This window comes from Marinobacter antarcticus (assembly GCF_900142385.1).
Taxonomy (GTDB): domain Bacteria; phylum Pseudomonadota; class Gammaproteobacteria; order Pseudomonadales; family Oleiphilaceae; genus Marinobacter; species Marinobacter antarcticus.
The window spans coordinates 1316869-1429054 of record NZ_FRAQ01000001.1 but is presented as its reverse complement, the minus strand read 5'-3'; the positions used below and the strand labels follow the sequence as shown (position 1 = coordinate 1429054).

Below are 112186 nucleotides of genomic sequence, written 5' to 3'. Positions count from 1 at the left end.
CAACCAAGTAATACCGTGGGCAGCGCCATCATCATGACCGAAACCATCATGGTTTTGGTGCGCCCCACGGTATCTCCCAGCCAGCCAAACAGGCCTGCTCCCAGCGGACGCATGAAAAAACCGGCGGCAAAAACGCCGTAGGTAGCAATCAGAGACGCGAGCTGACTCTCGCTCGGAAAGAACAGCGTAGCGAGAATTCCGGCCATGTAGCCATACAATGCAAAGTCATACCACTCCACAACATTACCGATAAAACCAGCCAGTAATGCCGTATGGCGCTTGCCAACAGCCATGGGGCCTCCCTGAAATACATGCGTTCTCGCCTACCGTCGATGTATGGTAAGGCCTCAAGAAACTAGAGAACAGTCCTGTTCAGCAAGCAAGCTGTCGCGACTGACTGGTCACAATGCCAAAGCCTTGTCATCGCAAGATCCTCAGGTATCCACCTGCAGAGAGCGCAGCGATATCCGCCAGCACCATAGGCAAGGCAACTCCTCCCGGATAGGCCAGATAGCGGGCCTCCCAGACCGGATGAAATTTTTGCTTGTAGGCACGCAGGCCTTCAAAGTTGTAGAAAGCTTCGCCGTGTCGATAGAGGAACCCCCCCATACGATTCCAAAAGGGCGACACTGCCGAATGAGTCAGCCCGGAGAACGGCGCCATACCGAGGTTAAACCACTGATAACCCTGCTCACGCCCCCAGACGAGCAGATGCGCAAACAAGCCATCCATAGCGCCATTTGGCGAATCCATCGCGAAACGCATCAGGTCAACCGACAGCTGCTCGCCGGTTGGGCCACACTGCAGGCTGGCAAACGCCAAAATACGGCCTTCTTGCTCCAGAACTGCGACCGGCTGGCGAGACAGATAGTCACGATCGAAGAAACCCAGCGAAAATCCCTTCTCACTAATTGATTTACTGGCTAGCCAGTCATCGGAAACGGACTTGAGTTGCGGGAGGATGGCTTCTACAGCCTCCGGTTCGACGATTCGAAAGCCGACATGCTCCCGACGAAGGCGATTCGTGGCAGTTCGAAATCCCTTATAGCGACTACCTTCGAGTGAAAACTGCTCGAGGGGCAAATGCGCCTCCTCGCCCAACTTTGCGAACGCCATGCCCAGTTCAGCATAGTGATGCAGCTGCGTCTGATGAACCTGATAGAAAACCGGCACGCCGCCGAAGTCGTCGGCACGTTCAATAAAAGCCCTGATCAGGCCCGGAGCAGCCGCTGCAGGGCCGACCGGATCGCCCAATGCTACCCAGGTGCGACCGCGAATGCCGTACATTACGAACGCCGTGCGTTCATCATTGAACATCAGCGCCTTGTCGCGCAGCCAGAGAAGAAATGGCAGGGTTTCCGCCTGTGCGTGGATGATTCGATCAGCTTCGGCAAGTTCTTCGGTCGATGGCAGCTCGGCAGTGTGCGGTAAAGGGCGCAACAGGTGCCAGATTCCAAACACCAGCAGCGTTACAGCAGCCCCAAGGCTGGCACGCAGGAAACGCGGTGCATCCTGCTGCAACGCCACCTGCCACCAAAGATCGTTCGAGTACTCGACATGCCGGAAAGTGAACATTCCCAGCCACACCGAGGCGCCCAGCGCCGCCACGATAGCAATGACCCAGCCAGGGGAGAACCGTGTGTCAAACAACGCCGCGCGGCGCTCGAAGAAACTGCGACTCGGTATGAACACCAGCATCAACAATAGCAGGAGTGCGGCCTCCTCCCAGTCAGCAGCTTTCAGCAGCGCAGTCAGGATGCCCGCGACCAGCGCAGCAAGCACCAGGTAGAAGGCCAGATGCAGGCGGCGTGAAACGGCCTGCGCCAGCAATAGCAGCACAACCCCCACCAAGCTACCAAGGAAATGCGAAGCCTCGAACAAACCGATCGGCAGCATGCCAGACAGCCAGAACAACCGCTCGTGCTCCGCCGGCGTTGCCCCGGACACCAGAAGCAGAAGGCCTGCCATAAAGGTGAATACTGCCAAGATCCTCGGTGCGAACTGCACCGAATAGTCTCCCAGCGATCGACCAAGAGACTGCACTCGCGCATGGCGCAGACGCAGTTCATCGCCGACCAGAAAAATGAGCGCGACAACCAGCGGCATGACGTAATAAATAAGGCGATAAAGCAGTAATGCGGCGATGATTCTGTCGGCCGGGAAGTATGGCCCAAGCAGCAACACTACGACTCCTTCGAACACGCCAAGCCCGCCCGGCACATGGCTGATCAGCCCCAGCACCTGCGCCGCAAGGAAAACTCCAAGCATCACGCCATAGGAGGGCCCACCTGCCGGGAGCAGCGCCCAGAACACAGCGGCGGCCAAAGCCCAGTCTGCCATTGATATCAGTATCTGCCCGAGTGCGATCGACAGCGATGGCAGCTTCATCTCGAAACCACGCACGCGCAGCGGTGTCTTGCGCACTACCGACAAGATCATATAACCGATAACAGCGGCCATGCAGGCGACACCGAGCCACTTTACGCTTCCCTGCGCCAGACCGCCTTCAAGGTAAGTATGGGGATGAAATGCAAAGCTCCACCCGGCCAGAGCCAGCAGGCCGAGCCAGTAGGTGGTAGAGTTCACCGCGACAATCCGCCATAAATCTGCAGTTGCCACGCCCCAACGCGAATACAAACGATGACGAACAGCAGTGCCGGATAGCAGCGCGAAACCGACGCTGTTGCTCACTGCATAGCTGATAAATGCCGTCAGTGCGATGCGCCAACGCGCAATGCGCCTGCCAATGTAGTGGAAAGCGAGCTGATCATAACAACTCAGAACGAGGTAGTTGGCTGCGGTGAAAAGCAGCGCCAGCAGGATATGCTCGGTTGGTAAAGCGCTGAGCGCTGCACGGACATCTCGGTAATGGATCGCTTGTAGTTCGCGATGGAGTATCCAGACGGTAACGGCAAGCAGCAGCACTGCGACCATTGGCGGGAGCCAGGCCCGCAGCCGATCGGCATTTACAAGGGTTCGGTTTGTATTCACCGGAGATGCTCAAAACCGGGAAACACTCGCACTATTGGTTTCCGGAACATGATTGCTCCCAGACTGGAAGCTGCCCCCACTTCGTTGATGTGAAACGGACAACACTACGAACAACATAGCACACTATTTACCTGCCTGATCCTATGACCCTGAACCTTGTCGGTATAGGTCAGGGCGAAGCGCAGGTTTAGCGGGGCCATTGCCTCAGAAGACCGGTTAAGGGTCCATGTTGTCCCCAAAAGCGCGCCCTACTTTGACTTGCTCAAACGTACCTTCAGACTAATGCTGGCGCCCTGAGGCCCAACTGCCTTTGGCCAGCTGCATGACCCGATCAACTTCATCGCTTGGGATAGCGCCTGGCTCCCCCTTTTCGATCGGGTCATAGTGAAATACATACAGCCTGGAGACGAACTCGGCCACCGGCAACGAGGCTTCACCGAAGAGCTCGCCGTGGCCCTGGGTCGAGGTGACAATCCCCTGACCCCAGTTTTGCCCACTGTCATTGTTGGGGTTGAAAAAATAGACGCGCATGATCTCTTCCGGGTCCAGCGCAAACCGCTGGATAGTGATGGCGTGCCAGCCGAGAAAGCGTGTGGCACTGTCGGTCACCGCAATACCGGCCGGTTGTGGATTGATGACCGGAATGTTGCCGTTGTAAAAAGGGTGATAAGCGGCATAAAAGTCGCGAATAAACCCTTCGAAGTCTTTCAGACCGCCGGTGAATACGTCTACGGCTATGCGAAATCCGTGGCCCACATGATCACCGTGGAATGCGGAGTTGACCCATTTGTGCGGATCTTCTCCGCGCCCGGCACTGCGTCGACCCATTTCAAAATAGATACGATCCAGGTGCGGCACGGTTAGCAGTGAGACGGCATCCACATCCACCGGCGGTTCGGTCGCCAGGCCGGTGCCAAGTTCCCGCGAGGAAATACTGTTGCCTTCAAAGCGCATCACGATTTCATCGTCGCGCGCCGCCCAGGCAAGGATACGAAGCAGTTCCGCCGGCATATTGTAGGCCCACATGGAGAGGGCGCGCGTCGACTGGCAGGTTGGGTAGTTTCCTTGTCCTATCCCAAGCGGGCGGCCGAGCACATTGAGTACGTCGGCGAGCAAAAAGCATTCGGGGGAGCGGCTGCTCCCAAAAACGGCCACAATCTTCTCGGCCGCGGCCTCGCACAGCGACAGTCGTATTTGTCGCCACAGGGACGGCGCCACCGGAGGCGAGTAGAGGATGCCCCGCTCGAGCATCATGGCCAGGCCGTATGCACACTGGCTGGTCTCGGGAAACAGGGCCTCATCAATCAGAGTATGAATCAACGCCGGGTAGCAGTGAAATGCGTCGGCACCCGTATGGCTCAGGCCCAAAGCCGTGGGGATCAGGTCGTTCCAACGGCCACGCAGGTAACGTATAAACCCCGGCATGTAGGGCGAAACCAGGCCGGTACTGTGCATGGCCTGGGCAAAGGCGATGGCCTCTCGCAGCAGGGTGGCATCGTCCATCTCCGCCAGTCGTTCAGCGTATACATTGAGGCCGGGATCTTCACGGCATCCTTCAGTAGGGCTGAACACGGCATGGATCAGTTGCAGCGCGTCGTCGCTGACCTCACCACCGTGCGCATCCGGTTTTTGCAGGCAGACCGCGATCTGGGTCACCATCTGTTTGACACCATCCACCTGGACCGGCCGTTGCGCCAGAATCCGCCAGACTTCGGCCACCAGATGTTCCAGAAGATCCTCGTAGCCCAAGTGCCGAAGCAGGAAGTGATACAGCCCCTGGACGGCGTAGCCGAGTCCATCTGGCCGCAGCCGGTCGCTCTCCTGGAGATCACTGACCACCAGATCCAGATTCATCGCCAATACCTGGGCGAGAAAGTGATGGGCGTGTTCTGCCGAGATAGAAGGGTGTATGTAATCGCCTTTAACCACCGCCAGAAGGCGAATCTGGCTCAAGCTTTCGACCAGTGTCGCGACCGGCTCGCCATGGCGAATCGTGCGCACGGCCAGTGAGGGCACCAAAGTCTGGGGATAATCCCAGTCGCTGCCGCCAAAAAACCCGGCTGCCTCAATCGTCGGCACGCGCGCGTAGATGGCTTCCAGCCCTTCGTCATTGAACATCAGGGCCTGTGCCGCTTCGATTACCTCCAGTACCGGCGAGACGCCTTCAGTGGCATTGATTTCGGCAAGACGGCTGATGGCAGCGTCGAGTGACTTCGCTAGCTCACCTGACGCGCCGTTATGCTGATTTGCGGGTTGGTCTGTGGCTCTGCTCATACTTTATGATCCTCCGTTCAATCCCGGAGCATGTCAACCGGACCTGGTTTCCACGCGCGCACATACTGTGAGAGGGAAAGACTCCATTTACTGTGCCGTCGACTCTGCGCGACTGACCCGCCAGATGATATTGCCCACATCATCCGCCACTAAAAGCCCGCCCTGCTTGTCGATAGCAACGCCTACCGGACGACCCTGAGCTTTGTCCTGTTCATTGATGAACCCGGTGAGTATATCGACCGGCTGACCATCAGGCTCTCCATCTGCGAAAGGAACAAAAATGACTTTATAGCCGCTGCGGGGTTTGCGGTTCCAGGAACCATGCTGGCCCACGAACATACCTTTGTGGAATTGCTCAGGTAACGTATTACCCGCGGCTGCAGTTAGCCCCAGTGAAGCGGTGTGCGGCCCGAGGGCGTAATCGGGTTTTATGGCCTGGGCCACTTTTCCCGGATGCTGCGGCTTTACCCGCTCATCCACATTCTGGCCAAAATAGCTGAAGGGCCAGCCATAGAAACTACCATCCGCCACCGATGTCATGTAGTCAGGCACCAGGTCACTGCCGAGCAGGTCACGCTCATTGACGGCGACCCATAGCTCGCCGCTTTCTGGCTGCCAGGCCATACCCACGGGATTGCGCAGGCCAGTGGCAAATTCGCGGTGCTTACCGGTTTCGGGGTCAATTTCCCAAATGGATGCGCGGCCTTCCTCCTTCTCAAGACCGTTCTCACCGATGTTACTGTTGGAGCCCACACCGACGTATAGCTTGCTGCCATCCGGGCTGGCAATCATGCTCTTGGTCCAGTGACGATTAATTTTTCCGGCTGGCAGATCGGTGACTTTGGTGCCTTCGGCGGTGATACGTGTCTGGCCCGTCTCATAGGGAAAGCGCATGACGGCGTCAGTGTTGGCAACGTAAAAATCGGCCCCGATCAGCGCCATACCAAAGGGGGAGTGCAGGTTCTCCAATAACGTCGAGCGTTTGTCGGCTACGCCGTCACCATCACTGTCTCGCAGCAGGGTAATCCGGTCGGCGCTGGGAACTGTGGCACCGGCATTCTCCATGATCATCCCCTCAATCCAGCCACGGATACCCTGGTTACTATCCGGGTTCGGCTGGGCATTGGTTTCGGCGACCAACACATCACCATTGGGCAGCACATAGAGCCAGCGGGGATGTTTCAGGTTGTCAGCGAAGGCAACCACCTGGGTTCCGGCGACGGCGTCGGGCTTTCCGCCGGAGGGCCAGCCGGCGGCTTCGGCAATATTGACGGTGGGAATCAGGGATTCGCTCGGGCTGGGTAATGTCGGATCAGGCCCGGTTCCTTCGGCAACGGAGAGCTGAGCTGAATTCCCGCAGGCAGTGAGCGTGAGTGTCAGACCGATGGGTAATAACAGGTGACGCCGATTCATACTGCTCTTTCCTTCTGTGTATTATTGAAGCATTTCAGCCTTAGGCGTCGTTTGCATAGAAACACCAGAGCCAGAAAACAAATCTGTCACGGTTTTGTATAGCACGATGGTGGTGAACCAAAAAGGCATTTGCAGACTACCCTGTTAACCTGTCTATTCTTTTGACGCGAACGGAGTTTCTGCATGATTACAGTTCATCACCTCAATAATTCCCGCTCACAACGCGTTCTCTGGATGCTGGAAGAGTTGGGAGTCCCCTACGAGATCCAGCATTACGAGCGTGATCCCGAAACCATGCTGGCGCCTGCAAGCCTCAAAAAAGTACACCCGTTGGGTAAATCACCGGTGATCACCGACGGCGATCTGGTCGTAGCGGAGTCCGGCGCCATTATAGAATACCTTGCCCACACCTATGGCAAAGACACCATGTTGCCGGAGGGCGGCGGCCAGGACTGGCTTGATTACACTTACTGGCTGCATTACGCCGAAGGCTCTTTGATGCCTCCGCTGGTTATGCGTCTGGTGTTTGAAAAGGTAAAAACCAGCCCGATGCCGTTTTTTATCAAGCCAGTGGCAAAAGGCATTGCAGACAAAACCAATCAGGTTTTCATTGGCCCGATGATCAAGACGCACCTGGATTTTGTCGAATCCCACTTGGCGAAACACACCTGGTTTCTCGGGGATAACCTCAGCGCGGCGGATATTCAGATGAGCTTTCCGCTGGAAGCCTCAGTGGCCCGGGGTATCGTCGGCAAGAACCGGCCTCATATCACAGCCTGGGTGGAACGTCTGCACGCCAGACCTGCCTACCAGAACGCCCTTGAAAAGGGCGGAGACTATGACTTTGCCTGAGTAGACGGTGGAGGGCTAAATCCAGTGACGGCGTTTGAAAAACCAGACCAACCCCAGAACCGTCATGATCATGATGCCCCATACCATCGGGTAACCGTAATACCAACGCAGTTCCGGCATCGACCAGGGGCTGCCCGGGTTGTCAAAATTCATGCCATAGACACCCACCAAAAAAGTCAGCGGAATGAAGATGGTCGCGATAATCGTCAGCACCCTCATCGTCTCATTGGTACGCTGGCTGATACTGGAGAGGTAGATATCAAGCATGCTGGTGGCCATGTCACGGAAGCTTTCCAATAATTCGATAATCTGAATGCTGTGATCGTAACAGTCCCGGAAATACACCAGCGTGCCCGCCAGAATCAATTCGTCCTCACCCCGCATCAGTGTCGTAATCAACTCCCGCTGCGGCCAGAGCACCCGGCGCAAGGTCAGTAGCTCGCGCTTCAGCTCATGCAATGACGACAGCGTTTTCTGGCTCGGGCGCTCCAGCAACTCCTCCTCAAGCGATTCAAGCTGGCCTCCGAATTGTTCCAATACCGGAAAACCGGCATCAATAACGAAATCCATCAGGGCATAAAGCAGATAATCGATACCGCGGTCGGCGAAGCGGCGGTTGTTGGGTTGTCGCATGCGCTTGCGCACCGGCTCAAAAGGGTCTTCCGCCAGAGGGCAAAAACAGATCAGATAGTTCTTTCCAACAAACAGGCTGACCTGAACCAACTCCAGGTTCTGGCCATCGTAAACAGGCAGTACAGCAATGATGAAAGCCTGGTCGTCATAAAGTTCGATTTTGGGACGTTGACCACTGTTGATGATGTCTTCCAGCGCCAGGTCGTGGAGATCAAACATCTGACCAAAATTTCGAAGCGTATCGGGATCGGTATGCCCGTTCACCTGAATCCAGGTTTTGGTCTCCCGGGCCAGAAATGGCTGGCAGTCGCGCGCCGAAACGAGGCGGTGCTCCTCAACCGAGGACTCCGTGTAATCGATCAGCTGTATAGAAACCGGCGCTACGGGCTTCTGAATGGTTACCAGAGTTCCGGGTGCCGTGCCCGGGCTGTGGTAGTGTTTGCTGAAATAAGCCATAAACCATGCTCCGGGCTTCTGTGACGCTTTCAGCAACAGCATAGCCGAGCTGCGGCTATTAGATAGCCCCCAAGGACGATGTCGCGGTTTCTTCAGGTGAAGGAAAGCTTCATAATCTGTGCCAGGATTAACCCATGACAGACACGATTGACCCATGACAGGCACAACCGACACCGAGCAGCCACCCGTTGGCCCGGCCCGGCAGTTTCTGCAATTCTCCCACCGGGTTTCACACAATTTTCTGCGCAATCACGGGGTGTTACTGGCGGGCGGGGTTGGTTATAACGTGCTGCTGTCAGCAGTGCCAATGCTTGCCCTGCTGGCGGTATTGCTTACACGCGTGGTGAACGAAGAGCAATTGCTGGAAGTCATGGCCGTGCAGGCAGAGCATTTTGCCCCGGCCCATGCCAGCCTGTTGCTGGATGCGGTCAGGGCTTTTATGGAATCGAGGGACATCATCGGTATTGTCGGCCTGCCGGTGATGCTGTTCTTCAGCTCGTTCGCTTTCCGTATGCTGGAAGATTCCATTGCTATCATCTTCCACCGGCCGGACAACCCCCATCGCAACTTCTGGGTGTCTGCCGTGCTGCCCTATGCTTTCATCCTGATACTAGGCGCCGGTCTATTAGCCCTGACCCTGCTGTTCAGCCTGGTCAACGCACTTTACGAAGCCCCGGGGCTGATTCTTTACCTGATCAGTTTCGTTGGTGTATTTATTCTATTCAGCGCCATCTACAAGGTTCTGCCTATTGTGCGCATCTCTCCCCGGAGGGCCATCGTGGGCGGTCTGGTTGCGGCCATTCTCTGGGAAGCTACCCGCTTACTGTTGATGTACTACTTTCTCAATATATCCTTCGTCAATGTCATTTATGGCTCCCTGGCCACCATCATTGTGATACTGATCAGCCTGGAAATTGCCTCCATTATCCTGCTGCTCGGGGCCCAGGTGATCGCGGAGCTGGAACGGAGCGAGAGGCTGGGCCTGCCCTGGTATGTCTCCCCGGACTGAAGCCGGCAGTCAGCATCCCCGGCACACCGCTCAGGGATATTACCAGAACCAGCCCCATCAGGAGCCAGAACTGACGGAGCCTGTGACTCCCTTGCCAAAGCGACGCCTAAGGCGGGTTTCCAACTCCAACACCACCAGCACGATCACTCCGGCACTGGCCGCAAAGGCCAGTGCCGCGGGAGTAAGCGGGCCAGTTCGGAAACGGCACTGGCCCATGCCTCCCGATCCAGCGACGAAGTATCACCGCTCTCAGTCACCATACTGGCGCACATTTCCAGGATCCGTTCGGGAGCGCCCTTCACATACACGACGCCATGGCGGTGATGATCGTGGTTGAGTGTCGCCATGAAGCGGTACTCGGCATCAAAGGGAACTTCATCAGCCCGTGGCCACTGCCGGCCATCCGTATCCGGATCAAACCCGGCCTTCTGGGCGAAAACCTTCAGGGCACCTTCCATGGGGTCGCCGGCTACCCGGATTGTGCCCTCGTGGCGCTCGAGGTGAGCGTCGTTGCACAGGGCGGCGGCTCTGGCAAATTCCTCCAGCAGCGGACTGCCAGAGACCACATCGTTACCTTCGCGAATATCCCCATCCGGCTCGTAGCCTTCGCCGTCTATATCCATTCGTTTCCCGGCCACCAGTGCAGCGGTCACCATCATTTCGTTGCGAGTCAGGGTTCCGGTTTTGTCCGAGCAAATCACCGATACTGCGCCGAGAGTTTCGATCACCGGCATTCTGCGCACAACCGCGTGACGGGTTGCCATCCGTCGCACACCAATCGCCAGAGTAATGGTGAGAATGGCCGGCAGCCCCTCGGGAATGGCTGCCACGGTCAGACCCACAACCGCCATGAAAAGCTCACGAATCGGAAGCCCGCTCAGCGCAAGCCCACCAACGAATATCGCTATACCGGCAACAATGACGATCATTGACAGGTAACGGGCGAAGCGGTCGATCTGTTCGAGCAGCGGGGTTTTTAGGGTAGTGGTATCCTGCAGCAAGCCGGAAATGCGGCCAATTTCGGTATCCTGTCCGGTCCTGACGACTATTCCACGGCCGGTCCCGGTTGCCACCATGGTACCCGAAAAGGCCATATTGAGCTGATCACCGAGAACCGCATCAGCTGGCTCTGCATTGGTGGTTTTGTCAACCGGCTGGGACTCTCCTGTCAGCACCGCTTCTTCTATTTTCAGGTTATGGCAGCGTTCCAGCCGAATGTCTGCGGGCACACGATCCCCGGGTTCCAGGATTACCGTATCACCGGGCACCAGTTCAGCAGCATCGATCTTCTGAGGCCCTCCTTCCCGAATCACTACGGCCTTGGGTGCCAGCATGTGCCGAATCGCCGAAAGGGCCTGCTCCGCCTTGCCTTCCTGTATAAACCCTACGAGAGTCTGGATAACTACCACAGCCAGAATAACCGTGGTGTCCACCCAATGGCCCAGCAGGCCGGTGATGACCGCTGCCGTGATCAATACGTAAATCAGAAAGTTTTTGAGCTGGTTGCCAAGGCGGGCCAGAGGACCACGCCGACGAGCTTCCGGAAGGCGATTGTGGCCAAATCTGGTCAGCCGCTCGGCCACTGCCTGCGCCGTCAGTGGCCCTGCTGCAGAAAGCTCTGAGCGGACTTCAGCGACATCCGTGGCGTGCCAGCGCACACCACCATTGCCTGCCGATTCAGCGGCGTTTTTTGGGGATAATTCAGAAGATGACACTACCGGACTCCTTGACCAGATACCTGACACTATTGAAACCGGGGTCATATCAGGAAGAGTTGCTGCAGGTCAAAATCAGCCCGATTTTCGCAGTTTTCGGGAAACAAGTTAACCAAAGTACTCCTGCATCCAGTCGAACAAAGTCTGGGTGTTCACCTCGGCCAGTGCCATATGCTGAAAATTATCACCTACCTCGTCGTCTATGGTCACAAACTGGTAGAGCAGAACCCCGGGCTGCTCATCGTGCAGAATCAGCGTTATGCGCCGTCGGGTACGCAGGCAGTCAAGTGTCATGACATCCGCCGGCATGCCCGAATCGCGCATACCACGCCTGACTTCTACCACCGGATTGATATGCTCGTGGGCCGCCTGAATGCGGGCATGGGCATCACTGGCCATATCGGAGAGGGCTTTCAGAGGGTCATCCTGGGACATTAAACGCTGCCTGTTCTCGTATTCAGTTAGTTGACCGGCTGACAGCCACGAACAGCAAGTGCGACATTGGCACTGGCCTTGATCTGCTCGAAGTAACTGGATGCGGTGTTAACGCCCATGTCGGCGTAATTGCCAGCGGTCGGACTCACAAGCCGGCTCAGCTGCGCCCACGCATCGGCGGATTGCCTGTCCTGCTTGTAGGCATCAAACGCCGTATAGATTTCATTGCAGGTGACGCCATCCCCATCCGTTGCGGCGGAAGACATGTAGGTGGATGTCTGGCAGCCAGACATCAGCGTGGTGGCAGCAATGGCAAAGAGGAAAGGACGCTTCACAGGCAACAATCTCCGGGTTTAAGCAACAAGGGACCAGTTTATCCGAAACGACGCAGTAGTTTGCGATATCGGTTATTCCAGTCCTCAACAATAATTTGCGATCTGGAAAGCTCCCACAATTCCCGAATATAAACAACGAAAAGCAGGATTGCTCCGTCCGAAAAAATCCGGGACAGATCTATTTTCCAGCACTGACGACGTGATCAGTGCGTTTCAGACCAGCGTCGAATTATCTTACAGCCATACTAGTGGTGGTGTTCCTTGAAAAATAAACCTGTCCCGGTTTTTCCGCAGCTTAATACGTTGAACTAAGTGCCTTGTTAAGTCTGTTAGAATCGACCCGAAGTTTTCCCTCTGAAACGTCAACAGGTCCTGATGCATGAAGCTCAATCCCTTTAATACCCGTATCGGTCTGGCTCTGGGGGGCGGTGCAGCCAGGGGAATTGCCCACATTGGCGTTCTGAAGGCTTTCGAGGAAGAGCACATCCGGATTCATTGTATTTCGGGAACCAGTGTGGGGGCTCTGGTCGCCAGTTATTACGCCTTCGGCCGCCCGGTAGAGTCCATACTTTCCATTGGTTCGACGCTGAATCTGTCCAGGATTCTTAACTTTACCCTGGAGCGCGGTGGCCTGTTCAGTACGCATGCCATTCGGGAGATGATCCATCGGGATCTGGGGGATTGCAAAATCGAAGATGCCGACATTCCCTTGGCCATTTGCGCAACAGATATCGAAACTGGCGAGCAGCTGATATTCAGGAAAGGAAATCTGGCGGACGCCGTCTGTGCATCCATGGCTGTGCCCGGCCTGTTTGTACCGGTGGAGGTGGACGGCCGGATTCTGGTAGACGGTGGGCTGGTTGAAAATGTCCCGATTTCGCCGTTGGCGAAAATGGGCGCCGGTATAACCGTGGCCATTAATCTGAGCCATGTCAGCCGATACCCGAAACCGGAAGATACGTTTGATGTGATCAGCAACGCCATCAACATTGGTATCGATTTTAATACCCGCAAGCAGCTGAAAAAGGCGGACATAGTGGTGGCGCTGGATTTAAGCCGTTACAGCCTCACCAACAACGCCAAATGTCTGGAAGAGCTTTACATGGAAGGCTACCGCCCCATGAAGAAAACGATTCGCCGAGTGCTCTGGTACAAGCGGATGAATGTCTTTATTTACCTTTTAAAAGCGGCCCGGGAGTTGTTGCCCCTCAAGGTACCCGAGATTATCAAAGACCTTAAGCGCCACGCCTTGGCCGTCCGTAACCGAAGCTAACCGACGTTCGTCATAATCTGCGCACCAACCAAAGGAACTCCCGGGCCCCAACTCCTTCCTTCCCTCCCGCTCAGTAGCAAGGTTCACCGCAACTCCTGGCGCTGCCAGTACAAGCCGGAACACGCAGTGCGGAGGTTCAGCAGAAAGTGTCGGAACACTTTACAGTTATGAAATCAAAGGCTGGACAACGACTAAGGTATATTATTGATTAATAAAAAATAAAATTATACGAGTCCGGCATGAAGGTTGCAGCTTAGCTTAAGACACTAATCTAGTTCGAAAAAATTAAATGAAATCTTAAACCAGATGATGATCATACCCAAAATAACCAGATCGTCTGCTCCGCTGACAGCCCAAAGGAATAATTCAATGAAACAGCTTAAAATGGTAATCGCGTTAAGTGCATTGCTCACTGTTTGCGCCGCCTCAGCAAACGCTACAGTCATTATTTTTGATAATAACAATGGTGGTGTTAAAGCGGGTACGCCAGAGAACGCAACGGCCGCTAATACCGGTAATCCCAACTACTGGGGGGCCTCATTGGGATTTTCAGGTTTCAATGTGTCGGGTGGCTACTCCACCAATGATAACCTGAACAATGGTAATTTCAGCAGAAGCGCCATAACAACGTCCAATGTAGATCAGGATTACAATCCAAATCATGGCGGTCTTGGGGTCTGCTCAGAGAGTGCAACTTGTTCAGGCAGTTCCGATAGCTTCCAGTCAAATGTCGGAGGCAGTGCCAACAAAGACGAGGTCTTGTTTTTTGACTTCGCTTCGGCTGTAACGCTCGATACCGTCTGGTTTAACGGTGATCATAAAGAGACGGTTGATGGTTCTGTCAATGGCGCTATAACAAACTCTGCCAATGCTTTGTTTAATATTTTCACCAGCTCTGATGGTGCCAGTTATACAAATTTATTCTCCAACCAGGTTCAACCAACGAATCTGGAATATATCTCTACCCTGCTGTCTCAGTCTTACCAGTATTATGCAGTGGCTGCGTCGGGTTACGGCGCTCACATGAGTTATGTTGAAGCTATTGAATATACGCAAGTCCCTGAACCCGGCACCCTTGCCCTGCTCGGCCTCGGCCTGGCCGGCCTGGGCGCAGCGCGCCGTCGCAAAGCCTAATAATTAAGGGCATATTGGGAGATAGCCGGGCTTAGCCCGGCTTTTTTATGCCGAATCCACTCTAACCTCGACCAAACCCACAAATTCAACAACACCTCAACCGTTACTGACCATGCCACCGGCACTGCAGCGCCGGGTCAGGACGACCAATAGATCTTGCCGCATCCCCAGGCCCCGGGAAACGCTTGCGCTCTGGGGCCATTAGCATAGGATAAAGGTGATCATCACTGTACGGAGGAAATGAACATGAAGTGGATTATACTAATCATTATTGCCGCTGTTGTGGCCTTCTGGCTTTATCGGGGCCGTCGCAGTAACACCATTGAAGATCCTGATATGAAGACATTCGAGGAAAAGGATTACTACCTCACATCGAATGACAACTCATCCGATGACGATCCCTCCTCTGGTGACAATAACCCGCGTCACTGAGCGGTTTCCTGTCCGATCATTGCTTGATCCCGCCTGTTAAGCGAAGGAATGCATAACACTGTTTGAAATCGTCGCCATCCTGCTAAGCCTCTCCGCGGTGTTCAGTTATATCAACGCCCGGTTTATCGGCTTACCAACGAGTATCTCCGTGATGGCGTTTTCGCTGGCTCTGGCCGGTATCAACTATCTGGGCGGGCAGGATCTGACCCGCTGGGCAGAGCAGCTGATTACACAGGTTGATCTGGGTGAAACATTACTGAACGGCTTATTGAGCTTTTTATTGTTTGGCGGTCGTGGTCGCGAGGCTGATGATCGGCAACCATGGTCGACGGTATGCGATGTCGGAAAAAACCGAGCGACACCTGGATACGTTCTGGGAGCTGATTGATGAGGTGCTGAACGCGGTCCTGTTTTTGCTGATTGGTCTTGAAGTCCTGATCGTCACCTTTGAATTGCCGGCACTGTTGGCCGGACTTGCAGCGATTCCGCTGGTGCTTCTGGCGCGACTGGTAGCGGTGGGTGTTCCGGTGATGGCCTACGTGGTGGTGGTATTTTCCAACCTCTTTCAAGGCTTGACAGTAAAGCGGTTTTTGGGAACTGCGGCTCCATAATCAAAAAATAAATCGGTCAGGCTACGTAGGCTTCACCCTGCTCAAAGCGTGTCCGCACCCAGGCAACCTGAGTGCGGGCCGTTGCCAGTTGATAGTGCGGGGAATCCTTAAACGAGCGCCAACTACCGCCCCACACCAGTGACCCGACGGCGTATTCAGCAACCGCGTCGTAATCACTCTGACTCGTTGAGTAGGAACCGTCTTCTCTGAAGATGCCAATGTCCCAGGCAATGCCAAAATTATGATTACTCTGCCCTCCCCGCGCTCGCGTAATGACCGGGCCGGGATTGCCGTATCGCCCCTGACGAAAGAGCTGATTCTGCTCTTGGTAAGTGCGGGTTCCGGAGATAATTTTCACATTTACACCCCGGCTTAATGCCCGGTGCATGAATTTGCGAGCCTCGCGCTGAGCCCGGATGGACAGGGAGGAAATTTTCTGTTCTGTGCGCCGGTCAAACGTGCCAAGTTCGTCCTTCAGCTTTTCATATTCGGTATCGAAGGCAGTGGCGGCTGCCTCGGAGATTCGGCCCCACAATCCGTCCAGCGCGCCGCGATAAAAACCTTCTGACTTCAGCAGACGTTGAAAAAAGAGCACATCCTCGCCAAACAATCTGTCGCTCATTCTGAAGCTCCTAAGTGATCAGGGTAGTGGTCGCAGTGCCCAACCACGGATTACCACTTTTTCTGGGCTCCACAACTTCAGAATAGATCATTTTTTATGCAGAACTGTTGCCTGAGATGAATTCTTGTAACTCACCCTCCCCTCGCCCAGATAAGCTTTGTGCTACTGACCCAACCCTATCCCGGTTTTCATCATCTGGTTTTCTCAACATTTCACAAACTGCTCACGATAAAAAACAATATCCTGGAGGGGAGGACAAGTCTGACACCTGCAGTCCGCCGTAGACCACCCATCATTCTCTCCGGCGGGTTCCCATTCATGCTTAGATTATTGTCCCGTTTATTTTCCAGTTCCAGATCCGCTCTGGCACTGGAGCAGGCTCCCCAAGCTGTGCTGACGATTAACCGGCACAATCAGATAACCTTCTTCAATGCCAGTGCGGAACGTCTATGGGCTATCAGCAGAGATCAGGTGCTGGGCCAGTCTGCGTCGACCCTCCTTTCAAAGTCCGTGTTGGGCCGAATAAGAACGGGGGACGGCAAGCCCCATGAAGCTCGTATGAAGGATACTCAGGGCCGTGAGTTTTGGGCTCATCTGGCAGTGGCCAGTTTCCTGGCTGGCAATACGCTAGAAAACACGATTTTCATTCGTGACATCAGTGACGAGCGCCACACTCGCGAAATGATGAATCAGACGTTGGAACAGGCAATGGACGCCGTTATCTCGATTGACGAGTCCAATAATGTCACGTTTTTCAACAAAGCCGCCGAGATAATGTGGGGCTACGATCGTGTCGAAGTGCTGGGCAATAACGTAAAGATGCTGGTGCCCGAAGCCATCCAGGCGCAGCACGACAGTTTTGTTAACCGTAATCGCCGCACCGGCGAAAACCGCATTGTAGGCAGCTATCGTGAACTCACTATCGAGCGCAAAGACCGCTCCCGTATCTGGGGGCAAGCAGCGATCAGTAAGATCGAATTCGACGGAGTCATCACGTACACGGCATTTATAAAAGACGTCACTGAAGAGGTGGAAAAGCGCGAAAAAATGGAGATGCTGTCGCTGGTTGCTGATCATGCCAACAGCGGCATCGTTATCACCGACCGTGACGGCAAAATCGAATACCTAAATGCCGGTTTTGAGCATCTGACGGGCTACAGTCTCGAAGAAGCGCGAGGTAAGAAGCCGGGGCCAATGCTTCAGGGCGCTGGCACAGACCCTGACACCGTCAGAGAAATCCGGGCGCATCTGGACCGGCAGGAGCCGTTCTACGCGGAGATCCTGAACTATCACAAGAACGGCACCCCATACTGGGTGTCGCTCTCGATCGCCCCGGTGTTTGACGCAAACGGTCGGGTGAATCGGTTTATATCGGTTGAAGCCGATATTACTCAGAGCAAGCAGCAAACGGTGGACTTCACCCGTCGGCTGCAGGCTATTGAACATTCCATGGTTACCATGGAGTTCCGTCCTGATGGCAGCTTCCTGTCTGCCAACAAGCTCATCAGAGATTTTTATGGCAGCGACGACAAGGTTGCCCGGGGTGGCAAGGCTGCATGGTCGAAACTGAGCCGCGAAAACATAGAAACGCTGCAAAAGACAGGTGAGTTCAGCGGTAGAGCATCGATTGAATTGGAGGGCTTGCCCACACTGGCTCTGGATTACCGAGTTGTTGCCCTGAAAGAATTCAATGGGGATGTCCGCCGATACGTCCTGTTCGGTATCGACATCACCGATCGTCATATTGCAGTCCGTGAAACTCAGGAGGCGATGAGCTCCGTGCTACAGGCAAGCAAGAAGATCAGCGGCATTGTTTCCACGATCAACGATATCGCTGACCAGACCAACCTCTTGGCCCTCAATGCTGCAATAGAGGCCGCGCGGGCTGGTGATGCCGGGCGAGGATTCTCTGTGGTCGCCGATGAGGTTCGTTCATTGGCTCGCAAATCCAGTGGCTCGGCAGGTGAAATAGACGGCCTTGTGGACGAAACTAATCAACGGGTGGCAGCTCTGGCAAAATCGCTGGATAGAATTGAGGGTTAACCGTAGATCATCTTGCGCACCATCCCGCCATCTACCACGATGTTTTGTCCGGTGATAAACCCCGCTTGGGGCGATATCAGATAATGCACCATTGCTGCGATGTCGTCGGGTTTACCCACCCTGCCTGCAGGATGCTGAGCGTGGTCGCTTGCGCTGAGGGGTGCGGGCTCACGGCCGTTCTCCGGCTCGCGGGTATCGATCCACCCAGGGCTGATGCAGTTGACCCGCATCTCCGGCCCCAGGCTAACAGCAAGGGCATGAGTCAAGGCTACCAGTCCGCCCTTGGTGGCGGCATAGGCTTCGGTATTGGCTTCAGACTGCAAAGCGCGGGTGGAGGCCATGTTGATGATAGCTCCCCGGGTCCGGCGCAAGTGCGATACAGCGTGTTTTACCATGAGGAAGGGGCCTGTCAGGTTCACGTCCAGTCGTTTATGCCATTCTGCCAACGTCAGCTCTTCCACCGCCCCCGTCACGGGATCTGCCAGGCCGGCGTTGTTCACCAGCGCATCCAGCCGACCGCCCCAGTTTATTACCTGACGCAACGCCGACTCGACGTCACCTTCATCAGCCACATTACAGCGCACGAACAGCACCTCCGCGGGGCCCCCAAGCGCCGCGGCAACCTCATTCGCGGCAGTGTCATCCAGATCGAGAAAAGCGACCCTCCAATCCTGCTTCAGAAGGTACTCAACAATGCCTCTGCCTATGCCATGGGCTCCACCTGTCACCAGGGCAACATTGCGATCATCAGACATCGACCAGACTCCTATAGAAACAAACAATTTTTCAGAACTCAGGTATGAAACGCCTCCTTGATATCTTCAATCGAGGAATGCGCCTCCGTCGGCGATGGGCTCATGGCCGGGGCTGTGGTCACTTCCGGCGCCACCATCGCCGGGTCCAGCGACAGTATAACGTAGCCACCGACGGCTCCAGCGCCGAAGCCCGGAGTGAAAACCAGCGAGCGTTTGCTGATCGCCCCGTCGAAGACGGCATCGGCCAGCGCCATCGGGATGCTCGCTGCAGAGGCGTTGCCGACCTCGGTGATATTGAAGTAAATGTCCTTGGCGTCGATCCCCTGGGGCTCGGCGATCTCGATGATCATCTTCTTGTTGGCTTGATGGGGCACGATCATGTCGATCTCAAGCCCGAGCTCGGAAAGCTCGCCCATCATCTGGTTCAGGTAGCGCTTGACCAACGCCTTGACCTCGGGGCCATAGACCGTAATGTCGTTGTCGAAGTCGGGATTCGGCCAGATGATGGAGTTGACCTGACTGGCGGGTCCGCTCGCATAGGTCTGGACCACATGAATGTCACGCTCACCGTCGGACGGCGCGATCACCACGGCGGCAGCCCCGTCGCCAAAGATCATCCGCGACGGCCGGGCATTGCCGATCTTGTCCGAGAACTTCTCGGCCATGACCAGCAGGACCGGACGTTCGATCTCCCGCAACAAGCGGATCGCCTCGGCGACGCCATACGGGAACCCAGCGCACGCAGCGACGATGTCGGCCGAGCAATGGGTCTGCATGATGCCCAACTGGCCTGAGAGCCAGGTGGCGGTCGACGGAATCAGCCGGCTCGAGGTACATGAGCAGAACAGCACCGCACCGATCTCCTCGGGCCCACGGCCAGCATGCTTCATCGCTGCCCGCGCGGCTTCAAGGGCGATATTCTCCAGTGGCTCGGCGGTATAACGGCGACGTTCTATGCCGGTTTTATCGGCGATTTCCTCAGCGCTCATCGGCGACCACGAGGACGGGGAGTTCCGGACTACATCTTCGTTTGAGCAGATGACCTCACCCTTGCGGATTGCCAACGCCTCTATCTTCGGTTGGATCGGCGCATCGTCGCCGATGACCATCGGCGGATAGGGCCTCACGGGCTCGACGGCAGGATCTGGCGTCGGCGCTTGCTTCGCGACGGTGACACCACTCTTTTCGTGGTTGATGAAGTCGAGCACGTGGCGGTTTTTCGGATAATACAGAACGACGATGTCGTCATCCTGCATCTCGGCAAACGGCTTCAGCCTGGCCTGGCTCCGGTCCCAGGGATGCTGGTTGTGCAACACCATTGCCCAGCGCCGGAGCGCCTCGAGTTCGGCCTGCTCGTCTGAGACATCAAGGATGTCGTCGACGCTGTAACTCGGGTGGTCGGGATTGTAGTTGCCGAGGGTGGTCGTCCTGGCATCGGCAGTGGCGAGCGCCTCGGCAATCGTGGCCTTGATTGGCGGGACTGACGTTGCGCTATGGAGCTTGTTTGAGAAGCAGTCGAAGAGTATTTCGAACAACTCGTCCTCGGCCGCACCGTTCCACTTCGCCGGCAACTGCGCGTAGGCCTGGCGGACACTTTGGGACTTGGTTTCCCGCCCCTCCCAGGGTTGCAGCAGAGACACGAAGACATCGTCGCGGGTCCGCGGGACATCGCGCCAGCGCATCGGCTGCTTGTCGTACATCACCAGCGCATAACGGTTCGCCCAGAAGAGGTGCAAGCCGATATCACGCAACAGGTCATAGCGCGCCGCATAGCCTCCCGCCGCCGCCCGCTCTGCGATTTCGGTGCCGGTCGGAGCTTTCACTTCGAAGTCGCGCCGAATGATCGCCTTCAACTGGTTGAGGTCGGTGATAATCGAGAAGTCGAGCTCGGTAAAGATGCTTGTGGGAAAGACCAGTTTTCCATGCTTGTTCAGTCGAAACGGTTTCATGAATGCTCCTTGCTGATAGCTGATAGCTGATAGCTGATAGCTGAAAGAAAATTGCATTTCCTCCGGATTCTGCCAGCGTCCCTGCCAGTCGTGGAAATCAACCTTTTCCTTGCGGGCTGTCCACACAGTGCTTCATTCACTCAGTGTAGTTGGGCAGGCGTTGGTTCTCCAGAATGGCCATATAACGAAAATGAATCCGTCCCGGTTTTCGCTCAACAAATTGTTATAATGTAACACTGTAGTATTCCCCTAATACCCGCTCTCTTCCGGCCCTTGATACTGTGGAGAAGACACCACCAATAAGCATAAGGAGAAGGGTATGAGCGGTAAAAAGATACTGATGATCACCGGTGATTTCACCGAGGACTACGAAACCATGGTGCCCTTCCAGGCACTACAAGCCGTCGGCCACACGGTTCATGCGGTTTGTCCGGACAAGAAGTCCGGAGACACCGTAGCCACGGCCATTCATGACTTTGAGGGCGACCAGACCTACACCGAAAAACCTGGCCATCGGTTTGCCCTGAATGCAGACTTTGCCGGACTTAACCCAGCCGACTACGACGCACTGGTGGTTCCAGGCGGCCGTGCACCGGAATATCTGCGCCTGAACGAAGACGTGAAAAAACTGGTACGCCATTTTTTCGAAACAGAGAAACCGGTAGCCGCCATCTGCCACGGAGCCCAGCTACTAGCTGCTGCCGGTGTGCTTGAAGGCCGCGAGTGTTCCGCCTACCCGGCCTGCCAGCCGGAAGTAGAATTGGCCGGAGGCCGCTTCGCCGACATCAACGTTGACGCAGCTGTGACCGATGGTAATCTGGTGACAGCACCGGCATGGCCGGCCCATCCCCAGTGGCTGGCACAGTTCTTCAAACTGCTGGATAAGTGACGGAAACGGGTCCGCTCCGGCGGCCCCGGATTCATGAGGATAGCGCCATGTGCAGACTCTTCGTCCACGCGGACTCCGATCTCTGGATCAGCCGCACTCATTCCCTGCGTATCGACGGCATGGTGACCAGTATTCGCATGGAGAACGCCTTCTGGCGAGCCCTCACGGAAATCGCCGCCCGGGACGGCATGAACCTGCCCCAGATGATCACCAAGCTCTACCACGAATCCATCGACGCAGGACATGACCTCGGCAACTTCACCTCGTTCCTGCGGGTTTGCGCCATGCGATACCTCGCCCTGCAACTCAGTGGCGATATTCCCCGGGATACCCAGGTACCCATCGCTTCACTGGATGCTGACAAGATCCTCGCCAGAAACATCGACCAGAAGCCTCCCAGAGAAGTGACCCACTGATCTGAAAATAAATCTGTCCCGGTTTTTCGCTGGTCATTAACCCGCCAGTGCGGCCCGCACCTTCTTGCTCAGATGGCCCATTTCGACCCGACCAAGTACCTGGGGGCGCAGCTCGTTCATCACACGCCCCATATCCTGCATTCCCTGAGCGTCGGTTGAGCTGATTGCCGAACGGATCAGGCCATCCAGGTCATCCTCAGTGAGGGCGGCGGGCATGAATTCCTCAATAATCACCATTTCCGCCCGTTCCTTGTCACCCAGTTCCTCTCTACCGGCAGCATCGTATTGACTGGCGGAATCGCGACGCTGCTTGAGCATTTTGTCCAGCACCTTCAGAACGTCCTCGTCATTCAGGTCGCGGCGCTCATCAATCTCGATCTGTTTGACCGCGGCTTGAGCCATACGCAGGGTGATGAGCCGGATTTTATCCTTGTTTCGCATCGCGTTTTTTACCGCGTTGCTCAGTTGTTCCTTGAGTGATGATTCTGCCATTGTCGGACTCCTGTTCCGGGGGTTAAGAGCTGTATTCGTATTGATGAAGCAATGAAGAGATTACATTGTAATTTATTTCGACACTTTAGAGTCTAACGGACTGTCGGATGCTGACTTTGTGAACCAAAGAGTCATTTGCCGACTACTCTATTAAATCGTTCAGTAAACTTTACCAACAACAAAGAGACAGTCTATGAGCAATCCCATCATTGCAGACAACAAGCCCAAAAAAGTCACGCTGGAGAAAGACAAAAAGTACATGTTCTGCGCCTGCGGGCGTTCCAACAACCAACCCTTCTGCGACGGCTCTCACGCAGGTACGGGGTTCAGTCCCAAGAGCTTTGTGGCAAAAGAAGACGGCCACGCATTTCTCTGCCAGTGCAAACACACCGACGATGCGCCTTACTGCGATGGCACCCACTCTCAATTCGACAAAGATCAGGTTGGCACGGAAGGGCCCGGCTAGAATCCAGTGGCGAAGCAGATGCCGCAGAATGAATAGACACTCAGCGGACAGCAAAGGCCAATGCTCTGTGACACCCAAACGCTGGAAGCTCAACATGCGCCCCCGTGAACTGCCTCTAAGGCGTCGCCTTGCCCGTGCCTCCGTAGCTTTAATCTATCGACAGGCTGAAGACGGCGGAGTGGAGTTGCTGTTTATCCAGCGGGCCCGGCGGGAAGGCGATCCCTGGTCTGGGGACATGGCCTTTCCAGGGGGGCGTATGCAGCCGGAGGATGCCACACCCCGGGCGGTGGCAGAACGGGAAACCCTCGAAGAAACCGGTGTCGACCTGACACGCCATGGCCACTTTCAGGCACGGCTGTCTGACCTGGTTACCCGTCAGCACAACCGCTGGCGACCCATGGTCGTCACACCCTATGTTTACGAGTGGCGGGGGCCGCAGGCCGTATCGCCGAACCATGAAGTCGAGCAGATGGTATGGATTTCCCTCGACTACCTTGCAGCCAAAGAGAACCAAAGCCGACTTCCGTGGCGCACGCCTCTTGGCACTTTAAAGCTCCCCTGTTGCCGATATCAGGGCTATTGCATATGGGGGCTGAGTTATAGCATGTTGCAGGAGCTCCTGGCGCTGGACGTGATCGGCCATTAACTTCGTTTCCCGATTGTCAAGGACGCCAGAAAACACTCAGGTAATAGATCTGTCTTGGTTCGTCTTTACCAACCTACTAACTACAGACCTCAAATGCTTGATGCTTCGAGACCAAAATCTCCTCACATTCTGGGCTCGTGCAACTCAAGGTCTGCTTGAGCTCGTCCTCAGAATATTTCCGAGTCAAAAGATCTATCATTCTTAACGCTGTGTCGTAATATCGACACTTCTCACTTTCGAGGCTCCGCACTGCAGCTAAAGCCTCACGTGCTTCCTTGGCATCTTTTTCCGCTGCAACCATGTTTTGTTCGTAGCTGTCTGTTCGTCTCTCCATCTGCTCGATTAGTTGATTGTTATTTTGAATTCGAGAGAGTTTGAGTTGCTCTTCGTTAAACTTAACTGGAAAAACTGATTGCTGAGCTCTACTCAGAGGCCCAATATCTGTCTGCCAAAATCCATCCCAATTCCAGAGAATCACAAAAACTAACGCAAACATAAACACAAAATTAAATACACCAGCCAGGAATCCACCGCCTTGTGTATCAGAGGCTTTTTCTTCTACTTCACTCACGTATATAACTCCTTACATTCGACCCGTTATCGATGTCTACACATACTGACAGGACCGGAATCCTCTAGAATTCCTAACTAAAAATCAAGCCATTACACACCTATGGCGTCTTGGCTTCACAATAGGTTGCACATGCTTGCTCTCTTTCTCGCGCTAACACGAGATCGCTATTCCCCATGGCAGCAACCGTCGCAGCATTGCAGGCCTGACGCGCCTCTTCCAATCCAGAAAGCGATTGAGCGGAGCCTAAGTCGGCAACAGTGGGCTTGAAGGACACGGCAGCGTTGCAATACATGTTCTGCGCTTGTATTCGCTGCAAGTCATCTGACCCCACCTGCCTCAACTCCGAACACAATGCCTTGAACAGCCGAGAAGCCTTCACTGTACATCGGGAAAACTGGCTGATGCTTTGTTGGTGATTCGAACAGACACTCTCGGGACGCACTCGCCAAAGCTGATGCTGATAAGAAATAGGCGTACCCTCGTATTCCATGACTACGGGAGTAATTTGAAGGTTTCGGGTTTCATTGAAATGATTCGACACCGTCGACTGAACGGTGTTCAGGTAAGCAGAAAACACCAAACTCACTGGGTCCAAAATACTATACTCCGAAACTGATCCAAATCAGAGAAATAGGCCAACTTTCTGAATTTCCCTTACCAAATAAGAGGCCGCAAAGACTTCGACAAATCAAAACCAAATTGCTGTCGCCAGTTCATGGCCTCTGGAGCAATAAGCAGCCAACCCAGAGCGCCCAGATTTGCCAGAACAGCCAGCCAGAAGACATACTGGTAACTTCCCTTCCGCGTTTTATGCCGAAAAACCTGCTGGGCCATAAGCGCACCGGGCCAACCACAACAAAGCTCAAAGATGTGTAGCGTTTTCTCAGCGGTGCGTTGGACACCCCGCTGCGCTGCCCGTTTATCAATCCAGTACATCACAAACAACAACAGACTCACTCCACCGTATGCAGCGATGATAGAGACCGGTAGATACCCTCGATAGAACAAGCCAGCAAGACTCGCGGAAAACACCAGCACGACAGCACCGGCTACCCAGACTCCCGGTGCCATGCGGGCAATGATCCGTGCCGCTCCCGCGTATTGGAAACGCCCTGCCCTTGGCCGACCCTGATCGTCCCTGGCGAGGCTGTAAGTCACCTTGCGATTTGAATCCGGGCGGCCCCGGCCTGCATAAGTGCTGACATGAGCAAAAACCCGCTCACCACCGCCCTCCGGAGTAATGAAACCAAACCCCTTGGCGTCGTTCCATGCGGTGAGTAATCCTTTTTGATTCAATGAACTTCTCCCTTCAGAACCTGATACCGAGCACACGCCTTGTCCCGTTCTCTCAACAGGCGCGGATCCTGATTACCCATAGCGGCAGCGATCAGTGAGTTGCATTCCTGTCTTGCTAAAAACAACTCGGATGGAGGTTGATCAACACGTTGAATTCGAGTGCCAGAGTTCGTTATTGTACCCGCGGTTTTGGAGCTGGCTTTCGGCTGGATTTCAGATTTCTGAGGTGCCGGCTGCCGAGCGCCTTCAACCTGTTGTTCAGACGTTCTGTTCGTGCCTATCGCCATTGCCTGCGAAGCAAAATTGGAATACGCGTTCAATCCGATCGCACCGACTCCTAACATCAATGCTGGAAAAACCAGAAGCTTGAGAAGTCCTCTATTAGAGCGGCGGGGCGCATTACCGTAACGCTCGGCCACCAGACCGCTCACATAGCGAGCATGTGCCTGGTCGGTGGCGAATGATGCCTTGAGGCGACCGGATGCCACCTTTTCCCTGGCCTCTGCCATTTCCTCCAGGCTAAGCACCCGATCCGTTTTCGACTTGATATAGCGAACATACCCCAGGCCCTGCGTGACATTTTCCGGCATTGGCGTTTTGAACGTGCTGTCCCCAGCGAAAACCACCACCGAATGCACCTGATGATCATTGAGCCCCAGCAACGTCTGCAGGGTTTTTACATGCTTGTAGTTCTGGTGCAGCGGATTCTGGAACTTGTGACTGGATCGGAAAATCTTCTGGGTCCAGAAACGCTGATGAGGGCTGCCGAAAATCCAGCCCTTCATATTCTTGGTCTCGACAACGAAGACACCAAACTCGGAAACCAGAACGTGGTCGATCTGGGTGGTTCCGTCCTCCGTCGGGAGGGTAACGTTCTTGATTAAATGGTAGCGAGATTTATCGAGGAAACACCGCGCAGAGAGGTTGAAGAGAAGCTCCCCAAGCTTGCCCTTGAACCAGGGCGACTTGATCAACCCCCCGATTATGAGGAGGGGGGTCAGATACCAAAATGCAGCAATCAGTGGCTGGTAGATCGGGCTAAAATCCATCGTGCGAACGTCCTTGTTTTACTTCTTTCAATCAGTCAGGCGCGAAACATAAATCACTCCTTCATTTTACACCTTATGATTTTTGTAATCTCCCTCCCGGAATCGGACCAAGTTCTAAATCTGTCCCGGTTTTCGTTTCTTTACAGACATTTTTTTCCTACCCGCTATCCTTAATTATCGTGGGCGCGGTTTGTTTTTTGATAGCAGGCTGATTTCAGGGAAACAGAATTTGCAAATGGCTGGGGATTATCGTGTGGATAGAATGGCTCTGGCGGAAATCCTCCTGATCACCTGGCTTTCCAGCTCCCAGGTGTGGGGGGAACCAATGAGTGTAGTGACTGAGCACTCGCCTCCAGGTGAGTACCTTGATGCACACGGCCGCGTAACCGGGGCTACTGCTGAACTTGTACGTGAATTGATGAAACGTGCTGGCGAGCCGGGTGATATTGCGCTGCTTCCATGGGCGCGGGGCTACCGGATGGCCCTGCAAGGGCCGAATGTAGCACTGTTTGAAACCACCCGGTCAGAAATACGGGAAGACCTGTTCAAATGGGTCGGTCCGATCAAGCGCATCACCGGCGGCTTTTTTGTTCGTCGCCAGGATGATATTGCGATTGAGACAATGGGCGATGCGCGCGAACTGGATGGCATCTGTGTATATCGGGATAGCTCTGGCGGACAATCACTGACGGAGCTGGGCTTTACCAATCTGGAGCAGCCCTCCCGGCCAGTGCAATGCCTGAAGATGCTAATGCACGGCCGCGTTGATGCCTGGGTGACCAGCGACATTGGCCGTATGCCGTTATTAGCCGAAGCGGCTTATTCAGAAAACGATGTCGTGCTGGCCTACGCCACCTCGACGAAATACCTCTACATTGCTATGTCTCTGGATACAGCGGATGCAACAGTTGCCCTCTGGCAAGAAACTCTCGATAAGATGAAACTGGATGGCACATTTGCGCAGTACTACCGTGGCACCTACCCCGATGAAATGATCGAAGCGCTTAGCCAGCCAGGGCGACTTGATCAGACCAGAAAATAAATCTGTCCCGGTTTTCGCGCTTGCCTATGGCCAGTCAAGCGGCATCTTTGGCCTGAACACCGCCGTAGCCAAGACCAGAACAAACGCTGCCAGCACAAATACCTTGTTCACAAACCAGTTGGTGCGCCAGATAGACCACTCCGGGTCCGCCAGGAACCAGATGAACAGGGTAACGATGATGAAAATCTCAACCACGGACATGCCAATGGCCAGCATGCGCGTGTATCGTGGCCCCGCCAATAACGCCCAGGCCAACCAGAGGTGAGCAACCGGCCACAGGTCCCAGTAAATATAGGTTGTCCATGGCTCATTGCTGACCAGCGCAAAGCCAATCGGGAACAAGTATTTGATAAAAATAGTCCAGGCCACCAGGATCAGCAACAGATGTGCGAGAAACGTGATCCAGGGGCTCCGAGAATTCTGACTGAGCGTTTTCATTGCGGCACTCCTGCTTTTCGAACAGACCGGCCATAAGACTAAGGAGCAGATGTAACGGAAAATCTGCGCAAGTTCAATCGCGAACAATAAAGGACAACGCTCTGAAGACGGTGGAGTGGAGTTGCGGTTTATCAGCGGGCCCGCCGGGAAGGAGATCGACAAGCTGGCCCATGCTGACCGTATTGCTAGTCCCGGTTTTGCGCGGGCCTGGGACTGAACCAGAAGCTGATAATCGTCAGCGCCAATGTCGCAACCGGGAGGACAAACATCAGCCGAGTGCCGAGGGTCCACAGCGTTGCCGCACTGAACAGAGACCAGAGCAATGGCAGCAGCAGGAACAGCCAGCGAACTCGCCTGGGCAACAGCAACAGGCAAGGTACTGAGGCGGCGACAGTCACGCCGGGCGCAATCCCGAACAACGCGACGGCCTGCCAGTCCTCGGACTGGGCAACTACTAGCAGGGGCAGCAGAGCCACCATAACCAACCAGCCAGCACTGGCCCGCCATCGCTGCACAGGCACTGCAGAACCTTCATCCCAAGGCCACACCAACGCCGCCACAGTCAAAAGCGCTGACTGCAGGATAAAGGCCCAGCCAAACCAGGTAGCTGGTGAATTGATGGGGCCGTAATACGTTATGAGAAACCCGGCACCACTCCACCCCCAGGCCCCTGCCAACAGCAACAGAATTCCCCGTTTCGCAAGCGTGTCGCCGCGCACCAGAAACCCTGCAATCAGCACCATCATCACAACCGCGATGCCTTGCCAGGGCCAGAAATCCTGATTGATACGAACGAAGAGCCTGAGATACACCTCCGGCCCGAACATCAGAAAATCCGACAGCGAATAGCTGTACCAGTCCATACCAGTCACAACTTCGCTACGTAATCTGCCATTTGCCGGCGCTGTTGTTCATCCGGCAGTTTTCCGTACAAGGCCCCCATGTTCTCCTCCATGTGTTTCACACTGGTTGTCGCCGGAATGGCACAGGTTACTGCCGGGTGAGACACGATGAACTTGAGGAAGAACTCCGCCCAGTTGCCGCAGCCGGCCTCTTCGGCCCAGCCGGGCAATGGCTCGGATTGGTAGCGACGGAACAGGCTGCCGCCCTGGAACGGGCGGTTTGCGATGACGGCAATGCCCCGCTCCCTGGCCAGAGGCAACAGGTATTGCTCGGCTTCACGGTCCAGCACATTGTAGGTCAACTGAACGAAATCCAGAGGCTCCTGCTCCATGATTCGCGCAAGATCTCGATGGCGGCGACCGTGGGAGGTGGTAATCCCCAGATACCGAATACTCCCGTCCACCTTCATCTGCTTAAGCGTTTGCAGGTGTGCCTCCCACGCCAACAAATTGTGTATCTGCTGCAGGTCAAAACGATCGATGCCCCATTTTCGGCGTGACGCCCTGTCCTGCTCGCGTGTGTCACTGCCGTCCCGAGTCCAGATCTTGTTGGCAGAGAACACCCTGTCAGGGGCATTCAGGCTGTCCAGTGCTTCCCCCATCACATCGTCCGCCGAGCCATACATGGGCGACGAGTCCACAAGCGTACCGCCCAATTCAAAAAACGTCTTCAACACCTCTGTGCGCTCACTCACAAGATGCTGATCGCCACCCACATTGAAGGTGCGCCAGGTACCCATACCAATCACGGGCAATTGCTCCCCTGACGAGGGAATGCCCCGGGCAATGACCTTTTTACGGGTTGCAGCCATCAGGGCCGGCATGCGAAGTGAAAGGCCGGTGGCCGCCAGCGCAGCCAGAAACTGTCGTCGGGTCCACTGTGCTGACATACCTCAGTCTCCTGGCTCTCAATACAGACGATCGATATAAGACTCGTGGGGCTTCGCTATGCGGTTGTCGTCGTGCGCCCATTCGCGCGGAGGCAGATCCGGGACAGGCGGCAGATCGCGGCTATAATCAAACTGCTCCAGTAGGTTGCTGATACAGTTCAACCGGGCATGGCGCTTGACATCGGCATCCACCATCCGCCACGGCGCGTATGGAAGATCCGTATATTGCAGCATGTCGTCCTTGGCCCTTGAGTACTCGGCCCACAGCTCACGCGACTTGAGATCCATCTCGGAGATCTTCCAGCGTTTGGTGGGATCGGCGGCACGCGCCTGAAAGCGCTGCTCCTGGACTTCCTCGCTGACCGAGAACCAGTACTTCAGCAGTATAATGCCTTCCTCGACAAGCATGTGTTCGAATTCGGGACAGGTGTGCATGAACAGCGCGACCTCCTCGGCTGTTGCGAACCCCATCACCCGTTCGACGCCTGCCCGGTTGTACCAGGAGCGGTCAAACAGCACCATCTCCCCCGCCGCCGGCAAGTGGGCCACGTATCGCTGAAAGTACCACTGGCTGCGCTCGCGATCGGACGGTTTGCCAAGTGCGACAGTACGCACAATGCGAGGATTCGTCTTCTCGGTGATGCGCTTGATGGTCCCGCCCTTGCCGGCAGCGTCGCGTCCCTCGAATAAGACCACGATGCGCAGGCCCTGGGCGGTGATGGTGCGCTGGAGTTTGGCCAACTCCTCCTCCAATCGTGCCAGTTCCTGCTCGTAAATCTCCTTCTTCAATATTCCGCGCTTATCGTAAGCGTCGTCGCTGAAGCGACGACTCGGCGACAATGGCTGCATGCGACCTCTCCAGATTGACTGCCCGGTTCTCTAAGCCTTGAGCTTACTTACATTACCGAAATGTGACAAAGTAGTATATGTAATTGGAATCCTGCCATATTGATGGTGTCGCGCCCTGATTGCGCGGAGCCAAACCCACACCAATAGGGGGAAGGGTAAGCAAATGAACTACCGCCGACTCGTCCTGGCCGCAATTCTCGGGCTTCTGGCTTTTGCGCTCTGGTCGAGCCCCGAGTTCAAACAAATTGCCGCCGGGGTTGCGATCTTCCTGTTTGGCATGCTCTCGCTCGAGAACGGGTTCCGCCAATTCACCGGCGGATTCCTGGAGAGGGTGCTGCGCCGAACAACGGACACGATTCCGAAGAGTCTCGGTTTCGGCATCGTCAGCACAGCTATCATGCAATCCAGCTCCCTGGTATCGGTCATCACCATATCGTTCCTGAGTGCCGGCCTGCTCCCCCTGATCACCGGCATCGGCATCATTTTCGGAGCCAACCTGGGAACCACAACCGGCGCGTGGCTATTCGCCACCATCGGCATGAAAATGAGCCTCTCGGCCTTCGCGTTGCCGATGCTCGTCTTCGGCGTGGTGCTGAATTTCCAGCGATCAGGCGCACTGAAAGCCGGCGGCGCGATTCTGGCCGGCCTGGGGTTTCTGTTTCTCGGTATCGATTTCATGAAGGCGGGATTCGAAAGCTACCAGTCGGCGGTCGACCTGCGTGAATTCGCGATGACGGGCGTAACAGGACTGCTCGTTTATACGGGGCTCGGAATTCTGGCGACGGTCATCATGCAGTCGAGCCACGCGACGCTGGCTCTCACCCTGGCCGGTCTGGCCACGGGCCAGATAACCTACGAGAACGCTTTGGCCCTGGCGATCGGTGCCAATATCGGCACAACGGTGACCGCGCTGATCGGCGGTCTCGGCGCGAATATCGCCGGCAAGCGACTGGCCGGCGCCCACCTCTTGTTCAATCTGGCGACGGCCGCGATCGCCTTGATACTGATCGAGCCCCTGCGCTGGTCCGTCGACGCTCTGTCGGCACTCATGTCGATCGCCGAAGATGATTATACGGTCAAGCTCGCCGTGTTCCACACCCTGTTCAACTGCCTGGGTGTCGCCGTGATGTTGCCACTGATATCGCGGATGGCGCGCGCACTGGAGCGCTGGTTGCCGGAACGAGCGGAAGAAGCCGAGGCGCAGCCCAAGTACCTGAATCCTGCTGCGATGGACTCCCCCGATAGCGCAAACGCAGCGGTCCGCCGGGAGGTCTGGCACCTGTTCGATCAGGCCTTCGTCATCCTCGCCCACGGTCTCCACTTGCACCGTGACCAGATCTGCAACAGCGATGACCTGGAAGCAACAATCAATAATAGCCGAGAGCGCATCGATATCGACATCGACCTGGTCTACCGGCAGCGCGTCAAACACCTTTATAGTGCCATCCTCGATTTCATTTCCGGGCGAATGACGCGCATGTCGTCGGCCAGTTCCACCGAATCACTCTACCGTCTTCAGCACGCCGCCGCCGAGATGGTGGAAGCCATCAAGCACGTCAAACACCTGCGCAAGAATCTCACTACCTACATGGTTGCGGATAACGCTGCTATCCGTAAGGAGTATAATGATCTCCGCCTGCGGGTCGCGATGGTACTCCGCGAAACCCATCGGTTTTACGAGGGCAAATTTGACGACGCCAGCACGGCAATACTGGAGCTCGACGAGATCGCTGTACGTGCCCGAGTGGACCGCGAATCCATGGTCGCGCGCGTTACGAAACTCCTCGGTGCAAAGCGGATCAATCCAGCAATGGCCACTTCCCTGCTCAACGATTCTGCCTATGCCAGCGAGACAGTGGATGCTATTCTGGGAGGAACGCGCGCGCTCCTTTCAGCCACGGATGTGGAAGCCGCCCGGACCACGGAGGCACTGTCGGTGAGCGATGAAGGCCAGGCAGAGATCACCGTTTGACGCGTCACGGCCGGCCAATCTTAGAACACAGCGGAGTGGGACAATGGGTTTTAAAGACTTGGTGGCGGAGCTCGACGATGCGCTGCGCAGACATGACAAGGGCAAGTCCCTCAAGCTCAAGGAACTGAAGCATCTCGAGCAAGCACTGAAAAAAAAGCAAGCAAAATACCGCGAACGGCTGAATTCCGGCTCGTCAGAGGAAACACCCGCGCAGACCGAGGTTCGCCTGCGCGTGGTCGAGGCGCAACTCGCTAAGCTGCGCGAGCTCAGGGAAGAAGCATCCCTCTGATGGTAAAGAACAGCACAGCCGCTAGCAGTCCCGATACCGGTACCGTAATCAACCAGGCAGCCACGATCTTGAACACCGCCGATCGCTTGACGAGTTCCTGGCTGTAAACCTTTTTCAGGCCCTTGCGGTCGCGTTTCGAGATCGGCGTGGCGCCACCATTTTTCCTTTTGAGATTTTTGAGGATTTCTCCCTTCTCTTCGAACGAGGCCTCATCAAATTCCTTCAGCAGACGCTCTACTTTTTCCCGGTCTTCTCCGGCATGGTGCGCCTCGATCTCGTTAATCTTCTGGCGATAGGTGGTTTTGAGATGCTCGCGCAGAAAGCCGACTCCGAACACACCCCCTATGGCAATATGGGTCGAGCTCACGGGAAGGCCCAACTGGCTAGCGATGATAACGGTAATGGCCGCGGCCATGGCCACGCAGAATGCACGCATGCGGTCGAGTTCCGTGATCTCCGATCCCACAGTGCGTATGAGCTTGGGGCCGTATAGTGCCAGGCCGAGTGCAATCCCGAGCGCTCCCACCAACAACACCCAGCTAGGGATCGCTGCCTCCGCAGCGACGCCGCCTTGAAGAACGGCTTCATTGATCGCGGCCAGCGGGCCTACCGCGTTGGCAACGTCATTCGCCCCGTGCGCAAAGCTCAGAAGCGCAGCCGAAAAAATAAGCGGGAAGGTGAACAGGGTGTCGACGCCCGCTTTACTGTTCTCCACCTCGGCGGAAGGGCGCGCAACAAGCCATTTTGTGAGCCCCCAAACGATGACGCCAACGATCGCGCCAAATCCGACGGCAGGCAGTAATCCGATGTCGACGACCTTGCCCAGCCCCTTTATCACCAGATACGTGGCAAAGACCCAGGCCATGATTGCGACGAACAGCGGTACGTTGTATTTGGCGGCCTGAGCAATGTCCCGCTTGTAGGTGATCCGGCGTTTTATCAGGTACAGGGAAAGTGCTGCGATGGCCCCACCCAGCACCGGCGATATAACCCAGCTAGCGACAATCTGACCAAACTGGTGCCAATCCACTATATCTACGCCACCCGCCGCTATACCGGCGCCCATGACACCGCCGACGATTGAGTGGGTCGTAGAGACAGGCGCTCCGACGTATGTGGCCGTATTCAACCAGAGCGCCGCGGCAAGCAGCGCCGCTATCATGAGCCAGATGAACGTATCGGGATCTCCGATCAACGCAGGATCTATGATCCCTTTTTTGATGGTGCTTACAACATCGCCGCCAGCTATCAGCGCGCCACTGGCCTCAAAGATTGCCGCTATCGCGATTGCCCCGGTCAGGGTCAGTGCTTTGGACCCGACAGCAGGACCCACGTTATTGGCGACATCGTTGGCGCCGATGTTCATCGCCATATACCCGCCGATCATGGCCGCCGCCACCAGCATGACCATGTTCGGAGCATCAGCCCCGATCGAGCGGACATACAACATGATCCCGGCAAGGAATATCACCGCCAGGCCGATACGAAAAACCTCGGCACGCCCGTAACGTGTCGCCCTTTCTATGGCATTGATTTGTTCCAGATCCATAATTCCGCTGCCATCGTTTCGATATTTGGTGCAAGCCCATAGCCACACAGTCTGGCTGCCTGACCCCACTTTTATAACCAATGCTTAATGAGCCCGTCACTTTTATTTTGCTCTAGCCCACTCCATTATATCAATAGATATCTTGCCCCCATCCTGCAGGACATGACAATGAACGCTATTCTTAAGAAATTCCTATTTGTTTCAAGCATCTATTTACTAGCACCAACCGCTGGCGCTTTAACCCTGGATGACGTCTTGTCCAGCGAGACACAAACACTCTCTTCAACAACGGAAGTCAGTGGTGAAGCCCAACAACTCGTCGGTAAGCTCCAGAATCAGCTTGGGGTCAGCGAAACTCAAGCTATTGGTGGTACCGGTGCCTTATTACAGCTGGCGCAAAATCAGCTCGGCACCGACACCATGACCAGCGAAGCCTCAGGCCTATCCAACCTACTGGGAGGTGGCAGTAGCCTGCTCGCCAATATTTCATCCATCGACGAGGTGCAGTCGACCTTCTCAGCGCTGGGTATGGACAGCGCCATGATCCAGCAGTTCGTACCAATTATGCTGGGTTTCCTGGGACAGCAAGGGGTTGGCTCTTCATTACTGGCCCAGCTGCAAAATCTTTGGATGCCGGTCGCCTGAGCAGATAGTATGGATTCGGCCTTTTCCTCTAAAGCCGGGGTTTTACTTGTATTGCTCGACGATTTTCTGGATCTCGCCCTCATTTTTGAGCAACTTGAAGGCCTTCCTGAGCTGCGCCAGGGTATTGTCATCAACACCCGCACGGCTGACGCCGTGATAAAGTTCCGAAGTGCTCAGGACGAAAGAATGTATGGCAAGATTCTGGTAAGCCGGGTGATGCCGTATCCGGTGTGCCGTTGCAATTCTTGATTCAAAAAAACCCAGTATCCGCCCGTTGGCTACCTTACGGTAATTGAGTTCCCCCTGACTGATTGCCTCGAAGCAGGCGGCAAACGCTGGATCGTTTTTCATCCGAGTCTCGAACTCTTCCGAGTAGAAGACCCCGGATTGATACCCAAACTTCTTACGGCGGTCTCGGCTGGCCTTCACCAGATCATCCAGTGACGCAACAGGCAGATCCTTATTATCATCCCTGACAATAAGGACCATCTCCCCCTTCAGAACCGGTCCAATCCAGTCAATGTATTCAGAGCGCTCCCGGGTCTTGTTCAGGTTCGTCATGTATTGCAACGTCCCAATCCGCATGGATTTCAATCCACGTTCCCAGGGCTGGTCTAAAAAAACTGGACGGTAGCCGGCTCGCTCGATGATTCTCGTTGCAAGCTCCACACTGATCCCCTTCCAATGACCCTCCGAATCCAAGTAGTAATTGGGGGGGAAATCCGTCACTCGCACTTTCAGCGTGTTTTCGGCGGTGACAGCGCCAGAATAGAACAACAAAACCAATAGGAGAGCACACAATCCCTGCATAGCTAAACTCCACAACCTAAGGGGCAACACTGATCACTATACGACTTAAACCCGGGGCTAAGGAGTTCCATATCGATCAAGCCTCGCGTCGATGCGATGGCCTGACATCGCTTACAGTTTTACCGTTGGGTCCTCAAAGCCTTTGGGCACATACAGGTTATGTGGGCCCAGCCGATTGACATCCGTTTCACCACATAGGGCCATGGTGGTATCCAGCTCCTTGTGAATGATGTTAAGCGCCTTGGTCACGCCCTCTTCGCCCTCGGCCCCCAGGCCGTATGTGAAGGCTCGGCCAATATAGGTGCCCTTGGCCCCCAGAGCGAGCGCCTTGAGGACATCCTGGCCAGAGCGAATGCCCGAATCAAGATGCACTTCAATGTCATCGCCGACTGCATCCATGATGCTTGGCAACATGCGAATGGAGCTCATCGCACCATCCAACTGACGACCGCCGTGATTGGAAACAATAATGGCATCGGCGCCAATCTCCACCGCGTGGCGCGCATCTTCGGGTGTCATGATGCCCTTTATGATCAGCTTGCCGCCCCACCACTCCTTGAACAGGGCAATACGCTTCCAATTGAGCGACACGTCAAAAGCTTCCGAGGTCCAGGTTGACAGCGAAGAGGGGTCCGTCACGCCTTTAGCGTGGCCGACGATATTGCCAAACGAGCGCCGCTTGGTGCCCAGCATTTCAAGCCCCCAGGGTATTTTGGTGGCCATATTGGCGATGGACCTGGCGGTGAGCTTTGGCGGCGCAGAAAGCCCGTTCTTGATATCTTTGTGGCGCTGCCCCAGAACTTGCAGGTCGACGGTTACGACGATAGCCGAGCAATTGGCAGCCTTGGCGCGCTCAAACAGACGACGCATAAAATCGTCATCTTTGAGGGTATAGACCTGAAACCAAAAGGGCTTTGTTGTGTGCTCGGCAACGTCCTCGATCGAGCAAATCGACATGGTTGAAAGCGTAAAGGGCACGCCAAACTTCTCGGCCGCCCGGGCGGCCTTGATTTCACCGTCTGCCGATTGCATGCCGGTCAAGCCGACCGGCGCCAGAGCTACCGGCATGGCGACATCTTCACCAATCATGGTACCGCGTGTCGAGCGCCCCGACATATCCACTGCAACGCGCTGTTTAAGGCGAATCTGATGAAAGTCGCTGGTGTTTTCACGAAAGGTCTGTTCAGTCCAGCTACCCGATTCCGCGTAGTCGTAAAACATCTTTGGCGTACGCCGCGCGTAACGACGACGTAGATCTTCAATATTCGTATAAACCGGCATGTTGAACCCCCTGAAGTGAATACCGCAACTTACTGCAAGATAGAAGATGCTACCAGTTCCTGCTGCTTAACTCTGAAGCCATTCTGGAAGACGCTCTGGTGCATGGCCGCTGATGGCTGCTTCAACGCAATCCTCAAGACTGCCGATTCGAGAGTGCCTTCCCGACAAACCATGAGCATAGTGGGCATATTTACCGGAGTTAGTGAATAAGCCTTCAGCATCCTGAGGAAAAACAGGTTCTACGATTGAGCACCAACAAAGGTCGGGAATGAGCCGAACGCCTGCTCGTTCCAGACGGTCCACAATGCCCTCGGATCTCGCTGCCTGCAGCATGTCTCGTCCAATCGTTATAATTAATTGAGTCGACAGGTTGCAGTGACGGTCTCCGAAGAGATCGGCAATGCGGCGAGCTTCATCTATAGACGCATGTGGGCTTCCTATAGCAACAAGATCGATTTTAAGATCTCCCCGATTGAGTTCGTTCCAGGCGCTGATGAATTCCGGGATTCCGATAGACTGATGATCGGCATCCGCTGAAGGCAAAAGATGCGCCTCAGGTGTGTGGCCGGCAATGTGCAGCATAGGGACGCCTGAGGTGGTACCGAAAGCCGCGCATAGCGATTTCAGATCATCTGTCGATGGCTTCAGGTTTTCTAAACCGGTCACAAGCGGTATGTGATCGGGCGAAAACTTTCCAGCCAACCACCCCAGGAGTGGCCAGAAAAGTTCGTCATGATTTCCTGGCGCAGAAGGCGGTGTAACATTCAGAACCCTGCGAGCGACGCGACCCTCTTGCGTATAAACGCCTGATGCCGGAGCGCGTCCGGTCATTGCTATAAACAGATCGAGATAATCAGGATGCTTGGGGGTGCGGGCACCGAGCACCGTATTGGCGAAGATGACCGCGTTTGATTCTGACCAGCCGATCACTTCGCCGAATTCTGGGGCGTCGTCCAGGAGATAAGGGGCGCAGGTGAACGTTGGGCGGGCACCCATCCTGACGTAGGCATCAGCCAGTCTGCTCGCGCGGTTACCAAAGTCATCAGGTACATGCTGAGAGCGCCAGTTTTCTCTATCGACCGAAATGGCATTTATGGTTGTGGGTATGGAAACTTTAGCACCGAGATCGGCCAGCTTTTCTGCGAAGATCAGATTTGCCGAATGCGACAGGATGCAACCGTCTATATGCCCTCTTGTGACATCGGTGAGGTGTCGGGCTCCTTCGGCGGCAGCCATCAGGCAAATGATCTCCATCGCCACTCGCGCGGCCGGTCCGGCTTCATCGTTCAAAAGTGCTTTGTCTGCTTCGGAGAGGTCTATGTCACCAAGCCTGGTTGTTGCGAGTTCGAGGTCGAGGTTATCAGCCTTAATTCTGTGTCCCGAGATCGATGCTGTTTTCGAGCGAGCCAGAGCCTCGTAGTCGGCAGGTGATAACGAGATCGTTGGAATGGGCCGGCCAAAAATACGATCGGATACCAGAGCACCCAGGGTTAAAACCTCCTCATGCTCCTGAAACACCAGAGCTGCCGGTGCAAGAGAGTTCAGGGATAGTTCGAGAAGAACTCCGCTGCCACTGCAAGAACCGCGGGAAGTCGGCATCATCAGAATTTTTCCAGCGACCAACTCTCCATAATTCGGATGATGCACATCGATAATGCTCCCGAAATCGGGGTCGACACCTCCCCAGAAGCTAAGACCTTCATCACAGACAAGGATCTCACCTGATGCCTCGCCTTCAATAAAAATACAGCTGTAGTCTCTGGTGCCAGCCGAAAATGTATCCAAAATGCCTCCGATGGCTTGGTAAGGTGACCTACAAGATAACTCTGCCCCTATTATATGAGCTAAGCTTAAAAAATCTTTTAATTCATATGATTAGATAGACGCCCAACGTCCATAATGGCGTCATTGGCTGTATTTCCATAATTTTGGCCTATAATTTCCTATTAAGTTAAACATAAAAGTGAAATACCCTCTTTGATTTTGCTTTTCAGTGCTTTTCACTAACAAATCTAGGGTAGTATTTTTACGTACACTTTAAATTCATGTAGGTTTCGTAACGTGTGACCCAAAAAAAGAATCAGAGAGACAAACTATGATTAAAAAATTAGCAGCAGCCGCACTTGCCTGCGTTGCATTCACTTCCGTGAATGCGACAGCCGATCAGCTTGATACCGTGATTCAACGAGGCACGTTGAACTGTGGCGTGGTTCTCGACTTTCCACCTATGGGCTATTTTGACGCAGACAATCAACCTGCAGGTTTTGACGTAGATTATTGTAACGATCTGGCCGAGGTCCTCGGCGTGGACGTAAATATACTCAATCTCACTTGGGGTGATCGAATCCCATCCCTGATTTCCGGGAAGACCGATGTTGTTATCGGCTCTACTTCTGACACTATGGAACGTGCAAAAACCGTCGGATTCACCTACCCGTACTTCGTTTTCAAGTTTCAGGTAATTGCCCCGAAAGAAGAGAACATCAGCTCGTTTGATGACCTCAAGAACGTGAAAGTGGGTGCTGCACTGGGCACTACCTACGAAACTGAATACCTCGCCTATGCCGAGAAAAAAGGCTGGGGAACCGATAATTACACAGCGTTCAAATCTGAAAACGATGCATACCTGGGTTTGTACCAGGGCAAAGTGGATGCGGTTATCTCAACCAACACCAATATTGCTACCAAACTGCAAAGCGAAGAGTTCAAAGATTTTTCTGCAGGCCCCTTTGTACCCAACTATGACGACGTCGTAGGTCTGATCGCAAAAAGAAGTGAAACCGCCTGGATCAACTACCTGAACCTGTTCCTGGTTCGTCAGATTCGTGACGGCAACATGAATGCGGCTTACAACAAGCACTTCGGTTCAGATGCGCCTGCTGATCTGATCCAGTCCTTGAGAGACAACAAGTAATAACCATATCGGTGGCCGCCAGTATGGGGCTGCCCATATCACTCATCTAAAGGCCAGTCGCAAACACCTTTGCGTAATGGCTTCGAACTCTGACCAGCGTCTGAATAAGGCGCTGGTCAGACCTCCCTCCAACCACAGAAAGTGGTCAAGGTATGGAATATGAATTTCACTGGAACGTCGTGTTCCAGAAAATGCCTGAGTTACTGAACGGGGCCTTTGTAACCCTGCACGTATCAGTGCTCGCCATGCTCCTGGGTGTTGTGATTGCGATACTGATGGCGATTGCCAAGATGAACAACAGCAAGCCCTTTTGTTATGTCGCTACGGTATGGGTCGAGATAGCCCGAAACACTCCGGCACTTTTTCAAATCTACATGGCCTATTTCGGGCTGGGGGCTCTTGGCATTCATCTAAGCCCCTATGTTGCGGTGTTAAGCGCTCTGGTATTTATCAATGCGGGTTACCTGACTGAGACTTTTCGGGGCGGATTTCAGTCCATCCCCAGCACACAGTACAGCGCTTCCAAATCTCTGGGTATGAACAGCTTTCAGGTGTATCGATACATCATCCTGCCGCAGATGCTCAGGCGCATCTATCATCCGATGACAAACCAGTTTGTCTGGTCCATCCTGATGAGTTCGCTGGGAATTCTGGTTGGAATGGGCGAGCTGTCCGGAACAACACAGAGGCTGCAGTCATTGTCATTTCGTACGCTTGAGTTCTTCATTGTGGCAGCGGTTATGTACTTCATCATCACCAAGCTTGTGCTGATCAGTTCGTCACTTATTTCCCGCAAACTATTCAGGGGGGAAATCTGATGAACTCCTTATTTACACCTCTGTCCTGGGACGATACCGGTTTCATTCTTACCGGTGTCATGAATACGGTGACCATATCGGTAGTAGCGATAGTGTTTGGAACCCTACTGGGTTTGGTCGTCGGTTTTATGCGCGCTGAAAGCAACAAAGTAGTCAACGTACTGTTTGGTGGTGTGCTGGATATACTCAGAAGTGTACCGCTGATCATTCAGCTCGTTCTTTTTTCGACCTTTGTTGGCGCGATGGGGTCCCCACTGGATCCCTTTGTGGCTGGCTCCATCGTTCTTTCGCTTTATACCATGGCCTTTATGAGTGAGGTTTTTCGTAGTGGCTTCGAAAGCGTGCATCAATCCATGCGGACATCAGCCCGTTCATTGGGTATGACATACTGGCAAACCATCTTCTACATTCGCTTACCCATAGGTATGCGCGCAGTCTTCCCCTCCTGGCTCGGTGTTGCCCTGAGTGTCATCAAAGACTCGGCTCTGGTCTCAGTTATTGGTTATATGGAACTTCTGCGCACGTCCGACCAGCTCATCTCCCGTACCCAGCAACCACTGGAGATTCTGATTGGTGTTGGTATCTTTTACTTTATTATTTCATACCCCCTATCGTCATATGGTCGGTATGTTGAGAGGAAAATGGCAATATGATCAGTATCCAGAATGTCCATAAATCCTTTGGTGATCTTGAAGTTCTGAAAGGCGTCAGTCTGGATGTCGACAACGGCGAAGTCGTGAGCATTATCGGTGGCTCCGGCAGTGGCAAGTCGACCCTGCTGTATTGCATCAATGCCATCGAGAGCATTCACAAAGGCAAAATCATCGTCGATGGTATTGATGTTCATAACAAAGAGACGAATAAGGATAAATTGCGTCAGAAACTGGGCATGGTATTTCAGCAATGGAACTCCTTTCCTCATATGACCGTGCTGGAAAATGCGGCTCTTGCGCCCAGAATCGTCAAAAAAATGAGCAAAGAAGAAGCGATTGAAATCGCCAAAAAGGAACTCGAGCATGTTGGCCTGGGTGATAAGTTTGACGTCTACCCGACTAAAATGTCTGGAGGTCAACAGCAGCGCCTGGCGATTGCCCGCGCCCTCGCCATGAAGCCCGATTACATGCTTTTTGATGAGGTCACATCCGCCCTCGATCCCGAATTAGTGGGCGAGGTTCTGGATACTTTGCGCCTGTTGGCGGAAGAGGGTATGACCATGATCTGCGTGACACATGAAATGGGCTTCGCGCGCGATGTGTCTGATCGTGTCGCTTACTTTCATGAAGGCGTGATTGCCGAGCTTGGCGAGGCTAGACAGGTTATTACCGACCCGCAAAACCCGTTAACCCAGAAATTCCTTTCAAAGGTGCGTTGATGAGCTGTTGCTGATGTGAATCTGTCAGGGGTCAGTCGAGGACTCGACCCCTTTCTTTTGCGATGCTTTAATCAGCGCCAGGCCGTTCCAGTGACTACACTGAAACGAATGGTTATCAGGAGCGCCGCATGCAAGCACTGGATCGCTATACCTACCCGCACCGGCTACTCCACTGGCTGGTGGCTGGCGTGGTGCTGCTCTCCTTGGCCAGTGGCTTAACGTTGGGCTTTCTGGGGTATGACGGCACCGTCGATCTGATAGGCAAAACACTAACCAACGTGCTTTACGGCGGCCATAAAACGCTGGGTGTGTTGATGTTGCTGCTGATGACACTGCGCGTTATTACCCGCCTGGCTTTTGTGGTGCCAGACCATGTACCGCCCTTGAATACCTTCGAGAGAGTCGTCAGTACCAGTGTCCATCACTTGCTCTATATAGCGCTGATTGTCATGCCGTTAATAGGCTGGGCAGCAACAGCCAGCGGAGGCTTCCCGGTGGAATTTGTCCTCTGGCAGTTACCAGGGTTCATTGGTAAGGATGAACAACTCTCTGAACTGCTCTTTATACTGCATGAATGGCTGGGCTGGATCATTTTAGCTTTGGTGGTGCTGCATGTGTCTGGTGCGATATTCCATTGGAAAATCAAGCGCGATAACGTTATGAAGCGTATGAGCCTGTTCGATTAAGAAATAAAACCGAAATGCCCGTCTCGACTCAACAGCTCCGCCGCAGGCATTCCGAAGTACTCTCCCTGCGAGAAATCAATGCCCAGCTCCACAACACGTTCCTGCACCGCTTCACTGTGTACGAATTCTGCCACCGTTTTAATGCCCATGCTCCGGGCAAATTGGACAATCCCCTTGGTCACAAGAAACGCCGTGTGGTCCTGCGCCAGATAGCGAATCAGGCTACCGTCTATCTTGATGAAATCCACGTTCAGCTTGCGCAGATGGGAAAAATTGGAATAGCCGGTGCCGAAGTCATCAATGGCGATCCGGCAGCCAAAGGATTTCACTTTGTCGATAAAGTGTAATACGTCGCCGTAATTCCCGATGTCATCGGATTCGAGAATCTCGAAGATCACCCGCTCGCCAACATTGCTCCCTCGCAGATGCTCCAGAATCAGAGCAAGGGTTTCCGGATCAATGATATCCACATAGGACAGGTTGATGGAAAACTCGTAGGGCTGCGTGGCAAAAGCGGCGAACGCCTTTTCCACCATAATCCGGGTGATCTGACGGTTAAGCCGGAGCTTATTGGCCACTTCGATGAACTGCCCGGCGGCGATCACGCCATGCCCGGGATCTTCCATCCTCACCAGGCACTCATACTTGGTAAACGTGCCTTTCATGTTGTCGTGAATTGGCTGGAAGTACGGACGCAATGCGCTGGTCTCGATCGCCTTCTTCAGGCGCCGCGCCCAATAGAGATTTTTCTCGTAGCCTTTTTCAACTTCCTGGCTTTGGTCATAAAACAGGTACTGACGCATCTGATCCCGCGCCTGAGCAACAGCAATGGTTGCCTGGTTAAGCAGACGGTCCGGTGCGGCATCGCCATTACTCTCTCTCAGGAAGGCAATGCCCGCGCTGGTGTCCAGGCTTAACGCTTGCTGCCGCCAGGTAACACGTTGCGCACAAAGGAATTCGATCAATTCACTGGTGAAAGTGCGCACCCGGGACTCAGTAACGCCAGGCCCCAGAAGTGCGAATTCATCACTGGACAGGCGATAAAGTTCAGGAGGAAGTCCAAAAGGGTGAGAATGGGTGCGGATAAACAAGAGCACATGCTTGCGCACAGCCAACAGCACGACATCGCCACATTCATTGCCGAACAGGCTGTTGATTTCCTTGAAGCGGTCCAGGTCCAGGAGGATGAGGCAGGCGTCTTGCCGGTCCTGCAGGTCTCTCAAAAGGCGCACACGATTGGGCAGGCCAGTCAGAGCGTCCGTGTAGGAGGCCTGTAATTCACGCATGAGCTGTATGATCCGATAAAGCAGGTAAAGGCTCAGCACCAGCAAAACCGAACCCGTGATCAGCAGTATCCGGTAATTAGTGTCGCGCATGGGCACCAGCACCCGGTCGATCTCATCCGTTGGAACGCCGGCACCATAGACCATACCTGCCGGTGTCGTGGCGTAATACAACTCATAGAGTCGCCCGCCGACGTCAAGTTGCCGTGTGCGCAGGCGTTTTTCAGGGGCTTGGCTATCACCTGACACTGATGGCGCGCCCGCATCATTTCCGGAAAGATTCGCTGCCAGGATCGCATCGATAAGCTTCTGCTCCTGAACCGGATCTTCGTTTTGACTGAGACTGGACAGGTTTCGGTTGTTGCGGTCATTGAGAAAAGCAAAGCTGTTTTGCGTGACCTCCATACGGCTGACCAGGTCAACAACCTGGTCCGAAGCCCAATCAATGGTCGCTACGCCAATCAACTCACCCTCGGCGCTGACCACCGGCTGAGCAAGGGTAAGAACAGCGCGCTCGGTTGCCATGTCAAAGTATACCGGTGACCAGTAGACAGGCACGCCCGATGCGGGGTCGCGGGCGCCGTCCCTCCCCAAAGTCAGGTCAAACCAGCGAGTCTGCCTGAAGTCGGTTGATCGTGATTGCATTCTGGGGCCGCCAACTCCGGCCTTGACCAGATAAGGCGCGTAGCGTTCACCGGCTGGCGCTACAATACCCGGCTGATACCAGAGACCGGCACCAGAGACACCAGCCTCGCTCTCAAGACGGCTTCGCAGCGTTTTTTCAAGCTGGGCCTGCAGTTGGCGCTGGGCTTCTGGCGAACCCGGCTGTTCCCGCGATAACCGGTAAAATGTTTCGCCGATCGTCGCGAGAGTCGCCACCTGGCGCTCCAGGGCAATTTGGTGGGCATCAATACGGACCAGCCCCGTGATGAACACATCCCGGATCTGATCCCGGCGCAACTCGTACATCGCCTGTTGGGAATAGCTCAGGTTCAGGTGAGATAACAGGAACATGCCAATAGCGAAAAGCGCGATCAGCAGGAATAGCAGCCCCATGATGGAGTGCATGGCGTAGCTACTTCTCCAGAAGCCCAGATGTGGCCGTATCCATCTGGACAGAACTGACCACGGCAGATGTCTAATTGGCATTGGCACCCGCAGTGGCTGAAGCCAGATTGTCGAGTGCGTTTTCAGCCCCGGCATAGCCGAGCCCTATAGCGGTTCTGAACCACTTCGCGGCCGCATTCTTATCCTGCGCAACGCCACGCCCCTGAGCGTACATTTCGCCTAGCAGGTAGGCTCCCTGGCCGGATTCTGGCGCGGCCTGCCGGGCCCAACGATAGGCTGACTCGTAATTACCCAGAGCGCTCTGGATCTGGGCCATGCTTGCCTGCGCACCTGCTGCGCCATCTTCAGCAGGGCCGCGACAGGCTTTCAGGGCGTCACTGAAGTTGCGAATCCGAGTGAGCAGGTAGCAGTCGTTCAACTGGGGCGATACGGCAACTTTTTGAGTGTCATCATCGTGGACCTCACTGTCATCGCTCGGGGGTTCACTGACTGGCTGCAGCACGGGTTTTGGCGCCGGCTGCGGCTGCATAGCTTCGAGCCGTGCTTCATAGGCCGCCACATCCTGCGGACAGGAAAAGCTATAACCACGACGATACGATGCCAGACCAGTTTCGGTAATCCCACTCGTATTGTAACGCCGGGCTATAGCGGCACAACGACGTTCACGCTCCGCCCTCACCTGCCCGAGCTGGGCCGTGCGGGCCGAATCAGCCCCGTAACGTTGCAGATACTCCGTTAGCGGATCAATGTATGGTTGATCAAAAAGCGGTTTAATTTCCTGGTCAAGATCAGCAACAGGAGCCCTTTGCCCGATTTTACTCAGCGCGTCGCCGGTGCGACTGAGGAAGTCACTGGTCTTTAAATTGCCGCAGCCTGCGATCAGCACTGCGCTCAACATGATGACAAGCAATCGATACATCGAATTCACCAGAAGATCTAAAAGATTGCAGACGCACGTCAGGAAAACAGCCCAACCTAGTGAACTCTAGTTCACCTGTTTCCCGATGTCCTAGGTGATATTGTAACGTATTGAAGCCAGTATAGATGACAAGGCAAGCGCAAACAGTCGCCTGCAGGGATGGAGGGATCAGTGACTTACCTTCCTGCTGCGCCGGGTGGTTGACCAGAAACTCCATGCCCTATCAGTTTGAAGGCCTCAAAAAATGCCCATGACACAGCCAAAACGTATCTACCTTGCCCGCCACAAACTAATGGACAGCTGCGCCGCAGTTACGGTCCACCTCATCAGGATCGCCCTTGCAGGACTGATCGGCTTTAGCGGGGGCCCGGCGATGGCTTCAGGTGACACCGCCGATGGGGCCCCATTTGCCGACACTTGGGAAACGCTCCTGACCGAGGCTAGAGCCGAAGCGCGACGGTGCGGCAGCGACACTTACGCCGAGAGCTCACCGATCACCTGGAATGCTCGGCTGCGCGCTGCGGCGCAAGCACACAGCGAGGACATGACGCACATGGGCCGGATAAGCCATGAGGGAAGCGAAGGTGGTGTCCTCGCTGATCGCCTCGCCGCCGCGGGATATGAGGCGTCCGCCTGGGCCGAAAACGTAGCCTCCGGCCAACAGAACGCCACCACCGTGGTCGCCGCCTGGCTCGGCAGTCCGGGCCACTGCGCCAACATCATGTCCGCAGATTACACAGAGTTCGGCGTAGGTATCGATCGGGACAAAAGCGGCAAACGTTACTGGACGCTGGTTTTGGCTGCACCCCGCCACTAGCTTCGCTTTCTCTACCAAGTCTGCTTTGACTGGGTTGAGTTCTCCAAGGACGATTAGGACCGCACTGGGCTATGTGGAAACAGGATGCTCTGCATTTATTGCGCAAGCTCAGGGCTTAACCCTATTTCAGCTTAGTCATGTTCATCACAGCAGAGGACTGTAGGAATCAAGCAGCATTTCTTGGAGGAACAACCTGATATTCGCGATTGTCTACGCCAAAATTTTGCTCAGACCAAACTTGATCCGTTGTCTCTCTTTGATTAACGGTCTGGTCGGGGGCAGCCACACATAAGGCGATTGGTGTGACCGGTTCCTGAGGTTTTTGATGACGCGCTTTGAGCTTTTGCACCCAGACACTCAGGCGCTTGCGCAGGTACTGGTTACGAAAATCACGGCTGTTGTTGATGGCAGTGGAAGGTATGTAAGCCATTGGATTTCTCTTCGGAAAAGGTTGGTCAATTTGTGTACTACATCTTAGATTTAGTTAGTTTACTCATCAATAAGTCACAGTACTTATCAGCGGGCTTTTCGGGGCTATAATTGTTAATCTTTGTAAGTCATTTCAAGACAGATAAGGCACACCCTCGCATATCCGAAGCCTCCCGGATCTCGTCGATGCGGATCATTGTAAAAGCTCTCGCAGAAGCACCTGTCACTATGCCCATTGTCACATCGCCCGAGCAAAACGCCTCCGAAGTTGAGATAGAGCAGGCAATCCACTCAGGCATCGAGCGCTATTTTGACGACTGCCGGGCGCGGGTACCGGCATTTATTGACCATCACTTCCATTACCCCGGTGCCATCGCAACCAACCGGATGGCGCTGGGATGGGACATGTTGCGGGCACCCATCAATCTACTGTGGGCGCCGGTGTACGCCCTGGTATGCCTGATAAAAATTCTGCTTCCCAAACGAACAGGCCTGATGTGGCTGCACGGTTTGGCAAATCGTGTACCCGCCGGTTTTACCACCCGGGTACAACAGCACATCTCGCACCTGATCCTGGTGGACCTGTTGAACAATGGTCAGGAGGGCTCAATTCTGGAGGGATATCTGATTGAGGCGCTGGAGGCGGCGTATGAGCGCCATACCTCCGAACCGGTCGATCGCCAGCAGTTCAGCACGCTGATTGAGCCGCTGGTCGCGGACGCTCTCAGTCAGTACCGGATGACCCGGACGGCGTCTGCCGATATCACCAACAGTATTTCATGCACGGTGTTGGGCGCGTTCGCGTTCCAGAAGTTTACCCCGGGTGGCATTGGGCTCGGGGTGGTGCTCGCATCCATGCTCGCAAAGACCCTGGCCGCCCAGGACTTTATACTTGGTGAGACCATCGGCAGGTGGTACTACAGCTGGTTTCCACCGGAGCCTTCGCTGGCAACGACGGCCAGCGTCATGGTCGCTGTCATGGCCTCATTAGCGGCGTTTGCGGCCTTTTCCGGCGTTATATTCGATCCGGTTCAGGCGGCGGTCGGTTTGCATCGTCGGCGCCTGCACAAGCTGCTGGATCACCTGCAGCGAGACGTTACCCTCAGCACCCAGAGCAGCTTTCGCCCGAAAGATCAGTTTGTGGCGCGGATTCTGGACATGTTCGACATGATCAAATCCGGTTTACTTTAGTTAGCGGCGTTTGGGCATGATTACCTGCGTTGCCCGCCCCGCTTTGACTTGCTCAAGCGCAGCATCAGACCCCGAATCGCTTCATGGCATGATCTCTTTTCTCAGGCTCTATCATGCCGGATTTTCCAGTTTTAAACGGTTAAGAATCCAGGGTCAGGGCGTTAGAGCATCGGCCTCTTTAACTTCTCGCGCTCGGCGCGCACAATTGAGGGGCAACTTACTTCCAGGCGAACGCACACACGATGTCATTAAACGTAAAAATCCGGATTCTCCTCCACTCCAAACGCCTGAGTATTTACCTGGTGCGTTATCCACAGGGCCACAAGGTGATTCCCCATGTGGACATGATCTCCGAAGGCCGGCTGTACAAGCTCAATTGCGTACTGGTTAAGCCCAAAGCCGGCGGTGAGTTCATCTGTGAAAAAAACGTATTCAATCTGTTTGGGCGAGTCATACTCTTCCGGTCGGACCTTTACCAACACCGGGTTTCGAAGATTGAGCGCGGCAATCGCTGGCTACTCAGTTTTGCGTTGACCCAAAACTGAGCGAACACGAGGAACGATGGACTTCACCTTTTTGGGCACCTCTGCCGGAACTCCGACACGTTCGCGCAACGTAACCGCCCTGGCTCTGTCGCACTCCGGCCAAAAGCCCTGGTATCTGGTGGACTGTGGCGAAGGCACCCAGCACCAACTACTACGCGCTCACTACTCCGTGATGCAACTGCGGGCGATATTCATCACCCATATCCACGGTGACCACACCTTCGGTCTGCCGGGGCTGCTCACCAGTGCCTCCATGCTGGGCCGCACAGAACCTCTGGACATTATTGCCCCCGTCCAGACTCACCATTTCATCACCGCAACGCTCGAAAACAGCGACTCCAGTCTGGGCTATGCCCTGAACTTCATCGATTCCGAAGCACCGGACTTCTGCTGGCAGAATCAAGACTTCAGGGTGACAAACGTGGCCTTGTCCCATCGAGTACCCTGCCGTGCCTACGTGTTCACAGAGCGCAACATCGAGCGACAACTCTTGCAGGACAAGCTGAACGAGGATGGCATTGAACCCGGGCCTGGTTGGGGCGAGTTGCAGAAAGGCAATGACGTAACCCTGGAGGATGGCCGCCGGCTAAGGAGCGACGATTACACACAGACTCCCCGCGTTGCCCGCCGCCTGATCGTCGCCGGTGACAATGACGACCCTACCCTGCTGACCGACGCCTGCAAGGGAAGCCATGCGCTGATTCACGAAGCCACCTACACCCAGGACGTGGCCGACCGGGTTGGGCCTTGGCCACAGCACAGTTCCGCAGAACAGGTGGCCCGGTTTGCTCAACAGGCCCAGCTGCCCGGCCTGGTACTTACCCACTTCAGCTCACGCTACCAGTCCGCGCCGGGCAGCACGCCCAACATCAACCAATTGGCAGCCGAAGCCATGCAACACTACAAGGGCCAGCTATTTCTGGCCCGGGATTTTGACACTTACCGGCTGGAGAAGGACTTGTCGCTGATGTGTTTGACCACATAAGGGCCTACTACTCCTCAATATGCCTTCCGATAGCTACCCTGATAATCAAAAATCCGTTCCTGCACCTGCCAGTAGTGCTTTTGTTTGCGGGCAATGACAAAATCCGGTGCAGGCATTAAGTCTTGCACCTCAAGCACCTCTTCAATCCTGCTGAACACTTGCGGGGCCTGGCTATTCGCTAAACGCCGTCCGAACAGTTTGTTAAACACGTTGCGCTGTGCCGGTTTGCTGAAATCAAAAGACTCGCTGAGTTCTTCTCCATCTTCACTGTGATAGGTGATTCTCAGTTTGCTCTCGTTTTTGCTGTCATTGGCGCTTAACGTGATTCCGGCACAACGGATCACCATGGCATCTTTGAGTTTCAGGGCATCTCTTAGCTGATCGTCCGGGTCGATAATAGCTTTTTTACACTGCTGGCAGTTGCGGGCCGCGATATCATTCTCGCCACCGCAGTGTGGGCACTCCTTGAAACGAAAACGGTAATCGCACTGCTCAGGGCGCACGTTCTGCGCTGCAGGCTCATCCTCTTCAGCAGGCACTAGCAGCCCCTGACAACGGCGTCCGTAGTGCTCGATAACACGGCCTTCACTGTCTGTTTTGCCCCAGAAGATGTTGGCAAAACCGCAGCCCGGGCAGAATACCTGCACCGGCTCACTATCGGGGTTTGGTTTCTTCTCCCCCACTTCCGGGTGATACAGATTGACACTGTTGCCCGCATAATCAATCACCAGACAATCCTGTTTACCTTCATCCAGACGAAGGCCGCGACCCACGATCTGCTGATACAGGCTGACCGACTGGGTAGGGCGAAGAATGGCGATAAAGTCCACATGAGGCGCGTCAAAGCCCGTGGTGAGTACAGATACATTCACCAGATACTTTAACTGCCGCTGTTTAAAGCGCTGAATCAGCAAATCCCGTTCATTCAGATCGGTAGCGCCGGTAATCAAGGCTGTCTGGTGTTCCGGCAGATAGCCGGTGATCTCCCGTGCATGATCCACCGTTGCGGCAAAGATCATCACCGCCTTGCGCTTAACGGCCAGCTCCATCACCTGCTCAATAATGGCCCGGGTCACACGTTGATGTTTGCCCAGCAGCTGGTTAACGTCTTTTTCGGCGTATTCGCCAAAGCGGTTCTGCGACAGCGCAGAGAAATCGTATTGCGCCACCGCCGCGTTAACCAACTCAGGCCTGGTGAGATACCCCCGATTAATCATATAACTCAGGGGCAGTTCATAAATGCACTGCACAAAGGGCTTATCCTGTTCTTCACTACAGCTACGGACAAAGCCCCGGTAGTGATAGCGATAGATCCAGCCCATGGCCAGGCGATAGGGTGTGGCGGTTAGGCCGAGCACTTTAAGAGAGTCATTCTGTTGCCGCAGCAGCTCGATGATTGTTTGATACTGACTGCTTTCATCACCACTGACCCGATGGCACTCATCGATGATGAGCAATGAGTATTCATCTCTGAACTGGTCCAGATTAGCCGATACGGACTGCACACTGGCGAAGGTTACCTGATACCGGTTTTCCTTGCGTTTTAACCCGGCGGAGAAGATGCCGGCGGTTAACCCATAGCTCTGGTATTTGGCGTGATTCTGATCAACAAGCTCTTTTACGTGGGTCAGCACCAGAATTTTTCGCCGGGCAAGACGGGCCAACTCGGCGATGACCAGACTTTTACCCGCACCGGTCGGCAGCACAATAACGGCAGAATCATCAGATTTGCGAAAGTGTTTCAATGTGGCATCAACGGCTTCCTGCTGGTAAGGCCGCAGCTTGAAAGGAGCATTCATTTTGCAGTGCTTAATCGCTATCCGGATGAAAGGGCGGTCATACTAGCAAATACCTGTGCCGTTACCTGCGAACCTGTAAATAAATCTGTCCCGGTTTTCCGTGTGTAAATAAATCTGTCCCGGTTTTCGTCCCGGTTTTCCGGGAAATACCTAACCTAGAACCCTAAAGCCTTTCAATGGCCTTGAGCAGTGAACTGAACGCCTTCGAAAAGCTGCGCTCAGCCAATCGGTCCATCACCCCGCCAAGCAGCGGCACCTGCACGTGCCCCTCGGAAATCCAGGTAACCCTCGTCCACTCACCCTCAGGCTGCAAAACAATCTCTCCCTTCGTGTGTTGAACGGAGAACGGACTCGATCTCTCGATGCGATAGTGCATCCTGTTTGGCCTCTCGAACTGCGTAATACGCTCGGTCAGTTCAAGCCGGCCTGCTCCGATAATCCTGACGGCGCCAGTGCCATTTTTTTCGTCTTTGCCTTCCTCAACCAGCAGAGACTTGTTGACCCCAGGGAACCGATCGTAGCGGGCATGATCGGAGAGGGCCTCAAACACAGTGTCGATGTCCCTGGAAAGAACCCGCTCAACGTGAATGCGAAACATAGTTACTCCTAAAAACTTAGGCTGACCAAGATGAGCTGGGACCAAACAAGGAAGCACCAAACCGGTTTTCGTTCAGTTCACACCGGCATCTTCCGGCCCAGGAACTCAAGCTGATCTTTTATTGACTGAGCCAGAGGTTCGCCCCGATAGACGTCAAAATGGCCGACAGGATAGTGCTTTACTTCCGAGTTCGGCATTTTTTCGGCAGCTTTAACTCCGGCCTTCGCTGGGGCAACCGTATCGTGGTCGCAAATCAACATGAGTGCCGGACACGTGACTTTGCTGGCAAAACGGGTGGGCCGGAAAAGAGGGATCGCATAACTTACGCCTGCAGCCACATAATTCGACGCATTATCCGCCAACAGGGGAACATAACCCTCCTGACAATCCTCGGCCGTCATCATGCCCAACTCCCCGGGACGGCCCGCCGATGCGATATATTGGGGAGACATCCCAAGCCCACGGCGAATCCAGTCTACAGTGGCGTGGTAAGTCAGACGCAGACCCTGCATGATGCCGGCATAACCGATAACGCCCAGCAGAGATGCAAAACCATCCATCATCGGGCATTGGGAGATGGTGCACTGCACGTTTCCATCTTGCGCCGCCGCGGCGATCACAAGCCCGCCAGAAAACGATGTCCCCCAAAGGCAAATACGGTTTCGGTCGATACCATCGAGCTGTCGCGCAAATTTCAGTGCCTCCAGCCAGTCAGCCACTTCCTTCCGGGGGCTCAGCGTCTGGCGTGGCTGACCGTCACTTTCACCAAAATGGCGGTAGTCAAAGGCGAAGACCGCATAACCCGCCTGGCAAAAGGCCTCTTTAAACGGTGCAAGACCACTGGCGTGAGTCAGTCCAAAACCATGCGCCATCACGATACATGGCAGGTTCCTGCTGTCGGCATCCGGTGTATAAAGAACACCGCGACAGGTTGTACCGTAGCTCGGGAATTCCAGTGGAGTTTCGATCATTGCTCAGCTCTCGTGCGTATAGGTTGAAGATCTCAGGATAGCCCCCTCGAAACTCAATCAACGAAGTGCGTTCACTGATTAGACGAGCAGGACAATCCAAACGTTACAGGAAAGACCGAAACACCATCAGGCGGAAACTGAATCTGGCCCGGTTTTCCTACATGAATTAGCGCAATACAAAAACGAGAAGGATCAAGCATAAGGCGATATTCAGAACCCAGATTGTCAAAGAAACCCGTCGCCGCTGACTCAGACGCTTGATTGGATTAGTCATAGGCGAACCGCTCTGACAGGATACGATGAGAGGGCGTGCCCCTCTTGATCAGGTGATCTTCAGCAACATCCATCATGCCCGCCGGTCCGCACAGCACAAAGACCCATTCGCTGAACTCTTTCTCTGAAAATACGCGATCTATCAGCGCTGCATCTATGAAGCCTGTCTCTCCGTGCCAGGTTTCTGGCGGTTCTGACAGCACATGGACTACGTCCTCCACACCCAGCTCCTCACGATAGGCAATCTGATCAATGATCCGATTTCCATAGATCAGCTTCACCTTGCGCGAATCGTCAGTCAGGCGCATTTGCCTGAGTATGCCCAGCAGAGGAGCAAGGCCAACGCCACCTGCGATGAGAGCGACCCCAGGTTCAGCGCGACTATCGACAGTAAGATTGCCATAAGGGCCGTCAAGGTAGGCGACTGTTCCAGCTTGTATCTGGCAAATTGTTCGTGTGAAGTCGCCAATCTCTTTGATCATGAACGATATTTCCGGTCCGGCTGCCGGCGCTGAGCAAATGGAGAAGGGGTTTTCTTTCATCGAGAAGGGGTTGTGCCCCACATTTAGCCAGACGAATTGCCCGGCTTTGTAATCAAGACCACGATGACCGTCTGGTTTCACGGTCACATCCCATTGCTTTGGCGTCAATTGGACCACGGAGGTCACGCGCCAGGGACGTGCCTTCTGCAGAAGGGGAACCAGCAGGTAAACCGTAAGCAGTGACCCAACAGCAACGCCAGTCATTGCCAGCCACACCCAGGTCATCACAGGCTGCGATCCGTAACGCCCTGCATACACGGTATGATGCAACAGAAGAACCGCGATCAAGAGCGCGCCGATCCCATGCAAAAGGCGCCATGTCTCGTATTTGTAGTCCAGTTGGGTGCGCCCGATTGCCAGTAAAGCAAGGCTTGGAAGAAGCAGATAGGCGGCAATGCCTGTCGACAAAGCCGAAAAATCGGTCGTGAGCGTCAATTCGCGCGTGGGGTCCCAGGGGCGTTGACCACCTGACGGCGTCCCCTGGTAAAGAAACGGGTGCAGCAGAGCAAAGACCAGTGCCGTGCGAGCCATGATCTGGTGAAACCGCATTGTCACATCCAGCCCGATGCCATTTGAAATGGTCTTGAAACGGCCGGACAGGATGAATTCCATGAGAACCATCGAGAAGGCAAGAATGCCAAGGCCAGAGGCCAGTTCCTGGTGAAACTGGCGTGGCGGCCCTCCGACCCACGCGGACAAGATCAACGGCAATGTGACCGCAACAAGGTAAGCAACGATCAAAAAGAGCGATTTCATGTGTCTATTCTGTTGCACTTATTCTAGCCATGCAATTTAGTCTTCCATAGTGCAAAAGCGGGACAGATTTCCGGCTTGCCCTCGCAGGTGAAATCAACGCTTCCCTTGAGGACGAAAAACGCTTCGCCCCAATCATGACTGTGCGGGGGAGGCCCCATGCCTTTTTCCCACGTTGAAATGTAAACTCTTGCCCCTGTGTGACCTGCTTTGCGGCGAGAACGATAACATCCGTACCTACTACACTCAGCGCACTCTCATAATCTCCCGGTTTAACGATGGTTGCGTGTCTTTTCATCGGTATGCTCCTGCCCGTCGATTCAGGCCCCTCCCGGAGCATGGTGCCGAGCCAGCCTGGAAAACATGCGGACCGTCAATGCTGATGCCGACTGGAATCTGGAAAGGTTCCGCAGGATCTGTGTTCTGTTTGCTGCGCCAGATCAGAAACCCGACAACCACCACAATGATTCCGACAACCAGAAATTTCATTTAACCCTCAAAACCTCAGGAATGTTCACTTCACTTCTTTCACTGGGAAGCTTTCTCATGGCCAGTCTGGCTCACGCCGACCCCGGCCAGCTAAATTTGGGGAAGTTTGGTCGCCGCAGTGATTAACGGAAAAATCGCGGAAAATAAAGCTGTTCAGATTTCTCGCGAACAACATCATCCGGCGTTGCCCGGCTCGGGTTTCTCTTCATCAAGCCAGGTGCCGCAGTATTTACAATACTTGGCATCGATTTCATGTCGATGTTGACCGCACCCTGGGCAGGCTTCATCGGAGTAACGTTCTGCACGCAGTGCGCGAATCATTTCTGCGGAAAAAACGCCAACGGGAAGCGCAATAATCGAGTAGCCCGCCAACATGATCATCACGGAAATGAACTGCCCCCAGGGCGTCACCGGCGATATATCGCCATAGCCTACTGTTGTCAGTGTCACGATTCCCCAGTAGATGGATTTGGGAATACTGGTAAAGCCCGCTTCGGCCGGCTCAATGAGATAAAGCAAAGAAGAGAAGATGGTTACGACCATCAACACTGCGAACAGAAAAAGCAGGATCTGGTCCCGGCTACGAATCAGCGCGTCCATCAGCAGGCGGCCCTCGCCCACTACCGTCATCATCTCCAGTACCCGGAACAGACGCAGCGTCCGCAGCAGACGCACTACTACGAGAGTCTGCGCACCCGGGAACAAGAGCTCCAGCCAGACAGGCAAGACCGCCAGAACGTCGATAACGCCGTAAAAGCTTTTCAGATAAAGCTTCGGCTTTTCCAGGCAATAGAGGCGCAGCGCCAACTCGATGGTGAACAGCACCGTAATGCCCCATTCCATGACATAAAAAATCTCACCGAAGCGAGCATGGTATTCCATAACACTGTCCAGCAGAATAATCCCGACGCTGAGGAATATCAGCAACGCCAGAAAAATATCAAAGCCCTTGGCCAGGCGGGTATCTGATTCGAAAATGACCTGAAACAGGCGCGTTTTAATTCCCAGGCCACCAGGTTTTATCGTCGCCATCTAAACTGCCTCTTTAACTGTCACTGAAAATCCCGCGATTACGCTCAACCCGGGGCCACCAATCCTGAAAACAGCCGCACTGACCCTGAATATTCACTGTAAACTCTAACCATTTGGTCGCCAACGAAAGCCGGGCAAGAAAATCAATCAGTCCCGGTTTTCATATTATCAAGCACGACGGCTACGCGTCACAGATGCGTTGTTGTTCAGTACCCAAGCAATGACCTCCTCGCTTGATGCCGAAGCGGGACCTGCTTTGACCAGCGTTGTGATGGTTACACCGTCACCCGCCCTACCCCGGAAATGCTGGATGCTATCCTGCAATTTTATCAGCTCTAAGAGGCACCCATGGCAAAGCCAAAACGAATCTACCTCGCCGGCCCGGAAGTATTTTTCCCGGCCGAAGAACACCAGGTCATCGTGGCCGAGAAAAAACGCCTGCTCCGGGAATACGGATTTGAAGGTGTGGACCCGCTGGACACGGAGCTGGCATTTTCCGACGAAGAAGCAAAACCCGATCGCGGGCAGCGGATCTACCAGGCCAACCGTGAACTGATGGACAGCTGCGATGCCATCATCGCCAACCTGACACCCTTCCGCAGCATCAGTGCTGACCCGGGCACGGTATACGAAGTGGGCTACATGACCGGACAGGGCAAGCCCGCCTTCGCATTCACCCTGGACAGCCGGCACTACCGGGAACGGACGGGCTCAACCGGTCTGGACGAACTGGGCCACACCATTGAGGACTTTGAGATGAGTGACAACCTGATGATCGAAGGCGGCATCCGCGAATCCGGTGGTCGGCTATTCGTGGCAGATCAGCCAGGCGAACACCGGTTCTTCTCGGCGGAACTGTTCCGCCGCTGTGTGCGAGCGCTGGCCCATGCCTGAACAAACCCCACTTCAGATCCTGTTCAACACCCTCCCCCAAACTGGACGAGTGGAATGGATTGGTATCCGCCCCGCCCGTGATGAAGCCATGGAAGCGCTCGATAGCGTAGCGGTCACACCAGGCCAAGGCCTGGAAGGCGACCGAATCAACTCATCTGACTGTGAATCATTTTCCAGTTCAACAAACTGCCGATAGGCCACGACCCGCATCTCATGGTTGTCTGCCAGGGCCCGAAAAGTGTCCGGCTCATCCAGCCAATGGCAGGCTGACAACCCCACACATGGAGAATAGCTCGACCACTCATACGACTCAGCCCTATCCACCATTCCTGCTTTGACAGGATTGCAAAAAATAGATCTGTCCCGGTTTTCCGCGGTTTTCGCCGCAGAATGCATCGTTCGCGCAGCCCAGATCCCGGAATCGGGCTGCCACGGCCGCCGGTTCGGCGTAAAGTAGCTGGAGATTCGAGCCACTGGCGCGACCAGAGGCGAGACCAAACCTAACGGGAAAACAGGAGCATTCAATGACGTTTGATTTCCACGGCCGGCGCGTCATCGTCGCTGGCGGCAGCAAAGGTATTGGCCGGGCCATTGCCTTGGGATTTGCCCGAGCCGGGGCCAGCGTTTCCGTGTGCGCGCGCGGGCAGGCGTCCCTGGACGCACTGGCGGAAGAAGTGGCAGGCGAGGGGCTGGCGCTGCATGTGGCTTCCTGCGACATCGGCGATAAGGCCGCGCTGGAGACTTATCTGCAGAGCGCCATGGGCGAGTTGGGCGGCCTGGACGTGCTGGTCAATTGCGCCTCGGCGTTCGGGCGGGAGGACAGCGAAGAAGGCTGGCTGAGCAGCGTTGAGGTGGATCTGATGGGCACGGTTCGCGCCGGCCATACCTGCCTGCCAGCGCTTAAGGAAACCGGGGGCACGATCATCAACATTGCCTCCATCGCCGCCCTGCACGCCTCGACACGCACCGCCCCCTACGCGGCCATCAAGGCCGCCGTCGCTCACTACACCGGAAGCCTGGCGGTGGCCATGGCCCCGCATAAAGTGCGTGTTAATGGCATTGCCCCGGGCTCGATCGAGTTCCCGGGCGGCGTCTGGGATCAGGCCCGTCAGCACAATCCGGAGCTCTACGAGCGTATTCGCGGGGGAATTCCCTTCGGGCGCCTTGGCACGCCGGAGGAAGTCGCCGACGTGGCGTTGTTCCTGGCCTCCGATCTGGCCCGGTGGATGACCGGCCAGACGCTGGTGGTGGACGGCGGCCAGGTTCTGTCCTGAGCCGCCGGGCAACACAGGGCAAAACTCAAGACCTGCCCCCAACGTTTCTGTTCAATACCTCCAGGGCTTCGGGACGCATTTTGCTGTGGGTGTCTGCGATGACGCCGATTTGCATGGTTCAGCTACCGATTATCGTTCAATGATGCCCACCCGGCCCATGCGCGTGGCCGTGCGCTATCTCTTCCGGACTGGCAGCGCGTACTTCGATGATGTCGATATCGAAGGTCAGGGTTTTACCAGCCATCGGATGATTGTTGTCGACATCGGCAAACTTGAGGCCAACTTTGGCGACGATCACATGGCGCGGGCCCTGCTCGGTTTGCAGCTGGGCTATCATCCCCGGCTTCCAGCGTTTGGCACCGATCAAATGCTTGATCGGCACGCGCTGAATGGAATCGGCTTTGCGCGGACCGTAGGCTTTTTCCGGAGTGATGGTGACGCTGAACGTATCGCCGGCGTCGCGACCTTCCAGGGCTTCTTCCAGACCCCGGATAATGCCGCCGTGGCCATGCAGGTAGGCGTTCGGCTCGCCGCCACGGGAGTTTTCAACAACCTTGCCTTGGTCATCACTGACGCTGTAGTGAAACAAGACCACTTGATTCTTTTCGATTGGCATAGGGTTCTCTGCGAGGGTTCAAGGTACGTCATTATAGCCAGCAACGGCGTTGATTCCAGCGGCCGTTGCGGTCGACTGGTGATCTGGATAACAACAGGGTGGTTGATCCGCCGAAAGCCATAATGATAGCTGTCGGTAATGCTTCGTATTGATGCTTGAGATTATATGAGACGTATACTGGTTGGGTTTTGATTACCAACCAATGCATGCAGTCCGAGGTACCCCTGGAATGATTAAACTCCTTCGATGGCTCGTCAGAACCACAGTATTTTTGTTGGTTCTGCTAGCCGGCCCCGCACTGATTGCGGCCTGCAGTACTCAGTCTGGCCAGAGCTGGCGTGACGCCGATCGCTCCAGCGCAGGCATTGCGCCACTGCCGGGCCAGACCGAAGAAGCCATTGTGCAGGTTTATGGTGCCCGAGCTTATAATTGGCGCGGTAATTTTGCGGTCCATACCTGGATTGCGACCAAGGAGCGCGGGGCATCCACCTACGAGGTTCACGATGTCACTGGTTGGGGTTATAAGGCGGTGCGGTCCCGCCCCGGTGAGCCGGATACCGCCTGGTATGGCAACCCGCCGATGTTGCTGGCCGATCTACGTGGTGAGAAAGCGGGCGCCGCCATCATCAATATCCGGACAGCTATCGACGCCTACCCCTTCGCGAATGAATACAAAGCCTGGCCCGGGCCCAACAGCAATACCTTTGTAGCCTGGGTAATCCGGCAGGTACCCGAACTGAATGTTGCGCTGCCCAACATTGCCATCGGAAAAGACTATCTCGCTGACGGAGTATTTGCGAAGGCTCCCAGCGGTTCGGGCTACCAGTTCTCCCTCAATGGTTATTTCGGTCTTATGGCGAGTGTCCGGGAAGGTGTTGAACTGAACATCCTCGGCCTCAATATTGGTATTGACCCTCTGACTTTGGCCGTCAAATTGCCCGGCATCGGGCACATTGGCCTGCGCGACCCCTGGATGGATCGCTCGACGTGGCACAAAGTTCCGGTTATGGAGCAGGTTTCAGATGCCAATTGACGGAAAACGTTCAATCACTGTGCACACCTGCCCTCACCTCCAACAAGCGGGTTTTAATCTGAGCGGGAATTTCCAGGCCGAAGAATAGTTTGGGCATAATTGGGAGCATCCAGAAAAAGTGGAGCGAAGCTGTGAAGACTTTTTGTTCAGAAGACGCATTATCAGAATTACTGAAAACAAATCCCGCTGTCCTTATCCTTTTTGGTGGCCCCCACTGCGGCGTATGCCAGGCAATCAAGCCTCAGCTTGAAAAGCTTGCCAGCGAGGAATTCCCGAAGCTGGTAACAGCCTACATTGATTGCCAGGAAAGCGGCGGCAAATTGTGCGCAGTTCGCGGCATTTTTTCTCTTCCGGTCGTACAGCTATGGTTTAACGGCCAACGGTTCGCGGAGTTTGCCAGAGTTTTTTCCATCGGAGAGGTTCGTACCGCGCTGAAAAGGCCCTATCACTATCTCAATGCTGGCTGAACTGCCTCACCACCAGAGCCGAAGCCAGCCTGCGATCGTATCTACCGGAACGTCAGCCAACGCCGGGAGCTTTCCAGTGCAAAATAACTTCAGTACCGCAGACCGTGTCCGCAACAGCCTGAAAACCCAATTCATTGCCGACGCCCTGGCGATGCCCGTGCATTGGTTCTACAACCAAATGGATATCGAAAAGGCCTTTCCCGGAGGCATTCAGCGATTCGAAGCCGCACCAGAGTTCCACCCCTCTTCCATTATGTCGCTGCATTCCACGAGCAGCGGTGGTCGCCGTGCCCGTCACCGCCACAAAGCGGAGCCGCAAATTGTGGGGGACGTTATCCTCAAAGGCCGCGCGCAATTCTGGAATGTACCGAACGTTCACTATCATCAGGGTATGGCCGCGGGCGAGAACACCTTGAATGCCCACTGCAGCCGCGTTTTGATGCGGTGCCTCGCAGACGATAAAGGGCACTACCGTGCACAGACCTTCCTGCCCGCCTACATCGGCTTTATGACCGCAGATCCCCCGGCGCATTCAGACACCTATGCCGAGTCCTACCATCGCGGATTCTTCGCCAATCTGGCGAAAGGCCTGCCGCCCGAGCAATGCGCCATGAAGACCCACGACACGCCCTCTATCGGCGGCCTGGTGACGATTGCCCCGCTGGTATTTTCAGAGCGGCTTCGAGGTACGGAAATGCCCGACATCCAGGCTCTTTGCCGGGAACACCTGGCACTAACGCACCCGGATGAAACCTTGATGCAGGTCTGTGACCGCTATGTAAACCTTCTTTGCGGCCTGATGGAAGGGCCAGACGAAGAAGGCATCAAGGCGCTGCTGTCGGAAGCCGGCAAGGGCTCAGTGGGCCTGGATGTCGCGGCATTGGTGAAACGAAACCTGCCGGACAATCAGGTGGTGGGCCGGATGTACTCACCCGCCTGCTACATCTCAGACTCCTGGCCGGTTGTTCTGTACCTGGCCTACAAATACCGCAATGATCCGTGGTTAGCACTGCGGGTAAACACCAATCTGGGCGGCGATAACGTCCATCGGGGCATGGTGCTTGGAGCGCTGCTGGGGCTGATCAGTAATGACGTAGCCAGCCGCTGGTTTGATCAGTTGGTGGATCATGAGGAAATTGGCCGGGAGTGCTTCAAGCTTATGAATGAAAACATCAAAACCCGAGGCCCCGCCGTCCGTGCCGAACAACTGATCGATATTTATCAGGCCCGCCTGGATGTACCTTCGCCCTGGACCGTGATCAGCGATCAGGTCATGGGTGGCGTTTCCAGTGCTGCACTGCAACAGGACGACCATCATAGCTCGCCCTGCACCTGTTTGACTGGCCGCACCCGCCTCGATAACAACGGTGGGTTCGTACAGATGAAGCTTGAGATGGAGCCGGGTTGGTCATGCGCTAACTACAGGGGCCTGTTCATCGAGCTGTGCGGCGCGGCGCACGACTATAACCTGCACGTAAAAACGAATCAGCTCGACAAGCCCTGGCAATCCTTTCGCTGCACTTTGCCGGTGGAGCCGCAATGGACTCGATTCATCGTGCCCTATGGGCAACTGCTCGCTCACCGTACCGACGCTCAGCTAAAACCTGCGGACATCAAAAGCGTTGCCGTGGTGGCCATTGGCAGCGAGTTCGACGTAGACGTTTGCGTGCGACGATTTGGTTTTTTTCTCTAAAGCGAAACAGGTTCAGCGACCCCATAGAGGTTGTGGACATTGCGTCCCGTCCTGGTCGGTAAGACCGTGATGGCCTCAACATTCGACGGACAGCCCAGCTTTTCGTTGGTTAATAGCGGCGCAACAAGTCCCGATAAAGCCGATTATTCCAGTCCTGAACGATGATCTGGGATCTGAACAATTGCCACAGTTCCCACGAATAAACGATCAAGAGCAAGACGACTGCCGGCCAAATCAACCCCGCCAGGAAACAGCCAATCGCAACAAACAGAGCGCCAAGATCAAACAGCCCCCATTGCCAGCGCCCCAGATAAAAATGATGCAACCCGGCGATAAAAAACCAGTTCAATGCGGCGTATGTATCCGGGTCTTTAACCGTTTTCCCGGCCTGCCGATAGAATTCTGCCCGATGCTCGTCTGAAAGCTCCCGAATCGCCTTTCTGAGCAACTCTTCCTCGGCATCAACGTCTTCTTGTTTCAGCATGCTCGATATCCCATGTTACCGGCTCGATGCATTTACAGATCGCGTCAGGCCTGTTGCACCTTCGAAGACGGTGAAGCGTCAACGCCAGCCCTTTGCGAAAACCAAATTGCCGGATTGCCTCCTCAGAGTAGGCAGAGCAACTCGGTTCAAAATTGCAGTCGATGCCAAACCATCGGGTGCCGCCTCCGGTGCGGCGATAAAATCCGATGGCCTTCAGAGCCAGCGTCTTCAGCACTTTATTAACGTCCCAACGTAACGATCACAGCTTCACGCTGCCAAAACAGCCAGAAGCGTTTCATCTCCAGAACCTGAAATACAACCTGCCAACCTTCAGAAGCGTAGCGGTTTAATTCCGCCTCAATCTTCTTTAAAGGCAAGCCCGAGGAACCCAGAAGCAACGTCCCACATCCGCCCTCCGCGATATGGACCATCTTGTATTCGGTATAATGTTTAACCGTCATAACATCTCCTTTTTTAAAAAACTCTGTCAGCTACCAGATAAGCGGCCGCAAAGAGTTCAACAAATTAAAGCCCAATTGCTGCCGCAAAGCGCTCGCTTCCGGGGCAGCCAGCAGCCAAGCCAGAGCGCCCAGATTGGCGAGGACAGCCAGCCAGAATGGTGAAAAACACCAGCACAACAGCCGCCGCCCTCAGGAGTAATGAAACCAAACCCCTTGGCGTCATTCCATGCTGTGAGCAATCCTTTCTGATTCAATTCACGTCCTCCTTGAACCAGGTCGACTTGATCAGGCCCGGCATGATGGCAAGAGGTAACAGATACCAGAGTGCACCCCTGAATCAATCCGACGTGGAACATAAATCAGTCTTTGATTCGATGCCTTAGGATTTTTGTAACTCCTCGCCAATGGAACACCAGGCACAATCACCCTGGCCTGTGTTGGCATCAGCTTCTTCTTGCTTTTAAACAGCGGCGGGCCATGAAGGGAAGCGTTCAATCACTGTGTATACCGAACCACCGGAGCGCTGTTCACTCTCAAAGAGGACGAACTGATCCACCTGAAACGACCCAAAAGCCGTTTCCCCATACTCGGCCAGCAAGCTCTGAACCGAACCGGGCTGGCGCTTGAATCTGGCCAGGGTGATATGGGGACGAAATGCCCGACTTTCAGTTGTTAATCCGAGGTTCTCCATTTGGTCTTTAATCGCACTATGGAGGCTGGCAACGGGAGCCGTCGGCTGGACGCCCGCCCAGAGATTTTGAGGGGCACGAGGCTGACCGAAACAACCCAGACCCGCAACATTCAGCTCAAAAGCCGCCAGGGGAATATGGCGGGCAGCCTCGCACGCTGCCAATAGACGTTCTTCTTCCACTTCGCCAGGGAACAGCAAGGTGATGTGCATCTGCTCAACACTTTGCCATTTGGCACCTGACACCTCTGCCCTGGCCTTCAACAGGCGATCTTTGATCTGAGCGGGAATCTCCAGTCCGAAGAAGAGTCTGCGCATGGGGTTACTCCTTACAACTCATCTGGGGTGCAGGCTTGTCATTGAGACTGGAAATGCCGTCGATCTCAGTCGCGGTTTTCCCATGATTATTTCGCTGGCGCTTCCTTGATGTAAAGGTCTCGTTGCGGGAACGGGATGGTGATGCCTTCTTGCTTGAATCGGCGCCAGATCTCCAGATTGATGTCAGAGCGTACGCTACCGAAACCTGCTTCCGGGTCTGCGACCCAGACCCGAGCTTCCAGATGAATGCCGTTGTCGCCGAACTCCGTTAACCGGCACACCGGCTCCGGCTCCGAAATCACGCGGGGGTGCTCCCGGGCAATCTCCAACATGATTGCCATGGCACACTCCACGTCATCACTGTAGCTTACCGAAACCGGGATCTTCAGGCGTACGTTGGGGTCCGAATAAGACCAGTTAATCACCTCAGTGGTAATAAGGTTTTCGTTGGGAATGAGCGTATCCACGCCGTCGCGGTTGCGCACCACCACGTAGCGGGCATGCAATGCGACCACCCAGCCGAACTTCTCACCGACGCTGACCACATCACCGGGGCGAATCGAGCGGTCGAACACAAGAATAAAACCGCTGATGAAATTGCTGGCAATACGCTGCAGGCCGAAGCCAAGGCCAACACCCAGGGCACCGCCGAAAACCGCGAGCGCCGTGAGATCAATACCGACCAGATTAAGAACGGACATTGCAGCAACGGTGATCAGCACCAACTTGCTGACTTTGGAGAAACCCACGGCCGCGCCGGGGCTCAGATACGGCAACTGGGACAGTCGCCGATCGATAATGCCCGAGAGCCATATGGCAACCACTAACACAAGGCCCATCAGCAGGAGTAGCTTGATGACCGCCAACAGGGATATGCGCAGGTCGCCCACGGAGATGGCCAGGCTATCCATGGCCTCAAGCAATCCGGGTAGCAAGCCCACGAGATGCAGGCCCACCACCAGCCAGATGAAGGTACTGATTACGTTTTCCGAAGCCTTGACCAAGGGGCCGCTTCGCATCCCCTTGCGCAACATATAAACCAGGATGCGGATCAGGGCGAACGAGATCAGCAGCGGGACAGCCAGATCCAGGGCCCAATAGGCCTGATTCAGCGCGGCGAGTGACGCGCGACCCAGCAGAACCAACAGCAGCATCGAGATGGGAAAGGCAAGGCGCTGAATGGTGCGTTGCGTCAAGTGTCGCATGCCCTGGGAATCTGCAGCGGTACGCCGGGCAATGAGATGGTGCAGATAGAACGCGATCATCCCCGCAAACACCAGAATAGCTGCCTGCGGGATGACGTCCTGCAAGCGTATTTCCTGCAACGCCACAAGCAAACCCTGCCAGCTTTCTCCCATCGACAACCCCCGGGTAACGAGAATTCAGTAACTGGCCGCACTTGGCAGCATTCAGCCTCCTTTCAGTATAGGATTGAAAAAATAGATCTGTCCCGGTTTTTCCGCCTGGGCTCCCTACATCTCGCTCATCAGCCACTCCTTGAAGGCTTTCATCCCGACGGTCAGCGGACGTTGCTTGCGGTAGACCAGATAGAAGGCCCGATTCGTATCCAGCTGGATGTTGAAAGGCACCACCAACTTCCCCGATTTAATCTCACGGGACGTCAGGGTGCTATCAGCCAGCGCTACTCCCAGGCCCTCTTGGGCCGCCGCCGTGGCAAGTTGCCCGCTGGACATCTGCAGGCTGCCCCGGGCGGATATAAAGTCTACGCCTGACTGTTGCAGCCAGCTCTCCCACTCCCACTTCCGTTTGCTGACATAGATCAGAGTGTGTTTGGCCAAGTCTTCAGGCTTTTCCAGCGGCAACTCACCTTCCAGCAGCAGCGGGCTACACACCGGCACCAGCATAACTTTGCGCAGGAAATGCACTTCAATATCGTCCCATTCACCATTCCCGAAATAGACTGCCATATCGGTACTGGTACGGTCGAAATCCAGCAGCCCCATGGACGCGTTAATTTCCAGTTCAATATCCGGGTACAGGGCCTGGAATCGAGCCATGCGTGGCATCAGCCAGCGGGTCAGGAAGTTGGGTGCAACGCTGATCTTGACCACGTTGGATTCCTGGTTCGCGGTCAGTCGTTGGGTGGCCATTTCAATCTCATCGAACGCATGCCTGACAGATGTGAGGTATTGCTCGCCTGCAGGGGTCAACGTCACCGTTCGCCGGCTTCGGTTAAAGAGTGAAAGCCCCAAATATTCTTCAAGTGTCTTCACCTGATGACTGACCGCGGATGACGTTACGAAAAGTTCCTTGCCAGCTGCGGCAAAGCTGCAGTGTCTTGCGGCTGATTCAAATACCCGAAGCGCATTGAGGGGTGGCAGGTGGCGCATAACGTCGCTCGATTGGTGAGATTAATTCATCATCCTGATGAGAAAGGATCGCTTTTTCAACAGCATCCTACTCATTATCATACGTCCTATAGAAAATACTCACTTATCGAACCAGGACACAGCACCATGAGTTACAAAGCTCCGAAACTGAACGAACTGAACAATATCGACATTGATTACTACACAAAGCTTGCAGCACAGCAGCGTAGCGAACATATCGCGCACATGGCGACGTCACTCACAGCCAAAATCAAGTCCTTCTTCCACGTGAAGCTGCCAAAACTGTCCATCAGCCATTGATCTGTGTTCCGTTTAGCGCTCAATGGCCTTATTTGCAGACTAGCTGGTTTCGCGCACACTGGCGGACATAGCGGCCGAAATTCCAACCGGAGCACGTAGCCGAGCGCCCCGGTTGGGCCGGCGGCGCTGACAAACGGGTTGGATGCGTTGTGTGCGATTATTGATCGGGTGTGAACGAACGCCCTTAGACCTTCGAAAAACACCTCAAGCTAGGGTATTGTTCTAGAGGCCGCGTCAAAGCGGTTTCAGAGGGCAACCATGTGTCATTAGCGATGAACGAAACAACCAAGGATAAACCAACATCAGCGCCGCCGCCCGCAAAGAAGGGCTTCAGTGGCTTACATGTCTTTGGCGTTGTCCTGCTCACCATCGTTGCCACCGTCGGCGTTGGTTACTGGTGGTTGAGCCACTATGTGTTTCCTGAAAACTTCGACCCCGTAACCCTGAATGCCAGTGAACAGAATTCACTTAACAACAAGCTGAATAGTCTGGGTATTGATACTCAGGGCGGCGAATCTGGCCGCCCGTTGCAGCCGGAACCCTACAGTGAGGAAGGCGCCAGACGGGAGGTACATTTTAGCGAGCGGGAACTCAACAGTATGCTCGCCAACAACACCGATCTGGCTCAGAGACTCGCCGTCGACCTTTCGGACAATCTGCTGAGCGCCCTCCTTCTGGTGCCTCTTGAAGAGGACTTCCCCCTACTCGGCGGCAGAACCCTACGAGTAAATGCTGGCGTAGAACTCTCCTTTGCCAACGGTCGCCCCCTGGTCAAGTTAAGGGGCGTCAGCCTCATGGGCGTACCCATTCCGAACGCCTGGCTGGGTAACCTCAAGAATGTGGACCTGGTTAACGAGTTCGGCGCCAACCCGGGCTTCTGGCAATCCTTTGCAGCGGGTGTGGATTATATCCAGGTTGAGGATGGCCGGTTGCTTGTCCGGCTTAAGGAATAGCGCTATGAAACCAGGGCACAACGACAAGCCAACGGTATTGCTTGTCCACGGGATGTGGAGCACTGAGGGCACTCTGAGTGACGTGCGGGATGCCTTTGTTGAAGAAGGTTACCAGGTAGAAGCTTTGTGCCTTCCGTATCACTATCCCAAGGCAGAGCACTGCTTTCCAGCAGGCAGTCTATGAACGCTGTACCTACGAGTCTGGCATGGCCACCGGTCAACTTGTTGCTGTTAATCGCCGAGCGGATCAACTCATCTGGCTATGAATCCTGTTCTTGCGCAAAAAACTGTCGATAGGCCTCAACACGCATTTCAAGGTAAGGCTATGTTGTGCCTGTTCTTCGTGGATATGCTTAAGTCCAACTGCTTAATACCCTCTGACAAGGTTTACTTGATTCATCAAGGGCCGACCACTCTTCATCAGCCGATAGTTTTCTAAAATTTGAGGCGCGACTGAGTTAGGGTCTGTAATGCTTGAGCAATGAGGGGTCAGGAGTATTTTGTTGTGCTGCCAAAATGGGTGCGTTTGAGGTAATGGCTCCTCTCTAAAAACATCAAGGCACGCTCCTCGCAGCTGACCTTGATTTATTGCTGTTATCAGATCTTCATCCATCACGTGTTCGCCCCTCGCTACATTAACCAGGCAAGCCCCAGAAGGCAGTTTACTAAAGTTTTCTAAATTAAGAATACCACGCGTCTCGTTTGTCAGGGGCAATAAGCAAATCAATATATCTACTTGCGAAAGAAACTCTTCTAATTGCCTGTCACCTGTATAAGATTTTACTCCGGTAATAGTCTTCTGAGTGCGCGACCAACCAATAACATTAAATCCAATCTCAGAAAACTTGCTCGCCGAATATTCTCCAAGCTTACCTAACCCCATTACACCGATGGTCGTATGGGCTATTGATTTTGGTAACTGCTGCTTCCAGGTTGATTGGTATTGCTGAGTTTTGTATATGTCAAAATCTCGGAAGTAATACATAACTGCTGTATGAAGATATTCATACATAGACTGTGCTAATAGAGGATCTATAATTCTTATTACCGGTAGGTCTTTCGGCAAAAACTCATCATTAAGTAAGTGATCTATACCTGCGCCCATAGAACAAATGCATCGCAGATTTTGGTAGTCTCGTAGAACGCCTTTAGGGTGATGCCAGCACAAGGCAAACTCAACGTCCGCTTTTCGGCTTTCGTTTGGCCATATTTGAACGTCGAGAGTAGGGTCTAATGCCCTTAGGGCAGCTACCCAGGGTTCAGGATCTTTATTGGTACAAATAATTGATATTGTCATGTTATTTTGCTTTTGCCCGTAACTGTACTGAGCGCTTCACCGCCGCCAAAACGCGACTTCCTTGGTCTGCACACGGGGCTTCGCGCTGTAAGGTAAAGACTATGTAACGACCTAACGAATGAGGTGATCACTCACGCACATCACCCTGGCCCGGGAATGTTTTCCAGAAGCTCGGCATTTGTAGGGTACTTCTCAAGCAGCTCAACCAGCTTTTTTGTGCCCTCTAGCGGTTTGAGACCGCCAAGCGCCCGGCGCAATGCTCTTATTTTGTCTAAATCTTTTGGATCCAACAGCAGCTCTTCACGGCGTGTACTGCTTTTCGAAATATCCAGCGCGGGAAAGATTCGCTGATTCGCAACGTCTCTCGATAAAACCAGCTCCATGTTCCCCGTGCCCTTAAATTCCTCAAAGATAACCTGGTCCATACGGCTGCCGGTATCCACCAAAACGGTTGCCAAAATGGTCAGCGAGCCGCCATTCTCAATGTTGCGTGCAGCACCAAACAACCTCCGCGGAATCTCCATCGCTCGAGCATCCACCCCGCCAGACATAGTACGACCGCTGCTCTTTCGCTCCGCATTATGCACCCGCGAAAGCCGGGTGAGAGAGTCAATCACAATCATGACGTTCTCACCCTCGCCCGCTTGTTGGCGGGCGATATCAAGAAGTTCATCGGCAACGCGAACGTGATGAGCATAGCTTTCATCCGAAGAAGAAGCGTGTACCTCAGCCGGGACGCTACGCCTGAAATCAGTGACCTCTTCGGGTCGCTCATCTATCAATAACGCGTAAAGTTTAATCTCGGGATACGCCTTTCCCACCGCCTGGCAAATATGTTTCAAAATCGTCGATTTTCCAGACCCCGGCGGCGCAACTATCAAACCTCGCTGCCCCATTCCAATCGGCGTGATCAAATCTATCGCGCGCACCGTGAGTTCTTCTGAACCTGACTCCAAGCGAATCCCCGGCGTTGGATTGATAGCCACAGCATTTAAAAAACGTTTTTGTGGATCAGCCTCACCTTCCACCTCAACCATAGCTTCGGCTTCCTCAGCCACTGGTTTAGAGTCTTTAATTGGTTTTCGGGTTAAACCTAATGTCTTTCTCGTCATGATTGTTTGATAGCTCTTGTTAGATAGATATTTTTCGACAAACACAGCCCAAGGCAAAAAACCAGTATGCACAAAATAAGTCTGTCCCGGTTTTTAAATCTTTCCCGGTTTTCCTGAACCGCACCATCACGTGACCATCCACCTGCCATAGCCCCTCCAGAGTCTGGATGGCTGAAACCGCTATACTAAACGGTAAGAAAACCGGACGTAAGAAAACCGGGACAGATTTATTTTCCGACACTCCAAGATTGCCGATAACCCAACAAGGAGACACCATGTCGTACACCAGCCGATATACACCCGAAACCCTGAGCCGTGATGAGCTGGACCAGAGCACGGGCCCAATGGTGATCGAACTCGGCACCAACTGGTGCGGGATCTGCCAGGGTGCTCAGGCGGACATCAAAGCGGCAATGGACAATCACCCAGACGTTGCGCATGTGAAGATTGAGGATGGCAAAGGCCGCAGATTGGGGCGGACGTTTGGCGTTAAGCTCTGGCCGACCCTCATTTTTTTGAAGGATGGTGAAGAAATAGCGCGAGTCGTCCGCCCAGAAGACAGCAGCGACATCGAAGATGCACTGCTAAAAATTCACTAAGGCCGGCGCCGGCAATTGCTGGCCTGCCAGGAACAATACGGAAATTGGAAAATAAGTCTGCCCCGGTTTTATTTAAGCCGCGCGAGGCGATCCATTATCCTCGCCAGCCTGCAAGGTCCAAGTCATACCCAGAGCCCGCCCGGCTTTGACGAGCGTTGTGATGGTTACACCAGTGTCCTTCTCATCAAGAAGGCGGTTAACCACTGTACGGCTGGTATGCATTTTCTGGGCAAGTTGAGACTTGTTCACACCCGTCTGCCCCATTGCCTGCTGAATCTGCCAGACAATTACCCGCTTCAGCGCCTCAGTTTCTACTTGCTCAAGTGTGCCATCAGCTTCAAGCAGATCATCGAGAGAGCTGCCAACGTGTTTGTGCTGTGTCATTTTCTTGCTCCCATTCAGACAAGATTCTTCCTTCGGTCTCTCGCCTTTGCCAACTCTTGATCCGGTGTTTTCTGAGTCTTCTTTATAAAGCCGTTTAGCAGCACCATCTCGCCGCGAAACATCGTAAATATGACTCGTGCAATCCGACCGCCTGATAGATCACTGCGGACTTCCCACAAGTCCGAGTTGGCTTTGCCAGAAAACCCTCTGACCAACGGCATCCCCAGTGGCCAACCATACTCCACCGTCTTCAGGTCGGTCCCGATCACTGAACGATCATCCTTATTCAGCTTCAGCAACCACTCTTTGACCGGTTCTCGACCATTGGCGGTTCTGTAAAAAACGACGCTGACTATTTTCCCTGTCATCTATCCTCTTCCACGCTCACACAAATTGTACCTATATCGGTACATCTAAGCAATTAGACTAATTAACTGCGGACGTTCTTCAAAAGTAGATTTTTCCGGAAAACCGGGACAGATCTATTTTTCAGTTATCGGCCTACCCGGCTTCCGCGTTTCCACTCTGATACCGATACGTTTTTCAATTTCATCCACAAACTTGCCGCCACCGGTTAGCTTGTTGCTATTAATAGCCGCCCGAATTAATTCATCTGACGGCGAACCATCTGCCTGCTCAACAAACTTCCGATAGGCTTCAACCCTCATCTGGTGACTAACTGCCAGTCCCCGAAAAGTGTCGGGCTCATCCAGCCAATGGCAGTACGAGCTCCCTACCCGCGCTGAATAGCTCGACCACTCATACGACTCAGGTTTATCCACCATCCCTGCTTTAACAGGATTGAGTTCCACATAGCGACAACAAGCCAACAGATAGGCATCAGTATCAATCGGGCTGATCTTGTAGCGTCCTTCCCAGAGTGAACCACTGCGTTTCTCGAGGGCATTCACAAAGCGTGTCTGGCGACCAGCCAGGCGCTTCATCAATTGAGGAATTGCGGACAGGTTATCGTTCGCCTGAACGACCAGATGAACGTGGTTCGTCATCAGGCAGTAACTGAACACCTCCAGCTCATAGGCCTGCTTCCATTCCTGAAGGTTCGCCAAGTAGTACTCAAAATCACGGCGTTCGACGAACACCGGTTGGCGATTATGACCGCGTTGAACAATATGGTGGGGAAAACCGGGCACAATCACCCTGGCCTGTCTTGGCATCAGCGTCTCCTTGCTTTTGCAGCACAGAATCCATTCTGTGCGCTGGCATCCGATATTAACCGAAGTGCGGAGAGGGTTGGTAGTGACTCAAATCAGCTCCAAGCCATCAGAGAAGCCGCGAAAATAAATCTGTCCCGGTTTTCCCCAAAAGATCACAAGTTGGCGCGATCCGTAATCGAACGCAGCTCATCCTCTAATTTCCCATTTTTATATTCGAGTTCTTTGATTCTCGCCCTCAACTCAGACTTAACATTTGGAACTTTAAGCTCTTCTGAAATATTAAACTCTTCCTTATAGGGCATAATTGGATCAAAAAGCTGCTGATATGCGCGCCCCACAGCTCCAGTAAAAAGGCATAACTGAGGTTGATTAGTACCAATCCGTAAAACTTGATCCTTGGCGATACCAGGATAGGGGTCAATGTAAAAAATTTTTGTTATTCCAATCTGATAAGCTTTTTTTGAACAGAGCTCACAAGGGCTAGCTGTTGTAAACAAAACTCCGCCTTCCAGAGGCTGACCACCATATTTGCTAATTTGAATAAATGCATTTTCTTCAGCGTGGAGAGCTCTGGTGTGTACCTGATTTTTCTCTCCATCCATTGAATTTTGTATATCCTTAAAACAAAAACTACACGGAATTCCTTTTTTCGAGGATGAAATAACTTTATCTCCGTACACTCGGCCAATTAAAGAACGGAAATTGTCATTTTCTTTTTCATATTTCGAGTAAGCATTCACATCCTCGCCATTTAGCAAATCACCCACGTTCCGGAGATTACATGGAGTTTGGCCTTGCGAGACATCATTCCAACCAATTGCTTTAATTGAATAATTTGCATCTGTCACCGCAGCACCAACTTGCCTTGAAATACAACCAGAATTTAATTTCGCGTCAAACGCTAACTGCATACATCTTTCACTTCTCGTGGGCGTAACTAGGCCTGGATGCATCATTAAAGATATATACTTAACTAGCTGACGTTTTAACTCACGAAAGGACTTTCCATCGTCTGATTCATTAAAAATATGAATATCTGCCAACTGAATGCATCTAGCTATATTTTGTGAGAAAAAATATTCCTCACCCTTTAACTTGCTTGGATTCTCTCTTGAATCTATTGCATCTAACTTGATATCAGTTAGATTGAAGTCCCTTCTCAACCTCGACTTTCGTTCAGAGTCATGAGCGGATATAGCCATCAGATAGAAGGCAGAATAGCGCTCTCGGAAAAATGAAGCCTCGAAAGAATTTCTTACTGCGTCCAAACAAACTAGAACACGCTCAGAACTAGAAATACTTCGCCTTCTCAGAAGCTTTATTAGCTTATTAGCCCTCTGAGCCAGTTTATATATATTTTCTGGATTAAACACCTCACTATACGCATTACCAGATCGTCTGATATTATTAGCAAACATTTGGTATAGGCGCGTATAAGTACCGCTTGCAATAGAATCCACAGCATTACGGACTTCCTCAGTAAATTTGGGCACATCATTAAAGTAAAATCCGTACATAAAATCTTCATCAAGCCCTGTTTCAGAGCTTTCTACAACCAGCTTTGCTCTGGTTCTCTCATGATACAGCGCGTTATAACTTTCCTTAAATTTTTCCCCTAGGATTGCCTCCACTTCACCTGCATCAATACCCGAAATATTGGAAACAACGGATAAAAAAGTCTTTAGCTCTCGCTCTAATATGAATGTTGTTATCAAATCTCTTAGCTGGACATGATGAAAATTCCCCCAGTTCTTTTCTAAATACTCATAAAGAACCTTATATTTCCGATCTTCATCGCTTTCAAAATTTACGGACACCGGGCGCGGGGGACAAAATGAGTCGAAATCAGCAGATAGGAGTTTCGCCACTGTCGTACATCCCGACCCTGTTCGGCCAGTAAGTCCAACGACTATGAACTTCCGGCGCTCGTCAAACACCTTTTCAAGGGCCAAACCCGGTTTATTTTTCTTATCCATATCTCTACCTCAATCTCTCATCACCATTTAATACTTAGACTTCATTACAAGCAAAATAAATCTGTCCCGATATTCCTTCTGGCCGACCCTGATTTTTTTGAAGGATGGTGAAGAAATAGCGCGGATCGTCCGCCCAGAAGGCAGCAGCGACATCGAAGATGCACTGCTAAAAATTCACTAAGACCGGCGCCTGCAATTGCTGGCCTGCCAGGAACAATACGGAAACTGGAAAATAAATCTGTCCCGGTTTTTGGAAGACAGCAGCGACATCGAAGATGCACTGCTAAAAATTCACTAAGGCCGGCGCCGGCAATTGCTGGCCTGCCAGGAACAATACGGAAATTGGAAAATAAGTCTGCCCCGGTTTTATTTAAGCCGCGCGAGGCGATCCATTATCCTCGCCAGCCTGCAAGGTCCAAGTCATACCCAGAGCCCGCCCGGCTTTGACGAGCGTTGTGATGGTTACACCAGTGTCCTTCTCATCAAGAAGGCGGTTAACCACTGTACGGCTGGTATGCATTTTCTGGGCAAGTTGAGACTTGTTCACACCCGTCTGCCCCATAGCCTGCTGAATCTGCCAGACGATTACCCGCTTCAGCGCCTCAGCTTCTACTTGCTCAAGTGTGCCGTCAGATTCAAGCAGATCATCGAGAGAGCTGCCAACGTGTTTGTGCTTTGTCATTTTCTTGCTCCCATTCAGACAAGATCCTTCTTTCGATCTCTCGCCTTTGCCAACTCTTGATCTGGTGTTTTCTGAGTCTTCTTTATAAAGCCGTTTAACAACACCATATCGCCGTGAAACATCGTGAATATGACTCGTGCAATCCGACCGCCTGATAGATCACTGCGGGCTTCCCACAAGTCCGAGTTGGCCTTGCCAGAAAACCCTCTGACCAAAGGCATGCCCAGTGGCCAACCATACTCCACCGTCTTCAGGTCAGTCCCGATCACTGAACGATCATCCTTATTCAGCTTCAGCAACCACTCTTTGACCGGTTCTCGACCATTGGCGGTTCTGTAAAATACGACGTTAACCGTTTTCCTTGTCATACAATCCCTTCCTTGGCGAAAATCAGTGTACCTAAATAGGTACGTCGATGCCAGAACACAGCATCATCCAGCGCAACAAGACGGCCCACATTAGAAAGCCGGGGCGCAAAACACCTCAGGCTAGGGTATTGTTCTAAAGACCGTGTCAAAGCGGTTTCAGAGGGTGATCAGGTGACATTGGCAATGAGTAAGACAACCGAGGATAAAACAGCATCCAGAAAACCGGGACAGATTTATTTTCCAGTTGGATAACCCAACAAGGAGACACCATGTCGTACACCAGCCGATATACACCCGAAACCCTGAGCCGTGATGAGCTGGACCAGAGCACGGGCCCAAAGGTGATCGAATTCGGCACCAACTGGTGCGGGATCTGCCAGGGTGCTCAGGCAGACATCAAGGCGGCAATGGACAATCACCCAGACGTTCCGCATGTGAAGGTTGAGGATGGCAAAGGCCGCAGATTGGGGCGGACGTTTGGCGTTAAGCTCTGGCCGACCCTGATTTTTTTGAAGGATAGTAAAGAAATAGCGCGGGTCGTCCGCCCAGAAGGCAGCAGCGACATCGAAGATGCACTGCTAAAAATTCACTAAGGCCAGCGCCGGCAATTGCTGGCCTGCCAGGAACAATACGGAAACTGGAAAATAAATCTGTCCCGGTTTTCTTCGATACTTACAACGCCTGCACTTTGCAGAACCAGCCGGGAAGCCATCAGGAAATAAATCTGTCCCGGTTTTTGTTCATTAAACCAAAGCTGAACAACAGGCAGAGAAAAAATACCGCGAGCGGCACATAACGGGGTAGCGGCGCCCTGGCAATCGATGTAAGCGGTGACCAGGTTTGGAAATTCCTCGCGGGCAAGCGCCTCCAGGCGGGGCTTGATAGACTGACAGACACCACAACTCGCTCCCCCATACAAGAGCAACACCGCAGGGCTCGACTGGATCAATTCCGACAAGACCTCTTCTGAGCTGACGTTCTGCACCGTTAAATCCTTATGAACATGACCGATTTAAATCCCTGCGCCTGGAGGAAAACACGAAACTCACCGAGCCCAAGATTTTATAGTCCGAAATAAACCAAGGTTAATGAAAACCGTAAAAACCGGGACAGATCTATTTTTCACAGAATCCTTTCTGCGCTGGACGCCGATATTAACCGACGCACGGTGAAGGTTGGTGATGACTCATTTTAGCGCTGGGCCATCAGAGAAGCCGAGAAAATAGATCTGTCCCGGTTTTCCGTTTGACAATCACCCAGACGTTCCGCATGTGAAGGTTGAGGATGGCAAAGGCCGAAGATTGGGGCGGACGTTTAGCGTTAAGCTCTGGCCGACCCTGATTTTTTTGAAGGATGGTGAAGAAATAGCGCGGGTCGTGCGCCCAGAAGACAGCAGCGACATTGAAGATGCACTGCTAAAAATTCACTAAGGCCGGCGCCGGCAATTGATGGCCTGTTAGGAACAATGCGGAAACTGGACAATAAATCTGTACCGGCTTTCTAAAAAATCACTATTGCCTATTGATTCCGAGAAGGCTCATATGTGTTATACATCAGACACCTTCTCCAGCCTCCTCAACAACATAGATGCCAGGCTTAGATGATCTAGGCACTCTGTTGGCGTTTCCTTCATGTTTGGTTCATGCCCCCTAGGGTTCCTTATAGCCATTACGCTACCTGAAAAAATAAACCTGTACCCCTCTTGTTCATCCTTTTCACTCGTGCTCGACAAAGGGGTAAGCTTGATGCGTGGCGACTTTTCACTGAAAGCTTGCATCATCAGTTTAACCCCAGATTCAGACAACTTAGAAAGCGTAGCCACCTTTTTGTCAACCAGCTTGTAAGCCTCAAACGTCGCTTGGGCGTAATGCGCATCATCAAAAAGTTTCTGAGAAATATCGACAATACCAGGATGCATATTCCTTTCATCAAAAGGATGGACCCCATCTAATTCTTCTGATGTGTCTGATGATGTATAATTAAAAGCCCTGCGAGCTATTGATTCAAATCGCCCGAATGAATCACTCATTCAAAAGATTTTCCTTGATGCTTTTAAAAATATTGTCATAAGTCTCTCTCGACCCATCAGCCGGTAAATTGATTTCTATTCTCACGCTTAAGCCAAAATCTCGGTTGACTTTCTTGCTCGAACTATTGTTTTCAGAACTAATAGATTTGTAATCAACAGCTTCTGTAGATGACTTACTCGGTTGCTTCTTTGGAGCTGTTTTTGTTTTAGCACCGTTCTTTTCTTTTGATTTTTGACCTCGTGGCGTAGGAATCTCACCAAAGCCAGACAATGCCGAAAAAATTTTGAATGTTCCCGCCTGCCTCTTCCCTATCGTTACACTAGTTTGATCAGCCCGTCGGAAAAAGGTTATGAGGGCATCATCATCAAGCGTCCATGCCTTTTCTCCATGCAAATCGAAGAGATCCGAGTACGCATTGGAAACTAAATCCCTAAAGGATTTAGAAAACTCTTCATCTTTATGATGCGAAAATACCTCAGCGGCCTTCTCCGTTTTCTTTCCGTCAGAGTCTAGTACAGCAACAAACTGAAGCGCATTAATCACATAGCTTTCGTTATTTGAGGCAAGCCCCAATCTCTTAACTGTGTCAGACGTAACCACCGGGGGGAACGCATTACGCAGCTGCATCACCATCTGCGCAATATTTCCTGGTCCTGATATGTACGGATGAGAGTCAGCCATATTTTTTCCTTCTTTTAATAATAGTGATCAATTTATGTTGAAGCTTATGTATAACGCCGCGCTCTGCGGAAAATTTAGAACGCAGCGTAAAATTTTCCTGATATCAGTGCCTTGTTACATTCACTCAACGGAGCTCTCCTTTTGCTCAGTAAGCTCTTTTTTGAGTATCGGGGAAAACATTACTACTTTGTTTAAAATAGACTCGCCAATATCTGAGATATCCTTTGAGCTTCTAGCTGATTTTAACCTGCCAAGGTCTATATTAATCTCATCAAAAGCATCATCTGCAGCGTTCCCATCTGGAGCAGAAAAATAATCCCGCAGCGACTTAAGCTTGTGAATAAACTCCAAAGCAACTTCGGCATCGGTATTGTGATTTGTACCGGTAAGACTTGATGGCTTAGCCGAGCCATACTTTAAAAATGTTCTCTTTGTTGAATCTATATACACCTGCAACTCAGAAAGTTCAGAGGTTCTCCGGTGATTTATCAGTTGCTCTTTAATCCTTCCGGCTAGATTTGCTGCAGACTTTGATATTCCTGCTTGATTCCAAGCGATCCACGCACCGTAAAAAGAAGCAAGAGTTCCGACAACGGATAGTACAGCCATTGCAACTTCCATTTACGCCTCCATGACCGAGGCGATTTCATCTTCTGTTAAATCAAAACCATATTCCTTCCATACAGCAAGCATTCTTCGGTAGTTCTCAAGCATCGGGCCGTGGCTATTAAAATAAGGGTGCTCTTTTCCATACGTTAACTCATCAAATCTCGCTAGCTCGATTACGAAATACTGCACATACCCCATTAGCTCTGTTTCGTAGTTACCATCAAACCCTTGGAATTTCAGCTTATCAGGTATTTCTTGACCATCATGCAATCTTTGCCAAGAGAACGTAATAGATCTGTACATGTCGAGAATATCGAGCACTTCCTTGCACTGCTCTTCAGACAGGCCATCGCTAATGCTCTCTGTCAGCCAGGAGTAGTGAAGTTCATATCCATTCTCAAGCGCTTTTCTATTCTTTGAGTAATAGTCAGCATCCTCTGGATAAAGCTTTTCCAAAATAAGTAGCTGATTGATTAGTTCGTATCGCTTCAATTTATCCATGAGTTCTCCTAGAGAATGTAACTGTGGTTAGATAGCGCCCTTCGTTATTACCGAAAAAGAGACTCGCAGCAACCCTAACGATCAAGCATTCCGGATCGCCGTTGAAGTGGCGAGCGCATAGGGTAATTGCCAGCAGAATGAGCGGTATGAAATACGAGAGATCGAAAAAATGCGGTGTCAGTACTGGGGTGTCCATCGGCCGTTATCCATAACAGTTGGTGCTTCCGTAGTATTTAGCTACCTAAGGTAGACCATCTCAGCACATTCTGTCTGCCCCTATTACAAAAATACATATCTTTATGTCACAAAAAAAAGCTGTGCGGTCATCCCGCACAGCTTTCTCTTTTAACTCTGTTTTCTAGCCGAAAGTCATTACGCGGCGGCCAGAAAAGCTCCGGTTGCGGCAACCACACCACCCAGCACTCGCCCAAACCGGTTATCCGTTTTCTGCATCAAAGCACCAAGCCCCCGGCCGACAAACGTAAGCGCCAACGTCGCAATGGAGAACCCAGCCAGGTAGGCCGCCAGTGCAGCGCCAGCCGGCATTTCCGTACCATGCACAAAGCCATGAAACACCATAAATGCCCCAACCAGTAAACCACCCACAGCGGTCGGCAATTTGGCCATGGTGGCAATCAGAATGCCCGCCAGCAGCACCGAAAAGGCAATACCGGTTTCCACGCCGGGCAGGCTCATGCCGCCCCAGGCGAGACCGGCGCCGAGGATCATTCCGCCGATCACGAACAGTGGTGTGCTGTTTTTAAGTGTGGCGGATTGGCGCACGCTCCAGAAGCCGATTGCGGCCATGGCCAGCAGATGGTCCAGGCCCAGCATGGGGTGCAGCAGGCCACTGGTGAAACCGGTGCCAGCGTCATGGCCGGCGTGGGCGGAGGCGGTGGTAGCGGTAACCATCAGGCCGGTGGCTATCAGTAGTCGGGTGAATGTATTCATGGTGTGTGTCCTCAGTCTGGTCCGTGGTCTTAATGGTTCAGAGTTGGTATCTGTTTTAGCTTAGGCGGTCTCAGCCAGTTTTTCCGGACGTCTTTCCGGGAGCATGCCCCTTTCGAGAATAAAGCTGATAATGGTCTCCAGCCCTACCCCGTCGTAAAGGTTGGCAAACACAAACGGCCGCTCGCCGCGCATCTTTTTGGAATCCCGCTCCATTACCTCCAGCGAGGCGTGCACGTACTCGGCAATGTCGATCTTGTTGATGATCAGCAGATCGGATTTGGTGATGCCGGGGCCGCCTTTGCGGGGAATTTTGTCGCCGGCGGACACGTCGATCACATAAAGAGTGAGATCAGACAGTTCCGGGCTGAAGGTGGCCGACAGGTTGTCGCCACCGGATTCCACTAGTACCAGTTCCAGGTTCGGGTGTCGGCTTTGCAGGTCGTCGATGGCTGCCAGGTTCATGGAGGCATCTTCGCGGATGGCGGTGTGCGGGCAGCCGCCGGTTTCCACGCCGAGGATGCGGTCGGCTGGCAGGGCGTCGTGTTTGAGCAGGAAGTCGGCGTCTTCTCTTGTGTAGATGTCGTTGGTCACTACGGCGATGTCGTAGTGGTCTTTCAGGGCCTTGCAAAGCTGGCGCAGCAATGCGGTTTTGCCGGAGCCTACCGGGCCGCCGACTCCAACTCTCAAACAATGTTTCATGGCGTGTTCTCCGTTTCTCTTGTAATCAGTGTTTGTTTTTCAGCTTCTGAAAAGCCGCGAATACTGGGTTTCGTGTAAGGCGCTGCCGAGGGCCAGGCCGGGCAGAATGGGCCCAAGCTCTTCGTCATCCCGCTGCAGGGCAATCTCTACAGCGGTTACCAATAAGGGGCGCATGTGTTCGGTCACGCGCTGGGCGGCGGTGTGGCCAAGGGGCAGCGCTTTGCAGGCAACCGCCAGCTGGTTTTCCAGCCAGGCCCAGGCGAAGCCGAGCAGGGTCTGGCGCTCGGGTACATTCCGGTGATGGGCCACCCAGGCGAACATGGTGATGTAACCGGGTTCGCTGGGAATCAGGTTCGCATCCGGCAGCAGGCCCAGGTTGCGCAGCAGGGTGACTAACGCTGCGCCGAGGCGGGTGTCTTCATCACTCAGTTCGGCGGTTTCCCGGGTGGTGTGCAGCCAGTCGTTCCACTGTGCAATGGCTTGCGCATCCTTTGCAGCCCAGGCTGTTTGCAAGCGCACCAGCAAAGGCAATTCGCAGCGGCTCAGGCCATCTTCAAGTACGCCTTCCAGCCATCCCTGCAAGTCTGTTTCGTCATTCACCCAACCCAGCTCAAAGGCACTTTCCAGCCCTTGCGACCAGGCGAAAGCCCCGATGGGCAGCGCGGGGCTGACCAGTTGCATCAGGCCCAGTAAGGCCAGGTCGCTGGCTATGGCTGCATCGTTGTTAATGGGCGTGATCATGGTGATGCCCGTGGCCGTGGTCGCCAGATGCCTGCCCGGCCTGGGCATAGGCGCCTGGTTCGGGATCAAACGGCGCTGTGTGGCGAATAATCACCGCGCCCAGGTGCTCGGCCAGTTCCTCCAGCACATGGTCTGGCGGAAAGCGAACCCAGCCGCCCTGGTCATTCTCACCGATGGCGAGGGAGACGTGGCGATTGCCGAGGTGATAACACAGGCGTGCCAGCGGCAGACCGGCTTTTACGTAGGCGGTCACCACCGGTTCTTCCGCTGCGCGGATGCGGATGATCTCGCCGGTTCTGGCTTCCAGCAGGTCGCCGTCTCGCAGCACCGGGCCGCGATCCAGGAACAGGCCAACGTCCTGGCTGGTTTCCGTGGTGGTTCTCAGCCGGCCCCGCATGCGCAGTTCGTAGGGCAACGTCAGGTTGTCGTGGATTTCAGTGGTATCCACGTTGGTGATGCGTTTAATCAGTTCCAACATAAGGTTCTCCGGTTTCCGGCTCAGAACAAGTGGTAACGCTGAGCCAGCGGCAGTTCAGAGGCCGGCTCGCAGGTAAGCAGTTCGCCGTCTGCGTGCACTTCGTAGGTTTGCGGGTCTACGGTGATGTGCGGGCAGGCGTCGTTCAGTTTCATGTCGCTCTTGCGCACCTGCCGTACGTTCTTGCAGGCCGCCAGCGGGCTGTCCAGGCCCAGTTCTTTGCCAATGCCCGCATCCAGCGCGGCCTGGCTTACGAACGTCAGGCGCGTGGCACTGGCGGCTTTGCCGAAGGCACCAAACATAAGCCGGTAATGCACGGGCTGGGGCGTGGGGATGGAGGCATTGGGATCGCCCATGGGCGCAGCGGCAATCATGCCGCCCTTCACAATGAGGGCAGGCTTTACGCCGAAAAACGCCGGGTTCCACAGCACCAGGTCGGCCAGCTTGCCCACTTCTACCGAGCCCACTTCGTGGCCAATGCCGTGGGTGATGGCGGGGTTGATGGTGTACTTGGCGATGTAGCGTTTGGCGCGGAAGTTGTCGGCGCCCAGGCTTTCATCTTGCGGCAGCAGGCCGCGCTGAACTTTCATCTTGTGGGCGGTTTGCCAGGTGCGGCACACCACTTCGCCCACCCGCCCCATGGCCTGGGAATCGGAGGCGATCATCGAGATCACGCCCAGGTCGTGCAGGATGTCTTCCGCTGCGATGGTCTCGCGGCGAATGCGCGAATCCGCGAAGGCGACGTCTTCGGGAATATTCGGGTCCAGGTGGTGGCACACCATCAGCATGTCGAGGTGTTCGTCGATGGTGTTCACGGTGTAGGGCCGTGTGGGGTTGGTAGACGACGGCAGCACGTAGGGTTTGGAGCAGGCGGTAATGATGTCCGGCGCGTGGCCGCCGCCGGCGCCTTCGGTGTGGTAGGTGTGGATGCAGCGCTCTTTGAACGCGGCCAGGGTATCTTCCACAAAGCCGGATTCGTTCAGGGTGTCGGTGTGAATGGCGACCTGTACGTCGTATTTGTCGGCCACGGTGAGGCAGTTGTCGATGCTGGCCGGGGTGGTGCCCCAGTCTTCGTGCAGTTTCAGGCCCATGGCGCCGGCTTTTATCTGCAATTCCAGGGCTTCCGGCAGGCTGGTGTTGCCTTTGCCCAGGAAGCCTATGTTCATGGGCTGGCTGTCGACAGCCTGCAGCATTTTGCCCATGTGCCAGGCACCGGGTGTGCAGGTGGTGGCGTTGGTGCCGGTGGCCGGGCCGGTGCCGCCGCCGAGCATGGTGGTAATGCCGCTCATGAGCGCTTCTTCAATCTGCTGCGGGCAGATGAAGTGAATGTGGGAATCGATGCCACCGGCGGTGAGAATTTTGCCTTCGCCGGCGATGATTTCGGTGCCGGGGCCGATCACGATGGTGACGTCTGGCTGGGTGTCGGGGTTGCCGGCTTTGCCGATGGCGGCGATGCGGCCGTTTTGCAGGCCAACGTCGGCTTTAACGATGCCCCACCAGTCCAGAATCAATGCATTGGTGATAACGGTGTCCATCACGGTGTCGTCGGCGCGCTGGCTTTGGCCCATGCCATCGCGGATGACTTTTCCGCCGCCGAATTTTACTTCGTCGCCGTAATGGGTGTGATCTTTCTCGACCTCAATCCACAGTTCGGTATCGCCGAGCCGCACGCGATCGCCCACGGTGGGGCCGTACATGTCGGCGTAGGCTTGCCTTGTGATTTTCATGCTATCCCTCATTTGTTGGCTTGGGTGCAGGAGCAAGTGGGAATGACTTTCCAAAACACGCTCCTTGCGGCACATCCATGTGACGCTTGGGCTCCGCCATCCATGGCTCCGCACAGTTTTGGAAAGTTATTCCCACTCGCTCTCCCGGAATCATTTCGTGGCGTCCAAACTGCCCATGACTTCGGCTCTAAAGCCATAAATCTCCCGACTGCCGCTGAACGGAATCAGGGTGACTTGGCGGACCTGGCCCGGCTCAAAACGAATGGCGGTGCCGGCGGCTACGTCCAGGCGGTAGCCTTTAGCTTTCGGTCGATCAAAATCCAACGCTGGATTCGCCTCGGCGAAATGATAGTGAGAGCCGATCTGTATCGGGCGGTCTCCGGTGTTGGCGACGTCAACAATGATGCGTTCGCGGCCAGCGCAGAGTTCTATTTCGCCGTCTTTAAGTTGGTACTCTCCGGGAATCATGGCGCGCTCCTTACACGATGGGGTTGTGAACGGTGACGAGTTTGGTGCCGTCCGGGAAGGTGGCTTCTACCTGCACTTCCGGGATCATGTCGGCGATGCCGTCCATCACGTCGGCGCGGGTCAGAATTTCTGCGCCGCTGCTCATCAGCTCCGCGACGGATTGGCCGGCTCTGGCGCCTTCCATGATTTCAGCGCTGATAAGGGCGATGGCTTCGGGATAATTCAGTTTCAGGCCTTTGGCTTTACGGCGTTCGGCTAGCAGTGCCGCCGTGAACAGCAGCAGCTTGTCTTTGTCTCTTGGTGTCAGTTCCATCTTGTTCTCCGTCTCACTAACTGTTTGTTTCGCTACAGGCCCGCACCCAAGTCTTGTGAACAGGGCGGGAGGAACCGTTCGGGGATGTCAAAAACATGGATGTTTTTGTCAAGCGTACAGGGACGTATTCACAGCGTGCCCCGAACGGTTCCTCCCGCCCTGTTCCAACTGCCAAGGTCAGGTCAGCCATATTCGAGGCACCATGGCCGGCTGGCCGGTAAGCCTTGGCCTGAGCAGTTCCCAGGCTTGCTGGCATAACGCCCAGGCTTCGTTTCTTTCCTGCCCCAGATAACGCAGCAGCACTACGCCACGGCGGCGGGTGACGGCCCAGCGGTGGTTGGCGGGCAGGGTTTCTCTGAGTTCTTCAATGGCGGCGGCTTCGTCTTCGAGGCCGACCACCCAGAGGGTGGCCTGTACGGTGGCACCGCCCTGCCCCCAGTGGCCTTTGAACCGGGGATGTGCGGGATCCATAAGTTGGCGTTCGAGCCATAAAGGGCGGCCATCCATCAGCAGGCTGAATCGCTGCTGCAAGTGGCCGGAGACGAACGGCAGCTTGCTGGCCGGGCGGCCGAGGGCGAGGATTTCCCAGCCGATGCATTTGGCGCCGGTTTCCAGTTCGATGGTGGTGGTCTGCTCGCCCCTGGAGCCGTCAAACGCGAGGGTTTCCTGGGGCAGGTATTCAAGGATGCCGTTTTTTGCCACCTGCAAACGGGTGTGCTGGCCCCAGGCAACGCCGTGGCTGTCGGCTTTATAGAGTTTAGCTGCCGCTGGCGTGGTGAGCAGCACATGGGCTCCCTCACCGACGCTGGCCTCAATGCGAAGCTCGTCACCACTGACCAGCCCACCGGGCGGATGCAACAGGTAAACGTGGCAGCAGCCATGTCGCCCTTCCGGGTAGAACGGCCGCTGAACCCTTAACGGGCCATGGTGTTTTCGACGCACCAGGCGGGTAACCGCTTTCTCCTCGCCTTCGTGTCGTGCTTCAAAGCCAAGAGACAAGCTGGCCGCCCAGCGCCGCTCCGAATCGAAGCGGTGGCCAGAATCCTGGCCTGGCTGATGCAAAGGCTCTGGCTGATGCAAAGGTTCTACCCGCTGGAAAACGGTCATACCGTCAGGTGCTTCTTGATCAGTTCATCGGTCAGGCCAGCAATTTCGCCTTCGGCCACGCGGCGGCCCCGATCGAGGATGGCGAAGCGGTCGGCGTATTTGCGGGCAAACGGCAGCTTTTGCTCGACCAGCAACACGGTAAGACCGTCTTCCTCAATCAGCTTGCGGATAACCTCACCAATCTGGGCGACGATGTTGGGCTGAATGCCCTCACCCGGCTCATCCAGAATCAGCAGGCGGGGCTCGATCACCAGCGCCCTGCCAATGGCGAGCTGCTGTTGCTGGCCGCCGGAAAGATCGCCGCCCCGGCGATGGCGCATTTCTTTCAGCACCGGGAACAATTCGTACACCCGTGCGGGGATTACCTTGCAGCCATCTTTGCGCACGGCCAGTCCGGTACGGAGGTTTTCTTCCACGGTCAGCAGCGGGAAGATCTGCCGGCCCTGGGGCACATAACCGATGCCGAGGCGGGCGCGGTCTTCTATTTTCTTTTGGGTGAGTTCCACGTCCGAGGCGAACGCGAGGGAGCCGCTTTTCACGCTCTCCTCGCCCATGATGCATTTCATCAGAGTGGTCTTGCCTACACCGTTTCGCCCCATCACGCAGGTGCACTGGCCCTGGGGTACGTCCAGCTCCAGATCCCAGAGGGTGTGGCTTTCGCCGTAATACTGGTTGAGCTTGTCGATCCTGAGCATCACGCCTCCTCCCCGAGATACACCTTGATCACTTCCGGGTCGTTGGAGACCTGGTCCATGGAGCCTTCCGCCAGCACGCTGCCCTGGTGCAGAACGGTGACTTTGCGGGCGATGGAGCGCACAAAGCCCATGTCGTGCTCTACCACCACCACCGATTGTTTACCGGCCAGACTGGTGAGCAGTTCGGCGGTGCGTTCCATTTCCTGTTCGGTCATGCCGGCGACAGGCTCATCCACCAGCAGCAGGCGCGGCTTCTGCATCAGCAACATGCCGATTTCCAGCCACTGCTTCTGGCCGTGGGAGAGAATGCCGGCCAGAGCCAGGCGCAGCTCCTTGAGGCCAATTATTTCCAGCACTTCATCGATGCGATCCCGGTATTCAGTTGTCATGATGGCGGTCAGGGTCGGCAGGATGCGCTTATCTGTGGCCATGGCCAGCTCCAGGTTTTCGAATACCGTCAGCGCTTCAAATACCGTGGGCTTCTGGAACTTGCGACCAATGCCGAGAGAGGCGATGTCTGGTTCGCTCAGGGTGAGCAGGTTGTGGCGGCTGCCAAACCACACCGAGCCGGTATCCGGGCGGGTTTTGCCGGTGATGATGTCCATCATGGTCGTTTTGCCTGCACCGTTAGGGCCGATGATGCAGCGCAGTTCGCCGTCGTCGATGGTGAGGTTGAGATTATTGATGGCTCTGAAGCCATCAAAACTGACGTTAACGCCTTCCAGGTACAGAATGGGGCCGTGCCGCACATCCACGGGGGACTGTGCCGGCACAAGAAATTCAAATACCTTATCCCGATTGGTCAGTTCCTGAATAAGGCTCATGCGGTAGCCTCCTGTTCCGGAAGGGTGTTACCGGCGTCCTTGGCTTTCTTCGGCTTGAACAACAGGCCGGCGATGCCTTTGGGCAGGAACACAGTCACCAGAACAAACAGTCCGCCGAGCGCAAACAACCAGGCGTCCGGCATGATGCCGGTGAACACTGTTTTGCCGTAGTTCACCAGTATTGCACCAATGACGGCACCGTATAGCGTGGCGCGGCCACCGAGTGCCACCCAGACCACCACCTCGATGGAGAACAACGGCGAGAATTCGCTGGGGTTAATGATGCCTACTTGAGGCACATAGAGCGCACCCGCCACACCGGCCAGCATGGCGGAGACCACAAACACAAACAGCTGCACCCGCTCTACCCGGTAACCGAGGAACCGTGTGCGCGCCTCGGCATCCCGGCAGGCAATACTCACGCGGCCCAGCTTGCTGGTAACAATGCCGCGGCAGATCAGGTAGCCAATGGCCAGAGCAATGCCGGTGGCGATGAACAGGCCAAGCCGGGTGGCATCGGTGCGCAGATCAAAGCCGAGGATGTCCTTGAAGTCGGTCAGGCCGTTATTGCCGCCAAAACCCATCTCGTTGCGGAAGAAGGCCAGCATCAGTGCGAACGTCAGCGCCTGAGTAATGATGGAGAGGTAGACCCCGGTCACCCGTGAGCGAAAGGCCAGGAAGCCAAACACCAGAGCCAGGATGCCCGGCGCCAGCAGCACCATGATGAAGGCGAACCAGGCCATGTCGAAGCCGAGCCAGTACCAGGGCAGCTCCTGCCAGTTCAGGAACACCATGAAATCCGGCAGCATCGGATCGCCGTAAACGCCGCGATCACCAATCTGGCGCATCAGGTACATGCCCATGGCGTAGCCACCCAGGGCGAAAAAGGCGCCGTGGCCCAGGCTGAGGATACCGAGGTAGCCCCACACCAGATCCACCGCCACTGCCAGCAGCGCGTAGCACAGGTACTTGCCCAGCAGCGTGATGGTGTAGGAGCTTACATACAGGGCGCTGTCCTGCGGTATGAACACATGCAGCACACTGACAATCACCAGAGAGGCGAAGAGCACACCCAGGAAAATTCGAGTGGAACGTTCCTGCAAGGGTCTCGTTAACCACATACCTTAACCCTCCGCCGCACGGCCCTTCTGGGGGAAGAGTCCCCGAGGGCGTTTCTGAATGAACAGGATGATGAAGACCAGCACCATGATCTTGGCGAGTACTGCGCCGACCCACGGTTCCAGAAGTTGGTTGATGGTGCCCAGCGTCATACCCGCCAGCAGGGTGCCCCAGAGGTTACCCACGCCGCCGAACACCACCACCATGAAGGAGTCGATGATGTAGCTCTGGCCCAGATTGGGGCCAACGTTGGTAATCTGGGAGAGTGCAACACCCGCGAGGCCGGCGACACCGGAACCCAGAGCGAAGGTGAGGATGTCCACTTTCGTAGCCTTGATACCCATGGAGCGGGCCATGGCGCGATTCTGGGTGACTGCGCGCACTTCCAGGCCAAGCCGGGTCTTGCGCATGATCAGCATCAGGCCCGCGAACACCACCAGGGCAAAGCCGATCACGTAAAGGCGGTTCAGGGTGAGTGACAGCGCTTCGTTGATCATCACCGAGCCGCTCATCCAGTCTGGCGTGATCACGGTGCGGTTGAGTGGTGAAATCACGGTACGCACGAGCTGCTGCAGGATCAGGCTGACACCAAAGGTAGCGAGCAGGGTTTCCAGCGGGCGGCCTTTCAGGTGCTGGATCACGGTGCGCTCTATCGCGACACCCGCCAGTGCTGCCACCAGAAAACCGGCAGGAATGGACAGGAGCAGCGCCAGACCGGGCTGGCCCGGCAGCAATTGCTGCATGCCCCAGGTGGTGTAGGCGCCCAGCATGATCAGTTCGCCGTGGGCCATGTTGATCACGCCCATCACGCCGAAGGTGATGGCAAGGCCAATGGCTGCCAGCACCAGAACGGAGCCGAGGGATAACCCGAAATACAGGGTCTCAGCGGCACGGTTCAGTGTCAGTTTCTGTTCGATGCTTGCCATGGCCTCGGTGGCCGCAGCCACCAGCGCAGCATCGTCGCTGCGCATGGCTTGTTGCAGGGCAGCGCGGGCTTCTGAGTTGAGGCTGCCGGAAAGGGTTGCCACGGCAGCAACATCGCCCTGCTCTTCCACTTTATAGATGGCCAGGGCTTCGGTGAGTGCCGCCTGAACCGACGCGCTCTCTTCGGTTTCAATCAGTTCGGGTATGCGCTCAGCCAGAGTTCCGTCCACGCTGCCTTTGAGGGCGCGGGCGGCGGATAAACGGTTGTCCTCATCAGGACTCTTCAGATCAATCACCGACAGGATGCTTTCCAGCTCATTACGCAGAGCGTTGTTGACGCGGATGGTGTCGATGTCGCGGCGGGAAATTTCACCGAGGTTTTCGCCGGTGAGTGCGCTTTCCACGGTCCAGTCCCGGCCCCGGTTTTCCAGCACGATGATGAATTGGCCGCTGGATTCAATGCGGCCCAGCTTGTTGCTGGCGTAGGATTCGAGCCAGCCTCGGGCGCGCTCATCGCCACTGCCGGCGATCTGGTTGACCACCTCTTTCTTTTCCGCAAATGAGGATTCTGCCAGTGTGGTAAGCAGTTTCTGCGCTTCCGAATCTTCTACCTTTGCCTGCGAAAGGCCGGGGCAAAGCAGAAAGAAGGCGAGCAGCGGATGGCTGAGCAGTCGAGTGATGCCCATGGTTGCGTCCTGTCCTGGTGAAAAAGGGTAAAGCGAAAATGCTGTGTTAAAAAAGCGGACGAGGAAAAAGCCCTCGCCCGCAAAACGGTGCTAACCGCTTGAAACTTTACTCAGCAGCTGCTTTGGCCTTACCACCGCAGGTGCCGGAAACCACGTTGAAGTTTCCGCAGAACAGCGGCTTGCGCCAGTCACTGATCAGGTCTTTGGAACCCGGCAGGAAGTCAGACCAGGCATCGCCCGCTACGGTAGACGGCGTTTCCCAGACTACGGAGAACTGGCCGTTGTCCTGAATCTCGCCGATCAGCACGGGCTTGGTGATGTGATGATTCGGCATCATGGTGGCGTAGCCACCGGTGAGGTTAGGAACGGCTACGCCGATGATGGCGTCTTTCACAGCATCTACGTCAGTAGTGCCGGCCTTCTTGACCGCCTCGATGTACATGTTGAAGCCGATGTAGTGCGCTTCCATCGGGTCGTTGGTGACGGCCTCTTCGTTACCCGAATAGGCAACCCAGGCATCGATGAAATCGTAGTTGGCGTCACTTTCCACGCTCATGAAGTAGTTCCAGGCCGCCAGATGCCCCACCAGAGGCGCGGTGTCTATACCAGACAGTTCCTGCTCGCCCACGGAGAAGGCAACCACCGGAATGTCGGCGGCGTCGATACCCTGGTTGCCCAGTTCGCGGTAAAACGGAACGTTGGCATCACCGTTGATGGTTGAAACCACGGCGGTCTTCTTGCCAGCGCTACCAAACGCTTTGATATCGGAAACAATGGCCTGCCAGTTGGAATGACCAAACGGCGTGTAGTTGATCATGATGTCGCCAGCGGCCACGCCTTTGTCCTTGAGGTAGGTCTCGAGGATCTTGTTGGTGGTGCGAGGATAAACGTAGTCGGTGCCTGCCAGAACCCAGCGCTCAACGCCAATGTCGTTCATCAGGTAGTCAACCGCCGGAATGGCCTGCTGGTTGGGCGCGGCACCGGTGTAGAAAACGTTCTCGGAGGATTCCTCACCCTCGTACTGAACCGGGTAAAACAGAAGGCCGTTCAGCTCTTCTATCACCGGCAATACGGATTTACGGGAAACCGAGGTCCAGTTACCGAAGATCACGTCCACTTTTTCTTTTGCCAGCAGCTCACGGGCTTTTTCGGCAAACAGCGGCCAGTTGGAGGCGGGGTCCACAACCACCGGCTCAAGCTGACGACCCAGCACACCGCCGGCTTTGTTCTGCTTTTCGATCAGCATCAGCATGGTGTCTTTCAGGGTGGATTCACTGATCGCCATGGTGCCGGAGAGGGAGTGCAGGATACCGACCTTGATAGGATCTTCAGCGGCAACGGAGTTGAGAGAGATGGATAGCGCCAGTGCAGAGAGGCCCAGTTTCACGTTTTTTTTGATGCTCATTTCGTCATCCTTTGCATTCTAGTGGGTTGCGCAATTCGTCAGTTACGCAACCCTGCTCTGCACTAGCCGTTCCAGACTTTAAAAACTCCTTTATATTTCAGATGGTTACTATAGAAAAACAGGCGCTGAGCGGCTCACGCCACACAGCAACATGCCCAAAAACGTGCAGTCTAAAGAGAGGCGCTTAGTTATGGTGCAATCTGGCTGGAGAGCGGATGCGAGGCGATCAGAGCCGCACTGCATCCATCGCCTCCTGGCATGGCATTCTCCCTGTCCCTTCTTGGGCCGGGTGGACGTTTTTTGCCAGTTCACTGACCGATATATAACTGACGTTCCAATGTACGCCTAAAAGCCGGAAGATGAATGGTGAGCTTGCTTTCTTTATCCTTCTTCAAAAGTTGATATATACAAGCTCTCAACCTTGTCTCTGGCCCACTGGGTTTTGCGTAAAAACTTCAACGATGACTTGATCGACGGGTCGCTTTTAAAGCAGTTGATGTTGATTCTTTGCGCCAACCCATCCCAGCCGTAATGCTCTTGCAGCCTTGTTACGACTTGCTCAAGCGTTACACCGTGCAATGGATTGTTCGGTTGTTCGTTACTCATGCGTCTCATACACCACTGTTAATCTCGGATAACAGGCACGAATCAATGCCCGCGGGTTTTAGCGCTTTTGGGTGGGCTGCCTGACATTGGGATGACAGGCAAATCCAAGGGTATTGTCGGGGGAAAGCGAGGACGTCACAAGCCGAAACTCACTCCACCGCTTTGTCCCGCTCCTGCTATAGTCAGATTTCCAACACCGATACCGGAGCGCGACATGACGCAGAGTATGGAGCTGACCGAGCAGATTGAGCATATCCGAGAGCTCACTCCCCTGGATGCCGCCGAAGCGCTGGTCGGGCTGCCGGCGGACGATATCCAGTTCATTCTCTCGCGATTGCCCGCAGAACAGGCTCTGACCATTGCCTCTCACCTGGGCGAAGCAGCGGCGCCGAACAACGCAGCCACCCGTGCAGTGCTCTCCGGTATGGAAGAAACCATTGGTGAACTGATGACACCGGTGACAGCGACGTTACCGGAAAGCTATACCGTCGCCGAAGCGCTGACTTTCATGGTAAAGAGTGCCGACGTTTCCGAGATCAGTTACATCTTCGTGACGGAAAATGACCGTCTGGTGGGTGTGGTGGGTATGCGCGACCTGATTCTCGCCAAGCCCTCCGAGGCTCTGTCCAGCATCATGGTGCGCGAACCCTTCGCCTTTCTACAGAAAACACAGGTGGAAGACGCAGTTAGCGAGGTGCTTTACCGGCACTACCGGATGTACCCGGTGGTGGACGAGCAGCAGCATGTGGTGGGCGAAGTGCGCGGCTGGAAACTGTATGAACGCATCGCCTCGGAACTGAGCGCCCAGGCCGGCTCCCAGTATGGTGTGGCGAAAGAAGAGCAGATTAACACGCCGGTGCTCGCCGCCTTCCGCATGCGACACCCCTGGCTGCAAGTGAACCTGATCACCGCCTTTGCCGCAGCCTTCGTGGTCGGTATGTTCGAGAGCACCATCACCCAGATCGTCGCCCTGGCCGCCTTCCTGCCGGTACTTGCCGGGCAGAGCGGCAATACCGGCTGCCAGGCGCTGGCGATTACCCTGCGTGGCATTACGCTGGGGCAAATAAATGATTATCCAATCCGGCGATTACTGCGCAAGGAAGTTCTGCTGGGCGCGCTCAATGGCGCCGCTGTGGGCGTCATCGCCGGCATCGCCATGTTTGCCTACGCCATGGCCACCGATTCGGCAAACCCGGCCATGCTTGGCCTTGTCATCTTCATTGCCATGATCGGCGCCTGCATTGGCAGCGGTATTTTCGGGGTAGCCGTGCCATTGGTGCTCAAACGCTTCGGCGCCGACCCTGCCACCGCCAGCAGTATCTTTCTGACCACCTTCACCGACATTATCGGCATGGGCCTGATGCTGTTCCTGGCAACCTCATTGGTGCTGTAACCAGGCTGACTGCGCAATGCCCTTTATGGCTGCCCTGAGGGGCATACTTAACCGCATCGAATTCACCGAAGAGTGCGGTTAAAGCAACACGCTGACCATACCAGCGCTACTGACCACCAACAGCACCACTCCCAGCAGGCGGAAAAACACCGGTGTTTCCGCTTTCACAATGCGCTCGTGAAAGCGCAGCCCGATCACATGTCCTATGGCGGCGCAGGGCAGCAGCCATACGTGGTGAATCAGCTGCAGGTCAAGTCCGACCCAGATAAATGCTGCCAGCTTGATCAGCACCAGAATGAACCAAAGGCCAAACAGCGTATCGCGCAGTTTCTCTCGCGCCACGTGCTGCGCCGCAACCGCAATAATCAGCGGAGCGCCTATCAGCGAGGTGCCGCTGATATAGCCACCGGCCATCAACAGCGCCACATCCACGGTTTTACTGTTACTGCGAAATGGCCGGTTAATGATGTACGACATCGCGTAAATCGCGACAATCACGAAAATAATCGCACTCAGCACATTTGCTGGCAGCGTAACCAATCCAAACACGCCAATCAGCTTGGGCACCAGCATAATGCGCAGCATTCGCCACAGGTAGGGCCAGTCAACCGTGCCTTCCGGCGCTTTTGCGACAACATCAGGCCCGAATCCGGTTAATTTCTGGCTGCTCTTGCTATCTTTTTTGTCAGGACTGCGGCGATTGTTCATCCAGATGGTCAGCGATGAAAACACCAGCAGGTGCACCGCGATGATGGGCAAAAATACCAGCGGATCGTCTTTAACGAGCAGCAAGAATGGCAGCGACAGCACCGCCCCACCAAAGCCCAGCCCGGAACGTACAAAACCACTCCAGATGAAAATCAGCGCGATCAAGCCATACTGAATTAGGGAAAGATCTGACATAACTTCCTGAGCGGTGGAAAAATGGTTCAAGTTTAACGATTTTCTCAAGGCTACGCAGGGACTATTAATTCGCCCGAACAAAGACCCAGTTGGTCCCGACGTTGTCGCACACGATGACGTCGCGATCGATGGCTTCACACAGGGACAGATTTTCTGGCAGCTCATCGTGGTAGCGGGTTTTCACGCCCAGAGTTTTTCGGTCCTGTTTGAGCAGCTCGTAGGTCTGCCCCATACGCTCGGAAAAATCCACGCCGCCGCCTTCCAGGGTGTGAAAGGCGCTGTGAAATGCCGTGAAGCTCATGGTGTTTGCGCCAAGGCCAATGGCCAGCATTTTAGGGATGTAACGATCATAGGCGGCCGAAAGATAAGATCGCACGGCTTCATCATCGTTACGTTCGCCATCGAAAGGCACTATTCCGAGGCGATTACCCGGTTCCAGTACGCCATCGTCCAGTGATGCCAGTGTGCGATTGCCTGCCAGCTCATAGGCCGATTTCGGGCACTGAATGAACTCGTTCCTCAATTGGCAATCCGCCAACCCCGGGGCAATCGACGGTTCAGAGCCGGATTCATTCGCGGGTTCCCCCGGTAGCGTGGTCGCCTCAGGTTCAGGGGTGGCCGAAACCTCGGGCAATGTCAGGCTCAGACGTTTGGCAGGCTGACGCAACAACAGCGCCTGCACCTTTGGATCATTACGCTTGAAATCCACCATAGAAGGCAGGCTTGCACCTCCACCGAGCTCTACAACCTCGCAGTAGAGACGTTCCAGGTCCGACTGGGCTGACGCCAGACAGGCTTCATCGGCGCCGGCGATCGAAATCCAGCCAACGGCAAGAATCATGAGCAGTTGTTTTTGGTAGGCGATCACTGCAACTCCATCTGGTGTACTTTCATTGCTTACCATACAACGCCTGGCTCCTCTCGACGCTGACTCAACCGACTCACCACTCGCCCCTGGGCAAACCAGGCCGGCATGCCTGGAGCCGGAACTGGTCAGGGCGTAACCGTAATCGGCAGGTTCAGTTCAGACAGCAGAGCCTCCGCTACCGCTCGTATTGTCGTCGTCATTTTTCTTACTGACTTCGGCAAACTTCGCCAGCCGATCGGCCACCAGGCGATTAAAGGTGTTCTCCGGGTAAACGCCATCGGCACCGGGAACGCCGGCTTCCATGCCGGTCATCAGCTCAATGGCCTGATCGATATGACTGAGTGGGTAAACGCTGAACCGCCCTTCCCGCACGGCTTCCCGAACCTGCTCGTTGAGCATCAGGTGCTCCACGTTACTGGCCGGAAGCAGCGCGCCCTGGCCAGCCACTCCTCCAGACAGCGCGCACACATTGAAAAAGCCCTCGATTTTTTCGTTCACACCACCCACGGCCTGAACCTCGCCGTGCTGGTTCATTGAACCGGTCACCGCCAGTGACTGCTTCAAAGGAACACCGGTAATGGCGGATAGCAACACGCAGGTTTCCGCCACCGAGGCGGAGTCCCCCTCCACTCCACCGTAGGACTGCTCGAACGCCAGGCTGGCAGACAGCGAAAGCTGCCCCATCGGGGCATAGCGGTTGGCCAGAAAGCGGGACAGAATCATCACCGCCTTGCTGTGAATCGGCCCGCCAAGCTTGGCTTCCCGCTCGATATCCACCACCTGCCCTTTACCAGGGCGCGCGGTGGCGGTTATGCGGGTTGGCTGGCCGAACCGGGTGGCGCCAATCTGCAACACGGAAAGGCCGTTCACCTGTCCCACCTGCGCGCCCTCGGTGGCGATCATCATTACGCCCCGGCGGATCTGATCCAGACTGCGCTCGCGAATACGGCTGGCCCGGTACTCCCGCTCATCAATGGCCTGCTGTACGTGCTCAGCACCGATGTGGCTCTCTCCAGCCTGACTTGCCCAATGATCTGCTTCGGCAAGCAAGTCTTTCAGCTCACGGTCGTGGGCTGTGAGCTTTTTCTGATCACTGGCCAAACGGCTCGCATGTTCAATCACCCTCGCCACCGCAGCCTTGTCGAGCACCTTCAACCCGGAAGCCCGGGCCATAGTGGCAATCATCCGGGCATAGAGCGTGTAACTTCCATCATCCCGGTCCAGATCGTCTTCGAAGTCTGCTTCCACCTTGAACAGGTCCAGAAAGTCCGGATCGTAATGGGACAACAGGTAATACAACATACGGTCGCCCAGCATAACCACCTTCACGTTCAGCGGAATCGGCTCTGGCTGCTGGCTGACCGTGGACGCCAACCCATACAAACGCTCCAGCGATTCGATCCGGATTTCACCAGAGAACAGAATACGCTTCAGGCTCTCCCAGGCCAGAGGCTGCATAAGAATGCGCCGGGCGTCCAGAATCAGGTAACCGCCGTTGGCCCGGTGAAGGGAGCCGGCACGAATCAGAGTGAAATCGGTATACAGGTTACCCTGACGGGCCCTGTGTTCGATCTGACCGCTCAGGTGCTGATGGGTGGGCAGGTCTTCATACACCACCGGGGCTCCCCGGGTTTCGGCATTGTCGACCAGCAGGTTCACCCGGTACCGGTTCAGTAACCCGGCGGGAGCACCATTCTCGTCATCCTGGAAGGCTTCGGCGTGCTCCACTATGTCTTCCCGCACCGCATCCAGGTGGGCGACCACCACGGGCATATGCGACCACTTCTCGCGCAATTCACCGATGGGGCCACCGAGCGTGAGCTGCACCATCTCGTCATTAAGCTGATGTATCCGCTCCCGCACTTCCTTGCGCAACCGCGGAACCTGCTGGATAGCCTGCTGAAGCTTTTTCTGGAGATCTTCCACCTTGGTTTCAACCAGCTCTTTCTCTTCATCGGAGAAGTTTTTGTACTCCTCGGGCTCGATCACCTCGCCTTTGCGCATAGGGGCAAAGGAAAACCCGGCGGGCGTGGATACCATGGCAATGTTATTGGCATTCGCCTCTTCCTGAATGACCAGCAGGCCTTTCTGCTGGCGACGGGTCACCTCCTCCTGCAGTTCCTGAATATGGGACTGGTATTCCTCACTTTCGAACGTAGCCGGAATGGCCGTTCTCAGCTCGCTGACCAGATCGTTCATGTCGTTCCTGAACGTTCGACCGTCGCCCGGCGGCAACTCAATGGTGTTCGGTTTGTCTGACTGCTGGAAATTGAACACATGGCACCAGTCAGACGGCACCGGCTTACCTGCGGCGTGACTGGCCAGAAATCGCTTTACCAGTTCATGCTTGCCCGCGCCGGTGGGCCCCAGCACAAACAGGTTGAATCCACTGGCAGTCATGCTGGCCCCGAATTCCAGGGCCCGCAGCATGCGATCCTGACCAAACGGCAGTTCAAGGTCTTCCAGCGTTTCGGTGGTTTCAAAGTCCAGCTTCTCCGACGGACAGCGGTGGTAAATCTGATCCTCGGTTAACGCCTCGGGTACAGCCATTCTTGCTCCTCAGGATTCCTTGCTTTCGAGTTACCCCTTCTGCGACCGCGCCCGAAGGGCCGCGCGACGCTGATATTTTCATTGGACCACACTTCGCAAGCCTTGTAGAACTCGGGAACGGCGGGCGTGCCGGGCGCCAGTGTGACCCAAGGCTACTTTGATGCTGTAAATGTCGGGAGGACGACAAGCCAGAGGTTGCCACCTTCAAATGTGTAGGCTTCAAACAACTCGGGCCACGACTTGCCTTGCCAGAGCTCAAACGAAAACTCGAAAACGAGCGTGAGTGCGAGCCACGCCAACCCAATACCCCAAACCTGCAACGGTTGGCTAGGGTCCAGCCAAGGTAACGACAGGTAGGCCACACCAATTATCAAAACCGAAAGCAGCAGGCCACTCAGCGCGAGTGCCGCCTGGGGTCGTGGGCACTCAAATAGGCTTTGGTCAGGGCTTTGCCACGCTGTGGCGTATGGACGATTGGTGAGATGAACACTGCGTCTTCTGCTAGCAGGCTGTCCAAGCGGGATGGGTCACTGGATTTGACGAGTTGGTGCCAGGCTTCAATTGGGTGTTGGTTCATTGACTCGGTTCCTTGGAGTTAGGTAAGAATGGTCCTGACGCCGCCAGCATGCGCGACTTAGTAGTGGAGGCAAAGCCGCAAAGAAAAAGGTGCGTCGTGCAAGGCCTTGTTAACTGCCTTGTTTCTTGCCGCTCAATGTACGCTTGGGATGCATACCATTAACCATGCCCATAAAAGGCGGATGAATCGAATAGCCAACCATGCTCAGCAATTGTTCAGGAAGTGCGGCCAAAGTTTCTTGGCTTAATTCCAGAAAGAAATTTTCCTGTGGGCGTAGCCAAGGCTCACAGTACTGACATGTAACAGCAAGGCGAGATGATGCTGACTGGTTGCTACCACCACCGTGCCAAGTTGTACCGAGAAAGAAAACAACTGACCCCGCAAGCATGACGGCTGGAACGACTTTACTGCGATCAGTGACTATTTCCTGGCCAAGCAGGTGACTTTCCGGGATGAGAACCGTTGCACCATTATCTTCTGTGAACTCATCAATAGCCCATACCGTTGCCGCGCCGAGAGGCTTGCGGGGTCGGGGTATGGGATAGAACCCATCATCAAAATGCAGTGGCTGGGCAGCCTCCCCAGGCAAGATATTGATTATTTGGGCTTGGCTAAGCAGATAATTTGGCTGAAAAAGTCGATTCAGAAGGCCGGTAATTCTCGGATGAACGGCCAGGGAATCAATAGCCCGCGTTTGTTCCAGAACATTGTAAACCCGCTGTGTTTTCACGCCCTCAAAATTATTGCGGCCGGGTTTATTCAACAGCGGTGAGGTTGCCGCTCGGATTGACTCTAATTCTGATTCGCTAAGCAACCCTTCGATAATGACATAGCCATTTTTCTGCAAGGCCTCAAAATCCTGAGCAACTAACGCTCTTGTTGCTTCCGCCTCAGTGGGCGCATAGGCCTTGTGTTTCCTTGCAAGATCACCTTGAAGCTCAACAACTGAATCAATGTTTTGGGTTTGATTCACTTTCGAATGCTCCTGCATTGTTTCGTATGGCGGTTACCGCCCAAATAAGCGGTGGCCGAAAAAAAGCTTAATTGGCCGGTTATGCACTTTTGAGAAGCTTAGCCAGATCCTGAGAATCTAGCGCTTCGCCAACCCAAAGGGCCACTTTTCTTGCGCCAGCACCTAAACAAAGCTCCCTGAACAATCTTTCTTCAACTTCGCTGAGACCGCCATCAACCATCTCCTCTGGGTGAACGACAACCGCAACCGACTTAGGGATAAAGCTTCTGTTTAGCGGCGCACATGTAGCGCAGCGAAATGGGCTTCCGGTGCAGGGCCATCGGCCCGGAACAACCTTCATGGCCTTGTTAAATTTTGATAATGGAACTGCATTCGTTCCAGTGCTTGAGGTTGAAGCTTTTCTGCAGTGGCCTCACCATCACCATATGACGTTGAAAAAATTTTGAGTGCTGAATAAGTTCTTTCCAGCTCCGAAAACTCAGGCCACTGCAATTGAAGGTACTGCTCCGCCGGCCGCTCCAACAACATACATTTGTAAATGTTTTTCAGTGACCTCGTCGATATAGCGTTTTTGAACTGGGCTAATCTCTTTTATCCAATCTCGTCCCTGTATGCCTGCATCGATGATGTTTCCGATATCCTCGATTGCAAATTCATAGGCCTCACTATGGAGTTGCTTGCAACTCATTCCGATGCTCGACTCCACTTCATTAATTCTTTGCTCAAACGTATCGTTTATCGCATTTTGCGGATCAAATCCTTCGCTTTGAAATTGGGGCAAGACATACGAAAAGACAAATAAAATACCGAGAGAAAATCCGGCACCTGCAAGGATAGCGATCAAAAAATAGCGATTGTTTTGGTACTGGAGAGGTCATCGGCCGTTGTCCTTAACAAGCAGTGCGTCCATAGCGTTTAGCTTCCAACACTAGCCCATCTCTGGACTATTTGCCGCTGTCTTTTGCAATACTTTGTTAATTTGGGTGAAGAATATCGAGGAGGGAAAAACCACAGCCCCAGGCAAGACACCCAGGGCTGTTTCACAACAGTCTTACTTAACTTTAGGATCCAGTTCGCCAGCTGAGTAGCGTTCAAACATACGATCCAGGCTGATCGGTTTGATCTTGCTGGCGTTGCCAGCGCAGCCGAAGGCTTCGTAGCGTGCGATGCAGACTTCGCTCATGGCCTTCATGGTTGCTTGCAGGAATTTGCGCGGGTCAAACTCGGCCGGGTTCTGGGCCAGGAAACGACGCACAGCGCCAGTGCTGGCGAGGCGCAGGTCGGTGTCGATATTCACTTTGCGCACACCGTGCTTGATGCCTTCCACGATTTCCTCAACCGGTACACCGTAGGTTTCGGGAATCTCACCACCGTATTCGTTGATGATTTTCAGCCATTCCTGGGGTACGGAGCTGGAGCCGTGCATAACCAGGTGGGTGTCTGGAATGCGTTTGTGGATGGCTTTGATCTGCTCGATGGCCAGGATGTCGCCTGTGGGCGGACGGGTGAACTTGTAGGCGCCGTGGCTGGTGCCAATGGCGATGGCCAGTGCGTCTACGTGGGTCTTCTTTACGAAGTCTGCGGCTTCTTCCGGGTCGGTCAGCATCTGGCTCATGTCCAGAGTGCCTTCGGCGCCAATGCCGTCTTCTTCACCAGCCTGGCCGGTTTCCAGGGAGCCCAGGCAACCCAGCTCGCCTTCTACAGATACACCACAGGCGTGGGCCATTTCTACGGTACGGCGGGTTACATCTACGTTGTATTCATAGTCCATCGGCGTTTTGCCGTCTTCGCCCAGGGAGCCGTCCATCATTACCGAGCTGAAGCCCATCTGAATGGAACGCTGGCAAACAGCCGGGCTGGTGCCGTGATCCTGGTGCATTACTACCGGGATGTGCGGCCACTCTTCTATGGCCGCGAGGATCAGGTGGCGCAGGAAGGGAGCGCCGGCGTATTTGCGGGCCCCGGCGGAGGCCTGAACAATAACCGGGGAATCGGTTTTGTCGGCGGCTTCCATGATGGCGCGCATCTGTTCCAGGTTGTTTACGTTAAAGGCTGGCACACCGTAACCATGCTCGGCGGCGTGATCCAGCATTTGCCGCATCGAAATCAGGGCCATTTGGTTGTCTCCTTGGTTGGACAGTAATTTGAAATCTGGTCAGAAATTTTTACGCGCCGCGCTCTTCCAATACGGCTACGGCTGGCAGCACTTTACCTTCCACAAATTCCAGGAAGGCTCCACCGCCGGTGGAAATATACGAGATCTTGTCAGCTATGCCGTATTTGTCAACGGCAGCCACTGTGTCACCACCACCGGCCAGTGAGAAGGCGTCGCTCCCGGCGATGGCTTCGGCCAGGGTTTTGGTGCCATTACCAAACTGATCAAACTCGAATACACCTACAGGGCCATTCCACAGAATGGTTTTGGCGTTCTTGAGCAGTTCAGCGAAATGGCCAGCGGTTTCCGGGCCTACGTCGAGGATCATGTCGTCTTCGGTAACGTCGGAAATGTTCCGGATAGTGGCCGTTGCGTTTTCAGCGAACTCGCTGGCAACCACTACGTCTACCGGCAGCGGGATGTTAACGCGGGAGGCGATATCTCTGGCCGTATCCAGCAGTTCGTGCTCGCACAGAGATTTGCCCACCGGGTGGCCCGCTGCGGCCAGGAAGGTGTTGGCGATACCGCCGCCTACGATGATCTGGTCACACACTTTCTCGAGGGCGTTAAGCACGTCGAGTTTGGTAGAGACTTTGGCGCCACCAACAATGGCCACAACCGGCTTGGCCGGGTGATCCAGGGCTTTGCCCAAGGCTTCCAGCTCAGCCGCCAGCAGCGGACCTGCGCAAGCTTCCGGTGCAAAGCGTGCAACACCATGGGTTGATGCCTGGGCGCGGTGTGCGGTGCCGAAGGCGTCCATCACGTAGATGTCGCACAGGGCCGCGTATTTCTTTGCCAGTGTTTCGTCGTCTTTCTTTTCGCCTTTGTTGAAGCGAACGTTCTCGAACAGCACCACTTCGCCGTCGGCTACTTCAACACCGTCGAGGTAGTCTTTGATCAGGCGCACTTCCTGGCCCAGCACTTTGGTGAGGTGCTCAGCAACCGGCTTCAAGGAGGAGGCTTCGTCGTAAACGCCTTCTTCCGGGCGGCCCAGGTGGGACATCAGCATGACTTTGGCACCCGCATCTTTCGCTGCCTTGATGGTCGGCAGGGATGCGCGGATGCGGGCATCGCTGGAGATCACGCCGTTCTTTACCGGCACGTTGAGGTCTTCGCGAATCAGAACCCGCTTGCCAGCGAGGTTCAGGTCGGTCATTTTTTTGATGGCCATGATCTGGGTTCCGTTGTTTCAGGTTATTGGCAAAGAGTTTAGGTGCGGGACAGCCAGCTTTGGCTTACATCCAGCATACGGCTGGCAAATCCCCATTCGTTATCAAACCAGCAAAGCACTTTCACCATGGTGCCCCGGGTTACGCGGGTCTGGCCGCCGTCTACAACGCCGGAGTGGACGTCGTGGTTGAAGTCGGAGCTGGCCAGCAGTTCATCGGTATAGCCGAGTATGCCTTTTAGTGGGCCGTTTGCGGCTTCTTTGAGCACCCGGTTTACTGAAGCCGCGTCGGTAGCTTCTCTCACGTTGAACACCATGTCGATGACGGACACGTTCATGGTGGGTACGCGCAGAGCCACGGAACTGAAGCGGCCTTCCATGTGAGGCAGCAGCCGTTCAACGCCTCGCGCCAACCCGGTGTCCACCGGCACTATGTTGTGCAGTGCACTGCGAGTAAGGCGCAGATCCTGATGGTGGTAGGCGTCGATCACCGGCTGATCGTTCATGGCAGCGTGAATGGTGGTCGTACTGCCCTGCTCTACGCCAAAGGCTTTATCGAGCACAGAAATCACAGGCACAAGACAGTTGGTGGTGCAGGAACCTGCTGCCACGATCCGGTCTGCCTCCGTAATTTCTGCCTGGTTAATGCCGAAGACCACCGTGCGGTCAACATCCGATTCTGCCGGCTGGGAAAACAGCAACCGTTTCGCGCCCGCTTGAATATGGCGTTCGGCGGTAGCCCGGTCTGAGTAGGAACCCGAGCATTCCAGCACCAGATCGATATCCAGCTCACTCCACGGCAGTTCTGCCGGATCGGAATGGCGAAGCACCCGAATGGGGTCGCCATTGATGATCAGGTCCTGTCCCTGCACCGCAATGCTTCCGGAGAACCGACCATGGGTGGAATCGTAGCGGGTCAGGTGTGCGATGGTGTCGATATCAGAAAGCTCGTTAATCGCGACCACCTGAAGGTGATCGCGAAAACCGTTTTCGTAAAGAGCACGCAACACGCACTGGCCAATACGGCCATACCCGTTGATAGCAATACGAAAGGGCGCGGAGGCTGTCATCAGGCGTCCAGCAGTTCCGCTGCCACTTCGAGGATGTTGTCCACGGTAAAGCCGAACTCCTTGAACAATTCGCCGGCTGGCGCGGATTCACCGAAGGTGGTCATGCCCACAATGCGACCGTCGAGGCCCACGTACTTGTACCAGTAATCAGCGATCGCCGCTTCGATGGCGATGCGGTTAGTGACTTCCAGCGGCAGTACCTGTTGCTTGTACTCGGCGCTCTGGGCATCGAATACGTCGGTAGAGGGCATGGAGACAACGCGTACTTTCTTGCCCTGTTCACGCAACTTGGTTGCGGTATCCTGCGCCAGGCCTACTTCGGAACCGGTGGCAATCAGGATGAGATCGGGCGTGCCTTCGCTGCCGGACAATACGTAGCCGCCTTTGGCCACATCGGCCAACTGCTGGGCGTCGCGCGCCTGGCCGGGCAGCCCCTGACGGGAGAACACCAGGGCCGTCGGGCCGTCTGTGCGCTCCAGAGCTGACTTCCAGGCTACGGCAGATTCTACCGCGTCAGCCGGGCGCCATGTGCTCATGTTCGGGGTGGTACGCAGGCTGGCGAGCTGTTCAACCGGCTGGTGAGTCGGGCCGTCTTCGCCAAGACCAATGGAATCGTGGGTGAAAACATAGATAGTGCGCTGCTTCATCAATGCGGCCATGCGCACGGCGTTACGGCAGTATTCCATGAAGATCAGGAAGGTTGCGCCGTAAGGTACGAAACCACCGTGCAAGGCGATGCCGTTCATGATGGCGGCCATGCCGAATTCGCGCACACCGTAATAGATGTAGTTGCCGCTGGCGTCGTCTTTGGTCACGCCTTTTGAGCCGCTCCAAATGGTGAGGTTGGAGCCGGCCAGGTCGGCGGAGCCGCCTAGCAGTTCCGGCAGCAGCGGGCCATAGGCGTTCAGGGTGTTCTGGGAAGCCTTGCGGCTGGCGATGGTCTCGCTCTTGTCCTGACATTCCTGAATGTAAGCCTGGGCTTTTTCAGAGAAGTCGGCGGGCAGATCACCGGCCATGCGGCGTTTGAACTCGGCAGCCAGTTCCGGCTCGGCTTTTTCATACGCTGCGAAGGCTTCGTTCCAGACGTTTTCTGCACTGGCACCTTTTTCTTTGGCATTCCAGGCCTGGTAAATGTCGGTCGGAATTTCAAACGGGCCATGAGCCCAGCCCAGCGCTTCGCGGGTCAATGCGATTTCATCATCGCCCAGCGGAGCACCGTGACAATCTTCTGTGCCCTGCTTGTTGGGCGAGCCGAAACCGATAACGGTCTTGCAGCAGATCAGTGTGGGCTGCTCGGTGTTGGCGCGGCCCGCTTCAACGGCTGCACGAATAGCATCCGAGTTGTGGCCATCTACGTTGGCAATAACCTGCCAGCCGTATGCTTCAAAGCGCTGGGGAGTGTTGTCGGTAAACCAGCCGTCGACTTCGCCATCAATAGAGATGCCGTTGTCGTCGTAGAACATGATCAGTTTGCCCAGGCCCAGCGTGCCCGCCAACGAAGACACTTCGTGAGAGATGCCTTCCATCAGGCAGCCATCGCCCAGGAATGCGTAGGTGTGGTGATCAACAATGTTATGGCCTGGGCGGTTGAACTGCGCCGCCAGCGTTTTCTCTGCCAGCGCGAAGCCCACTGCGTTCGCCATGCCCTGCCCCAGCGGGCCGGTGGTGGTTTCTACACCCGGGGTGTAGCCGTACTCCGGGTGGCCCGGTGTTTTTGAATGCAGCTGCCGGAAGTTTTTGATGTCATCGATGGAAACGTCGTAACCGCTCAGGTGCAGCAGTGAGTACTGCAGCATGGAGCCATGGCCATTGGAGAGTACAAAACGGTCGCGGTTGGCCCACTGTGGATTCGCCGGGTTGTGGCTCAGGTAATCGTTCCACAGCACCTCGGCGATATCCGCCATGCCCATGGGCGCACCCGGGTGGCCGGATTTGGCTTTCTGAACCGCATCCATGCTCAGCGCGCGAATGGCGTTGGCGAGATCTTTACGAGAGGGCATTGACGTTTCTCCAGTGTTTTTCAAGGAAATAGGGGGTAATCCAGAGCTTTTAACGGGGCGATCAAAAGCCGCTCAAAAATAAGTCGCGTATTTTCGCCGATTAGGGCATGCCGGGGCAAATCGTGATGTAGATTCTGTGTGAATATCCTGACGCGGATACCCGAAAGGGATTGATTTCAAAGAACGATAAATCTATATCAAAAAACTTTGATATGGCTATTGATTGAACACCTCAACCCACTTACACTCCGCAACCATGACAAGCTTAAGTGCACACGCTGACCAAATATCCTCCGTGGATGTCCTTGCCCCGATCTTCAAGGCAAGCGGCGACCCGTTGCGCCTGGAGATACTGCGTGTGCTGCGGCGAGATACGTTTGGTGTGCTGGAGCTGAGCCAGCTGTTCGATATGCGCCAGTCCGGCATGAGCCATCATCTGAAGGTGATGCACAAAGCAGGGCTGGTGGAGCCGCAGCGTGAAGGCAACGCGATTTTCTATCGTCGCCCGCTGCATCTGGATAACGATAAGCCAACCGACCTGACCATTCGCCAGATTTTTGAAGCAGTAGATCGCGCGCCTTTACCCGCGTCTTTGCAGGAAAAGATTGAATCCATTCGTAACCAGCGTGCGAACCAGTCGCAAGCGTTTTTTTCCCGTTACTCAGAGCAGTTCCGGGAGCAGCAGGAACTGATTGCCGCCTTTGATCTGTACGCGGCGCCCGTAGCGGACATGATTCGCAAGCGGACACGCAAGAGCCAGTGGCAAACGGCTCTGGAAATCGGTCCCGGTGAAGGCGGTTTCCTGCCAGTGCTGTCCGAGCTTAGCGAGCACGTTGTTGGGCTGGATAACAGCCGGGACATGCTGGCCAAGGCAACGCGCACCTGCATTGATGAGCGCCTGAACAACGTTGACCTGATAGAAGGTGTAACCGACACCCTGCTGGCCCGCGGAGATGCGTTTGATCTTGTAGTGGCCAATATGGTGTTGCACCACGTACCTAGCCCGGCAGACATTTTTCTGGATGCCGCCGCGCTGATGAACAACGGCGCCTGCCTGGTTGTCAGTGACCTGTGCAGGCACGACCAGAACTGGGCGAAAGACAACTGCGGCGACCTCTGGCTTGGTTTTGAACCGGAAGAGCTCACTGCCTGGGCCGCGGCAGCAGGCCTGAAGGCCGGAGAACAACTGTTTATCGGCTTGCGTAACGGGTTTCAGGTTCAGGTAAGAGAATTCTGGAAAACCCAAACGCCGTTACGATGATTCACTCCTGATGAACAAAGAGCGTCAGGGGAATATCAAAAAACTTTGATATTGGTGTAAGTAGTAATACTTACGTTGTTGAACTCAAATAAATACTACGCCGCTGCCTGCGACATCGCACAGGAACCGGCAAGATTTCAAAACGCTCACAGAGGAGCAAACCTATGTCTGACTACAGCATCTTCACCTCCGAATCGGTCTCTGAAGGCCACCCGGATAAACTGGCTGACCAGATCTCCGACGCCGTTCTCGATTGCATCCTGACGAGCGACCCGCACGCCCGCGTGGCCTGCGAAACCATGGTGAAAACCGGTGTTGCCATCGTAGGTGGTGAGGTCACAACCAGCGCGTGGGTGGACCTGGAAGACCTGGTTCGCGGTGTGATCAAAGACGTTGGTTATACCTCCTCAGACGTCGGTTACGACGGCGACACCTGCGGCATTATCAACATCATCGGCAAACAGTCGGTGGATATCGCCCAGGGCGTCAACCGCCAGAAGCCGGAAGACCAGGGCGCCGGCGACCAGGGCCTGATGTTCGGCTACGCCAGTAACGAAACCGAAGTGCTGATGCCTGCGCCGATCACCTTCGCCCACCGTCTTGTAGAGCGCCAGGCCGAGGCGCGCAAGAACGGCATACTGCCGTGGCTGCGCCCGGATGCAAAGAGCCAGGTAACCTGCCGCTATGAGAACGGCAAGGTTGTGGGTATCGACGCCGTTGTGCTCTCTACCCAGCACGATCCCGACGTTACCCAGGCGGATCTGCAGGAAGCCATCATGGAACTGGTAGTGAAAAACGTGCTGCCTCCCGAGCTTCTGCACAAAGACACCCAGTACCACATCAACCCCACCGGCAAGTTCGTTATCGGCGGCCCGGTTGGTGATTGCGGCCTGACTGGCCGCAAGATCATTGTAGACACCTACGGCGGCATGGCCCGCCACGGTGGCGGCGCCTTCTCCGGCAAAGACCCCTCGAAGGTTGACCGCTCAGCCGCATACGCTGGCCGTTACGTCGCCAAAAACCTCGTCGCCGCCGGCCTGGCCGACAAGTGCGAGATTCAGGTTTCCTATGCCATCGGTGTGGCACAGCCTACTTCAATCTCCGTGAACACCTTCGGCACCGGCAAAATCGGCGACGACAAGATCATCGAGCTTGTTCGCCAGCACTTCGACCTGCGTCCTTATGCGATCACCAACATGCTCGACCTGCTGCACCCGATGTACCGGGCCACAGCGGCCTATGGCCACTTCGGCCGCGAGCCATACGAGATGACCGTTGGCGGCAAAACCTTCACGGCGTTCCCGTGGGAGAAAACCGATCGTGCCGCAGCGCTTAAAGACGCAGCTGGTATCTAAATATTTTTTGGGCGTATTGATGATTTCAATCGCCAAAACAGAACTAACCGGAGAACACAGATATGAGCAACTTCGAAGACTTCAAAGTCCGCGATATTTCCCTTGCAGGCTGGGGCCGTAAGGAAATCAAGATCGCCGAAGGCGAAATGCCCGCCCTGATGGCGCTGCGCGAAAAGTACAAAACAGAGCAGCCGCTGAAAGGCGCCAACGTTATGGGCTGCATCCACATGACCATCCAGACAGCCGTGCTGATCGAAACGCTGATCGAACTGGGTGCGGATGTACGCTGGTCATCGTGCAACATCTTCTCCACCCAGGACCAGGCTGCTGCAGCCATCGCGGCGCAGAACATCCCGGTGTTTGCCTGGAAGGGCGAAACCGACGAAGAATACGACTGGTGCCTCGAGCACACCATCGGTGCAGACGTTGAAGGCTGGGAACCCAATATGATTCTGGACGACGGCGGCGATCTGACTGCCCTGCTCCACGAAAAGTACCCGGAAATTCTGGCCAACTGCCACGGTGTGACAGAAGAAACCACCACAGGTGTGCATCGCCTGCAGGAAATGCTGCGCGATGGAACCCTGAAAGTTCCCGCAATCAACGTGAACGATGCCGTAACCAAGGCAAAGAACGACAACAAATACGGTTGTCGTCACAGCCTCAACGATGCCATCAAGCGCGGCACTGACCACCTGATGGCCGGCAAAAAAGCACTGGTTATCGGTTACGGTGATGTGGGCAAAGGTTCCGCTGCTTCCCTGCGTCAGGAAGGCATGATTGTAAAAGTGACCGAGGCCGATCCCATCTGCGCCATGCAGGCCTGCATGGACGGCTATGAAGTGGTTTCCCCGTACCTCAACGGCGTGAACACCGGCACTGAGGCAAGCGTAGACAAAGCACTGCTGCAAAATACGGATATCCTGGTGACCACCACCGGCAACATGAACGTGTGTGATGCGAACATGCTCAAGGCTCTGAAGTCTGGCGCGGTTGTGTGCAACATCGGCCACTTCGATAACGAAATCGATACCGCCTACATGCGCAAGAACTGGGAATGGGACGAGGTTAAGCCCCAGGTTCATGTGATCTACCGCGACAAGGCCGCTAACGACCATCTGATTCTGCTTTCCGAAGGCCGCCTGGTAAACCTGGGCAATGCTACCGGCCACCCGTCACGGATCATGGACGGCTCCTTCGCCAACCAGGTTCTGGCCCAGATGTACCTGTTCGAGCGCAAGTTCGCAGATCTGCCGGAAGATGCCCGCGCCAAGGGCGTTTATGTGCAGGTTCTGCCTAAGCATCTGGACGAAGAAGTGGCCCGAGCCATGGTTGAGGGTTTTGGTGGCGTGATCACCAAGATGACCCCGGAACAGGCGCAATACATCGGTGTACCGGTCGAAGGCCCGTACAAGCCGGAAAGCTACAAGTACTGATCGGAAACCAAGATGCAATCCCAGAAACAGTTCAAACGCCGCTTCAGCTTTGAGTTTTTCCCGCCCAAGACCGACCAGGGCAAGGAAAAACTCCAGGTGGTGCGTGATCAGCTTGCGGGGGTGAATCCGGATTTTTTCTCGGTCACCTTCGGTGCAGGCGGTTCCACCCGGGACCGCACCATTGAAACCGTGCTCAGCCTGCATCAGCAGGGCATTTCCACCGCACCACATCTCTCTTGCGTCGGTGGTACGCGGGAAGGTATATCGGAGCTGTTGGATCTGTACAAAGAGAACGGCATCAACCGGATTGTCGCCCTTCGGGGTGACATGCCTTCAGGCATGGGAGCCGCCGGCGAGATGCGCTACGCCAATGAGCTGGTTGCGTTTATCCGCGAGCACAGCGGCGATCACTTCAATCTGGAAGTAGCGGCCTACCCGGAGTTTCATCCCCAGGCCCGCAATGCCGAAGAAGATCTGAAAAACTTCGCCCGCAAGGTGGAGGCTGGCGCCAACAGCGCCATTACCCAGTACTTCTTTAACGCTGACAGCTACTTCTACTTCATCGACCGGCTGGAAAAGCTCGGAGTGACCATTCCGGTGGTGCCGGGCATCATGCCCATCGTGAACTTTTCCAGCCTGGTACGCTTCTCCGATATGTGCGGTGCGGAAATACCGCGCTGGATTCGCAAGCAGCTTGAAGCCTACGGCGACGACAAAGAGAGCATCCGTAAGTTCGGCGAGGAAGTGGTCACAGATATGTGTGAAAAGCTTTTGAAAGCCGGGGCTCCGGGGTTGCACTTCTATACTTTGAACCAGGCAGAGCCCAGCATCAGCATCTGGAAAAACCTGGGAATTAGTGAGCGGGAGAAGATCGCTTTCTGAGCTTCCTACCCGCCCCCTCTGCCCAACCCTCTCCCGCAAGGGGAGAGGGAGTTACACACCCCACCCCAAGCAGTTGATTTCATGCGTTCATCTGAGTAATAGTCTAAGGTGTACGTGATGCAGTTCCACAAATGCTCCCCGGGAGTCACGGTCATCAACAGTGAACTTACCGGCCTGCCTTATCGGGCAAACGGAGCCTCACAAGAAAGAAAAGGAGAAAGCATGAGCACGAAATGGCTGAAAACACTGGGCACCGGCCTGGCACTCACCTTAGCCGCGGGAACCGTCAGCGCTGAAACCCTGCGCGTGGCTACCGACCCCAGCTTTGTTCCGTTCGAGATGCTGGACCAGGAAACTGGTGAGATGATCGGGTTCGATATGGAAATCATCGCCGAAGTCGCTCAGCGCGCTGGCTTTGATTACACGATCAACACCATGGACTTTAACGGCATTATTCCCGCCCTGCAGACAGGCAACGTGGATATCGCCATTGCCGGCATTACCATTACAGCCGAGCGTGAGAAAATCGTTGATTTCTCTGACCCATACTACGATTCCGGTTTGAGAATTCTGGTTCGCAACGACAACAACGACGTAACGGAACTGTCCGACCTTGAAGGCCTGAAGATCGGCTCCAAAATCGGTAGCACAAGCTACGACTTCCTGAAGAAAAACCTGGATAAGAACGACGGTGTAACCCCGTATCCAGGCAGCGCAGATATGTACATGGCACTGATGTCCGGCGCCGTAGATGCAGTGTTCTACGACGCCCCGAACGTCGGCTACTTCGCCCGCACCAAGGGTGAAGGTAAAGTCAGAACCATTGGCAAACTGTACGAAGGCCAGCAGTACGGCATCGCGCTTAAAAATGGCAGTGAGTGGGTTGACGAGGTCAACAACGCCATCGCCTCGATGCAAGAAGACGGAACCTACAAAACCATCTACGAAAAGTGGTTTGGCCCGATGCCTGAAGGCAAGTAAAGGCTGAAAGGGCCGCC

Annotated in this window: 117 protein-coding genes and 1 pseudogene (1 of these 118 cut by a window edge); 43 read left to right on the top strand and 75 right to left on the bottom strand. The window is 54.6% G+C overall.

The annotated features are described in order from the left end of the window. The 4 genes from BUA49_RS06740 to BUA49_RS06725 form a co-directional block, all read right to left on the bottom strand. On the bottom strand, positions 1-293 hold the 5' end (the start) of the coding sequence (locus BUA49_RS06740) for an MFS transporter (RefSeq protein ID WP_072796424.1). It extends 979 nt beyond the left edge of the window; only the first 293 of its 1272 coding nucleotides appear in the window; it begins with the start codon at positions 291-293; the stop codon falls past the left edge of the window. A 127-nt stretch (positions 294-420) separates the two neighbouring features. Then, complete coding sequence (gene mprF, locus BUA49_RS06735; RefSeq protein WP_228704419.1) at positions 421-2991, bottom strand: bifunctional lysylphosphatidylglycerol flippase/synthetase MprF; 2571 nt, start codon at positions 2989-2991, stop codon at positions 421-423. A gap of 279 nt (positions 2992-3270) precedes the next feature. Further along, positions 3271-5265: a hypothetical protein gene (locus BUA49_RS06730; protein ID WP_084063503.1), complete on the bottom strand. Its 1995-nt coding sequence runs from the start codon at positions 5263-5265 to the stop codon at positions 3271-3273. An 87-nt stretch (positions 5266-5352) separates the two neighbouring features. Further along, positions 5353-6678, bottom strand: coding sequence for a PQQ-dependent sugar dehydrogenase (locus BUA49_RS06725; RefSeq protein ID WP_072796422.1), 1326 nt, complete (start codon positions 6676-6678; stop codon positions 5353-5355). A gap of 183 nt (positions 6679-6861) precedes the next feature. On the opposite strand from BUA49_RS06725, the gene BUA49_RS06720 reads away from it, so the two are divergent. Next, entirely contained in the window at positions 6862-7530 is a 669-nt protein-coding gene (locus BUA49_RS06720) for a glutathione S-transferase (RefSeq protein WP_072796421.1), read from the top strand. A 15-nt stretch (positions 7531-7545) separates the two neighbouring features. Here BUA49_RS06720 and corA read toward each other — a convergent pair whose 3' ends face one another. After that, positions 7546-8619, bottom strand: coding sequence for a magnesium/cobalt transporter CorA (corA, locus tag BUA49_RS06715; RefSeq protein ID WP_072796420.1), 1074 nt, complete (start codon positions 8617-8619; stop codon positions 7546-7548). Between the two features lie 154 nt (positions 8620-8773). On the opposite strand from corA, the gene BUA49_RS06710 reads away from it, so the two are divergent. Continuing rightward, the gene (locus tag BUA49_RS06710; protein WP_072796419.1) at positions 8774-9628 is read left to right on the top strand and encodes a YihY/virulence factor BrkB family protein; all 855 of its coding nucleotides are present in this window, start codon (positions 8774-8776) and stop codon (positions 9626-9628) included. A gap of 143 nt (positions 9629-9771) precedes the next feature. On the opposite strand, the gene BUA49_RS06705 is transcribed toward BUA49_RS06710, so the two are convergent. The 3 genes from BUA49_RS06705 to BUA49_RS06695 all read right to left on the bottom strand — a co-directional run bounded on the left by BUA49_RS06705 (position 9772) and on the right by BUA49_RS06695 (position 12113). Next, entirely contained in the window at positions 9772-11343 is a 1572-nt protein-coding gene (locus tag BUA49_RS06705; protein WP_228704418.1) for a cation-translocating P-type ATPase, read from the bottom strand. A 108-nt stretch (positions 11344-11451) separates the two neighbouring features. Beyond that, positions 11452-11778 (bottom strand): hypothetical protein, encoded by a 327-nt coding sequence (locus tag BUA49_RS06700; protein WP_072796418.1) that lies wholly within the window; start codon positions 11776-11778, stop codon positions 11452-11454. Between the two features lie 26 nt (positions 11779-11804). Continuing rightward, positions 11805-12113 carry a hypothetical protein gene (locus tag BUA49_RS06695; RefSeq protein ID WP_228704417.1) on the bottom strand — a complete coding sequence of 103 codons (309 nt, stop codon included), beginning with the start codon at positions 12111-12113 and terminating at the stop codon, positions 11805-11807. Positions 12114-12492: 379 nt separating this feature from the next. Here BUA49_RS06695 and BUA49_RS06690 point away from each other — a divergent pair, with 379 nt between their 5' ends. The 5 genes from BUA49_RS06690 (at position 12493) to BUA49_RS18005 (ending at position 15563) form a co-directional block, all read left to right on the top strand. After that, complete coding sequence (locus tag BUA49_RS06690) at positions 12493-13386, top strand: patatin-like phospholipase family protein (RefSeq protein ID WP_072796417.1); 894 nt, start codon at positions 12493-12495, stop codon at positions 13384-13386. A 369-nt stretch (positions 13387-13755) separates the two neighbouring features. After that, entirely contained in the window at positions 13756-14520 is a 765-nt protein-coding gene (locus BUA49_RS18015) for a PEP-CTERM sorting domain-containing protein (protein ID WP_072796416.1), read from the top strand. A 246-nt stretch (positions 14521-14766) separates the two neighbouring features. Beyond that, positions 14767-14952 (top strand): hypothetical protein, encoded by a 186-nt coding sequence (locus tag BUA49_RS06680; protein WP_072796415.1) that lies wholly within the window; start codon positions 14767-14769, stop codon positions 14950-14952. Positions 14953-15103: 151 nt separating this feature from the next. Beyond that, a complete protein-coding gene (locus tag BUA49_RS18010; RefSeq protein ID WP_228704416.1) occupies positions 15104-15340 on the top strand; it encodes a hypothetical protein in 237 nt (78 codons plus the stop codon). Beyond that, positions 15291-15563, top strand: coding sequence for a hypothetical protein (locus BUA49_RS18005; RefSeq protein ID WP_072796414.1), 273 nt, complete (start codon positions 15291-15293; stop codon positions 15561-15563). The genes BUA49_RS18010 and BUA49_RS18005 overlap by 50 nt, the downstream gene beginning before the upstream one ends. Positions 15564-15579: 16 nt before the next feature. Here the strand turns inward: BUA49_RS18005 and BUA49_RS06670 are convergent, their stop codons facing one another. Next, positions 15580-16185, bottom strand: a complete 606-nt coding sequence (locus tag BUA49_RS06670; protein WP_072796413.1) for a M15 family metallopeptidase — start codon at positions 16183-16185, stop codon at positions 15580-15582. Between the two features lie 318 nt (positions 16186-16503). Here BUA49_RS06670 and BUA49_RS18135 point away from each other — a divergent pair, with 318 nt between their 5' ends. Beyond that, the gene (locus BUA49_RS18135) at positions 16504-18228 is read left to right on the top strand and encodes a PAS domain S-box protein (protein WP_072796412.1); all 1725 of its coding nucleotides are present in this window, start codon (positions 16504-16506) and stop codon (positions 18226-18228) included. On the opposite strand, the gene BUA49_RS06660 is transcribed toward BUA49_RS18135, so the two are convergent. Further along, a complete protein-coding gene (locus BUA49_RS06660) occupies positions 18225-18983 on the bottom strand; it encodes an SDR family oxidoreductase (protein WP_072796411.1) in 759 nt (252 codons plus the stop codon). The two genes, BUA49_RS18135 and BUA49_RS06660, sit on opposite strands and share 4 nt — an antisense overlap. Positions 18984-19021: 38 nt before the next feature. Next, positions 19022-21058: a 3-oxoacyl-[acyl-carrier-protein] synthase III C-terminal domain-containing protein gene (locus tag BUA49_RS06655; RefSeq protein ID WP_217650400.1), complete on the bottom strand. Its 2037-nt coding sequence runs from the start codon at positions 21056-21058 to the stop codon at positions 19022-19024. Between the two features lie 193 nt (positions 21059-21251). On the opposite strand from BUA49_RS06655, the gene BUA49_RS06650 reads away from it, so the two are divergent. After that, complete coding sequence (locus BUA49_RS06650; protein WP_072796410.1) at positions 21252-21821, top strand: DJ-1/PfpI family protein; 570 nt, start codon at positions 21252-21254, stop codon at positions 21819-21821. 47 nt (positions 21822-21868) lie between these two features. After that, complete coding sequence (locus tag BUA49_RS06645) at positions 21869-22237, top strand: ribbon-helix-helix domain-containing protein (protein ID WP_072796409.1); 369 nt, start codon at positions 21869-21871, stop codon at positions 22235-22237. 36 nt (positions 22238-22273) lie between these two features. On the opposite strand, the gene BUA49_RS06640 is transcribed toward BUA49_RS06645, so the two are convergent. Then, positions 22274-22729: a GatB/YqeY domain-containing protein gene (locus tag BUA49_RS06640; protein ID WP_072796408.1), complete on the bottom strand. Its 456-nt coding sequence runs from the start codon at positions 22727-22729 to the stop codon at positions 22274-22276. 193 nt (positions 22730-22922) lie between these two features. Here BUA49_RS06640 and BUA49_RS06635 point away from each other — a divergent pair, with 193 nt between their 5' ends. Further along, positions 22923-23195 carry a CDGSH iron-sulfur domain-containing protein gene (locus BUA49_RS06635; RefSeq protein ID WP_084063500.1) on the top strand — a complete coding sequence of 91 codons (273 nt, stop codon included), beginning with the start codon at positions 22923-22925 and terminating at the stop codon, positions 23193-23195. Positions 23196-23223: 28 nt separating this feature from the next. After that, positions 23224-23841, top strand: a complete 618-nt coding sequence (locus BUA49_RS06630; protein ID WP_217650399.1) for an NUDIX hydrolase — start codon at positions 23224-23226, stop codon at positions 23839-23841. Positions 23842-23917: 76 nt separating this feature from the next. Here BUA49_RS06630 and BUA49_RS06625 read toward each other — a convergent pair whose 3' ends face one another. The 3 genes from BUA49_RS06625 to BUA49_RS06610 all read right to left on the bottom strand — a co-directional run bounded on the left by BUA49_RS06625 (position 23918) and on the right by BUA49_RS06610 (position 26760). Then, on the bottom strand, positions 23918-24412 hold the full coding sequence (locus BUA49_RS06625; protein ID WP_072796406.1) for a hypothetical protein: 495 nt from the start codon (positions 24410-24412) through the stop codon (positions 23918-23920). A gap of 657 nt (positions 24413-25069) precedes the next feature. Next, positions 25070-25711 (bottom strand): DUF1294 domain-containing protein, encoded by a 642-nt coding sequence (locus BUA49_RS06615; protein WP_072796404.1) that lies wholly within the window; start codon positions 25709-25711, stop codon positions 25070-25072. Then, positions 25708-26760 (bottom strand): nuclease-related domain-containing protein, encoded by a 1053-nt coding sequence (locus BUA49_RS06610; protein ID WP_072796403.1) that lies wholly within the window; start codon positions 26758-26760, stop codon positions 25708-25710. The genes BUA49_RS06615 and BUA49_RS06610 overlap by 4 nt, the downstream gene beginning before the upstream one ends. A 262-nt stretch (positions 26761-27022) precedes the next feature. On the opposite strand from BUA49_RS06610, the gene BUA49_RS06605 reads away from it, so the two are divergent. Then, a complete protein-coding gene (locus tag BUA49_RS06605; protein WP_228704470.1) occupies positions 27023-27802 on the top strand; it encodes a substrate-binding periplasmic protein in 780 nt (259 codons plus the stop codon). Between the two features lie 24 nt (positions 27803-27826). On the opposite strand, the gene BUA49_RS06600 is transcribed toward BUA49_RS06605, so the two are convergent. The 4 genes from BUA49_RS06600 to ppk2 form a co-directional block, all read right to left on the bottom strand. Then, positions 27827-28240 (bottom strand): hypothetical protein, encoded by a 414-nt coding sequence (locus tag BUA49_RS06600; protein ID WP_072796401.1) that lies wholly within the window; start codon positions 28238-28240, stop codon positions 27827-27829. Between the two features lie 185 nt (positions 28241-28425). Further along, positions 28426-29103, bottom strand: a complete 678-nt coding sequence (locus tag BUA49_RS06595) for a DUF6064 family protein (RefSeq protein WP_072796400.1) — start codon at positions 29101-29103, stop codon at positions 28426-28428. A gap of 5 nt (positions 29104-29108) precedes the next feature. After that, a complete protein-coding gene (locus BUA49_RS06590; RefSeq protein WP_072796399.1) occupies positions 29109-30032 on the bottom strand; it encodes an aldo/keto reductase in 924 nt (307 codons plus the stop codon). 18 nt (positions 30033-30050) lie between these two features. Continuing rightward, complete coding sequence (gene ppk2 / locus BUA49_RS06585) at positions 30051-30881, bottom strand: polyphosphate kinase 2 (protein ID WP_072796398.1); 831 nt, start codon at positions 30879-30881, stop codon at positions 30051-30053. Between the two features lie 163 nt (positions 30882-31044). On the opposite strand from ppk2, the gene BUA49_RS06580 reads away from it, so the two are divergent. Further along, the gene (locus BUA49_RS06580; protein ID WP_072796397.1) at positions 31045-32853 is read left to right on the top strand and encodes a Na/Pi cotransporter family protein; all 1809 of its coding nucleotides are present in this window, start codon (positions 31045-31047) and stop codon (positions 32851-32853) included. A 43-nt stretch (positions 32854-32896) separates the two neighbouring features. Further along, positions 32897-33142, top strand: coding sequence for a hypothetical protein (locus BUA49_RS06575; RefSeq protein WP_072796396.1), 246 nt, complete (start codon positions 32897-32899; stop codon positions 33140-33142). Here the strand turns inward: BUA49_RS06575 and BUA49_RS06570 are convergent. Continuing rightward, positions 33120-34691, bottom strand: coding sequence for an inorganic phosphate transporter (locus BUA49_RS06570; RefSeq protein ID WP_072796395.1), 1572 nt, complete (start codon positions 34689-34691; stop codon positions 33120-33122). The two genes, BUA49_RS06575 and BUA49_RS06570, sit on opposite strands and share 23 nt — an antisense overlap. 168 nt (positions 34692-34859) lie before the next feature. Here BUA49_RS06570 and BUA49_RS06565 point away from each other — a divergent pair, with 168 nt between their 5' ends. Next, a complete protein-coding gene (locus tag BUA49_RS06565) occupies positions 34860-35336 on the top strand; it encodes a DUF2780 domain-containing protein (RefSeq protein WP_072796394.1) in 477 nt (158 codons plus the stop codon). A 42-nt stretch (positions 35337-35378) separates the two neighbouring features. On the opposite strand, the gene BUA49_RS06560 is transcribed toward BUA49_RS06565, so the two are convergent. The 3 genes from BUA49_RS06560 to lhpI form a co-directional block, all read right to left on the bottom strand. Next, positions 35379-36146 carry a substrate-binding periplasmic protein gene (locus tag BUA49_RS06560; protein WP_072796393.1) on the bottom strand — a complete coding sequence of 256 codons (768 nt, stop codon included), beginning with the start codon at positions 36144-36146 and terminating at the stop codon, positions 35379-35381. 111 nt (positions 36147-36257) lie between these two features. Then, a complete protein-coding gene (locus tag BUA49_RS06555) occupies positions 36258-37427 on the bottom strand; it encodes an alpha-hydroxy acid oxidase (RefSeq protein ID WP_072796392.1) in 1170 nt (389 codons plus the stop codon). Positions 37428-37493: 66 nt separating this feature from the next. Then, complete coding sequence (gene lhpI, locus BUA49_RS06550; protein WP_072796391.1) at positions 37494-39212, bottom strand: cis-3-hydroxy-L-proline dehydratase; 1719 nt, start codon at positions 39210-39212, stop codon at positions 37494-37496. 310 nt (positions 39213-39522) lie between these two features. Here lhpI and BUA49_RS06545 point away from each other — a divergent pair, with 310 nt between their 5' ends. From BUA49_RS06545 to BUA49_RS06525, 5 genes are all read left to right on the top strand, one after another. Continuing rightward, positions 39523-40341 carry a transporter substrate-binding domain-containing protein gene (locus tag BUA49_RS06545; protein WP_072796390.1) on the top strand — a complete coding sequence of 273 codons (819 nt, stop codon included), beginning with the start codon at positions 39523-39525 and terminating at the stop codon, positions 40339-40341. A 152-nt stretch (positions 40342-40493) separates the two neighbouring features. Further along, positions 40494-41159 (top strand): amino acid ABC transporter permease, encoded by a 666-nt coding sequence (locus BUA49_RS06540; RefSeq protein ID WP_072796389.1) that lies wholly within the window; start codon positions 40494-40496, stop codon positions 41157-41159. After that, the gene (locus BUA49_RS06535) at positions 41159-41812 is read left to right on the top strand and encodes an amino acid ABC transporter permease (protein ID WP_072796388.1); all 654 of its coding nucleotides are present in this window, start codon (positions 41159-41161) and stop codon (positions 41810-41812) included. The genes BUA49_RS06540 and BUA49_RS06535 overlap by 1 nt, the downstream gene beginning before the upstream one ends. After that, complete coding sequence (locus BUA49_RS06530) at positions 41809-42531, top strand: amino acid ABC transporter ATP-binding protein (protein WP_072796387.1); 723 nt, start codon at positions 41809-41811, stop codon at positions 42529-42531. Before BUA49_RS06535 ends, BUA49_RS06530 begins: the two co-directional genes overlap by 4 nt. Before the next feature lie 128 nt (positions 42532-42659). Beyond that, positions 42660-43217: a cytochrome b gene (locus BUA49_RS06525; RefSeq protein WP_072796386.1), complete on the top strand. Its 558-nt coding sequence runs from the start codon at positions 42660-42662 to the stop codon at positions 43215-43217. On the opposite strand, the gene BUA49_RS06520 is transcribed toward BUA49_RS06525, so the two are convergent. After that, entirely contained in the window at positions 43214-45568 is a 2355-nt protein-coding gene (locus BUA49_RS06520; RefSeq protein WP_072796385.1) for a bifunctional diguanylate cyclase/phosphodiesterase, read from the bottom strand. The genes BUA49_RS06525 and BUA49_RS06520 overlap by 4 nt on opposite strands. Positions 45569-45638: 70 nt before the next feature. Then, entirely contained in the window at positions 45639-46487 is an 849-nt protein-coding gene (locus tag BUA49_RS06515) for a tetratricopeptide repeat protein (protein WP_072796384.1), read from the bottom strand. A gap of 244 nt (positions 46488-46731) precedes the next feature. On the opposite strand from BUA49_RS06515, the gene BUA49_RS06510 reads away from it, so the two are divergent. Further along, entirely contained in the window at positions 46732-47304 is a 573-nt protein-coding gene (locus tag BUA49_RS06510; RefSeq protein ID WP_084063499.1) for a CAP domain-containing protein, read from the top strand. 166 nt (positions 47305-47470) lie between these two features. Here BUA49_RS06510 and BUA49_RS06505 read toward each other — a convergent pair whose 3' ends face one another. After that, a complete protein-coding gene (locus tag BUA49_RS06505) occupies positions 47471-47734 on the bottom strand; it encodes a hypothetical protein (protein ID WP_072796383.1) in 264 nt (87 codons plus the stop codon). Positions 47735-47919: 185 nt separating this feature from the next. Here BUA49_RS06505 and BUA49_RS06500 point away from each other — a divergent pair, with 185 nt between their 5' ends. The 3 genes from BUA49_RS06500 to BUA49_RS06490 all read left to right on the top strand — a co-directional run bounded on the left by BUA49_RS06500 (position 47920) and on the right by BUA49_RS06490 (position 50454). Continuing rightward, complete coding sequence (locus BUA49_RS06500; protein WP_072796382.1) at positions 47920-48924, top strand: DUF6635 family protein; 1005 nt, start codon at positions 47920-47922, stop codon at positions 48922-48924. 242 nt (positions 48925-49166) lie between these two features. Next, entirely contained in the window at positions 49167-49469 is a 303-nt protein-coding gene (locus tag BUA49_RS06495; protein ID WP_072796381.1) for a 2OG-Fe(II) oxygenase, read from the top strand. Between the two features lie 16 nt (positions 49470-49485). Then, complete coding sequence (locus BUA49_RS06490; protein ID WP_072796380.1) at positions 49486-50454, top strand: ribonuclease Z; 969 nt, start codon at positions 49486-49488, stop codon at positions 50452-50454. Between the two features lie 14 nt (positions 50455-50468). Here the strand turns inward: BUA49_RS06490 and BUA49_RS06485 are convergent, their stop codons facing one another. From BUA49_RS06485 to BUA49_RS06455, 5 genes are all read right to left on the bottom strand, one after another. Continuing rightward, entirely contained in the window at positions 50469-52253 is a 1785-nt protein-coding gene (locus BUA49_RS06485) for a DEAD/DEAH box helicase (RefSeq protein ID WP_072796379.1), read from the bottom strand. 163 nt (positions 52254-52416) lie between these two features. Further along, positions 52417-52851, bottom strand: coding sequence for an SRPBCC family protein (locus tag BUA49_RS06480; protein WP_072796378.1), 435 nt, complete (start codon positions 52849-52851; stop codon positions 52417-52419). A gap of 77 nt (positions 52852-52928) precedes the next feature. Continuing rightward, the gene (locus BUA49_RS06475; protein ID WP_072796377.1) at positions 52929-53822 is read right to left on the bottom strand and encodes an alpha/beta hydrolase; all 894 of its coding nucleotides are present in this window, start codon (positions 53820-53822) and stop codon (positions 52929-52931) included. Positions 53823-54088: 266 nt separating this feature from the next. Further along, entirely contained in the window at positions 54089-55393 is a 1305-nt protein-coding gene (locus BUA49_RS06470) for a ferredoxin reductase family protein (RefSeq protein ID WP_072796376.1), read from the bottom strand. A 660-nt stretch (positions 55394-56053) separates the two neighbouring features. Further along, positions 56054-56911 (bottom strand): ion transporter, encoded by an 858-nt coding sequence (locus BUA49_RS06455; protein ID WP_072796373.1) that lies wholly within the window; start codon positions 56909-56911, stop codon positions 56054-56056. Between the two features lie 348 nt (positions 56912-57259). Here BUA49_RS06455 and BUA49_RS06450 point away from each other — a divergent pair, with 348 nt between their 5' ends. The 3 genes from BUA49_RS06450 (at position 57260) to BUA49_RS06440 (ending at position 59079) form a co-directional block, all read left to right on the top strand. Continuing rightward, positions 57260-57805: a nucleoside 2-deoxyribosyltransferase gene (locus tag BUA49_RS06450; RefSeq protein WP_072796372.1), complete on the top strand. Its 546-nt coding sequence runs from the start codon at positions 57260-57262 to the stop codon at positions 57803-57805. After that, positions 57798-58001, top strand: a complete 204-nt coding sequence (locus BUA49_RS06445) for a hypothetical protein (protein ID WP_175547555.1) — start codon at positions 57798-57800, stop codon at positions 57999-58001. The genes BUA49_RS06450 and BUA49_RS06445 overlap by 8 nt, the downstream gene beginning before the upstream one ends. 328 nt (positions 58002-58329) lie before the next feature. Then, positions 58330-59079: an SDR family NAD(P)-dependent oxidoreductase gene (locus tag BUA49_RS06440; RefSeq protein WP_072796371.1), complete on the top strand. Its 750-nt coding sequence runs from the start codon at positions 58330-58332 to the stop codon at positions 59077-59079. Between the two features lie 136 nt (positions 59080-59215). On the opposite strand, the gene BUA49_RS06435 is transcribed toward BUA49_RS06440, so the two are convergent. Further along, positions 59216-59695, bottom strand: coding sequence for an FKBP-type peptidyl-prolyl cis-trans isomerase (locus BUA49_RS06435; RefSeq protein ID WP_072796370.1), 480 nt, complete (start codon positions 59693-59695; stop codon positions 59216-59218). Between the two features lie 229 nt (positions 59696-59924). On the opposite strand from BUA49_RS06435, the gene BUA49_RS06430 reads away from it, so the two are divergent. The 3 genes from BUA49_RS06430 (at position 59925) to BUA49_RS06420 (ending at position 62888) form a co-directional block, all read left to right on the top strand. Beyond that, positions 59925-60728, top strand: coding sequence for a DUF3750 domain-containing protein (locus tag BUA49_RS06430; RefSeq protein WP_072796369.1), 804 nt, complete (start codon positions 59925-59927; stop codon positions 60726-60728). A gap of 131 nt (positions 60729-60859) precedes the next feature. Then, positions 60860-61195, top strand: a complete 336-nt coding sequence (locus BUA49_RS06425) for a thioredoxin family protein (RefSeq protein WP_072796368.1) — start codon at positions 60860-60862, stop codon at positions 61193-61195. A gap of 76 nt (positions 61196-61271) precedes the next feature. After that, positions 61272-62888 carry a CIA30 family protein gene (locus tag BUA49_RS06420; RefSeq protein ID WP_228704415.1) on the top strand — a complete coding sequence of 539 codons (1617 nt, stop codon included), beginning with the start codon at positions 61272-61274 and terminating at the stop codon, positions 62886-62888. Between the two features lie 109 nt (positions 62889-62997). Here BUA49_RS06420 and BUA49_RS06410 read toward each other — a convergent pair whose 3' ends face one another. The 6 genes from BUA49_RS06410 to gcvA form a co-directional block, all read right to left on the bottom strand. Beyond that, entirely contained in the window at positions 62998-63372 is a 375-nt protein-coding gene (locus BUA49_RS06410) for a TM2 domain-containing protein (RefSeq protein WP_072796367.1), read from the bottom strand. Then, positions 63350-63607, bottom strand: a complete 258-nt coding sequence (yidD, locus tag BUA49_RS18260; protein WP_072796366.1) for a membrane protein insertion efficiency factor YidD — start codon at positions 63605-63607, stop codon at positions 63350-63352. The genes BUA49_RS06410 and yidD overlap by 23 nt, the downstream gene beginning before the upstream one ends. A gap of 4 nt (positions 63608-63611) precedes the next feature. Next, positions 63612-63833, bottom strand: a complete 222-nt coding sequence (locus BUA49_RS06400; protein ID WP_071267999.1) for a DUF4177 domain-containing protein — start codon at positions 63831-63833, stop codon at positions 63612-63614. 460 nt (positions 63834-64293) lie between these two features. Next, on the bottom strand, positions 64294-64839 hold the full coding sequence (thpR, locus tag BUA49_RS06395) for an RNA 2',3'-cyclic phosphodiesterase (protein ID WP_072796365.1): 546 nt from the start codon (positions 64837-64839) through the stop codon (positions 64294-64296). A gap of 86 nt (positions 64840-64925) precedes the next feature. Further along, positions 64926-66197 carry a mechanosensitive ion channel family protein gene (locus tag BUA49_RS06390; RefSeq protein ID WP_072796364.1) on the bottom strand — a complete coding sequence of 424 codons (1272 nt, stop codon included), beginning with the start codon at positions 66195-66197 and terminating at the stop codon, positions 64926-64928. Positions 66198-66311: 114 nt separating this feature from the next. Then, on the bottom strand, positions 66312-67190 hold the full coding sequence (gene gcvA / locus BUA49_RS06385) for a transcriptional regulator GcvA (RefSeq protein WP_072796363.1): 879 nt from the start codon (positions 67188-67190) through the stop codon (positions 66312-66314). Between the two features lie 126 nt (positions 67191-67316). Here gcvA and BUA49_RS17770 point away from each other — a divergent pair, with 126 nt between their 5' ends. The 3 genes from BUA49_RS17770 (at position 67317) to BUA49_RS06375 (ending at position 68627) form a co-directional block, all read left to right on the top strand. Further along, on the top strand, positions 67317-67490 hold the full coding sequence (locus BUA49_RS17770) for an RSP_7527 family protein (RefSeq protein ID WP_175547554.1): 174 nt from the start codon (positions 67317-67319) through the stop codon (positions 67488-67490). 272 nt (positions 67491-67762) lie between these two features. Continuing rightward, complete coding sequence (locus BUA49_RS06380; protein ID WP_072796362.1) at positions 67763-68443, top strand: flagellar basal body-associated FliL family protein; 681 nt, start codon at positions 67763-67765, stop codon at positions 68441-68443. 4 nt (positions 68444-68447) lie between these two features. Then, positions 68448-68627: a lipase family protein gene (locus tag BUA49_RS06375; RefSeq protein WP_072796361.1), complete on the top strand. Its 180-nt coding sequence runs from the start codon at positions 68448-68450 to the stop codon at positions 68625-68627. A gap of 183 nt (positions 68628-68810) precedes the next feature. Here BUA49_RS06375 and BUA49_RS06370 read toward each other — a convergent pair whose 3' ends face one another. Both BUA49_RS06370 and rho read right to left on the bottom strand, forming a co-directional pair. Further along, entirely contained in the window at positions 68811-69740 is a 930-nt protein-coding gene (locus tag BUA49_RS06370; protein WP_072796360.1) for a 2-hydroxyacid dehydrogenase, read from the bottom strand. 140 nt (positions 69741-69880) lie between these two features. Then, positions 69881-70924: a transcription termination factor Rho gene (rho, locus tag BUA49_RS06365; RefSeq protein ID WP_228704414.1), complete on the bottom strand. Its 1044-nt coding sequence runs from the start codon at positions 70922-70924 to the stop codon at positions 69881-69883. 203 nt (positions 70925-71127) lie between these two features. On the opposite strand from rho, the gene BUA49_RS06360 reads away from it, so the two are divergent. Then, complete coding sequence (locus tag BUA49_RS06360; RefSeq protein WP_072796358.1) at positions 71128-71451, top strand: thioredoxin family protein; 324 nt, start codon at positions 71128-71130, stop codon at positions 71449-71451. A gap of 72 nt (positions 71452-71523) precedes the next feature. Here the strand turns inward: BUA49_RS06360 and BUA49_RS06355 are convergent, their stop codons facing one another. The 6 genes from BUA49_RS06355 to BUA49_RS06330 form a co-directional block, all read right to left on the bottom strand. After that, positions 71524-71835 carry a helix-turn-helix domain-containing protein gene (locus BUA49_RS06355; protein ID WP_072796357.1) on the bottom strand — a complete coding sequence of 104 codons (312 nt, stop codon included), beginning with the start codon at positions 71833-71835 and terminating at the stop codon, positions 71524-71526. A 14-nt stretch (positions 71836-71849) separates the two neighbouring features. Then, the gene (locus tag BUA49_RS06350) at positions 71850-72203 is read right to left on the bottom strand and encodes a type II toxin-antitoxin system RelE/ParE family toxin (RefSeq protein ID WP_072796356.1); all 354 of its coding nucleotides are present in this window, start codon (positions 72201-72203) and stop codon (positions 71850-71852) included. A gap of 114 nt (positions 72204-72317) precedes the next feature. After that, positions 72318-73010 (bottom strand): transposase, encoded by a 693-nt coding sequence (locus BUA49_RS06345; protein ID WP_072796355.1) that lies wholly within the window; start codon positions 73008-73010, stop codon positions 72318-72320. A gap of 152 nt (positions 73011-73162) precedes the next feature. Further along, the gene (locus BUA49_RS06340; protein ID WP_072796354.1) at positions 73163-74986 is read right to left on the bottom strand and encodes a hypothetical protein; all 1824 of its coding nucleotides are present in this window, start codon (positions 74984-74986) and stop codon (positions 73163-73165) included. 370 nt (positions 74987-75356) lie between these two features. Continuing rightward, complete coding sequence (locus tag BUA49_RS06335) at positions 75357-75668, bottom strand: helix-turn-helix domain-containing protein (protein WP_072796353.1); 312 nt, start codon at positions 75666-75668, stop codon at positions 75357-75359. A 14-nt stretch (positions 75669-75682) separates the two neighbouring features. Then, positions 75683-76036, bottom strand: a complete 354-nt coding sequence (locus tag BUA49_RS06330; RefSeq protein ID WP_072796352.1) for a type II toxin-antitoxin system RelE/ParE family toxin — start codon at positions 76034-76036, stop codon at positions 75683-75685. 269 nt (positions 76037-76305) lie between these two features. Between BUA49_RS06330 and BUA49_RS06325 the strand changes: the two genes are divergently transcribed. Then, the gene (locus tag BUA49_RS06325; protein ID WP_072796351.1) at positions 76306-76629 is read left to right on the top strand and encodes a thioredoxin family protein; all 324 of its coding nucleotides are present in this window, start codon (positions 76306-76308) and stop codon (positions 76627-76629) included. Here BUA49_RS06325 and BUA49_RS17525 read toward each other — a convergent pair. Next, positions 76626-77021: a thioredoxin family protein gene (locus BUA49_RS17525; RefSeq protein ID WP_084063497.1), complete on the bottom strand. Its 396-nt coding sequence runs from the start codon at positions 77019-77021 to the stop codon at positions 76626-76628. The genes BUA49_RS06325 and BUA49_RS17525 overlap by 4 nt on opposite strands. A gap of 259 nt (positions 77022-77280) precedes the next feature. On the opposite strand from BUA49_RS17525, the pseudogene BUA49_RS17990 reads away from it, so the two are divergent. Continuing rightward, a pseudogene (locus BUA49_RS17990) lies at positions 77281-77466 on the top strand (thioredoxin family protein); the annotation flags it as partial. Positions 77467-77582: 116 nt separating this feature from the next. Here the strand turns inward: BUA49_RS17990 and BUA49_RS06310 are convergent. From BUA49_RS06310 to BUA49_RS06225, 18 genes are all read right to left on the bottom strand, one after another. Next, complete coding sequence (locus tag BUA49_RS06310; RefSeq protein WP_072796350.1) at positions 77583-78065, bottom strand: TIGR02391 family protein; 483 nt, start codon at positions 78063-78065, stop codon at positions 77583-77585. Next, positions 78058-78747 carry a DUF5343 domain-containing protein gene (locus BUA49_RS06305; protein ID WP_175547553.1) on the bottom strand — a complete coding sequence of 230 codons (690 nt, stop codon included), beginning with the start codon at positions 78745-78747 and terminating at the stop codon, positions 78058-78060. Before BUA49_RS06305 ends, BUA49_RS06310 begins: the two co-directional genes overlap by 8 nt. Before the next feature lie 120 nt (positions 78748-78867). Next, positions 78868-79368, bottom strand: coding sequence for a hypothetical protein (locus tag BUA49_RS06300; RefSeq protein WP_072796349.1), 501 nt, complete (start codon positions 79366-79368; stop codon positions 78868-78870). Further along, positions 79369-79857, bottom strand: coding sequence for a YfbU family protein (locus tag BUA49_RS06295; RefSeq protein WP_072796348.1), 489 nt, complete (start codon positions 79855-79857; stop codon positions 79369-79371). It abuts the gene before it with no gap. A 372-nt stretch (positions 79858-80229) separates the two neighbouring features. Beyond that, complete coding sequence (locus tag BUA49_RS06290) at positions 80230-80808, bottom strand: HupE/UreJ family protein (protein ID WP_072796347.1); 579 nt, start codon at positions 80806-80808, stop codon at positions 80230-80232. Between the two features lie 60 nt (positions 80809-80868). Then, on the bottom strand, positions 80869-81507 hold the full coding sequence (gene ureG, locus BUA49_RS06285) for an urease accessory protein UreG (RefSeq protein ID WP_072796346.1): 639 nt from the start codon (positions 81505-81507) through the stop codon (positions 80869-80871). A 39-nt stretch (positions 81508-81546) separates the two neighbouring features. Further along, a complete protein-coding gene (locus tag BUA49_RS06280; protein WP_072796345.1) occupies positions 81547-82248 on the bottom strand; it encodes an urease accessory protein UreF in 702 nt (233 codons plus the stop codon). Then, positions 82232-82726: an urease accessory protein UreE gene (gene ureE, locus BUA49_RS06275; RefSeq protein ID WP_072796344.1), complete on the bottom strand. Its 495-nt coding sequence runs from the start codon at positions 82724-82726 to the stop codon at positions 82232-82234. The genes BUA49_RS06280 and ureE overlap by 17 nt, the downstream gene beginning before the upstream one ends. Before the next feature lie 20 nt (positions 82727-82746). Beyond that, positions 82747-84450, bottom strand: a complete 1704-nt coding sequence (ureC, locus tag BUA49_RS06270) for an urease subunit alpha (RefSeq protein WP_072796343.1) — start codon at positions 84448-84450, stop codon at positions 82747-82749. 150 nt (positions 84451-84600) lie between these two features. Continuing rightward, on the bottom strand, positions 84601-84918 hold the full coding sequence (locus BUA49_RS06265; RefSeq protein WP_072796342.1) for an urease subunit beta: 318 nt from the start codon (positions 84916-84918) through the stop codon (positions 84601-84603). A 10-nt stretch (positions 84919-84928) separates the two neighbouring features. Further along, a complete protein-coding gene (gene ureA, locus BUA49_RS06260) occupies positions 84929-85231 on the bottom strand; it encodes an urease subunit gamma (protein ID WP_072796341.1) in 303 nt (100 codons plus the stop codon). Positions 85232-85408: 177 nt separating this feature from the next. After that, positions 85409-86338, bottom strand: a complete 930-nt coding sequence (locus BUA49_RS06255) for an urease accessory protein UreD (RefSeq protein WP_072796340.1) — start codon at positions 86336-86338, stop codon at positions 85409-85411. Then, positions 86335-87033 carry an urea ABC transporter ATP-binding subunit UrtE gene (urtE, locus tag BUA49_RS06250; RefSeq protein ID WP_072796339.1) on the bottom strand — a complete coding sequence of 233 codons (699 nt, stop codon included), beginning with the start codon at positions 87031-87033 and terminating at the stop codon, positions 86335-86337. Before urtE ends, BUA49_RS06255 begins: the two co-directional genes overlap by 4 nt. Then, entirely contained in the window at positions 87033-87857 is an 825-nt protein-coding gene (gene urtD, locus BUA49_RS06245; RefSeq protein ID WP_072796338.1) for an urea ABC transporter ATP-binding protein UrtD, read from the bottom strand. The genes urtE and urtD overlap by 1 nt, the downstream gene beginning before the upstream one ends. Further along, positions 87854-88978: an urea ABC transporter permease subunit UrtC gene (urtC, locus tag BUA49_RS06240; RefSeq protein WP_072796337.1), complete on the bottom strand. Its 1125-nt coding sequence runs from the start codon at positions 88976-88978 to the stop codon at positions 87854-87856. The genes urtD and urtC overlap by 4 nt, the downstream gene beginning before the upstream one ends. A 3-nt stretch (positions 88979-88981) precedes the next feature. Continuing rightward, positions 88982-90586, bottom strand: coding sequence for an urea ABC transporter permease subunit UrtB (gene urtB / locus BUA49_RS06235; protein ID WP_072796336.1), 1605 nt, complete (start codon positions 90584-90586; stop codon positions 88982-88984). Between the two features lie 106 nt (positions 90587-90692). Continuing rightward, entirely contained in the window at positions 90693-91991 is a 1299-nt protein-coding gene (gene urtA / locus BUA49_RS06230) for an urea ABC transporter substrate-binding protein (RefSeq protein ID WP_072796335.1), read from the bottom strand. A 381-nt stretch (positions 91992-92372) separates the two neighbouring features. After that, a complete protein-coding gene (locus BUA49_RS06225; protein WP_072796334.1) occupies positions 92373-92597 on the bottom strand; it encodes a VF530 family protein in 225 nt (74 codons plus the stop codon). A gap of 214 nt (positions 92598-92811) precedes the next feature. Between BUA49_RS06225 and BUA49_RS06220 the strand changes: the two genes are divergently transcribed. Continuing rightward, on the top strand, positions 92812-93990 hold the full coding sequence (locus tag BUA49_RS06220) for a magnesium transporter (RefSeq protein WP_072796333.1): 1179 nt from the start codon (positions 92812-92814) through the stop codon (positions 93988-93990). Between the two features lie 78 nt (positions 93991-94068). Here BUA49_RS06220 and BUA49_RS06215 read toward each other — a convergent pair whose 3' ends face one another. The 10 genes from BUA49_RS06215 to tkt all read right to left on the bottom strand — a co-directional run bounded on the left by BUA49_RS06215 (position 94069) and on the right by tkt (position 106254). Next, positions 94069-94893, bottom strand: a complete 825-nt coding sequence (locus BUA49_RS06215) for a sulfite exporter TauE/SafE family protein (protein ID WP_072796332.1) — start codon at positions 94891-94893, stop codon at positions 94069-94071. A gap of 64 nt (positions 94894-94957) precedes the next feature. Then, the gene (locus tag BUA49_RS06210) at positions 94958-95797 is read right to left on the bottom strand and encodes a hypothetical protein (protein ID WP_228704413.1); all 840 of its coding nucleotides are present in this window, start codon (positions 95795-95797) and stop codon (positions 94958-94960) included. A gap of 120 nt (positions 95798-95917) precedes the next feature. Next, on the bottom strand, positions 95918-98311 hold the full coding sequence (locus BUA49_RS06205) for a Lon protease family protein (protein ID WP_072796331.1): 2394 nt from the start codon (positions 98309-98311) through the stop codon (positions 95918-95920). 394 nt (positions 98312-98705) lie between these two features. After that, complete coding sequence (locus BUA49_RS06195; protein WP_072796329.1) at positions 98706-98888, bottom strand: nuclear transport factor 2 family protein; 183 nt, start codon at positions 98886-98888, stop codon at positions 98706-98708. 109 nt (positions 98889-98997) lie between these two features. Continuing rightward, a complete protein-coding gene (locus BUA49_RS06190) occupies positions 98998-99861 on the bottom strand; it encodes a phytanoyl-CoA dioxygenase family protein (RefSeq protein WP_228704412.1) in 864 nt (287 codons plus the stop codon). Between the two features lie 478 nt (positions 99862-100339). Beyond that, on the bottom strand, positions 100340-100705 hold the full coding sequence (locus BUA49_RS06185) for a hypothetical protein (protein WP_072796327.1): 366 nt from the start codon (positions 100703-100705) through the stop codon (positions 100340-100342). A 207-nt stretch (positions 100706-100912) separates the two neighbouring features. After that, positions 100913-101977: a class II fructose-bisphosphate aldolase gene (gene fba, locus BUA49_RS06180; RefSeq protein ID WP_072796326.1), complete on the bottom strand. Its 1065-nt coding sequence runs from the start codon at positions 101975-101977 to the stop codon at positions 100913-100915. A 49-nt stretch (positions 101978-102026) separates the two neighbouring features. Then, complete coding sequence (locus BUA49_RS06175; RefSeq protein ID WP_072796325.1) at positions 102027-103187, bottom strand: phosphoglycerate kinase; 1161 nt, start codon at positions 103185-103187, stop codon at positions 102027-102029. 38 nt (positions 103188-103225) lie between these two features. Next, a complete protein-coding gene (locus BUA49_RS06170) occupies positions 103226-104254 on the bottom strand; it encodes a type I glyceraldehyde-3-phosphate dehydrogenase (RefSeq protein ID WP_072796324.1) in 1029 nt (342 codons plus the stop codon). Beyond that, entirely contained in the window at positions 104254-106254 is a 2001-nt protein-coding gene (tkt, locus tag BUA49_RS06165; RefSeq protein WP_072796323.1) for a transketolase, read from the bottom strand. The genes BUA49_RS06170 and tkt overlap by 1 nt, the downstream gene beginning before the upstream one ends. A gap of 256 nt (positions 106255-106510) precedes the next feature. Here tkt and BUA49_RS06160 point away from each other — a divergent pair, with 256 nt between their 5' ends. The 5 genes from BUA49_RS06160 (at position 106511) to BUA49_RS06145 (ending at position 112169) form a co-directional block, all read left to right on the top strand. After that, the gene (locus BUA49_RS06160; RefSeq protein WP_072796322.1) at positions 106511-107515 is read left to right on the top strand and encodes a metalloregulator ArsR/SmtB family transcription factor; all 1005 of its coding nucleotides are present in this window, start codon (positions 106511-106513) and stop codon (positions 107513-107515) included. A 164-nt stretch (positions 107516-107679) separates the two neighbouring features. Further along, entirely contained in the window at positions 107680-108870 is a 1191-nt protein-coding gene (metK, locus tag BUA49_RS06155) for a methionine adenosyltransferase (RefSeq protein ID WP_072796321.1), read from the top strand. A 62-nt stretch (positions 108871-108932) separates the two neighbouring features. Further along, positions 108933-110306, top strand: coding sequence for an adenosylhomocysteinase (gene ahcY, locus BUA49_RS17635; protein ID WP_139248742.1), 1374 nt, complete (start codon positions 108933-108935; stop codon positions 110304-110306). A 12-nt stretch (positions 110307-110318) separates the two neighbouring features. Further along, positions 110319-111188 carry a methylenetetrahydrofolate reductase [NAD(P)H] gene (gene metF, locus BUA49_RS17630; protein ID WP_139248741.1) on the top strand — a complete coding sequence of 290 codons (870 nt, stop codon included), beginning with the start codon at positions 110319-110321 and terminating at the stop codon, positions 111186-111188. A gap of 222 nt (positions 111189-111410) precedes the next feature. Beyond that, positions 111411-112169 carry a transporter substrate-binding domain-containing protein gene (locus tag BUA49_RS06145; RefSeq protein WP_072797706.1) on the top strand — a complete coding sequence of 253 codons (759 nt, stop codon included), beginning with the start codon at positions 111411-111413 and terminating at the stop codon, positions 112167-112169. Positions 112170-112186 lie beyond the last annotated feature (17 nt).

What these genes read in the sequence shown, in the direction of transcription:
- BUA49_RS06730 (WP_084063503.1), bottom strand. Translation starts at nt 5,265, where the DNA reads ATGAGCAGAGCCACAGACCAACCCGCAAATCAGCATAACGGCGCGTCA.
- BUA49_RS06725 (WP_072796422.1), bottom strand. Translation starts at nt 6,678, where the DNA reads ATGAATCGGCGTCACCTGTTATTACCCATCGGTCTGACACTCACGCTC.
- BUA49_RS06720 (WP_072796421.1), top strand. Translation starts at nt 6,862, where the DNA reads ATGATTACAGTTCATCACCTCAATAATTCCCGCTCACAACGCGTTCTC.
- corA (WP_072796420.1), bottom strand. Translation starts at nt 8,619, where the DNA reads ATGGCTTATTTCAGCAAACACTACCACAGCCCGGGCACGGCACCCGGA.
- BUA49_RS06710 (WP_072796419.1), top strand. Translation starts at nt 8,774, where the DNA reads ATGACAGGCACAACCGACACCGAGCAGCCACCCGTTGGCCCGGCCCGG.
- BUA49_RS06700 (WP_072796418.1), bottom strand. Translation starts at nt 11,778, where the DNA reads ATGTCCCAGGATGACCCTCTGAAAGCCCTCTCCGATATGGCCAGTGAT.
- BUA49_RS06690 (WP_072796417.1), top strand. Translation starts at nt 12,493, where the DNA reads ATGAAGCTCAATCCCTTTAATACCCGTATCGGTCTGGCTCTGGGGGGC.
- BUA49_RS18015 (WP_072796416.1), top strand. Translation starts at nt 13,756, where the DNA reads ATGAAACAGCTTAAAATGGTAATCGCGTTAAGTGCATTGCTCACTGTT.
- BUA49_RS06680 (WP_072796415.1), top strand. Translation starts at nt 14,767, where the DNA reads ATGAAGTGGATTATACTAATCATTATTGCCGCTGTTGTGGCCTTCTGG.
- BUA49_RS18010 (WP_228704416.1), top strand. Translation starts at nt 15,104, where the DNA reads ATGGCGTTTTCGCTGGCTCTGGCCGGTATCAACTATCTGGGCGGGCAG.
- BUA49_RS18005 (WP_072796414.1), top strand. Translation starts at nt 15,291, where the DNA reads ATGTCGGAAAAAACCGAGCGACACCTGGATACGTTCTGGGAGCTGATT.
- BUA49_RS06670 (WP_072796413.1), bottom strand. Translation starts at nt 16,185, where the DNA reads ATGAGCGACAGATTGTTTGGCGAGGATGTGCTCTTTTTTCAACGTCTG.
- BUA49_RS18135 (WP_072796412.1), top strand. Translation starts at nt 16,504, where the DNA reads ATGCTTAGATTATTGTCCCGTTTATTTTCCAGTTCCAGATCCGCTCTG.
- BUA49_RS06660 (WP_072796411.1), bottom strand. Translation starts at nt 18,983, where the DNA reads ATGTCTGATGATCGCAATGTTGCCCTGGTGACAGGTGGAGCCCATGGC.
- BUA49_RS06650 (WP_072796410.1), top strand. Translation starts at nt 21,252, where the DNA reads ATGAGCGGTAAAAAGATACTGATGATCACCGGTGATTTCACCGAGGAC.
- BUA49_RS06645 (WP_072796409.1), top strand. Translation starts at nt 21,869, where the DNA reads ATGTGCAGACTCTTCGTCCACGCGGACTCCGATCTCTGGATCAGCCGC.
- BUA49_RS06640 (WP_072796408.1), bottom strand. Translation starts at nt 22,729, where the DNA reads ATGGCAGAATCATCACTCAAGGAACAACTGAGCAACGCGGTAAAAAAC.
- BUA49_RS06635 (WP_084063500.1), top strand. Translation starts at nt 22,923, where the DNA reads ATGAGCAATCCCATCATTGCAGACAACAAGCCCAAAAAAGTCACGCTG.
- BUA49_RS06630 (WP_217650399.1), top strand. Translation starts at nt 23,224, where the DNA reads ATGAATAGACACTCAGCGGACAGCAAAGGCCAATGCTCTGTGACACCC.
- BUA49_RS06610 (WP_072796403.1), bottom strand. Translation starts at nt 26,760, where the DNA reads ATGGATTTTAGCCCGATCTACCAGCCACTGATTGCTGCATTTTGGTAT.
- BUA49_RS06605 (WP_228704470.1), top strand. Translation starts at nt 27,023, where the DNA reads ATGGCTCTGGCGGAAATCCTCCTGATCACCTGGCTTTCCAGCTCCCAG.
- BUA49_RS06600 (WP_072796401.1), bottom strand. Translation starts at nt 28,240, where the DNA reads ATGAAAACGCTCAGTCAGAATTCTCGGAGCCCCTGGATCACGTTTCTC.
- BUA49_RS06595 (WP_072796400.1), bottom strand. Translation starts at nt 29,103, where the DNA reads ATGGACTGGTACAGCTATTCGCTGTCGGATTTTCTGATGTTCGGGCCG.
- BUA49_RS06590 (WP_072796399.1), bottom strand. Translation starts at nt 30,032, where the DNA reads ATGTCAGCACAGTGGACCCGACGACAGTTTCTGGCTGCGCTGGCGGCC.
- ppk2 (WP_072796398.1), bottom strand. Translation starts at nt 30,881, where the DNA reads ATGCAGCCATTGTCGCCGAGTCGTCGCTTCAGCGACGACGCTTACGAT.
- BUA49_RS06580 (WP_072796397.1), top strand. Translation starts at nt 31,045, where the DNA reads ATGAACTACCGCCGACTCGTCCTGGCCGCAATTCTCGGGCTTCTGGCT.
- BUA49_RS06575 (WP_072796396.1), top strand. Translation starts at nt 32,897, where the DNA reads ATGGGTTTTAAAGACTTGGTGGCGGAGCTCGACGATGCGCTGCGCAGA.
- BUA49_RS06570 (WP_072796395.1), bottom strand. Translation starts at nt 34,691, where the DNA reads ATGGATCTGGAACAAATCAATGCCATAGAAAGGGCGACACGTTACGGG.
- BUA49_RS06565 (WP_072796394.1), top strand. Translation starts at nt 34,860, where the DNA reads ATGAACGCTATTCTTAAGAAATTCCTATTTGTTTCAAGCATCTATTTA.
- BUA49_RS06560 (WP_072796393.1), bottom strand. Translation starts at nt 36,146, where the DNA reads ATGCAGGGATTGTGTGCTCTCCTATTGGTTTTGTTGTTCTATTCTGGC.
- BUA49_RS06555 (WP_072796392.1), bottom strand. Translation starts at nt 37,427, where the DNA reads ATGCCGGTTTATACGAATATTGAAGATCTACGTCGTCGTTACGCGCGG.
- BUA49_RS06545 (WP_072796390.1), top strand. Translation starts at nt 39,523, where the DNA reads ATGATTAAAAAATTAGCAGCAGCCGCACTTGCCTGCGTTGCATTCACT.
- BUA49_RS06540 (WP_072796389.1), top strand. Translation starts at nt 40,494, where the DNA reads ATGGAATATGAATTTCACTGGAACGTCGTGTTCCAGAAAATGCCTGAG.
- BUA49_RS06535 (WP_072796388.1), top strand. Translation starts at nt 41,159, where the DNA reads ATGAACTCCTTATTTACACCTCTGTCCTGGGACGATACCGGTTTCATT.
- BUA49_RS06530 (WP_072796387.1), top strand. Translation starts at nt 41,809, where the DNA reads ATGATCAGTATCCAGAATGTCCATAAATCCTTTGGTGATCTTGAAGTT.
- BUA49_RS06525 (WP_072796386.1), top strand. Translation starts at nt 42,660, where the DNA reads ATGCAAGCACTGGATCGCTATACCTACCCGCACCGGCTACTCCACTGG.
- BUA49_RS06520 (WP_072796385.1), bottom strand. Translation starts at nt 45,568, where the DNA reads ATGCACTCCATCATGGGGCTGCTATTCCTGCTGATCGCGCTTTTCGCT.
- BUA49_RS06515 (WP_072796384.1), bottom strand. Translation starts at nt 46,487, where the DNA reads ATGTATCGATTGCTTGTCATCATGTTGAGCGCAGTGCTGATCGCAGGC.
- BUA49_RS06510 (WP_084063499.1), top strand. Translation starts at nt 46,732, where the DNA reads ATGCCCATGACACAGCCAAAACGTATCTACCTTGCCCGCCACAAACTA.
- BUA49_RS06505 (WP_072796383.1), bottom strand. Translation starts at nt 47,734, where the DNA reads ATGGCTTACATACCTTCCACTGCCATCAACAACAGCCGTGATTTTCGT.
- BUA49_RS06500 (WP_072796382.1), top strand. Translation starts at nt 47,920, where the DNA reads ATGCGGATCATTGTAAAAGCTCTCGCAGAAGCACCTGTCACTATGCCC.
- BUA49_RS06495 (WP_072796381.1), top strand. Translation starts at nt 49,167, where the DNA reads ATGTCATTAAACGTAAAAATCCGGATTCTCCTCCACTCCAAACGCCTG.
- BUA49_RS06490 (WP_072796380.1), top strand. Translation starts at nt 49,486, where the DNA reads ATGGACTTCACCTTTTTGGGCACCTCTGCCGGAACTCCGACACGTTCG.
- BUA49_RS06485 (WP_072796379.1), bottom strand. Translation starts at nt 52,253, where the DNA reads ATGAATGCTCCTTTCAAGCTGCGGCCTTACCAGCAGGAAGCCGTTGAT.
- BUA49_RS06480 (WP_072796378.1), bottom strand. Translation starts at nt 52,851, where the DNA reads ATGTTTCGCATTCACGTTGAGCGGGTTCTTTCCAGGGACATCGACACT.
- BUA49_RS06475 (WP_072796377.1), bottom strand. Translation starts at nt 53,822, where the DNA reads ATGATCGAAACTCCACTGGAATTCCCGAGCTACGGTACAACCTGTCGC.
- BUA49_RS06470 (WP_072796376.1), bottom strand. Translation starts at nt 55,393, where the DNA reads ATGAAATCGCTCTTTTTGATCGTTGCTTACCTTGTTGCGGTCACATTG.
- BUA49_RS06455 (WP_072796373.1), bottom strand. Translation starts at nt 56,911, where the DNA reads ATGGCGACGATAAAACCTGGTGGCCTGGGAATTAAAACGCGCCTGTTT.
- BUA49_RS06450 (WP_072796372.1), top strand. Translation starts at nt 57,260, where the DNA reads ATGGCAAAGCCAAAACGAATCTACCTCGCCGGCCCGGAAGTATTTTTC.
- BUA49_RS06445 (WP_175547555.1), top strand. Translation starts at nt 57,798, where the DNA reads ATGCCTGAACAAACCCCACTTCAGATCCTGTTCAACACCCTCCCCCAA.
- BUA49_RS06440 (WP_072796371.1), top strand. Translation starts at nt 58,330, where the DNA reads ATGACGTTTGATTTCCACGGCCGGCGCGTCATCGTCGCTGGCGGCAGC.
- BUA49_RS06435 (WP_072796370.1), bottom strand. Translation starts at nt 59,695, where the DNA reads ATGCCAATCGAAAAGAATCAAGTGGTCTTGTTTCACTACAGCGTCAGT.
- BUA49_RS06430 (WP_072796369.1), top strand. Translation starts at nt 59,925, where the DNA reads ATGATTAAACTCCTTCGATGGCTCGTCAGAACCACAGTATTTTTGTTG.
- BUA49_RS06410 (WP_072796367.1), bottom strand. Translation starts at nt 63,372, where the DNA reads ATGCTGAAACAAGAAGACGTTGATGCCGAGGAAGAGTTGCTCAGAAAG.
- BUA49_RS06400 (WP_071267999.1), bottom strand. Translation starts at nt 63,833, where the DNA reads ATGACGGTTAAACATTATACCGAATACAAGATGGTCCATATCGCGGAG.
- thpR (WP_072796365.1), bottom strand. Translation starts at nt 64,839, where the DNA reads ATGCGCAGACTCTTCTTCGGACTGGAGATTCCCGCTCAGATCAAAGAT.
- BUA49_RS06390 (WP_072796364.1), bottom strand. Translation starts at nt 66,197, where the DNA reads ATGGGAGAAAGCTGGCAGGGTTTGCTTGTGGCGTTGCAGGAAATACGC.
- gcvA (WP_072796363.1), bottom strand. Translation starts at nt 67,190, where the DNA reads ATGCGCCACCTGCCACCCCTCAATGCGCTTCGGGTATTTGAATCAGCC.
- BUA49_RS17770 (WP_175547554.1), top strand. Translation starts at nt 67,317, where the DNA reads ATGAGTTACAAAGCTCCGAAACTGAACGAACTGAACAATATCGACATT.
- BUA49_RS06380 (WP_072796362.1), top strand. Translation starts at nt 67,763, where the DNA reads ATGAACGAAACAACCAAGGATAAACCAACATCAGCGCCGCCGCCCGCA.
- BUA49_RS06375 (WP_072796361.1), top strand. Translation starts at nt 68,448, where the DNA reads ATGAAACCAGGGCACAACGACAAGCCAACGGTATTGCTTGTCCACGGG.
- BUA49_RS06370 (WP_072796360.1), bottom strand. Translation starts at nt 69,740, where the DNA reads ATGACAATATCAATTATTTGTACCAATAAAGATCCTGAACCCTGGGTA.
- BUA49_RS06360 (WP_072796358.1), top strand. Translation starts at nt 71,128, where the DNA reads ATGTCGTACACCAGCCGATATACACCCGAAACCCTGAGCCGTGATGAG.
- BUA49_RS06355 (WP_072796357.1), bottom strand. Translation starts at nt 71,835, where the DNA reads ATGACACAGCACAAACACGTTGGCAGCTCTCTCGATGATCTGCTTGAA.
- BUA49_RS06350 (WP_072796356.1), bottom strand. Translation starts at nt 72,203, where the DNA reads ATGACAGGGAAAATAGTCAGCGTCGTTTTTTACAGAACCGCCAATGGT.
- BUA49_RS06345 (WP_072796355.1), bottom strand. Translation starts at nt 73,010, where the DNA reads ATGCCAAGACAGGCCAGGGTGATTGTGCCCGGTTTTCCCCACCATATT.
- BUA49_RS06340 (WP_072796354.1), bottom strand. Translation starts at nt 74,986, where the DNA reads ATGGATAAGAAAAATAAACCGGGTTTGGCCCTTGAAAAGGTGTTTGAC.
- BUA49_RS06335 (WP_072796353.1), bottom strand. Translation starts at nt 75,668, where the DNA reads ATGACAAAGCACAAACACGTTGGCAGCTCTCTCGATGATCTGCTTGAA.
- BUA49_RS06330 (WP_072796352.1), bottom strand. Translation starts at nt 76,036, where the DNA reads ATGACAAGGAAAACGGTTAACGTCGTATTTTACAGAACCGCCAATGGT.
- BUA49_RS06325 (WP_072796351.1), top strand. Translation starts at nt 76,306, where the DNA reads ATGTCGTACACCAGCCGATATACACCCGAAACCCTGAGCCGTGATGAG.
- BUA49_RS06310 (WP_072796350.1), bottom strand. Translation starts at nt 78,065, where the DNA reads ATGAGTGATTCATTCGGGCGATTTGAATCAATAGCTCGCAGGGCTTTT.
- BUA49_RS06305 (WP_175547553.1), bottom strand. Translation starts at nt 78,747, where the DNA reads ATGGCTGACTCTCATCCGTACATATCAGGACCAGGAAATATTGCGCAG.
- BUA49_RS06300 (WP_072796349.1), bottom strand. Translation starts at nt 79,368, where the DNA reads ATGGAAGTTGCAATGGCTGTACTATCCGTTGTCGGAACTCTTGCTTCT.
- BUA49_RS06295 (WP_072796348.1), bottom strand. Translation starts at nt 79,857, where the DNA reads ATGGATAAATTGAAGCGATACGAACTAATCAATCAGCTACTTATTTTG.
- BUA49_RS06290 (WP_072796347.1), bottom strand. Translation starts at nt 80,808, where the DNA reads ATGAATACATTCACCCGACTACTGATAGCCACCGGCCTGATGGTTACC.
- ureG (WP_072796346.1), bottom strand. Translation starts at nt 81,507, where the DNA reads ATGAAACATTGTTTGAGAGTTGGAGTCGGCGGCCCGGTAGGCTCCGGC.
- BUA49_RS06280 (WP_072796345.1), bottom strand. Translation starts at nt 82,248, where the DNA reads ATGATCACGCCCATTAACAACGATGCAGCCATAGCCAGCGACCTGGCC.
- ureE (WP_072796344.1), bottom strand. Translation starts at nt 82,726, where the DNA reads ATGTTGGAACTGATTAAACGCATCACCAACGTGGATACCACTGAAATC.
- ureC (WP_072796343.1), bottom strand. Translation starts at nt 84,450, where the DNA reads ATGAAAATCACAAGGCAAGCCTACGCCGACATGTACGGCCCCACCGTG.
- BUA49_RS06265 (WP_072796342.1), bottom strand. Translation starts at nt 84,918, where the DNA reads ATGATTCCCGGAGAGTACCAACTTAAAGACGGCGAAATAGAACTCTGC.
- ureA (WP_072796341.1), bottom strand. Translation starts at nt 85,231, where the DNA reads ATGGAACTGACACCAAGAGACAAAGACAAGCTGCTGCTGTTCACGGCG.
- BUA49_RS06255 (WP_072796340.1), bottom strand. Translation starts at nt 86,338, where the DNA reads ATGACCGTTTTCCAGCGGGTAGAACCTTTGCATCAGCCAGAGCCTTTG.
- urtE (WP_072796339.1), bottom strand. Translation starts at nt 87,033, where the DNA reads ATGCTCAGGATCGACAAGCTCAACCAGTATTACGGCGAAAGCCACACC.
- urtD (WP_072796338.1), bottom strand. Translation starts at nt 87,857, where the DNA reads ATGAGCCTTATTCAGGAACTGACCAATCGGGATAAGGTATTTGAATTT.
- urtC (WP_072796337.1), bottom strand. Translation starts at nt 88,978, where the DNA reads ATGTGGTTAACGAGACCCTTGCAGGAACGTTCCACTCGAATTTTCCTG.
- urtB (WP_072796336.1), bottom strand. Translation starts at nt 90,586, where the DNA reads ATGGGCATCACTCGACTGCTCAGCCATCCGCTGCTCGCCTTCTTTCTG.
- urtA (WP_072796335.1), bottom strand. Translation starts at nt 91,991, where the DNA reads ATGAGCATCAAAAAAAACGTGAAACTGGGCCTCTCTGCACTGGCGCTA.
- BUA49_RS06225 (WP_072796334.1), bottom strand. Translation starts at nt 92,597, where the DNA reads ATGAGTAACGAACAACCGAACAATCCATTGCACGGTGTAACGCTTGAG.
- BUA49_RS06220 (WP_072796333.1), top strand. Translation starts at nt 92,812, where the DNA reads ATGACGCAGAGTATGGAGCTGACCGAGCAGATTGAGCATATCCGAGAG.
- BUA49_RS06215 (WP_072796332.1), bottom strand. Translation starts at nt 94,893, where the DNA reads ATGTCAGATCTTTCCCTAATTCAGTATGGCTTGATCGCGCTGATTTTC.
- BUA49_RS06210 (WP_228704413.1), bottom strand. Translation starts at nt 95,797, where the DNA reads ATGGTAAGCAATGAAAGTACACCAGATGGAGTTGCAGTGATCGCCTAC.
- BUA49_RS06205 (WP_072796331.1), bottom strand. Translation starts at nt 98,311, where the DNA reads ATGGCTGTACCCGAGGCGTTAACCGAGGATCAGATTTACCACCGCTGT.
- BUA49_RS06195 (WP_072796329.1), bottom strand. Translation starts at nt 98,888, where the DNA reads ATGAACCAACACCCAATTGAAGCCTGGCACCAACTCGTCAAATCCAGT.
- fba (WP_072796326.1), bottom strand. Translation starts at nt 101,977, where the DNA reads ATGGCCCTGATTTCGATGCGGCAAATGCTGGATCACGCCGCCGAGCAT.
- BUA49_RS06175 (WP_072796325.1), bottom strand. Translation starts at nt 103,187, where the DNA reads ATGGCCATCAAAAAAATGACCGACCTGAACCTCGCTGGCAAGCGGGTT.
- BUA49_RS06170 (WP_072796324.1), bottom strand. Translation starts at nt 104,254, where the DNA reads ATGACAGCCTCCGCGCCCTTTCGTATTGCTATCAACGGGTATGGCCGT.
- tkt (WP_072796323.1), bottom strand. Translation starts at nt 106,254, where the DNA reads ATGCCCTCTCGTAAAGATCTCGCCAACGCCATTCGCGCGCTGAGCATG.
- BUA49_RS06160 (WP_072796322.1), top strand. Translation starts at nt 106,511, where the DNA reads ATGACAAGCTTAAGTGCACACGCTGACCAAATATCCTCCGTGGATGTC.
- metK (WP_072796321.1), top strand. Translation starts at nt 107,680, where the DNA reads ATGTCTGACTACAGCATCTTCACCTCCGAATCGGTCTCTGAAGGCCAC.
- ahcY (WP_139248742.1), top strand. Translation starts at nt 108,933, where the DNA reads ATGAGCAACTTCGAAGACTTCAAAGTCCGCGATATTTCCCTTGCAGGC.
- metF (WP_139248741.1), top strand. Translation starts at nt 110,319, where the DNA reads ATGCAATCCCAGAAACAGTTCAAACGCCGCTTCAGCTTTGAGTTTTTC.
- BUA49_RS06145 (WP_072797706.1), top strand. Translation starts at nt 111,411, where the DNA reads ATGAGCACGAAATGGCTGAAAACACTGGGCACCGGCCTGGCACTCACC.